The following is a 110,459-nucleotide window of genomic DNA, read 5'->3' on the forward strand; positions in this document are numbered from 1 at the left end:
GCCCGAAGGCTTTGTGCTGGCCTGCGTGATGGAACGCGAAGACCCGCGCGACGCTTTTGTCTCCAATCGCTACGCCGCGCTGGCCGAGCTGCCGCAGGGCGCCGTCGTCGGCACATCGAGCCTGCGCCGCCAGGCACTGCTGCAGGCCCTGCGCCCCGACCTGAGGATAGAGCCGCTGCGCGGCAACGTGAACACCCGCCTGCGCAAGCTGGACGAAGGCCACTACGACGCCATCGTGCTGGCCGCCGCAGGCCTGATGCGCCTGGGCCTGGCCGACCGCATCCGCGCCAGGTTCGAGCCCGCCGGCATGCTGCCTGCCGCAGGCCAGGGCGCGCTGGGCATCGAGGTGCGCGCCGACCGCCAGGACCTGATCGACGCCCTGGCCCCGCTGGCCCACCAGACCACCTGGCTGACCGTGACCGCCGAGCGCGCCGTCAGCCGCTGCATGGGCGGCAGCTGCTCCATGCCGCTGGCGGCGCACGGCACCTTCGACGGCCAGCAACTGCGCCTGGACGCAGCCTGGGGAGACCCGGAAGGCCGGCTGCCGCTGGTGCAGGTGCACGCCGATGCCACCGTCACCGACTTCGCCAGTGCCGACGCACTGGGCCAGCACGTGGCTGCGCTGCTGCAGGCGGCGGGCGCCCAGCCGGTCCCCAAGCTCTAGACGGCACGCCCACATGCCACCGCGCATACTCGTCACCCGCCCGGCCCATGACGCGGCCGCGTGGGTGGATGCGCTGCAGGCCCGGGGCCTTCCGGCCCAGCCGCTGGCGCTGATGGCCATAGGCCCCTGCCGCGATGCGGCCACGCAACAGGCCTTGCAGGCCGCCCGCAACGCGCTGCGCGAAGGCCCGGGCTACCGCGCCGTGATGTTCGTCAGCGGCAACGCCGTCCAGCATTTCTTCGGCACCGACCCCGCACGGCTTCCGGCCTCCACCCGCGCCTGGACGCCCGGCCCCGGCACCGCCCAGGCGCTGCTGGCCCTGGGCATTGCGCCAGCACAGATCGACGGCCCGCCACCGGACGCCGCCCAGTTCGAATCCGAAACGCTATGGCAGCGCGTGCATGACCAGATCCATGCGGGCGACCGCGTGCTCATCGTGCGTGGCGACAGCCAGGCAGGAGCGCCCAGGACCGTGCCGGCCACGGCAGGCGCCGGCCGCGACTGGCTGGCCGCCCGCCTGCGCGAGGCAGGTGCCCAGGTCGAAATGCTGGCCGTGTACCAGCGCGAACTGCCTGCCTGGGATGCAGCCCAGACGGCACTGGCACGCCTGGCGGCCGAAGATGGCACGCTGTGGCTGCTCAGCAGCGCCGAATCCGTTGCCAACCTGCAACAGCTCCTGCCGGGCCAATCGTGGCAAAAAGCGCGAGCGCTCGCTACGCACGAGCGAATCGCTGCCCAGGCAAGACACATGGGATTCGGAGATGTCAAGCAATGCCGGCCCGCTCTGGAGGACGTGGTTGCGTCGATAGAATCGTCGCCATGAGTTCCGACGCAGCGCAAGACCGCCCCACCCCGCAGGACCTAACGCCCGCATCCTCCGCAGCAGCCTTCGCAGCCGGCTCCGCCCAAAGCAGCCCCGCTGCAGAACTGCGCGGCGGCTCCTCGGCCCTGGTCTACGGCGTGGGCGCCGTGGCCGTCGCGGCGCTCATTGCCTGCGGCATGCTGTGGCAGCGCCTGGGCAATATCCAGGAACAGCTGGCGCGCCAGTCCGCGCAGTCCGGCTCCCAGTCGGTCGAGGCCCGCACCCTGGCGCGCGATGCCCAGGACCTGGCCCGCGATAGCGCGGCGCGCACCTCGGTCATGGAGGCGCGCATTGCCGAGCTGTCTCTGCAGCGCACGCAGCTCGACGAACTCCTGCAAAGCATGTCGCGCTCGCGCGACGAAAACCTGGTGGTGGACATCGAATCCTCCATCCGCCTGGCACAGCAGCAGGCCGAGCTGTCCGGCAGCCTGCAGCCGCTGGTGGCCACGCTCAAGAACGCCCGCCAGCGCATTGAACGCGCCGCCCAGCCCCGGCTGGCCCCGGTCATGCGCGCGCTGGACCGCGACCTGGAACGGCTGGCCCGCATGAGCGTGACCGACACCGCCGGCCTGCTCACGCGCATCGAGGACCTGGTGCGCCTGGTCGACGAGATGCCCCTGCTCAACGCCGTGGCTCAGCCACGCGCCAGCCGCCATCGCGGCGTGGCCGGCCAGGCGGCCCGCCAGCCCGAGCCCGCCCCCATCGAGGGCAGCCCCACCGAATGGCGCTGGTGGCAATCCTGGGGCGAGCGCGGCTGGACGGCCGTGCGCGAAGAAGCCCAGGACCTGCTGCGCGTCAGCCGCATAGACCACCCGGACGCCATCCTGCTGGCGCCGGAACAGGCCTATTTCCTGCGCGAGAACCTCAAGCTCAAGCTGCTGAACTCGCGCCTGGCCCTGCTGTCGCGCCAGTGGGATGCGGCGCGGGCCGACCTGGCCGCTTCCGGGATGGCCGTGAACAAGTACTTTGATCCTGCCGCGCGGCGCACCCAGATCGTGCAGGCCCAGCTGCAGCAGATCCAGGCCAATCTGCGCACCACCGAACAGCCTGCGCTGCAGGAAACCCTGGCGGCGCTGGCAACAGCGGCCGCAGGCCGCTGAGCAGCCGGGAGACAGACGAATGCGCGCTGCACTGTGGTTGATCGGTTTGTTCGGCATGGCCGTTGCGGCCGCCTTGTTCGCGGGCTCCAACCAGGGCACGGTGACCCTGTTCTGGGCACCCTACCGCCTGGACCTGTCACTGAACCTGGCCATTGCCATCATCGTGCTGGCCTTCGTGCTGCTGTATGCCGCGCTGCGCGCGCTGGCCGCGCTGCTGCAGATGCCGCACCAGGCGCGGCGCTGGCGCAGCCAGCAGAAAGAGCGCGCCATGCACCACAGCCTGCTGGAAGCCCTGTCGCACCAGCAGGCCGGCCGCTTCCTGCGCGCACGCAAGTCCGCGCTGGCGGCCCTGGCCATGGAAGAGTCCCTGGCCGAGACCCATGCCGCCGTGCCGCACGGCATGCGGCTGCGCGCCGCCGCCCACATGGTGGCCGCCGATGCCTCCCATGCACTGCAGGACCGCCAGCAGCGCGACCACCATTGGCGTGAGGTCCTGGCCAACGCACCGGCCCAGGGCAACGCCCAGGAGCAGGAAATGCGCGAAGGCGCACAGATGCGCGCCGCGCGCTGGGCCCTGGACGACCGCGACGCATCCGACGCGCTGCGCCGCCTGGCCGAACTGCCCCAGGGCGCGGCACGCCGCACGATCGCGCTGCGCATCCGCCTGAAGGCATCGCGCCTGGCAGGCCAGACATCGACGGCGCTGGACACGGCGCGACTGCTGGCCAAGCATCGCGCCTTCTCGCCCGCGGCCGCGGCCAGCGTGGTGCGCGGCCTGGTACTGGAGAGCATCAACGAGGCACGCGACACCACGCAGCTGCAGCACTTCTGGCTGTCGCTGGACACGGAAGAGCGCGCCATGCCCGAGATTGCGCTGCCGGCCGCATCGCGCCTCATGGCCCTGGGCGGCGAGGCCGCCCAGGCCCGTGCCTGGCTGCTGCCCGTGTGGGAGCGCCTGCTGTCCCACGCAGGCCCGCGCAGCGAATCCCACCTGCCGCGCCTGGTCCAGGTGCTGGAGCCCTGCCTGGACGGCCTGGACGGCGCCTGGCTGGCTCGCATCGAGGCGGCCAGCAATGCCCATCCGCGCGAAGCCCGCCTGCAATACCTGGCCGGCATGGCATGCGTGCAGCGCCAGCTCTGGGGCAAGGCCCAGCAGCTGTTGCTGCGCGCAGCCCCCCACCTGCAGGAAAGCGCACTGCGCACCCGCGCCTGGCAGCGCCTGGCCCTGATGGCCGAGCACCGCGGCGATGCCGATGCAGCGGCTGCCGCCTGGAAGCAGGCAGCGCAGTCCGTGGTCGTGCTGCCTGCCGATCCGACCCGGCCCTGAGCCCTCCGCGCGGCACGGCGAGCCTTCATCTTTTTTGAATCGAGCCGTCAATACCGCTGAACTCTTTTGGATTTGCCGCTTCCTACACTGCACGTTGTCCGCAGTGCACGAAGTCCACGCAGAGCGCACCGCACCCTTTCTTGCCATCCAGGGCCCCTTTGCAGGGGCCCTGAACGGTTCCAAAGCCTGCCGCCATCCATGACAGAGTCCTCAGCCCGCGCCAACGCGCCAGCAAAATCCTCCTCCAAAGCCACGCGCTACAACGGCGTGGCCATGGCTGCCCACTGGCTGCTGGCCCTGGGCCTGATCGCCGCCCTGGCCCTGGGCTGGTACATGACAGGCCTGCCGTTCTCGCCCTCGCGCCTGAAGCTCTACAACTGGCACAAGTGGCTGGGCGTCACGCTGTTGACGCTGAGCCTGCTGCGCCTGGTCTGGCGCATCACCCATCGCCCGCCCGAGCTGCCCGCCGCCGTGGCCCGCGCCATGCCCCAATGGCAGCACTGGGCCCACAACGGCACCCACCACGCCATGTACCTGCTGTTCTTTGCCGTGCCCCTGCTGGGCTGGGCCTACAGCTCGGCGGCCGGCTTTCCCATCGTCTTCCTCGGCGTGCTGCCCCTGCCCGACTTCGTGAGCGCAAGCCCCGAGCTGGCCGAAACCCTCAAGCCCCTGCACGGCTGGGCGGCCTGGGCCCTGGTCGCGCTGATCGCCATGCATGTGGGCGCCGCCCTCAAGCACCAGTTCATCGACCGCGACGGCCTCATCTCGCGCATGCTGCCGGGCCGCGCCTGAGTTTTCTCCCCCAGCCAGGGCCTGCGCACCGCGCTGCGCGCGCCCCAGCCATCCCCGATCGAATGTTTCCCGCCCCCCAAAGGAGTCCTGCCATGCGCTTTTCCGCCACGCTGACCACCATTGCCCTGGCCGCTGCGGCCCTGACCTCCCAGGCGGCCCTGGCCGAGCAAAAGCTCGTTCCCGCCCAGAGCGCCGTGAACTTCACGGCCAAGCAGATGGGCGTGCCCCTGCAGGGCCACTTCAAGAAATTCGATGCCCAGGTCCAGTTCGACACGGCCAAGCCCGACACCAGCAAGATCCGCTTCACCGTGGACACCGGCAGCGCCACCATGGGCGCCAAGGAAACCGATGCCGAGCTGCCCAAGGCCGATTGGTTCAACGTCGCCAAATTCCCGCAGGCCGTCTTCGACTCCACGGCCGTCAAGGCGCTGGGCGGCGGCAAGTACCAGGTGGACGGCAAGCTCAGCATCAAGGGCCAGGTCCAGAACGTGAGCATTCCCGTGCAACTGGCACAGTCCGGCACCACGACCACGGCCACCGGCACGCTGCCGCTCAAGCGCCTGCAGTTCAAGATCGGCGAAGGCGAATGGGGCGATACCTCCATGGTGGCCGACGAGGTCCAGGTGCAATTCAAGCTGGCCCTGACCGGCGTGGGCAAGCTGTAAGCGGCACTCTTGCCCAGCATTGGCCCTTTTCTTTTCCGTTTCGTGCAACCCCAACCTAGGAGTTCTTTCATGCGCACTTCCGTGTTTGCCCTGGCCATTGCCGGCCTGTTCGCCACCGCTGCCCAGGCGGCTCCCGCAACCTACGCCATCGACCCGACGCACACCTTCGCCACGTTCGAGATCGACCACAACGGTGCCTCGACCAACCGCGTGCGCTTCGACAAGAAGAGCGGCACCGTGGAATTCGACCGTGATGCCAAGGCCGGCAAGGTCGAAGTCGTGCTGGAAATGGACTCGCTGAGCTCGGGCACCGCCGCCTTCGACAAGCACCTCAAGAGCGCCGACATCTTCAACGTGGCCAAGTTCCCCCAGGCCAAGTTCGTCTCCGACAAGTTCGTCTTCGACGGCGACAAGCTCAAGGAAGTCACCGGCCAGCTGACCATCCTGGACAAGACCCAGCCCGTGACCATCAAGGCCAACAAGTTCACCTGCTACCCCAACGCCATGCTGCAAAAGCGCGAGACCTGCGGCGGCGACTTCGAGGCCGTGATCGACCGCACCGCCTTCGGCGTGAACTACGGCGTGGACTACGGCTTCCCCAAGCAAGTGCGCCTGGTGATGTCCATCGAAGCGGTCAAGCAGCAGTAAGACCGCGCTGGGCAAAGCGCCTTTAGGGGCGTCGGCACCCAAGGCCCGTGAACCGGCACCCCGGTCACGGGCTTTTTTGCGTTGCGGATTGGGTCTGCCACTGACTGACCACGCCCGCCAGCCTGAGCACCCCTTGCTCGATGGCCTGCGGCTGCAGGCTCGCATAACCCAGGACCAGCCCGGCGCAGGACTGGCGGCGATGGGCATCACCGGCCGCATAGAGCGGCGAGATGGGGCGCACGCCCACGCCGCGCTCTCGCGCCAGACGCACCAGGGCAATCTCATCGCGCTGGTGCACGGCAGGCACCCAGGCCACCACATGCAGGCCGGAGGCCGAACCTTCGACCTGCACCGCGCCCGGCAGGTGCCGCTCCAGCGCCTGCAGCAATGCCGCCCTGCGGCCTTCGTTGCGGCGGCGGACGGCGCGCACATGGCGCTCGTAGCTGCCGTCCTCGATCAGCGCGGCCAGCACCAGCTGGTCCAGGCGCGGCGCATGCCGGTCGGCCAGCCGACGGGCTTCCCGGAACACGGGCACCAGGGACGGCGGCAGCACCAGGTAGCCCATGCGCATCTGCGGGGACAAGGCCTTGGAGAAAGTGCCGACATGGATGACGCAACCCACCTCGTCAATGGACTGCAGGGCGTCGATGGGACGCAGCCCGTAGCGGAACTCGCCGTCGTAGTCGTCCTCCAGAATCCAGGCACCCGTGGCGCGCGCCCAGGCCAGCAACTGCTGCCTGCGGCCTATGGGCAGCACGCCGCCCAGCGGAAACTGGTGCGAGGGCGTGACATAGGCCAGACGCGCCTGGCGCCCGACCAGCGCCGAGGTATCCAGGCCCTGTTCATCGACGGCCATTTCCTGCAGGCATGCGCCCTGGGCCTCGAACACGCGGCGCGCCATCAGGTAGCAGGGCTCTTCCATCAGCACGGTCTCGCCCGGATCGACCAGCACGCGCGCGCACAGGTCGATGGCCTGCTGCGAGCCCTGCACCACCACGATCTGATCGGCCGAACAGACAAGCCCCCGCGCCCTTCGCAGATAGCCTTGCAGCGCCATGCGCAGCGCCGGCTCGCCTTCGGGCGCGTCGTAGGACAGGGAGGACTGGCGCTGCACGATGGCGCGGTTGTAGGCGCGCCGCCAGGCCAGCGTGGGAAAGTCATCAAAGGCCAGGGCGCCGTACAGAAAGTCGATCACGGCAGGCCCTTCATCCCCGGCGCGAGCGGGCTGGGCCTGCGCCAGCGCATCCACGCGCCGTCCATAGGAAGACAGGCGGGAACGGCAATCCTGCGCCGCAGCCGCAATGCGGGGCGCGCGGCTGCGCTGCTCCGCGCCAGCTGCCACGCGCGCCCGGGCGCCCTGTGCAGTCTCCAGATAGCCCTCGGCCGCAAGCTGCTCGTAGGCCGCCGTGATGGTGGTGCGCGACACACCCAGGTCCAGCGCCAGCGCGCGGGTGGAAGGCAGGCGCGCGCCCACGGCCAGGCTGCCGTCGGCCATCTGGGATTTCAGCCATTCGTGGATGCGGCGGGCGCCGGGCGCAGCCCCGGTATCGGCAGCGAAATGGGACTTCAACTGGTCTTCCAAAAAATCACGAAACTGGATTTTTCATTGTGCCAGGGATGGTGGATAGTCCGGTTTCCCCCGATGCCGGTCCACCGTTGCACCAAGCTCCATGTACACGCCCGCCCATTTCTCCCTCACCGATTCCGACAGCCTGCACGGCCTGATCCGCAGCCACCCCCTGGGCACGCTCGTCACCCAGGCCAACGGCGTGCTGGACGCCAACCACCTGCCGTTCCTGCTGGATGCGGCCCCAGGGGAGATGGGCACGCTGAGCGCCCATGTGGCCCGCGCCAATCCCATCTGGCAGCAGTGCCGCGACGGCGCCGAGGTGCTGGTCGTCTTCCGTGGTGCCGAAGGCTATATCTCGCCCAGCTGGTATCCAAGCAAGCACGAGACGCACCGCCTGGTGCCCACCTGGAACTACGAGGCCGTGCATGTGCACGGGCAAATCAGCATCCATGACGACGAGAAATTCGTGCGCGGCCTGGTCGGGCAGCTCACGCGGGTCCATGAGGCATCGCAGGCCCAGCCCTGGAAGATGTCCGACTCGCCGCGTGAATTCATCGACGGCATGCTGCAGGCCATCGTCGGCCTGCAGATCCGCATCACCCGCCTGGAGGGCAAGGCCAAGCTCAGCCAGAACCGGCAGGCCCGCGACCTGGACGGCGCCATCGGCGCGCTGCGCGAGCGCGGACAGGAGCCGCTGGCCAGCGCCATGGATGCGGCGCCGCGCATCTAGCGCCAGCCACCCTCACACAGGTTGCCAACCACCGATGTACACATCCACCTTCACCTTCGCGCCGGGCGAATACGACGCGCAGTTCCATGCCCTTGACGGCCGGATCGCCGCGATCGCCCGCGCCATCCCCGGCTACCTGGGCGAAGAGGCCTGGGAGAACCCCGCCACAGGCCTGGTCTCCAACGTCTACTACTGGCAGACCTGGGAGGCGCTGCAAGAGCTGATGCGCCACCCTGCGCATATAGAGGCCAAGCGGCAGCAGGCGCGCTGGCTCAAGGGCTACCAGGTGGTGATCGCCCACGTGGTGGGCAGCTACGGCGATGGCGGGATAGCGCACCCGCTGGCCACCGCTGCGCAAGGCACTGCGCACCCGGCTCGCTGACCGGACCCGCTTTTGGCCCGATGATGGCGGCCATGCGATGGCGTTTTGATCCTGTTTCCCTGGTGTGGGCGGTGGCCCTGTTTGTCCTGCTCGTGCTGCTGGCCACCGTCGGCGCACGCTGGGGCTGGGTGCGCAGCTTCTTCGGCGATGTGTTGGCCGTGGCCTGGGTCTATGCCGTGTTCAAGACCGTGATCGCCGCGCGCGTGCTGACGCTGGCATCGGCCGCACTGTGCGTGGGCCTGCTGGTGGAGCTAGGCCAGTTCCTGGCATCGACCTTCCAGTTGCACATTCCCAACCGCGCCTTGCGCATCGTGCTGGGCAGCACGGCCGACTGGTGGGATGTGCTGGCCTATGTGATGGGTTTTGCAGCCGTGCTGGTGGTGGAGGCTGCGTTCCGTGGCCGCAGGCGCCCCGTCTTCACGGCATAAACCCGCAGCGGTCCGCTACGGCTCTGGAACAAGCTCCTCGACAACGGATTCGCAGTGGATTTTCAGCCGCCCGTAGTGGGACAGCTGCAAGAACAGATGCTGCGCCATTGCTGACGAAGGCCTCTTCGTATCCCGCTGCAGCACTTCGCAGCGGTCCAGGCAGTCATCCATCTCTGCGGCTGCGTCGCGCTGGACGTCGGCAAAGTACGCCTGCACGGCAGGAAAGTTGACGATCCGTTCAAGGCGGATGGCTACCCTGGCCTGCGGCCTGTCGAACACGGCATAGAGAAAGAAACGCAGTTCCACGCTCCGGGCCGCCACATCCAGGCGCACCTGCTCCAGCAATCCATCGTGGTACGGGTACTGCAATCGATGGCTCCGCGCCCGATCAGGCCCGTACAGCACAGCCGCCGGCCTTGAGCACCCGCTTCGTCGAGGCCGGATACCGCTCCAGCTTGTCCGCCGGCCGGCGCGGCCTGGCCACCAGCTCGCCACCGCAGTTGGGGCAGGCGCCGTGCAGCACATGATCCGCACAGCCGGCACAGAACGTGCACTCGAAGGTGCAGATGCGGGCCTCGGCAGACTCTGGCGGCAGGTCCTTGTCGCAGCATTCGCAGTTGGGTCGAAGCTCAAGCATCGGTGCACTCCGGGTGTGGTCCATGAAGACTGGCATCCTAGTGGATGTGCTCTGCCGGGGAGCGGTCCTCGCGCTCCATCTGCAGCGTCGTATGGTGCAGGTCGAAGCCGGCCTGCAGCCTGTCTTCGATATCGCGACGCACCTGCTCGCCGTCCGCGCCGGGCAGCAGCACCACATGGCCGGTCAGCATGGGCTTGCTCTGCGTGACCGCCCACAGGTGGACATCGTGGATCGCTGCCACGCCCGCCGTGCCCGCAATCGTCTCGCGCACTGCCTGCAGGTTCATCCCGGAGGGCACGCCTTCCAGCAGGATATTGATGCACTCGCGCAGCAGGGTCCAGGTCCGCGGGAACACCATGAAGCCGATGCCCACGGCCACCGCCGAGTCGATCCACCGCCAGCCCGTCAGCCAGATCAGCGCGGCACCGGCGAGCACGCCGATCGAGCCCAGCATGTCCGCCCATACCTCCAGGTACGCGCCCTTCACGTTCAGGCTCTCGTCCTTGCCACCCGACAGCAGGCGCATGGAGAGCAGGTTGATCACCAGCCCCACGGCCGCCACCGCCATCATGCCCAGGGACTGGATTTCCGCGGGTGCCGACAGCCGGCGGTAGGCCTCATACAGGATGTAGAAGGCCACGCCCAGCAGCACCAGTGCATTGACGGCGGCGGCCAGGATCTCGAAGCGCGCATAGCCGTAGGTGCGCAGCAGGTCGGCTGCCTTGCGGCCGGCGCGTATGGCCACCAGGGCCAGCAGCAGCGCCATCGCATCGGTCAGCATGTGCATGGCGTCGGAGATCAGGGCCAGGCTGCCCGTGACCATGCCGCCGATGATCTCCACCACCATGAAGGTGCCGGTCAATCCGAAGGCAAACCAGAGACGGGATTCCGGCAGGGCGCGCACGTCGCCGTGCTGATGGCTGTCGCTCATGAGGTTCCTTGACTTGAAAACGGTTGTGAACAGAGGGCCGCCGCATCCATGGCGACCATGGCAAGCGGGGGGATCGGACCTCGATGAGAAAGCGTGAAGTGACTTGAAGGTCAAGTGCTGGCGGCAACTCGGCACCGCAGGTGGCCCGGACACCGCAGCGCGCATATCCCTGCATCCATCGCAACATTTCATTTAGGTAAATTGATTACGAATAGTAGAATCAAGACATCCACCAAGGAGACATTCGATGAACACAAGCGCCCGTCCCGACCTGTCCACACTGCCACCGCCCGCCGCCGTGCAGCAGCTGCACCACTACGCCTACAAGGCCCGCGATGCCGAGGAGACCCGCCACTTCTACGAGGACATCCTGGGCCTGCCGCTCTACCACATCATCCAGAGCGACTACGTGCCCAGCACGGGCGAGTACTGCCCCTACACGCACTTCTTCTTCCGCCTGAAGGATGGTTCGTTCATCGCCTTCTTCGACATCGGCGACGACGAAAAGGCCCTGCCCTCGCCCAACACGCCGCTGTGGATCAACCACATCGCCTTCCGCGTGGACACCGTCGAGGAACTGGAGAACACCAAGGCCCGCCTGGTGGCGCATGGCATCGAGGTGCTGGGCGTGACCGACCACCACATCTTCAAGAGCATCTATTTCTTCGATCCCAACGGCATCCGCCTGGAGCTGTCGGCCCAGCTGGCCGACGAAGTGCAGATGGCGCGCGAAAGCACCACCGCCCACGCCCGCCTGAACGAGTGGACGGCACGCAAGGAGCAATGGCGCAAGGAACGCGCCGAAGGCAAGGCCGCCCAGCCGCTCAAGCCCCAGAGCAACGACCGGCCCGAGTTCGTCCCCGACGCAGCGGCCTGAATAAGACCCGGCGAACAGGCAGGCGGACGGGGTCGGTAGAATCCCCGTCAAACCGTCATCCATTTCGCATATGCAGACGGCATCCCTTCAACGGATGCCGTTTTCATTTGCCAAACGCCATTCGCACAATTCCCCGCAAGCAAGCCATGAGCGACACCATTGCCCAGCCAGGCCTCGACAGCCTGTCCAAATCGTTTGAACCCGCAGCCATCGAGGCCCAATGGGGCCCCGAATGGGAAAAGCGCGGCTACGGCGCAGCCGGCGTGCGCGGCACGGGCCAGGCAGATGCATCCCAGCCCTCGTTCTCCATCCAGCTGCCACCGCCCAATGTGACGGGCACGCTGCACATGGGCCATGCGTTCAACCAGACCATCATGGACAGCCTCACGCGCTACCACCGCATGAAGGGCCACAACACGGTCTGGGTGCCCGGCACCGACCACGCGGGCATCGCCACGCAGATCGTGGTGGAGCGCCAGCTGCAGGAGCAGGGCATTGCCAGCCGCCACGACATGGGCTCGACGCCTCCCGAGGCGCGCAAGAACTTCGTGAGCAAGGTCTGGGAGTGGAAGAACCAGAGCGGCAACACCATCACCGGCCAGATGCGCCGCATGGGCGACAGCGTGGACTGGAGCCGCGAGTACTTCACCATGGACGACAAGCTGTCGTCCATCGTCAACGAGACCTTCGTGCGCCTGTACCAGCAGGGCCTGATCTACCGTGGCAAGCGCCTGGTGAACTGGGACCCCAAGCTGATGTCCGCCGTCTCCGACCTCGAGGTCGAGAACGAGGAAAAGGACGGCTCGCTGTGGCACATCGCCTACCCGCTGGCCGACGGCTCGGGCCAGCTCGTGGTGGCCACCACGCGCCCGGAAACCATGCTGGGCGACGCAGCCCTGATGGTGCACCCCGAGGACGAGCGCTACCAGGCGCTGATCGGCAAGACCGTGATCCTGCCCCTGGTGGGCCGCGAGATCCCCATCATTGCCGACGACTACGTGGACCGCGAGTTCGGCACGGGCGTGGTCAAGGTCACGCCCGCGCATGACAACAACGACTACGCCGTGGGCCAGCGCCACGGCCTGCCGATGATCTGCGTGCTGACGCTGACGGCCACCATCAACGACGAGGCGCCCGAGAAGTACCGCGGCATGGACCGCTTCGTGGCGCGCAAGGCCATCGTGGCCGACCTGGACGCGGCCGGCCTGCTGGTCGAGACCAAGAAGCACAAGCTCATGGTGCCCATCTGCACGCGCACGGGCCAGGTGATCGAGCCCATGCTGACCGACCAGTGGTTCGTGGCCATGAACAAGGTCGGCGAAGGCGATGCCACCGGCAAGTCCATCGCGCAGAAGGCCATCGATGCCGTCTCCAGCGGCCAGGTGCAGTTCGTGCCCGAGAACTGGGTCAACACCTACAACCAGTGGATGAACAACATCCAGGACTGGTGCATCTCGCGCCAGCTGTGGTGGGGCCACCAGATTCCCGCCTGGTACGACGAGGACGGCAAGGTCTACGTGGCCCGCACCGAGGAAGAAGCCCAGGCCCAGGCCCCCGGCAAGACGCTCACGCGCGACGAGGACGTGCTGGACACCTGGTACTCCTCGGCCCTGGTGCCGTTCTCCACCATGGGCTGGCCGAACCAGACCGAGGCGGCCGACGATGACTACAACCTCTACCTGCCCAGCTCGGTGCTGGTCACGGGCTACGACATCATCTTCTTCTGGGTCGCCCGGATGATCATGATGACCACGCACTTCACGGGCCGCGTGCCCTTCCGCCATGTCTACATGCATGGCCTGGTGCGTGACGCCCAGGGCAAGAAGATGAGCAAGTCCGAGGGCAACGTGCTCGACCCCGTGGACCTGATCGACGGCATCGACCTGGACACCCTGCTGGACAAGCGCACCCAGGGCCTGCGCCGCCCCGAGACCGCCCCCCAGGTGCGCAAGAACACGCAAAAGGAATTCCCCGAGGGCATTCCCGCCTACGGCGCCGACGCGCTGCGCTTCACCTTCGCGGCCCTGGCCTCGCTGGGCCGCTCCATCAACTTCGACAGCAAGCGCTGCGAGGGCTACCGCAACTTCTGCAACAAACTGTGGAACGCCAGCCGCTTCGTGCTGATGAACTGCGAAGGCCATGACTGCGGCCTGCTGCCCCACACCAAGGAGCAATGTCAGGCCGGCGGCGAGTTCGCGGGCTACATGCAGTTCAGCCAGCCCGACCGCTGGATCACCTCGCAGCTGCAGAAGGTCGAGGCCGAAGTGGCCAAGGGCTTTGCCGAATTCCGCCTGGACAACGTGGCCAACGCGCTGTACGACTTCGTCTGGAACGAGTTCTGCGACTGGTACCTGGAAATCGCCAAGGTGCAGATCCAGACCGGCAGCGAGGCCCAGCAGCGCGCCACGCGCCGCACGCTGATCCGCACGCTGGAGGCCATCCTGCGCCTGGCCCACCCCATCATCCCGTTCGTGACCGAAGCCCTGTGGCAGAAGGTCGCCCCGGTCGCCGGCCTGCCCGGCGAGTCCGTGGCCGTGGCCCGCTACCCCGAGGCCCAGCCCGAGAAGATCGACGAAGCCGCCATCGCCTACGTGGGCCGCATCAAGCAGATGATCGACGCCTGCCGCACGCTGCGCGGCGAGATGGGCGTGTCGCCCGCACAGCGCCTGCCGCTGCTGGCCGTGGCCAGCTCGGCCGACGAGGCGCAGTTCCTGCGCACCAACGCCGCCGTGCTTCAGAACCTGGCCAAGCTCAGCGAAGTCAAGGTGTTCGACGACGAAGCCGCCTGGGCCGAGGCCGCCCAGGCCGCGCCCGTCTGCGTGGTGGGCGAGGCGCGCCTAGCGCTGTTCGTGGAGATCGACGTGGCGGCCGAAAAGGCCCGCCTGTCCAAGGAAGCCGCACGCCTGGAAGGCGAGATCACCAAGGCCAATGCCAAGCTGGGCAACGAGGCCTTCGTGGCCAAGGCACCCCCGGCCGTCATCGACCAGGAAAAGAAGCGCGTGGCCGACTTCGGAGCAACGCTGATTCGCATCCAGGAACAACTCGCCCGCCTGGGTTGAAAGATCCGTTTATGAGCACCCAGACCCGTGTCCGCAAAGCCGTGTTTCCCGTTGCCGGGCTCGGCACGCGCTTTCTGCCCGCCACCAAGGCCTCTCCCAAGGAGATGCTGCCCGTGGTGGACAAGCCGCTGATCCAGTACGCCGTGGAAGAGGCCTACGAGGCCGGCATCCGCGACATGATCTTCGTCACCGGCCGCAGCAAGCGCGCCATCGAGGACCATTTCGATACCGCCTACGAGCTGGAAAACGAACTGGAGAACGCCGGCAAGCAGGCCATGCTGGAGCTGGTGCGCAGCATCAGCCCCGCCGACATGAACTGCCTGTTCGTGCGCCAGCCGCGCTCCCTGGGCCTGGGCCACGCCGTGCTGTGCGCCGAGCCGCTGGTGGGCAACGAGCCCTTTGCCGTGCTGCTGGCCGACGACCTGATGGTGGGCGAGTCTGGCGGCCCGGGCGTGATGGCCCAGATGACCTCGGCTTTCCAGAAACAGGGCCGCTCCCTGCTGGCCGTGCAGGAAGTGCCGCTGGAGCAGACCAAGCGCTACGGCATCGTGGCCGGCGAGCCGGCCGGCGGCGCGCTGATGCGCATCGAGAAGATCGTCGAAAAGCCCGCGCCCGAGAAGGCGCCTTCGCGCATGGGCGTGGCCGGCCGCTATGTGCTGACACCAGCCATCTTCGAGGAGATCCGCAACCAGCCCAAGGGCGTGGGCGGCGAGATCCAGCTGACCGACGCCATCGAACGCCTGATGGCCCATGAAGCCGTCTACGCCTTCCAGTACCAGGGCAAGCGCTACGACTGCGGCAGCAAGGAAGGCTTTCTGCAGGCCACGGTGGAGCTGGCGCTGCAGCACGAGGACGTGGGCGCGAGCTTCCGCGAATACCTGCAGGGCCTGAGCATCTGAGGCCGGGCCTCAGAGCCGCCCCTGCCCCATGCAAAAGGCCTGCGAAAGCAGGCCTTTTTCTTTGGAGCGAGCCGCGTGCAGCCGCTCAGCGCCGGCGCAGGATGTGGATGAACTCCGCGCCCACGGTCTGCTGCTCCACCAGTTCATTGCCGGTCTGCTTGGCGAAGGCCTGGAAGTCGCGCAGCGATCCGGTATCCGTGGCCACCACCTTGAGCAGCTGGCCGCTGTCCAGTTCGGCCAGCGCCTTCTTGGCCTTGAGAATGGGCAGCGGGCAGTTGAGCCCGCGCGTGTCGATTTCCTTGTGAATTTCCATCGGATGCACCTCTTGAGCCTGGGATTCTAGGCGGCATCGCGGCTGAGGCCGGCAGCAGTGTCTTGATCGGCGCGACTCGCTTCAGCCTCCTGGGCCTGCTCGGCACGCTTCCAGAAGTCACGGATCACAGGATCATGCCCCCGGCTGCGCAGCCACTTGGCCAGCGCCATGCCCGTGCCCGAAGGCCAGGCCTGGACTTTCTCGGGCTCCAGCAGGCGGTATTCCAGCAGCTCGGGCGACAGCCGGACCTGGCCGCTGGCGCGCACATGGAAGGCGATGATCACCTGGTTCATGCGCAGGAACTCATGCACGCTGATCAGCTCCAGCGACTCGGCCTTCAGGCCGGTTTCCTCCGCCACCTCGCGCGCCACGCCCTCCTCGGGCGACTCGCCGGCCTCCATGAAGCCCGTGATCAGGCCGAAGACCTTCTCGGGCCAGGCCGCATTGCGCGCCAGCAGCACCTTGCCGTCCAGCTCCACGATGGCGGCCAGCACGGGCGTGGGATTGTTCCAGTGCGTCCAGCCGCACTCGGGGCAGCGCAGACGCGATACATCGCCGCCGTCCTCGGCCTGGATCACCCACTGCAGGGGGGTGGCGCAGTGCGTGCAATAGCGGGTTTCATAGTGCATGGGGCTGTTCCTGGTTTTTTGCTGTCCTGGCTCAATGCAAACAGGAAGGCCCGCCGGAAGGCGGGCCTGTCGCTGTATCAGGCGGGGAAGACGCCCGTGGACAGATAGCGGTCGCCGCGGTCGCAGACCACGAAGACGATGGTGGCGTTGTTCTCGCGCTCGGCAATCTGCTGGGCCACCCAGCAGGCGCCGGCAGCCGAGATGCCGGCAAAGATGCCTTCCTCGCGCGCCAGGCGGCGCGCCATGTCCTCGGCATCGTCCTGGCCCACGAGCACGGTCTCGTCGATCAGCGAGGCGTCGTAGATCTTGGGCATGTATTCCTCGGGCCACTTGCGGATGCCAGGGATGCGCGAGCCTTCGGCCGGCTGGGCGCCCACGATGCGGATGGCAGGGTTCTTTTCCTTGAGGAACTTCGCCACGCCGGTGATCGTGCCCGTGGTGCCCATGGCGCTCACGAAATGCGTGATCTCGCCGCCGGTCTGCTCCCACAGCTCGGGGCCCGTGGTCTCGTAGTGGATGCGCGGATTGTCGGGGTTGCCGAACTGGTCGAGCACCACGCCCTTGCCCTGGGCCACCATCTGGTCGGCCAGGTCGCGCGCATATTCCATGCCGCCGCTCTTGGGCGTGAGGATCAGCTCGGCGCCATAGGCCTTCATCGTCTGGGCACGCTCGATGGACAGGTCCTCGGGCATGATCAGCACCATCCGGTAGCCCTTGATCGTGGCGGCCATGGCCAGCGCAATGCCGGTATTGCCCGAGGTGGCCTCGATCAGCGTGTCGCCGGGCTTGATGTCGCCGCGCTCTTCGGCGCGGCGGATCATCGACAGGGCCGGCCTGTCCTTGACCGAACCGGCCGGATTGTTGCCTTCCAGCTTGCCCAGCACCACGTTGCCACGTTCCTGGCGAGACTGCGCACCGATGCGCTGCAATGCCACCAGGGGCGTGCGGCCGATGGCGTCTTCGATGGTCGGATAAATTTTCATAGCCTCACACTGTGCCATAATTCGCCCCTGCGCTAAGTAGCCCGGGTGGTGAAATTGGTAGACGCAGGGGACTCAAAATCCCCCGCCGCAAGGCGTGCCGGTTCGATTCCGGCCCCGGGCACCAGAGATTACGTAGCCGAAAAAGCAGTCCGCTGCTTTTTCGGCTATTTCTTTTCCGGCCGCTGTCTTCACAGTGTCCGCACACCCCTCCTTCCTGCACCAGCCCTTTTCAGCGGCTGCACTGCAATTCAAGGCCTCCAGCCTGACCAGATCCTGCGTCCTCATGCCTTGGGCGGGATAGCCCCTGCGCGCTTTCACCCGCACACCACCCAACCTGTGTACAACTTTGGCATCAAGCCACCTCCAAGGCGGAAACGGACTGCAATCAGGCGCATGTCCAGCCCGCCTCGAATCGCCCCCACCGCGGCCTGCCCCCTAGCCTTGCCCAGTGCGCGAAATCCGGCACCTTCCCTCTGAAAATCGGTATCTGCACCATCGCCATGCAGCCAATTTCCGGCGCGGGCACCAGCCCGGTGCGCCCGCTGCAAAAGCCTGGTGATGCCCATGAAAAAAGCCACCCTGGGGTGGCTTTATTTCTCCACAGAACCCTTGAACAACCCTGTGGATATTCAGTGAACAGCAAGTGAACGAGGCGTCCAAGTGCTTGCATTCACTGGCCGCAAGCTAGGCTGCCTGCAAATCAGGCAGCCCCTGAATCCAAGGGAAAACCCTTGAAACCGGGGTCACCTGCCGCGCCGCGCCTCAGGCATCGGAGCGGCGGATCTGGGCGCGGCCCGCCGCCGTGATGTGCCATTGATGGCTGCTGTCCACTTCGACCAGTCCACGCTCGCGCAGCCTCTTGGACATATGCTCGCGCGCCGCGCTTTCCAGCGACACGGGCTCGCCCATTTCCAGCTTCTTGAGCACTTCGAGTTCATCCACCGTCGGCTCGTACACGGGTGCGTGATATGTGGTTTCGGCCATCGCTACTCCTTCGCTATTCAAAGTCTCATGCCCCGGCACTGCCCAAGGCATGGGTCCCAACATAGCGTTGGCCGGGACGCCGCGCAATCGGTGTCCGCACCTTTTTTCGCGATGTGGGCGATGATGGCACGCTTTGCGGCGGCGTCCCACAGGTGCCAGGGCACTGCCCTGTCCGGGAAACGGGCAGCCCGCTCTCTTGCCGCCGCCCTCTGCTGTCCGCTCTTGCCATCTGCTCCAGGGATTCAGGTTTTCATGTTGTACGCCATCACCGCCTTGTTCGCCTTCCAGTTGCTGGGAGAGGCCATCGTCCAGCTCACGGGGCTGCCGCTTCCGGGAGCGCTCGTGGGCACGCTGCTGCTGCTGGCGGCGCTGCTGCTGCACGGCCGCCTGCCCGAGTCGCTGGAGAAGGCCGCCGGCGTGCTGCTGCAGAACATGATGCTGCTGTTCATTCCCGTCATTGCAGGCGTGATGCTGGAGTTCGACCGGCTGTCGCGCGAATGGCAGCCCTTCGTGATCGCCTGCGTGGCGGGTGCAGCCATTACCTTCCTGGCCACGGCCTTCACCTTCCGCTGGTGCCTGGAGCGCCAGCGCGCCCGAGAGGCGGCCGCCAGCCAGGGAGACAAGGCATGAACGCGCTCACCACCCACTGGCACAGCGCCTGGCAGTCGCTGTCCGGCAATGCCTCCACCGCCCACCTGCCCTGGCTGGTGCTGACCATGGCCGTCTACCTGGCGGCCATGGCGCTGTACCGCAGAAGCGGCAACCATCCGCTCCTGATTCCCGTCTTCACGGCCGTGGTCGTCATCGTGGGCGTGCTGCTGGCCACGGGCACCTCCTATGCCAGCTACCGCAGCGGCGTCTCGCTGCTGGGACTGCTGATCGGCCCGGCCACCGTCGCGCTGGCAATTCCGCTGTACGCCCAGCGCGAGCGCATCCGCGCGCTGTGGCTGCCCATCAGCGTGGCGCTGGCCGTGGGCTGCGTGGTGGCGTTGCTGTCGGCACTGCTGATCGGCTGGAGCCTGGGCGCCACGGTGCAGACGCTGGTGGCGCTGGCGCCCAAGTCGGCCACCATTCCCATCGCCCTGCCCATGGCCGAGCGCTTTGGCGGTCCGGCCTCGCTGGCGGCCGTGGCCGTGGCCATCACCGGCATTGCGGGCACGATGATGGCGCCGCTGCTGATCCGCCTGGTGCGCAGCGATGACCCGGCCGTGCAGGGTTTTGCCCTGGGACTTACGGCCCACGCCATCGGCACGGCACGCGCGCTGCAGGTGAATCCGACCATGGGCGCCTTCTCTGCCCTGGCCATGGGCCTGAACGGCGTGGCCACGGCCGTGGTCATGCCGCTGTGCCTGGCCGTGCTGCCCTGGTTCTGAGCGCGATTACGGGTTTTCCCCAGAGACACCCCCACAAGCCTGTGGACAAGCGCCGCCAGCAGCAAGGATAAGTCAGTTAAGTGACTGTCATCGTTGAACAATCCAAGGCCTGCTTAATTTTCAGGCAGGCCGGTGCTCCCTGGCGCGCTGCTGCAGCCATGAAGAGAACACGCGCAGGGCGGGCGCGGGCTGGGCATCGGGCGCCAGGGCCGGGGTGACCAGGTAGTAGGCGCGGTTGCCGCGCAGCGGCTGGGGGCAGGCAATGATGAGGTCGCCGCGCGCCAGCTCCTGCTCGATCAGCATGGGCGGCATCAGCGCCACGCCCAGGCCCTGGCTGGCGGCCACGGCCAGCATGGAGAACAGCTCCAGCCGCATGCCATCCAGCGCGCGCGGCGCGGCCACGCCCATGGCATCGAACCACTGCTGCCAGCCGTAGGGCCGCGTGCTTTGCTGCAGCAGCGGCATCCGGGCCACGATGTCCGCCCCCACAGGCAGCCAGGCGCGGCCCGGCTCGCGTGCCTGGGCCGTGGCCAGCAGTTGCGGGCTGCACACGGGCACCACCTCTTCGTCCATCAGCCATTGCGCCTGCACACCGGGCCAGCGTGCCACCTGCTCGGGCGTGCCTGCATAGAGCGCGGCGTCGAACACGGTATCGGCGAAAAGGAAGGGCCGCGTCTGCACATCGATGTGCACGGTGACCTCGGGATGCTCGCGCGCCAGCTGCGGCAGGCGCGGCAGCAGCCAGCGCGTGGCGAAGGTGGGCACGGCCGCCAGGTTGAGCGGGCCTCCCTCGCCCTGGTGGGCCATGATGTCCAGCGTGTCGCGTTCCAGGCCGTGCAGCCAGCGCGAGACCTGCTGGGCGTACTGCGTGCCGGCCTCCGTCAGCAGCACGCCGTGGCGCGTGCGCCGGAACAGCTGCACGCCCAGGAACTCTTCCAACGCAATGATCTGGCGCGATACCGCGCTTTGCGTGAGCGACAGTTCCTGCGCCGCACGCGTGTAGCTGATGTGGCGGGCGGCCGACTCGAAGCAGGCAAGGGCTTGGGTGGATGGCAGGGCTCTACGCATATCTCATGAATTCAATGCACTTCAGAGCCTCACATCATAGGGAATAACCCGCAACAACCCATTCATACATGCGTTTTACGCATTCATGGATGAACAAACATCGTTTGCGCCACGCGCAGGCCCGCTTCTAAGATGCGTCGCAACAACGCTCCATGGTCACAGCCTGCCCGGCTTTGGCATATGGCAGCGACCCGCCCTTGACCTCTTTGTTTTTGGAGAAACCACGCCATGGCCCGCAACAGCTTCCAATGGGATGACCCCTTCCAGCTCGACCAGCAACTGAGCGAAGACGAGCGCATGATCCGCGACGCGGCCCATGCCTACTGCCAGGAGAAGCTGGCACCCCGCGTGCTGGAAATGTTCCGCCATGAAAAGACCGACGTGAGCATCTTCCGCGAGATGGGCGAGCTGGGCCTGCTGGGCCCCACCATCCCCACGCAGTACGGCGGCGCGGGCCTGAACTATGTCAGCTACGGCCTGGTGGCGCGCGAGATCGAGCGCGTGGACTCGGGCTACCGCTCCATGGCCAGCGTGCAAAGCTCGCTGGTGATGGTGCCCATCAATGAATTCGGCACCGAAGACCAGAAGAACAGGTACCTGCCCAAGCTGGCCAGCGGCGAGTTCATCGGCTGCTTCGGCCTGACCGAACCCGACCACGGCTCCGACCCCGGCAGCATGTCCAGCCGCGCCTACAAGGTGGACGGCGGCTACCGCCTCAAGGGCAACAAGATGTGGATCACCAACAGCCCCGTGGCCGACGTGTTCGTGGTCTGGGCCAAGGAAGTGACCGAGGACGGCCATGTGGGCGAGATCCGCGGCTTCATCCTGGACAAGGGCATGAAGGGCCTGTCGGCCCCGGCCATCCACGGCAAGGTGGGCCTGCGCGCCTCCATCACGGGCGAGATCGTGATGGACGATGTCTTCGTCCCCGAGGAAAACGCCTTCCCCGAGGTGCGCGGCCTCAAGGGCCCCTTCACCTGCCTGAACAGCGCACGCTTCGGCATTGCCTGGGGCGCCCTGGGCGCAGCCGAGTTCTGCTGGCACACGGCGCGCCAGTACACGCTGGACCGCAAGCAGTTCGGCCGCCCCCTGGCCGCCAACCAGCTGGTGCAGAAGAAGCTGGCCGACATGCAGACCGAGATCACCCTGGGCCTGCAGGCCGCGCTGCGCGTGGGCCGCATGAAGGACGAGCACCAGAACGTGATCGAGATCACCTCGCTGATCAAGCGCAACAACTGCGGCAAGTCGCTGGACATTGCCCGCATGGCGCGCGACATGATGGGCGGCAACGGCATCAGCGACGAGTTCGGCGTGGCCCGCCACCTGGTCAACCTGGAAGTGGTCAACACCTACGAAGGCACGCACGATGTGCATGCGCTGATCCTGGGCCGGGCGCAGACTGGCATCGCAGCTTTTGCCAACTGACCCCCTGAGGCGCTTCGCGCCTTCCCCCTTCTCGCTTCGCGGAGGGGGACGACGCCCTCGCCGCGAGGCGGCTCTTGCTCGGCGTCCCTGGCCTGCTCCACGCCCATGTCACACGCTATGGGTGATGGAAGCTCAAGCCCTGAGCTGAACTACCAGCGGCATCGGGCGCGCTCATATTTCTTCCCTCTCATGTCCTCCACATCCTCCGCGCCGGCCGCATTGGCTGGCATCAAGGTGCTTGATCTTTCCCGCGTGCTGGCCGGGCCCTGGTGCACGCAGACGCTGGCCGACCTGGGTGCCGATGTGATCAAGGTCGAGCGGCCCGTGGCCGGCGATGACACGCGCCACTGGGGCCCTCCGTTCCTGCCGCGCGACGATGGGCAGGCCACGCAGGAGGCCAGCTATTTCACGGCCTGCAACCGCAACAAGCGCTCGGTCACCATCGACATGTCCACCCCCGATGGGCAGCAGCTGATTCGCCAGATGGCGGCCGGGGCCGATGTGCTGGTGGAGAACTTCAAGGTCGGTGGCCTGGCGCAGTACGGGCTGGACTACGAAAGCCTCAAGGCGCTCAACCCGCGCCTGATCTATTGCTCGGTCACGGGTTTCGGCCAGACCGGCCCGTATGCCGAGCGCGCGGGCTACGACCTCATGGTGCAGGCCATGTGCGGGCTGATGAGCATCACCGGCCATGCCGACGAGGCGCCCGGAGGCGGCCCGCTCAAGGTGGGCGTGGCCGTGATCGATGTCTTCACGGGCCTGTATGCCAGCAATGCCATCCTGGCCGCGCTGCATGCGCGCCAGGCCTCGGGCCGGGGCCAGCACATCGACATGGCCCTGCTCGACGTGGGCATGGCCGTGCTGGCCAACCAGGCCGCCGGCTTTCTGGCCACGGGCGAATCGCCGGGCCGCGCCGGCAACATCCACCCCAGCCTGGCGCCCTACCAGGACTTCGCCACGGCCAACGGCAACGTGCTGCTGGCCATTGGCAACGACGGCCAGTTCGCGCGCTTTTGCGCCGCCGTCGGCGAAGCCGGCTGGGCGCAGGACGAGCGCTTTGCCACCAACACCGCGCGCGTGCGCAATCGCCAGGCGCTGCTGGAGCGGATGGTGCCCCTCATGAAGACACGCGGCACGGCCGAATGGATTGCGCTGCTGGAAGACAAGGCCGTGCCCTGCGGCCCCATCAACACCATCGCCCAGGCCTTCGACGACCCGCAGGTGCGCGCACGCGGCATACGCGTCGAGCTGCCGCGCGAGGCCGGCGACGGCATCTCGCGCATCGCCGGCGTGGCCAGCCCCATGCGGCTGAGCGACACCCCGCCCGTGCTGCGCAGCGCACCGCCCTCCCTGGGCCAGCACACCGATGAAGTGCTGGGCGAGCTGGGCATTGCGCCCATGGCCATCCAGGCGCTGCGCTCGCGCGGCGTGGTCTGATCGCCTGCGCCAGGCAACACCGCCTCCTCCAAATCTTTTTCCTCAAGCACCGCCATACGAATGTCTTAAAAAAACCCAGCCTTCCCACCCGTCGGTGCCTCACAACAAACGCTCACAACATCCATTCAAGGAGACAACACCATGACTCACACCACTCGCATCGCGCTCGCCGGCATCCTCGGCGCCCTCACGCTGTCGGGCGCAGCCCATGCCCAGGGCTACCCTGCCAAACCCATCAAGCTGCTCGTGCCCTTCGCGGCCGGCGGCACCACCGACCTGATCGCGCGCATCGTGGCCGAGCCGCTGGGCCGCGCCCTGGGCCAGCCCGTGGTGGTCGAGAACAAGGGCGGCGGCGGCGGCAGCATCGGCGCGGCCGAGACGGCGCGCTCCCAGCCCGACGGCTACAGCCTGGGCATCGCCACCGTGTCCACCACGGCCACCAACCCGGCGATCAACCCCAAGATCCCGTACAACGTGCTGACAGACTTCACGCCCATCGTGAACATCGCGGCCACGCCCAACATCATTGCGGCCCACCCCAAGTTCGCGGGCAAGAACTACCAGGAGTTCCTGGCCGAGGTGAAGAAGAACCCCGGCAAGTACTCCTACGCCTCGCCCGGTAACGGCAGCATCACCCATCTGATGATGGAGATGTTCAAGCTGTCCACGGGCACCGACATCACCCACGTGCCCTACCGTGGCAGCGGCCCCGCGCTGAACGACGCCGTGGCCGGCCAGGTTCCGCTGATCTTCGACAACCTGCCCTCCGCACTGGGCTTCGTCAAGGAAAAGCGCCTGGTGCCCATCGTGGTGGCCGCGCCTCAGCGCCTGGCAGCGCTGCCCGATGTGCCCACCTTCAAGGAAGTGGGCCTGGCCCCCGTCAACCGCATGGCCTACTACGGCATCGTCGGCCCCAAGAACCTGCCGCGCGAAATCGTGGACAAGGTCAATGCCGCCACGCGCAAGGTGCTGCAGGACCCCGCCATCAAGAAGCGCATCGAGGAAACCGGCTCGCTGATCGTGGCCGACACGCCCGAGCATTTCTTTGAAGAGATCAAGGCCGAACTGGCGGTCTACAAGGAAGTGGTGCAAAAGCAGAACCTGACGATGGATTGAGCCAGCGCGTCACCCGCCGACCATCCCCTCCACGGCGGGGATTTTTTCAGGCTTCGCCAGCGGCAGGCGACAGCAACGCCTCGCACACCCCACACAGGCGCCCGGCCAGACGCCGGCCCGGCGCCGACAACTGGGCCCGCACGTGCAGTGCCACTTCCACATCAGGCACGGGGGCGAAGCCGGCCATGCCGTCGAGCAGGCGGTGGCCGGGCCCGACCAGCCGGCGCGGCAGCAGGCTGATGCCCAGGCCCTGCTCCACGGCGGCTTCCAGGCTGGCCAGGCTGGCGCTCTCATAGGCCAGGCGCCAGCGCCGGCCTGCGGCATCCAGCGCATGCGTCATCTCGCTGCGGTACAGGCCGCCCTGTGGAAACACCACCAAAGGCAAGGGATCCATCCCGTGGCAGGGATGCCGCGCACTGTCTATCCAGGCCAGCGGTTCAGGCCAGCGCGCCATGCCGGGCGTGCTGCCGCTGCGCTGCTTGACGATGGCCAGGTCCAGCTCGCCGGACTGGAACTGCTGCCATATCGCCTGCGACAGCCCGCTGGTCAGCTCCAGGCGCAACTGCGGCTGGCTGCGCGCCAGCGCGCCCAAGGCGGGCATCAAGGCATTGCCGGCAAAGTCCTCTGGTACGCCGATGCGCAGCACGGCCTCGGTGGCGCCAGCCAACTGCTCCACGGCCTCGTCCATGAGCGCGAGGATGCGTTGCGCATAGGCCAGCAGGCGCTCTCCTTCCAGCGTGCATTCCACATGGCGCCCGCTGCGGTCCAGCAGCGTGCAGCCCATTTGCTCCTCCAGCCTGCGGATCTGCTGGCTGACCGTGGACTGGGTCAGGTGCACGCCCTGCGCCGCGCGCGTGAAGCTGCCGGTTTCGGCCACGGCGCAGAAGCTGCGCAGCAGGGTGGGGTCTATGGAAGAGGGCTGCATGGGGCTTGGGCGAATTTCAGTGGCTTTGTCACTGCCTGGCATTTGATCATTTAATTTTCCAATTGATGGCCCCCGTCCTAGACTGCGGCCTCAGCTCCCGATTGCCCAGCCATCCCCATGCAAGAACAAGAACACATCCGCCTGCTGCGCCATGCCGTGCAGCTGGCGCACGACAACCGCCTGCGGGGCGGCCGGCCCTTCGGCGCCCTGCTCGCGCGCGAGGGGCAGATCCTGTCCACGGGCGTCAACGAGATCGTGCAAAGCCATGACCCCAGTGCCCATGCCGAAATGCAGGCGCTGCGCGCCGGCACGCGCGCCCAGGCCAACCCCAGCCTGGCTGGCTGCACCATCTACGCCAGCGGCCACCCCTGCCCCATGTGCCTGGCGGCGCTGGTGATGGCCGGGGCCGAGCAGGTTTTCTTCGCCTTCGACAACGCGGACGCCCAGCCTTACGGCCTGTCCAGCGAAGGCGCCTACCAGCGGCTGCGCATGCCGCTGCAGCCGCCACCGCTGCCCCTGAGGCGGCTGGACACGGGCATCACGGCGGCCCAGCTGTATGGCAACGCCCCCTGGGCCTGAAGCCATGTCGTCCATTGCGCCCACACGCACCGAGGCGCCTGCTGCAGCACACGCCATTCCAACGGCGCTGTGGCTGGCCACCGTCGTGCTGGTCACGCTGAACCTGCGCCCGTTTCTCACGGCCATCGGCCCGCTGGGACCGCAGATCCAGTCCGCCACCGGCATGGATCTGTCCACGCTGTCCTGGCTGACCCTGCTGCCCATGGCGTTGATGGGCCTGGGCGCCTGGCTGGCCCCGGCCGCGCTTCAGCGCCTGGGTCCGCGCCGCGCCGTGGTCGGGTCCTTGGCGGTGATTGCGCTGGGCTGCGCGCTGCGCGTGGCGGGCTCCAGTGCGGCCACCCTGCTGGCCACGGCCGCGCTGTGCGGCGCTGGCGTGGCCCTGGTGCAAGGCGTGCTGCCGGGCCTGATCAAGCGCCAGTCGCCCGCACGCATGGCGCAGATGATGGGGCTGTACTCGGCCGCGCTCATGGGCGGCGGCGCCCTGGGCGCCCAGATTTCGCCGCTGGCCGTGCAATGGGGACTGGACTGGCGCCTTGCGCTGGCGCTGTGGACTGCGCCCGCCCTGCTGGCATTGGCGCTGGCGCGGCATGCGCTGCATGCGTTGCCGGCTCCGGCGCCCATGGCAGGGGCCAACGCCACGCAAGACACCGGCTGGCTGCGCCAACGCCCGCGCACCTGGCTGCTGATGGCCTGCTTCGGCCTCATCAATGGCGGCTATGCGGCCATGGTGGCCTGGCTTGCGCCCTTCTACCAGACGCACGGCTGGAGCCCCGCGCAAAGCGGCGGCCTGGTCGCCCTGCTGTCGGTGGCACAGGCCGGCGCCGCGCTGGGACTGCCCGTGCTGGCCGCGCGCCATGCCGACCGGCGGCCATGGCTGGGGTTCACGCTGCTGTGCCAGATCATCGGCCTGGCCGCGCTGGCCTGGTGGCCTGATGCGGCGCCGCTGCTCAACATCGTCATCCTCGGCATCGGCCTGGGTGGCTGCTTCGCGCTGATGATGGTGGTGGCGCTGGACCATCTTCCCCACCCCACGCAGGCCGGGGCGCTCAATGCGCTGATGCAGGGCGGCGGCTTTCTGATTGCGGCGCTGGCGCCCTATGTGATCGCCCGGCTGCACCAGTTCACGGGCGGATTCAGCGCCGGCTGGCTGGCACAGATGGCCGCCGTGCTCGTGGTCTGCGTGCTGGTGTCACGCCTGGCGCCGCAACGCTACGCCCAGGACATGCGGGCACCCGGCGACTGACCCGCTTCAGTGCGCGGCCTGGAAGCCGGCCGACCAGCGCACGAAGGCCCAGATGCACCAGGCCAGGCCCAGCGCCACCAGGCCGCCGCCGATCCAGCCGATGTTCTGCATGCCCGCGTGCATGCTGACCTGGCTGCCCAGCAGCGCACCGCCGCCAATGCCGATGTTGAAGATGCCCGAGAACATGGACATGCCCACATCGGTGGCGTCGGCCGCCAGCTTGAGCACCTGGGACTGCATGGCCAGGGCGAAGCAGATCATGGCGACACCCCAGACCGAGCTCATCACGTAGAGCGATGCCTCATGGCCCGAGGCCGGCACCAGCATCAGCAGGCTGGCCGACAGCACGCCAATGGCGGCCAGCAGAAAGCCGCGCGGATGGCGCAGGCCCCACCAGCTGAACATCACGCTGCCCACGATGCCCATGCCGCCGTACAGCAGCAGCACGGCCGTGGTCACCTTGCCCTCGAAGCCCGCGATGTCCTGCACGAAGGGCTCGATATAGCTGTAGGCCGTGAACTGCCCGGTGATCACGACCACCAGCAGGATGTAGATGGACAGCAGCGCCGGACGGCGCAGCAGCATGGGCACGCTGGCCAGGTTGCCCGCGTTCTCGCTGGGCAGGCGCGGCAGCAGCCGGGCCAGGGCCACCATGACGATGGCGGCCACCCCGCCCACGGCCAGGAACGTCGTGCGCCAGCCCAGCCATTCGCCCACGATGCGGCCCAGCGGAATGCCCAGCACCATGGCCATGGAGGTGCCGGTGGCCAGCAGGCTCAGCGCCACGGCCTTCCTGCCGGGCGGCGCCACGCGCACGGCCAGCGAGGCCGTGATGGACCAGAACACCGCATGCGACAGCGCGATGCCGATGCGGCTGACCATGAGCGAGGCAAAGCTCCAGGCCACGCCCGACAGCACATGGCTGGCCACGAACAGCGCGAACACGCCCATCAGCAGCTTGCGCCGCTCCACATTGCGCGTGAGCAGCATGAAGGGCAGCGAGGCCAGGGCCACGATCCAGGCATAGATGGTCAGCATCAGCCCGACCTGCTCGGTGGGCATGCCAAAGCTCGCGCCAATGCTGCTGAGCAGGCCCACGGGCACGAACTCGGTGGTATTGAAGACGAAGGCGCCCAGCGCCAGCGCGATCACGCTGAGCCAGGCCTGGGCGGCCGTGGGTGTGGATGACGCGGAAACGGAGCCGGCCGCAGCGGAGACGGAAGGGGGCATGGGGAACGTGGGGCCTTTTTTGTTGCAGCGCAATATTGTGCTGCGCCATGCGACCGCCTGATGTCAGCTGCCGCGCAGGCCCCAGTGCCGCCAGGGGGACTCAGGCCGGAGGCAGGTGGCAGACGGCCTCGATGTTGTGGCCGTCGGGGTCGAGCACGAAGGCCGCGTAATAGTCGTCGTGGTAGTGCGGTCGCAGGCCGGGCTCGCCATTGCAGCGCCCGCCTGCGGCCAGGGCGGCCGCGTGGAAATCATCGACCATGTTGCGGTTGTCCACGCGAAAGGCCACATGGATGGGCGGCTGGTTGGGCTCGCCGCCGGTGATCCAGAAATCAGGCTTGGGCGGCTCGCCAAAGCCGGCCGTGTCGCCGTGGCCGGTGAGCTCGGCGGACAGCTCCATCAGGATCTCGTAGCCCAGGGGAGCCAGCGCCCGCGCATAAAACTCCCGGCTGCGGTCGAAGTCCGATACGAGGATTCCCGTGTGGTCGATCATGGCGGCGCTCCTGCCTGTTCGTGACAGGCACCAGCATGCCATGGAGGCCGCCTGCGCACCAGCCGGGAGCCCCCGGTGCTCAGTAAGCGACGGTAAAGCGCTCGCGCAGGTGCAGGCCCTTGTCCAGCGCATCGACCAGGGCCACGGCCAGATCGGCGGCGGAGATGGTGCCGGGCTGGCCGTCGGCCTGCATCAACGGCTCATCCTTGCCCGTGCGGTACTGGCCCGTGCGCTCGCCATGGTCACCCAGGTGCAGGGCAATCGGCGGGCTCAGCATCGTCCAGTCCAGGCCCTGCTCCTTTTGCAGATCGTTGAGGGCATCGCGCGCAGCCGAGGCGCCGGGCTTGATGGCGGCCGGGAACTCGGGCGTGTCCACCAGTTGCCTGCCGGGCGCGATGTAGAGGCTGCCCGCACCGCCCACCACCAGATAGCGCTTGACGCCAGCCGCCTTCGTGCCCGCCACGATGGCGCGCGAGCCGCGCATGAAGTCCTCATAGATGTCGGGATTGCCCCAGCCCGCGTTGTAGGCGCTGACCACGGCGTCCGCGCCTGCCACGGCCCGCTGCACGGCGGCGGCATCCAGCACATCGGCCTGCACGGCGTGCAGATGCGGCTGGGCCGCCAGCCTGGCGGGGTCGCGCACCAGGGCCACGACCTCGTGACCGCGCTGCAGCAGCTCCTTCAATACCGCCGAACCCACAAAGCCGGTTGCGCCAATGAGTGCCACTTTCATCTTCATTCCTTTGCGGCGCCTGGGCGCCTGTTCACGATGGCATTGAGATTACGCCGTTCACAATCACTGCGGAAGACAGCAGTTTTCACCAACAGCTTGAAGCACCACTTCACAATACAGCCCATGGACGACTACAAACGCATGGCCGTTTTCGCCGCCGTGGTGCAGCACGGATCGATGAGCGCCGCCGCGCGCGCCCTGGGCATGAGCCCCTCGGCCGTGAGCCAGCAGGTGCGCCAGCTCGAGCGCGACGGCGGCGTCACCCTGCTGCACCGCTCCACCCGGCAGATCGCCCTCACCGACACGGGCGAGCGCTACTACCAGCAGTGCGCCGCCATGGCACAGGCCGCCAGCCAGGCGCGGGCCGAGCTGGCCGCCGCGCGCGACGAGCCCGGCGGCGAACTGCGCCTGTCAGCCACCGTGGGCTTTGCGCGCCATATCGCGCCAGCCCTGGGCAGCTGGCTGGCCCGGCATCCGGCACTGCGCCTGCACCTGGATGTGGACGATGCTCCCATCGACCTCATCCAAAGCCGCATCGACCTGGCGCTGCGCTTTGGCCGTCTGGCCGACTCCGGCTGGGCAGCCCGGCGCCTGGGCGCCATGCGCAACTGGCTGTGCGCCTCGCCCGCATGGATACAGGAGCACGGCGGCGGCGCGGCCTGGCGCCACCCGGCACCGCTGGCCAGCGCGCGCTGGCTGGGCCTTGCGCGCGAAGGCCAGGGCCAGGCCCTGCGGGCCGAGGCATGCCACCCGGCCACGGGCGAGACCTACAGCCTGCAGGTGCAGCCCCATGTGGCCAGCAACAACCAACTGTCCCTCCAGCAGATGTGCGAGGCCGGCCTGGGCCTGGCCCTGCTGGGCAGCATGGACGTTGCCGACGCGGTGGCCGAAGGACGCCTGGTGCGCCTGCTGCCCGACTGGGACTTCGGCGGCCTGGACATCTGGGCCGTCACCCCGCAGCGCCAGGCCCAGCCCGCCAAGGTGCGCCAGGCCATTGCCGCGCTGCAGGCCTATCTGGCGCAGTTGCCCGGCGTGGTCGATGCGCCGGCGCAGGCCCCGGCCGAGGTCCCGGGCCGATAAAAAAAGCCCGCACAAGGCGGGCATGAAAACGAAGGAAGGACAGGCTCTCAGTCGAGGGCCGTCTTCTGGCCGTTCTTGAACACGCTCAGCGTGTACGAAGGGTTCTTCATCTCGCCGTTCTTCTCGAAAGCGATCTTGGAGGTCACGCCCGAGTAGTCGGCCTTCTGCAGGAAGGGGATGTAGACCTTGGGGTCCCAGGAGTTGGCGCGCTTCATGGCGTCGGCCAGCATCATGGTGGCGTCGTAGAAGTACGGGCTGTAGACCTGGAACTGGCCGGGGTACTTGGCGTCGTAGCGCTTCTTCCATTCCGTGCCGCCAGGCATCTTGGCCAGCGAGGCGCCGCCGTCGGCGCAGATCACGTTGTCCAGCGGCTTGGCGCCGGCGGCCACCTTGGCCAGCTCGGGCACGCACAGGCCGTCGCCGCCGAAGTACTTGGCATCGTTCATGCCCAGCTGGGCCATCTGGCGCAGCATGGGGCCGGCCTGGCCATACATGCCGCCGTAGAAGATGCCTTCGGGCTTCTTGGCCTTGATCGAGGTCAGGATGGCCATGAAGTCCGTGGCCTTGTCGTTCGTGAACTCCGAGGCCACGACCTTCACGCCCAGCTTTTCCGCATCCTTCTTGAACACATTGGCCAGGCCCTGGCCGTAGGCCGTGCGGTCATCGATGATGGCCACGGTCTTGAGCTTGAGCGTTTCGGCCGCGTACTTGGCCAGCGCCGCGCCCAGCGCGTTGTCATTGGCAATCACGCGGTAGGTGGTGTTCCATCCGGGCTTGGTCAGGTCGGGGTTGGTGGCCGCGCCCGTGATCATGGGAATGCCGCAGTCCTGGAAGACCTTGGACGAGGGGATGGCCACGCCCGAGTTGAGGAAGGCCACGGCGCCGGCGACCTTGTCGTCGCACAGCTTCTGCGAAGCGGCCGTACCCTGCTTGGGATCGGCCACATCGTCTTCGGCCACCAGCTGGAACTTGACCTTCTTGCCGGCGATCTCCATGCCCTTGGCATTGAGGTCGTCAATGGCCATGCGCACGCCGTTCTCGTTGTCCTTGCCGAAATTGGCCTGGGGTCCGGACACGGGGCCGATGTGGCCGATGCGGATCACCTGCTCCTGGGCCATGGCCACGCCACCCATGCCGGCCACGACGGCCGCAATACACAACTTCCGGGACATCTTCATCGCGCACTCCTCAGTTGAAACAGGCCGTCACGTTATTCCCGTCATCGCGGCTTGGCAATGGCGCGTCACGCCGCGTGACGGGACCGCGACACTCGGCCCCAACTCAGTGTTTACGAGAATCCATCCCCAACCAAAGCTGTGCTGGGAGGCTGGCCGGCTCACGCCGCGCGCGCCTGGCCCAGTGCCTGTACCTGCGCCAGCTGGTCCAGCGCCGCCAGGCAGGCATGCGCCACTTCCACGCCCTTCTTCACGAAGTGGGCACGGAAGAACTCCACATGGTCGCCATGTTCGTGGAAATCGCGCGGCGTGAGCACGGCCGAGAACACCGGCACTTCGGTATCGAGCTGCACGCGCATCAGGCCGTCGATCACGGCCGAGGACACGAACTCGTGGCGATAGATGCCGCCGTTGACCACCAGCGCGCAGGCGATGACCGCGTCGAAACGGCCGCTGTCGGCCAGCTTCTTGGCCAGCAGCGGGATCTCGAAGGCGCCGGGCACGTTGAAGTGGCTGATGTTCTGCGCGGCCACTCCCTGGGCCTGCAGCTCGGCCGCCATGGAGTCGCGCGCCTGGTGCACGACATCGGTATGCCAGCTCGCGCAGATCACGGCCACGCGGCTGCGGCCCGCGACGGCCTTCCACGGCGTGCCCGAGGCCGTGCCGTGTGCGGAGAAGTTCAAGGAGACAGGAGTCTGATTCATGGTGCTCTTTCGAGATGAGACAAATGAATCAGGGCGCGCGCCATGGCGCCGCATGGCGCGGCACAGCCCATGGGACAACCATGGGCATGGCGCCTGCCATGCAGGTGCTGCGCGATCTCTTTCATCCGGACTGTGACCGTCGGCTCTGGCATCTCACCAGATCTGCTGACCCCGGCCGGCCTTGCGGCTAGCCGGGCGCTCGCGGGCTGCTGGACACATGCCGAAAGACAGATCCAGATACCGCCGGTGGGGAATTTCACCCCGCCCTGAGAACGCTGCTTTGCGGCGCACGGACTGCGCGCCGCCAAAGACAGCGGCCATTCTAGTCCCGCGCAGATGCCATTGCGGCGATCGGGGCGACCGCAGCCATTGCGCGCTGTGCCTGCGGATTTCATCTGGAAGCACCTACAGCACATGGACCAATTGCTATCAAAATAGAAGCTCCGCTGTCGCCGTCGTTGCCTCGCCAGGACGATCCAGGTCAACCATTGAGGCCTGTCAAACGTCATATGAAGAGATCCAGACAGGAAACACGCCTTTGCCCGGACACCACACCATGACCCGAACCAACGCCTCCCCCACGCAGCAGCGCCCGCAGCCTGGCCTGCGCCCCCTGCGCCTGCTGGCCGGCCTTGGCCTTGCAGCGCTGGTCACCGCCTGCGCCGTGCCGCCCGATGGCTATTCGGACATGGGCTCCGGCTACCCCAGCTATCCCAGCTACCCGTCCTATCCCAGCTATCCGTCGGGCGGCGTCGTCTACCCCTCGTATCCCACGCAGCCCGCCTATCCGGACAACGGCTGGTACGAGCGCCAGCGCCTGCAGCGCGAACGTGAGCGCCTGCAGTACGAGCGCGAGCGCATCCAGCAGGAACGCAACCGCGATGCCTGGCGTGACCGCCAACAACGCGAGCGTGAAATGCGCGAGCGCGAGCGCGACCGGGACCGGGACCGCCAGGCCCAGGACCGCGACCGCCAGTTGCGCGAGCGCATGCAGGAGCAGCAGCGCCGCGAAGCCGAGCGCCAGCAGCGGGAGCGCGAACGCGACCAGGGCCAGCAGCAGCGCGAGCGCGAACGCCAGCAACGGGACCGGGAGCAGCAGCAGCGTGACCGCGAGCAGCAGCAACGCGCCATCGAGCGCATGCAGCGCGAAAGCCAGGGCGGTGGCAACCCCTACCCCACCCAGGATCCGCGCCACTGGCGCTGAACGGCTGACGGGCGGCATTTCCAGCCCCTGGGCGCCGCCCCATAATCGGCAATACACCGCATCCCTGTGCCGCTTGTGATGGGAAAGGAAACCGCCATGCACCGTACCCAAGACCTTGGCCACACCGGCCGCCGTTCATCGGCGGCCGCGCGCTGGGCGCTGGCGGCGCTTGTACCGATGTTTGTACCGCTGGTGCTGGCGCTCACCGCAGGCCCGGCCTCGGCCCAGGTCATCCGCTGCACGGACGCCAAGACCGGCCGCGTCACCTACACCAACAGCAGTTGCAAGGACGGCGAAAACCGCGTGCAGGTGCAGGAAGCCCCCAGCCCCGAAGAGCTGGAGCGCGAGCGCGCGCAGTCCGCCGCCGCCATAGAGCGCAAGAACCAGCAACTGGCCCGCGAAGAGGCCGAGCGCCGCACGCGTGCCCAGCAGCAGGAACGCGAGGCACGCAGCCGGCGCGAGCGCGAGAACTCGGCCCAGCGCGACGGCGGCGACTCCCCGGCCTGCCAGCAGGCGCGCCGCCGCCTGGACACCATCCTGGCCGAGGCCAATCCCGATCCTGCCACCTGGGGCCCGCGCAGCCAGGCCGCCCAGCAGCAGATGGAGATGGCCTGCCTGGGTCCCAAGGCCTATGAACAGCTGCAGCAATCGCGCGCATTGCAGCCCAATGCCATCAACCGGCCGTGGATCGTCGGACGCCCCGTGCCGCCGCAGCCGCTGCCGCCTTCGGCCCCCATCTCGCACTGCAACGTGTTCCGCTGCTACGACACCAACGGCGGCATCCACCCGCGCTGATTCAGGCGCGCAGCCCCTGCTCCACGGACGGGTAGCGCAATCTCAGGCCCAGCTCCTCCTTCAGGCGCTGGTTGCGCAGGCGGCGTGACTCCCCCATGAAGCTCAGCAGGCTGGCCGGCAGCTCGCGCTGCGCCTGCTCGCGCGTGATGCGTGCGGGGCGCGGCAGTCCATAGAGATCGGCCGCAAGGTCGAAGTAGTCGCCCATGCGCAGCTGCGTATCGTCGCTGGCGTGGTAGATGCGCTGCGGCCGGCCAAGCCACAGCGCCCGCACGCAGGCGCGGGCCAGGTCGTCGGCATGGATGTGGTTGGTATAGACATCCTCTGCGGCGCACAGCAGGGGTGTCCCTCGCAGCAGGCGCCCGCGCGGCGTGCCGTTTTCCCGGTCCGGCGCATAGATGCCCGGGATGCGCAGAATGCTGGCGCGCAGGCCGCCGCGCCCGGCAAAGCGCACGGCTCGCTCGGCGTTCACGCGGCGCTGGGCACGCGCCGTGGCCGGTGCGGGCGGGCGGCTTTCGTCGATCCAGGCGCCCTCGCAGTTGCCATAGACGCCGGAGGTCGAGCCATAGACCAGGCTGGCCGGCCGGCCGCGAAGGCGCAGCACGCGCAGCAAAGCCGTGGTGCGCGGGTCCAGCCACCAGCCATCTTCGCCGGCAGGCGGATTGGGCGGCGGCGCCAAATGGACGACGCGCGTGGCCAGGCCGGCCAGACGGCGCAGCGTGGCAGGCGCGTCCAGATCGCCCAGCAGCGGCGTGATGCCGCGCCCGCGCAGATCCTGCAGGCGCTCGGCGCCACGCGTCAGGGCCAGCACGCGCGGGCCCCGTCGTGCGGCACCCGAACGGGCGACGGGCGCGCCCGCCAATGCACCAGCCACGCGCAGCCCCACGTCGCCGCAGCCGACGATGAGCACGCGTTCGCGTCGAAAGCGCGCCGGCAGCGCGCCCAATGGGTTTTGGTTTGAGGGCAAAATCCTGGCCTGTTGCGAGGGCGGCCACCCGCGCGCCGCCGGTCGCGGCAGCGGCATGTCCGTCCGGGAAAGAAGATCGCCGGCGCGCTCCACGCGCCGCCAGCGCCCCCGAGGATACCGAGAACATGACCGAGATAGCCAACGCTTCCCACGAAATCACCGTACAGCCCAGCGGCCGCGCCTTCGCCACGCAGGGCAGCGAGACCATCCTGGCCGCCGCCATCCGCTGCGGCGTGGGCCTGCCCTATGGCTGCAAGGACGGTGCCTGCGGCTCCTGCAAGTGCAAGAAGCTGCTCGGCGAGGTCACCCATGGCGCCCACTCGGAAAAAGCGTTGACCGCCCAGGAAGAGGCCGACGGCTATGTGCTGACCTGCTGCGCCACGCCCAGCACCTCGGTGGTGCTGGAGTCGCGCCAGGTGACCGATGCCAGCGCCTTCCCGATCAAGAAGATGCCCGTGCGCGTGGCCACGCTGGAGAAGAAGTCGCACGACGTGATGCAGGTGCGCCTGCAGCTGCCCGCTGCAGACAAGTTCCGCTACCACGCAGGCCAGTACGTGGAATTCATCCTGCGCGACGGCGCCCGCCGCGCCTACTCCATGGCCACGGCCCCCCATGTGCAGGACACGGCACCAGGGCTGGAGCTGCACATCCGCCACATGCCGGGCGGCAAGTTCACCGACCACGTGTTCGGCGCCATGAAGGAAAAGGAAATCCTGCGCGTGGAGGGCCCGTTCGGCAGCTTCTTCCTGCGCGAGGACAGCGACAAGCCCCTCATCTTCCTGGCTTCGGGAACGGGCTTCGCCCCCATCAAGGCGCTGCTGGAGCACATCCGCCACAAGGGCATCACCCGCTCCGTCACCCTGTACTGGGGAGGACGCCGGCCCGAGGACCTCTACCTCGACGCCTGGGTGCGCGAGCAGGCCGAGGCCATGCCCCAGCTGTGCTATGTGCCCGTGGTCTCCGACGCGCTGCCGGAAGACGGCTGGACCGGCCGCACGGGCTTCGTGCACCAGGCCGTGCTGGACGACTTTGCCAACTTGTCCGGCCATCAGGTCTATGCCTGCGGTGCGCCCATCGTGGTGGATTCGGCACGCCATGCCTATGTGGAGCAACGCGGCCTGCCGGCGGAAGAGTTCTACGCGGACGCGTTCACCTCCGAGGCCGACAAGGCTTCCTGAGTGCGCAGAAGGTGGCACGGATCAAGCAATACGCAGAAAAATTGCTTCCCATACCTGCGCGCAGCCAGGTGTCGCAATTTTTTTGCACAATAGCGCCCCTATGAACCGTAGAAACAGCCTTCTCTCGGTCATGGCGGCCGCTGCTGCCCTGGCCTCCCCGCTTGCCCTGGCGCAAGAGCCCATCCGCCTGATCGTGCCCTATGCGCCCGGCGGTCCGCTGGACATCACCGCGCGCGCGCTGGCCGAGCGGGTGCGTGACTCCCTGGGGGTGGTGATCATCGACAACAAGGCCGGCGCCGGCGGCAACATCGGCGCCGACGCCATTGCCCGCGCCACGCCGGACGGCATGACCATCGGCCTGGCCGCCACGGCCACCCATGCCGTCAATCCCTGGCTGTACACCAAGATGCCCTACGACGCGGGCAAGGACTTCGCGGGCATCACCCAGATGGTGCGCGTGCCCAACGTGCTGGTGATGAATGCGGCCCGTGCCGAGCAGCTCAAGATCCACAGCGTGGCCGACCTGATCGCCTACGCCAAGTCCCACCCCGGCAAGCTCAACTACGGCAGCGGCGGCAACGGCAGCGCAGGCCACCTGGCCGGCGAAATGCTCAAGCAAAAAGCCGGCATCTTCGCCCTGCACGTGCCCTACCGTGGCGCCAACCCGGCCCAGCTGGCCCTGCTGTCGGGCGAGGTGGACTTCAACATCGACAACCTGGCTGCCGCTGCGCCCAATATCCGCTCGGGCAAGCTCAAGGCGCTGGCCGTGACCTCGCTGAATCCCACCACGCTGCTGCCCGGCGTGCCCGCACTGTCCAAGACCTTCCCCGGCTTTTCCATCGACACCTGGTGGGGCCTGGTGGCCCCGGCCGGCACGCCCAAGCCCGTGCTGGACAAGCTGAGCCGGGCCTTTGCCGACGCACTGGCCGCGCCCGAGACCAAGACCCGCTTCGAGACCCTGATGGCCGAGCCCGTGTCCTCCACGCCCGCCGAGTTCGACAGGTTCATGGCGGCCGAGCGCGCCAAGTACCAGGCCATCGTCAAGGCCTCCGGAGCGAAGGTGGACTGAGCCGATCCATCGCGTCCCGCCTGGCAAAAAGCCGCAGCCGCCCTCAGGGCGCTGCGGCTTTTTCATTCAGGCCACTGTCGGGATTCAGGCTTGCCGGAGATGCCAGCCAGGCTTGTGCGCCAGGCAGATGCCCTGCCCCGCCACGGCCTGCAGCTGCGCGGGCGTGACGCGCTCAGGCGCGATCTCGGCCAGCGGCACAAGCACGAAGGCGCGCTCGTGCATGCGCGGGTGCGGCACGCTCAGGCGCGGCAGCGCGATGCGCTCGTCGCCCCACAGCTCGATGTCCAGGTCCAGCGTGCGCGGCGCATTGCGGTAGGGGCGCTCGCGCCCGGCCGCCAGTTCGATGGCCTGCAGCGCATCGAGCAGCGCCAGCGGCTGCAGCGTGGTGCGCACAGCGGCCACGGCGTTCAGATAGTCGGGACCGCTGGAATCGATGGGCGCCGTGCTGTAGAGCGAGGAAACGGCCAGCAGGCGCGTGCCCGTCAGGCCGCCGATGGCCTTCAAGGCCTGGCCCAGGGCCTGGCCGCAGTCACCGAGGTTGGCGCCCAGGCCGATGGCGACCCAGTGGCCTGGCTCATTCATCGCCGCCCATGCCGCCATCGCCCCCGCCCTGGGGCTTGCGGCGGCGGCGCCGCCGCTTCTTGGGCGCTGCAGCCTCCTCGCCGCCAGCCTGTGCCGGTGCGGGATCCTCAGGCTGCACGCCTTCCGCCAGGTTCACGCCATCGCGCGGCTGGCGGACCTTGGGCACGCGATGCACCTTGGGTTCGGCGCTGCGCTGGCGGGCGCGCTGCTCGTCGCGCGCCTGGGCGATCAGGTCGTCGCGGCGCGCGTCGTCGGCATTCTGGAACTCCTGCCACCAGCTGGCCAGGCTTTCCTCGACCTCGCCGATGTCGGCGCGCAGCCGCATGAAATCGAAGCCCGCGCGAAAGCGCGGCTGGGCCACCAGGCTGAACGGCGTGGCGCCCGTGCGCTTGTCGAAGCGCGGCTGCATGACCCAGATCTCGCGCATGTCGGCGGCCAGCTTGCCGCGGCCCGAGACATCGCCGATGCGCTGGTCGAACACTTCGTCGATGGATTCCTGCAGCGCGGGGAACGGGTGCTGGCGCTGGTTCAGGCGGCGCTCCCAGCCGGTCTTCACGTCATGCCACAGCACGCAGGCCAGCAGGAAGCTGGGCGCCACGGGCTTGCCTTCCTCGACACGGCGATCGGTATCGGTCAGCGCGGCCTGCACGAAGGGCTGCTCGGCACGCTCGACCACCACATCCAGCAGCGAGTAGATGCCGCGCGCCAGGCCCAGGCCGCGCAATTGCTCCACCGAAGCCAGCGCATGGCCGGTCTGCAGCAGCTTGAGCATTTCATCGAACAGGCGGCTTTGCGGCACATCGGCCAGCAGCGGCTCGCACTCCACCAGGGGCTTGGCCGTCTTGGGCTCGAGCTTGAAGCCCTTGCCCGCCAGCTTGGCGGCGAAGCGCACGGCGCGGATGATGCGCACCGGATCTTCACGGTAGCGCGTGGCCGGGTCGCCAATCATGCGCAGCATGCGCTTCTTGGCGTCGTCAATGCCCTTGTGATAGTCGACCACGATCTGCGTGCGCGGGTCGTAGTACATGGCGTTGATCGTGAAGTCGCGGCGCGTGGCATCCTGGTCCTGCGGACCCCAGACGTTGTCGCGCAGCACGCGGCCGCTGGCGTCCACCGCATGGTGCATGCCGGCGAGCTGGGCCTTGCTGGTGCGCTCGTTGCCGCTCACGGCCTCGGCCGCGCTGTTGTCCAGGAAGGCGCGGAAGGTGGAGACTTCGATGACCTCGTTCTCGCGCCCGCGGCCATAGACCACGTGCACGATGCGAAAGCGCTTGCCGATGATGAAGGCGCGGCGGAACAGGCCCTTGACCTGCTCTGGCGTGGCATTGGTGGCCACGTCGAAGTCCTTGGGGCGCAGGCCCAGCAGCAGGTCGCGCACGGCGCCGCCGACGATGTAGGCCTCGTAGCCCGCGTCCTGCAGCGTCTCGACCACGTCGAGGGCACGCTGGTCCACCAGGTTGGGATCGATGCCGTGCACCTGCACGGGCACCTCCTGGCGCTTGCCGAAGGGCGACTTGCGCGCCCGTGGGGCGGCCGAGGCCTTGCCCAGCAGCTTGTCGATGATGTTCTTGATCATGGTGCTTCGCCAAACAGGTCCAGAATGCGCCAGCCACGTTCCTGGGCCAGGGCGCGCAGCCGAGTGTCGGGGTTGGTGGCCACGGGGTGGTCCACGCGCTCGAGCAGGGGAACGTCGTTCCAGGAGTCGCTGTAGAAGGAGGTCTCCACGCCGCTCCACTGCAGGCCGCGCGCATCCAGCCACTGCTGCATGCGCTGCACCTTGCCGCCGCGCATGCTGGGCGTGCCACGGATCTCGCCCGTGAACCAGCCCTGCGCGTCGCGCTCCAGTTCCACCGCGATCAATTCCTGCACGCCGAGGGCGGCGGCGATGGGGCGCGTCACGAACTCGTTGGTGGCCGTGACGATGATGATCTGGTCGCCCGCCTGCTGGTGCGTGCGCAGCAGCTCCAGTGCCTGGGGACGGATGGCGGGGGTGATCACCTCGCGCATGAAGCGCTCGTGCGCCTCGGCGGCCTGCTGCGCGCCACGGGCGCAGAAGGCCTCGGTGGCAAAGCGCACATAGTCGTGCACGTCGAGCGTGCCCGCCTGGTAGTGCGCGAAGAACTCGGCATTGCGGCGGCCGAACTCGACCGGATCGGTCCAGCCGATGCGCGTCGTGAACTCGCCCCACTCATAGTCCGAATCGAGCGGCAGCAGCGTGTGGTCCAGGTCGAACAACGCCAGCCGGGGCCGGAGTTGCTTCTGATCAGAGGTCATGCATATCCTAAAAAAATGGGTCCCGCGCTGCCCTTGCAACGCAGGCTCCGCCGGCTCCCGCAGTCCCTGCCCACAAGAAAATGCGGGCTCATTCGGTTTCCAGCATCGTCTTGAGCAACGGAATGGTGATGGCGCGCTTGTTGCGCAGCGCAAAGCCGTCGAGCATGTCGAGCAGCTGCATCAGGCTGCCCAGGTCACGCGAGAAGCGCTTGAGCATGTAGTCCATCACATCGTCGCCCAGAAAAACGCCACGGGCATCGGCCTCCTGGCGCAGCACCGCGCGGCGCGCGGTTTCGTCGAGCAGCTGCAGCTGGAACACATGGCCCCAGCCCAGCCGCGTGCGCAGATCCTCGCGCAGCTTGAGGTCTGCCGGCGGCAGCGGGCCGGCCCCCAGCACCCAGCGCGGCGAGCCCGTGGCCGGGCTCGTCGCATTCACAAACCAGTTGAAGGCCCGCGCCTGCTGCAGCGGAGTGTAGATGTCCACATCGTCCATCAGCACTGCCGCCCAGCGCTCGTCGAAGGGCGGCGGGAACAGGGTGGAGGCATCCATCCAGCCCACCATGGCACCCTGCTCGCGCAGGGCCTCGCGCACGGCCTTGAGCAGATGGGTCTTGCCCGAGCCCGATTCGCCCCAAAGATAAGTGGGCACTGGCGTGCGGGCCGTCTGCATGCGGCCATCGCCCACCCAATGGCGCAAATGATCGATCACCGCGGCATTGGGGCCGACGAAAAAGCGCGACAGCGTCGGGCTCGACGCCATGCTGATATCCAGAGCCAGCTGCTTCATCTGCGACATACGCGCAGCGCCCCCTTTCCTGTGTCCAGGCGGGTCCATGCGGCAAAAGCAGGCAAAGGAATCGGCAACGGCATTGGGTTGATGGCAAAGACAGGCCCGCCCTGCCGCAGCGCTGCGGCAAGGCGGGCGACGCCGGGGCGTTCCCGGGCGCAACAGGGATTTTAGTCTGCGCGGCGCACGGCACGGCGGCAGCCGGCCCGCTTGTGCAACGAAAGCCCCCTCGAAGCCCACTGGCGCGCGCGCCTGCCGGCGGCCGGCGCCGTAGAATCCCGGGGTTCCAGCCCGGCCTCGGGCCTACCGCACCGTACCCATCCATGAGCTCTTCTGCCCCCTCCTCTACCCCGATCTCCTACAAAGACGCCGGCGTCGACATCGTCGCTGGCGACGCGCTGGTCGAGCGCATCAAGCCGCTGGCCAAGAAGACCATGCGCGAAGGCGTGATGGCCGGCATCGGAGGCTTCGGCGCACTGTTCGAGGTGCCCAAGCGCTACAAGGAGCCCGTGCTGGTCTCGGGCACCGACGGCGTGGGCACCAAGCTCAAGCTGGCCTTCGAGTGGAACATGCACGACACCGTCGGCATCGACCTGGTGGCCATGAGCGTCAACGACGTGCTGGTCCAGGGCGCCGAGCCCCTGTTCTTCCTCGACTACTTCGCCTGCGGCAAGCTGGACGTGGACACGGCCGCTGCCGTGGTCGGCGGCATTGCGCGCGGCTGCGAGCTGTCGGGCTGCGCACTGATCGGCGGTGAAACCGCCGAAATGCCCGGCATGTACCCGGCCGGCGAATACGATCTGGCCGGCTTTGCCGTCGGCGCCGTCGAAAAGTCCAAGATCCTCACGGGCCAGAGCGTGGCTGCTGGCGACGTGGTGCTGGGACTGGCCTCGGCCGGCGTGCACTCCAACGGTTTCTCCCTGGTGCGCAAGTGCATCGAGCGCGCCGAAGCCCAGGGCAGCCTGCCCGACACGCTGGACGGCAAGCCGTTCAAGCAGGCCATCATGGAACCCACGCGCCTGTACGTGAAGAACGTGCTGGCGGCGCTGGAGCAGCACCCCATCAAGGCGCTGGCCCACATCACGGGCGGCGGCCTGCTGGAGAACATCCCCCGCGTGCTGCCCGAAGGCCTGGCCGCCCACCTGGATGCCGGCAGCTGGCCCCAGACCGAGCTGTTCGCCTGGCTGCAGAAGACGGCCGGCATCGACGCCGTGGAAATGAACCGCACCTTCAACAACGGCATCGGCATGGTCGTTGTCGTGCCCGCCGAGGCTGCCGAAGCCACGGCCGCCACGCTCGCGAAGCTGGGCGAGACGGTCCACACCATCGGACGCATCGCCGCACGCGGCGAGGGCGAGCCTGTCGAGGTCCGCTGACCACGGGCCCGCAGCGCATGACCCAGCACCTGCCCTCGCCCATCATCTCCCCGCAGCCCGCGCCCACGCGCGGCGTGACGCTGTCCAGCTATGTGCTGATGGCCGGCGCCCTGCTGCTGATCATGTGGCAGGGGCTGCTGCCGGGCATGCTGTGCGTCTGCGTGGGCTTTCTGGTCACGCGCGCGCTTGCCGGGCTGCTGTCACGCGCCCAGCCCAAGTCCCGGCGCGGCTCGCTGCCGCGCTGGACGCAACTGGTGGCAGCCACCATCGTCATTCTTGCGCCGCTGGCCCTGCTCAGCGGCGCGCTGTCGCACACGCGCACCTACATCACCGACGCGCCACAGCAGTACCGCGAGCTGCTCGACTATCTGGCGCACACGGTGCTGGAGCTGCGTGACAAGCTGCCGGCCGACATGGCCGACCAGCTGCCGGACGGCGCACAGGAAATCCAGCACCTGCTGGCCAGCTACCTGGCCGCCAAGGCCGGCGCCCTGGCCCATGCGGGCCGCGCCTGGCTCACCGGCCTGCTCTATGCCTACGTGGGCCTGATCATCGGCGCCCTGGCCGCCGTGCGTCCCATGGTCACGCGCCGCCCGCCCCTGGTGGCAGCGCTGCGCGAGCGCATCCGGCTCATGGGACTGGCCTTCCGCCAGATCGTGGCGGCCCAGTTCTGGATTGCGGCCTTCAATACCTTTCTCACGGCCATCTTCCTTCTGGGCGTGCTGCCGCACTGGAACCTGACCCTGCCCTACACGCCAGCCCTGATCACGCTGACCTTCATTGCAGGCCTGGTGCCCATCGTGGGCAACCTGCTGTGCAATGCGGTGATCACCATCGTGGGCCTGTCGGTGTCCCCTGTGGCCGCCGCCGCCTGCCTGGGCTTTCTGATCCTGATCCACAAGGCCGAGTACGTGATCAACGCCAAGGTCGTGGGCCAGCGCACGCACATGGGCGTATGGGAGCTGCTGGCGGTGATGTTCGTGGCCGAATCGGTGTTCGGCCCTGCAGGCCTGGTGGCGGCTCCGCTGTTCTACGCCTATCTCAAGAAAGAGCTGGAAGCCGTCCGGCTGGTCTGATCAGCCCACGCGCGGGCGGCTACAGCCCTCTCAGCCGCCGGATCACCTCGCGCACGGCCACGGCCTGCGCGCCCTGCTGGGACTGCAGGAAGCGCTCCAGGTCTTCAAGCGCACGCTCGGTCACCCCCCATTGCGCATAGGCCAGCCCCCGGTCCCGCAGGATCTCGGGCATGTCGGGCCGCAGCACGGCCAGCCGGTTGAGCACGGCCACCAGCAGCGGCCAGTCGCGCCGGGCATGGTGGATTTCCTGCAGGTTGCGCAGCATGCGCTCCAGAACGTCGCGCGGCGAGGCGCCCTGCAGGTACATGCCCAGCGGAGCGGCCTCTTCGGCCGACAGGCCCGCGCTCTGCCAGAAGGGCTCCAGCCGCTCGGCCAGGCTGTTGGCCGAAAAGGACTCGCCACTCAACGGGTCCATCACCACCTGCCCCTGGGGCAGGCGCATCTTGACCAGGAAATGGCCGGGAAAGCTCACGCCCTGCGCCGGCAGATCGATGGCCGCAGCCAGCTCCAGCCAGATCAGCGCCACACTGATGGGAATGCCGCGCCGCGTCTGCAGCACATGGTGGATGTAGCTGTTGGCGGGGTCGTAGTAGTCGTTGAGATTGCCGCCAAAGCCCAGCTCGCCGTAGAAGAACTGGTTGAGTCCGCGCAGGCACTGCAGCGGATCGGTTTCGCCGGCCAGGCGCTGGACCAGGCGCACCTGCAGCCGGTCCAGTTCGGCGCTGGCCGCCTGCAGGTCGAGATCGGGCACGGCATCCTGGGCGATGCTGATTGCCGCCTCCATCAGCGGCAGGTGTTCATCGCTTTGCACCAGCGCTGCAAAGTATTGCAGGGCCGTTGGCGTGTCGTCGTAGCTCCAGCTCATGATGCCTTGTGAATTTGCAGCGCCCAGGCCTGCAATTATGCGGGTTCGGGCTAGCGCCGCAGCAGTGCCCGCAGCTTGAGCCCGGCCGCCCACAGCGCGCCAAAGTACAGCAGGGCCGAGGCCGCCATCAGGCCGGCAAGCAGGCCCACGCGCTGCCATCCGTTGGCGCGCAGCGCAATCCAGTCGAAATGCTGGCTTCCCCAGGTCAGCAGCACGGCCAGCAGACTGCTGGCCGCAATCACCTGCAAGGCCAGCCGCCCCCAGCCGGGCTTGGGACGGTAGACGCCCCGGCGCAGCAGCCCCCACAGCAGCCAGCCCGCATTGACCAGGGCCGCCAGGCCGATGGACAGCGCCAGACCCGTATGCGCCATGAAGGGCACCAGCACCAGGTTGAGCAGCTGGGTGATGATCAGCACCACGATGGCGATCTTGACGGGCGTGCGGATGTCCTGGCTTGCGTAGTAGCCGGGCGCCAGCACCTTGATGGCCACCAGGCCCACCAGGCCGGCGCCGTAGCCCACCAGCGCCAGCGCGATCTGGCCCACATCGCTGTCCTGCAGCGCGCCACGGTGGAACAGCGTGGCCACGAGCGGCTCGGCGAAAGTGAGCAGCCCCAACGCGCAGGGCACGGAAAACAGCACCACCAGGCGCAGCCCCCAGTCCAGCATGGCCGAGTAGCGCTCCGAGTCGTCGGCCGCCTTGGCCGCGGCCAGCTGGGGCGTGAGCACCACGCCCAGCGCCACGCCCAGCAGCGCCGTCGGAAACTCCATGAGCCGGTCAGCATAGAACAGCCAGGTCACGCTGCCCGGCTGCAGATAGGAGGCGATCTGGGTGTTGATCATCAGCGAGACCTGGGCCACGCCCACGCCCAGCAGCGCCGGCGCCATCAGCCTGAGGATGCGGCGCACGCCGGCCTCTTGCCAAGCCTGGCGCAAGGCGGCTGGAGAAAACCCGATGCGCGGCAGCAGGCCCAGGCCTGCCAGCGCCGGCAGCTGTACCGCCAGCTGCAGCACGCCGCCCAGCATCACACCGCCGGCCATGGCATAGATGGGCTCTATGCCGCGCGCCTGCAGCCAGGGTGCACCCCAGAAGGCGGCGGCAATCATGGCCAGGTTCAGCAGCACGGGCGTGGCGGCCGAGACGGCAAAGCGCCGCCAGGTATTGAGCACGCCGGACGACAGCGCCACCAGCGACATGAAGCCGATGTAGGGGAACATCCAGCGCGTCATCAGCACGGCTGCGTCATAGCCTTCGGGCGACTGGCGCAGGCCGCTGGCCAGCAGCCAGACCAGCAGCGGCGCGCCGACCACGCCCAGCACGCAGGTCACGAGCAGCACCCAGAACAGCAGCGTGGCCACATGGGAGATCAGCCTGCGCGTGGCCTCCTCCCCCTCCTTGGCCTTGCTGGCGGCCAGCACCGGCACAAAGGCCTGGCTGAAGGCGCCTTCGGCGAACAGGCGCCGAAAGAGATTGGGAATCCTGAACGCGACATTGAACGCATCGGTCAGCGCATTGGCTCCGAACATGGAGGCCATGAGCAGATCGCGCACCAGCCCGGTGATACGGGAGGCCAGCGTCAGCAGGGAAACGGTGGAGGCGGCTTTGAACAGTGACACCGTGGGGAGTGTATGCGCTGGCACGGCCACCGCAGTTGCGTGCCCGGGCGGGCCGGACGGCTCTTGCACTCCGTTGCAACAGGCCCGATTGCGCGGCCTGGGGCCCACAGGCCCTGGAGGGACTGCATGCTATAATCCCGCGCTTCGCCGACAACATCCTCAGACACTAGGAATACATATCATGGCATCCAAGCCCGTAAAGAAGAACCCCCGCCTGGCATCCGGCCGCAAGCGCGCCCGCCAGGACGTCAAGCTCAACGCAGCCAACACTTCGCTGCGTTCCAAGTACCGCACCGCCGTCAAGAAGGTCGAGAAGGCCGTTCTGACTGGCGACAAGGCCAAGGCAACCGAACTGTTTGCCGCAGCCCAATCCGTTCTGGACACGATCGCCGACAAGGGCATCTTCCACAAGAACAAGGCCGCTCGCGACAAGAGCCGCCTGTCCGCCAAGGTCAAGGCCCTGGCAGCCCCCGCCGCCTAATCCACTTAGGCAACCGCACGGATGGCCCCGGCCATCTGCCGTTTGTAACGGGTGCGCTGTCAGCGAACGAGAAAACCGCCTTCGGGCGGTTTTTTTGTGCCTGGACAAAGGCGCCGCCATCGGCAATCGCACCGAAGGAAAAGCCCGGCTCCACCAGCAAAGCGCAGCCGAAAAAAAACGCACCCCAGGCGCGCTTCACATCGGGCGGGAACCGGCCCCGCAAAAAAAGAAGCCGGCCTCAGCGGGCCGGCTCGTCCGGTATCAGGCAGGCTTCGGCAACCTGCAGGTTGTTGTCCTTGGCGAAATTCAGGCAGAAATCCCAGGCCATGGGCTCGTAGTCGCGCAGGTCGCGATGCACGACCACGCACTTGACGCCGTTGAGCGTTGTGGGAACACACCAGGGCGAGTAGCTCAGGTGGCTGCCGCGCTGGGCACCACCGGGGCGGAACTGGCTCATGACGCCCGCCAGCCGCTCGGCCCAGTCGCTGGGCCGGAAAGTCTTGCCTTCGTGGGTGATGCCCTGGATGAACAGTTCTTTGCTGGAGGGAGAGACCATCAGGATGCGCACCAAAATACGACTTGCGCAACAAGGAGCAAAACAGGCGGCTTGCCAAGGGGCCCAGCACCTTGCCACTTCCTGTTTGCGCAAGTCCTTCAAAAAAGTCAGAGCCCGCAGACAGGATCGCTGCCGGCAGGCCAAGCGGGCATTTTATCTCTTATATAAGAGCTGGACCGTTGTGCAGCGCACTAACCAAGTGTGGCGTAGGTTCATTGCATGGCTGTGATGCGCAAACCGCAACGGTAGGCCATTGCGCGGCCCCTAGAATCGGGCTTCGCTGTTTTTCAGGCATCTGCGGCGGCAACGCCCGGATGCCGTTTACTTTCCAGCTCAGGAGATTTTTGCAATGACCGCTTTCATCGAGGCTGCCTCGCCCCACGTGATGAACACCTATGGCCGCGTACCGATCGCTCTGGAGCGAGGCCAGGGCTGCCGCGTGTGGGACGTCAACGGCAAGCAGTACCTCGATGCGCTGGGCGGCATTGCCGTGAATACGCTGGGCCACAACCACCCCAAGCTGGTGCCTGCGCTGCAGGACCAGGTGGCCAAGCTCATCCACACCTCCAACTACTACCATGTGCCTGGCCAGGAAACGCTGGCCAAGCTGCTGACCGAGCGCGCGAAGATGACCAATGTCTTCTTCTGCAGCACGGGCCTGGAGGCCAACGAGGCCGCCATCAAGATCGCGCGCAAGTACGGCGTGGACAAGGGCATCGCCAAGCCGGTGATCGTGGTCTACGAGCATGCCTTCCACGGCCGCTCCATCGCCACCATGACGGCCACGGGCAACCCCAAGGTGCGCGACGGCTTCGGCCCGCTGCTCGACGGCTTCCTGCGCGTGCCGGTCAATGACTTCGAGGCGCTGCAGCAGGCCACGGCCGGCAACCCCGACGTGGTGGCCGTGATGATGGAGCCCATCCAGGGCGAAGGCGGCCTGCACCCCATGCGCATCGAGTACATGCAGCAGGTGCGCGCCCTGTGCGATGCCAACGGCTGGCTGATGATGTTCGACGAAGTCCAGGCAGGCATGGGCCGCACGGGCAAGTGGTTCGCCCACCAGTGGGCCGGCATCGTCCCCGACGTGATGACCCTGGCCAAGGGCCTGGGCTCGGGCGTGCCCATCGGCGCCGTCGTCGCCCATGGCAAGGCGGCCACCGTGCTGCAGCCGGGCAACCACGGCTCCACCTTCGGCGGCAATCCGCTGGCCATGCGTGCGGGCATCGAAACCATCCGCATCATGGAAGAAGACGGCCTGCTGGCCCATGCCACCAAGGTGGGAGACCGCCTGAAGTCCACGCTGCAAAAGGAGCTGGCCGACGTCAAGGGCGTGGTCGATGTGCGCGGCCAGGGCCTGATCATCGGCATCGAGCTGAACAAGCCCTGCGGCGCCCTGCTGGGCCGTGGCGCCGAAGCCGGCCTGCTGTTCAGCGTGACCGCCGACACCGTGGTGCGCCTGGTGCCGCCGCTGATCATGACCGAGGCCGAGGCCGACGAAGTGGTCGCCAAGCTCAAGCCCCTGATCGTGCAATTCCTGTCCGAATGAGGACCTGCCTATGACTGCCATCAAGCACTATCTGCAGTTTTCCGACTTCACGGCCGACGAGTACGCCTATGTGCTCGAGCGCGCGGCCCTGATCAAGAAGAAGTTCAAGAACTACGAAAAGCACCACACGCTCAGCGACCGCACGCTGGCCATGATCTTCGAGAAGGCCAGCACGCGCACCCGCGTGAGCTTCGAGGCCGGCATGTACCAGCTCGGCGGCTCGGTGGTCCACCTGACCACGGGCGACAGCCAGCTGGGCCGCGCCGAGCCCATCGAGGACAGCGCGCGCGTCATCAGCCGCATGACCGACCTGGTGATGATCCGCACCTACGGCCAGGACAAGATCGTGCGCTTTGCCGAGTACTCGCGCGTGCCCGTCATCAACGGCCTGACCAACGAGTTCCACCCCTGCCAGATCCTGGCCGACATCTTCACCTTCATCGAGCACCGCGGCTCGATCCAGGGCAAGACCGTCGCCTGGGTCGGCGACGGCAACAACATGGCCAACACCTGGCTGCAGGCGGCCGACCTGCTGGGCTTCACCGTCCACGTCAGCACGCCGGGCGGGTACGAGGTGGACGAGAAGCTGGCCTTTGGCGGCAAGGCGCCGCGCGAGGGCTGCTACAAGGTCTTCAAGGACCCGCTGGATGCCTGCAAGGGCGCCGACCTGGTGACCACCGACGTGTGGACCAGCATGGGCTACGAGGCCGAGAACGAGGCCCGCAAGAAGGCCTTCGCCGACTGGTGCGTGGATGCCGAGATGATGGCCGCCGCGCGTGCCGACGCCCTGTTCATGCACTGCCTGCCCGCCCACCGTGGCGAGGAAGTGCAGGCCGAGGTCATCGACGGGCCGCAGTCCGTGGTCTGGGATGAGGCAGAGAACCGGATGCACGTGCAAAAGGCACTGATGGAGTACCTGCTGCTGGGCCGCCAGCCGGGCTGATCACGCCCACTCCTTTGGCCCAGGCGCATTCCCCCACACCCATGCACCTGAGCCACGAACACTCCAGACACCGCCTGCAGGCCAAGCGCCCCCAGGCGGTGTTTCCGTTGGGCGGCTGCGCATTGCGCCATCCGCACATTGCACGCCATACGCGCGTGCCCTCCTTCTTCGGGCCGCGCCGGCATTTCGCGGCCCGGGTGCGTGCGCTGTTCGTGCGCATCCACACCTTCTATCTGAAGTTCCTCCAGGGCCATACCTAGGGCCGCACCCCCTCTTCCCAGCCTTATGCGCCGCCCCGGGCACCGGGCGCGGCAAGCCTGTGCGTGCCCTGCTGTCTCCCGAAGAAGAACTTCCATGTCCGAAGCCCTGCATCCCTGCCTGAACTGCGGCGTCTGCTGCGAACACTTCCGTGTCGAATTTTCCGTCTACGAACTGCGCTCCATGGGCGGCACCGTTCCCGATGAACTGGCCCATGAGGTCCACGGCAACCGCTGGCGCATGAACGGCACCGAGCGCCGCCCCGTGCGCTGCACGGCCCTCACGGGCCGCTGCGGCGAACAGGTGGCATGCAGCATCTACGAGCAGCGCTCATCGACCTGCCGGGAATTCGAGATGGGCACGGACCGCTGCAACGCTGCGCGCCTGGCGCATGGCCTGCCTGCGCTGGATGACGGCGCCCGCATCTGGCTGGCCGCTGCCTGAGCGTGCAACCGGCCGGCGGCCCGGCGACCGGCCTGGCGACCGATCTGGCGCTATGGCTGGCGCCTGTCCGGTGCGCAGCTGTCTCCGCCGCAGGCGCTGCAGCCGCCGCAGCCGCCCCCGTCCTTGGGCGCCAGCGACGGATGCAGCTGACCGGCCTTCAGCCGCCAACGCGCCGGCAGGTAGCGCCAGACCAGGGACACGGCCGCCACCACCACGATCACGCCCACGATGATGTTTTGCCACATGCTCAAGGCCCTCCTCAGCCCGCGCCCAGCGCGAGGGCCACGCGGTAGGTGATGAAGCTGGCCAGGTAGGCCAGCGCGAACAGGTAGCCCGTCATCAGCAGCGGATAGCGCCAGCCATTGGTCTCGCGCCGCACGGCCGCCAGCGTGGAAATGCACTGGGGCGCGAACACGAACCAGGCCAGCAGCGACAGCGCCGTGGCCAGGGACCAGGTATGGGCGATCAGCGGCCCCAGCTGCTCGGCCATGGCCTCGTCGCTGGCAGCGGACAGTGCATAGACCGTGCCCATGGCACTGACGGCCACTTCGCGCGCGGCCATGCCGGGCACCAGGGCGATGGCGATCTGCCAGTTGAAGCCGATCGGCGCCAGCACCACCTCCAGCCAGCCGCCGATGCGGCCTGCAAAGCTGTAGCGGATGGCCGCTTCGGTGACGCCATCGGGCGGCGCCGGGTAGCTGGCCAGAAACCACAGCACGATGCTCACGGTCAGGATGATGCCGCCGACGCGGCGCAGGAAGATCATGGCGCGCTCGTACAGGCCCAGGGCCAGGCTGCGCGGGCTGGGCCAGCGGTAGGAGGGCAGCTCCATCAGCAGCGGCGTGGGGCCGGCGCTGCGGCCCACCAGCTTGGCCACGCCGGCCACGGCCATGGCGCTGGCGATGCCGGCCACGTACAGCGCGAACAGCACCAGGCCCTGCAGGTTGAAGATGCCGCCCACCGTGCGCTCGGGAATGAAGGCGCTGATCAGCAGCGCATAGACCGGCAGGCGCGCCGAGCAGGTCATCAGCGGCGCGATCATGATGGTCACCAGGCGGTCGCGCCAGCTGGTGATGGAGCGCGTGGCCATGATGCCGGGCACGGCGCAGGCGAAGCTGGACAGCAGCGGAATGAAGGAGCGGCCCGACAGGCCGACCTTGCCCATGATGCGGTCCAGCAAAAAGGCGGCACGCGGCAGGTAGCCCGAATCCTCGAGTGCAAGGATGAACAGGAACAGGATCAGGATCTGCGGCAGGAAGACCAGCACGGCGCCCGTGCCGGCGATCACGCCATCGGCCAGCAGGCTGCGCAGCGCGCCTTCGGGCATGTGCTCGTTGACCAGGGCCGAGACGGCCGAAACGCCGCCCTCGATGCCATCCATCAGCGGCTGTGCCCAGCTGAACACGGCCTGGAACATCAGGAACAGCGTGGCCGCCAGCAGCAGCATGCCCCACAGCGGGTGCAGCACCACGGCGTCGATGCGGTCGTCGCGCCGGGTGTCCACCACGGGCTCCTTGACGCAGTCGGCCATGATGCGGGCCACCTGCTGGTGCAGGGCCAGCACCTGCTCGCGCGCATCGCCCGGGCGGGCCGGGGCCTGCAGCTGCGGCGCCGCCAGGGCGCGGGCTTCGGGGCCGTCCAGCCATTGCAGCAGTTCGCGCGCGCCGTCCTGGCGCACGCCCACCGTGGACAGCACGGGCATGCCCAGGGCGCGTGACAGCGCCTCGCGGTCGATATCGATGCCCTGGCGCCTGGCCATGTCGCTCATGTTGAGCACCAGCAGCATGGGCAGGCCCAGGCGCTGGGCCTCCAGCACCAGGCGCAGGTTCAGGCGCAGATGGGTGGCGTCGGTGACGCAGACCAGCAGTTCGGGCGGCGCCTCGCGCGCATGGCGACCCGAGACGATGTCGCGCGTGATGCGCTCATCCTCGCTGTGCGCATGCAGGCTGTAGGTGCCCGGCAGGTCCAGCACGCGCACGCGCCGGCCGCTGGCCGTGCTCAGCCAGCCTTCCTTGCGCTCAACGGTCACGCCCGCGTAGTTGGCCACCTTCTGGCGTGCGCCGGTCAGCAGGTTGAACAGCGCCGTCTTGCCGCAGTTGGGATTGCCCAGCAGGGCCAGGCGCAGTGCGGAATCACCGCTGCCGCCGCCGCCCTGGGCAGGCTGCAGCGGCTGAATGAGTTTGGGAGAGGACGACGCGCTCATGCCACCGCCTCCGGCGCCACGCGCACCAGGGCCGCCTCATGGCGGCGCAAAGCGAACGTGGTCTGGCCCACGCGCACGGCCAGCGGGTCGTCGCCCGGAAAGCCCGCGGCCAGGATGCGCACGGGCTCGCCGGGCAGAAAGCCGATCTCCATGAGCCGCAGCAGCAGTTCCTGCTCGCTGGCATCGCGTGCGGCATGGAGCTCGACCACGCGCGCCGATACCTGGCGGGGCAGGGCATCAAGGGTGATGGCCGTGATGGCCGTGGTGGCAGCAACGGCGGCAACGGCAGCAGAGGAGGACATGGGAGGCGCGGACAGCGTGGACGGAGCCGCAGCGTCCGTCGCGGGGTTCATCGAATGCATGGCGTGTTGTATCAATTGATTTTTATTCTCATTTTGATTTTGATCGAACCCGGGCGGCGGGACCGCGCATGGTATCGGAGTGCGGGACAGGGTTTTGCGTTCCCGGCTTTGCCCCCTGGCGGGCCCAGGCGGGCGGCGCGCGGCACAATGGCGGCCGACGCCGACACGGCCTTTGCGCACTCCCCTCCCCACGCCATGACCCATCCCTGCCTGAGCTGCGGCGCCTGCTGCGCATCGTTTCGCGTGGACTTTTCCGTGCACGAGTCGCAGGCGCAGGGCGGCCGCGTGCCAGCCGGGCTGGCCGAGGAAGTCACCGACCACACCTGCCGCATGCGCGGAACCGACTGGGCGCGTCCCCGCTGCGCGGCCCTGGTCGGCAAGGTGGGCGAGAAGGCCCATTGCGGCATCTATGAATGGCGCCCCTCGCCCTGCCGCGAGTTCGCCGCCGGCAGCGATGCCTGCAACCGCGTGCGCGTGCGCCATGGCATGCAGGCGCTGGACAGCGGCCTGCTCTAGCAGCCTGCCAGGCGCCACCAGCCGTCATTCCACCGGCAGCCCCGCCAGCTGTCCCTTGAATTCCTGCAGCGAGAAATGCGTGTGCACCTGGCGCACGCCGGGCAGCCGGTGCAGGCGGCTGAGCAGCAGATCGGAATAGGCGTCGAGATCGCGCGCCACGACGACCAGCAGGAAGTCCTCCGGCCCCGAGATGCCATGGAACATCACGACCTCGGGAATGGCGCAGACCGCTTCCTGGAAATGGCGCGAGGACTCCTCGTTCTGGTGGTCTATGCCCACCATCACGAAGGCCAGCACGCCAAAACCTATGGCGCGCCGGCTCAGCGCGGCGTGGTAGCCGGTGATCACGCCCTCGTCCTCCAGCCGCTTGATGCGCCGCCATGACGGTGACTGCGACAAATGCACACGCTGCGCCAGCTCACCCGAGGTCAGCCGCGCGTTGTCCTGCAGGGCGCGGATCAGCAGCCGGTCCGTTCTGTCGATGTCGATTGGCATAAACCACCTATGAATTCATGTTTCACAGAATAACTTATCCAAGATCAAGTCGATTTAGGGATAACTACTAAACGTCCCGCGAAGGCCGTCCATAGCATCCGCCTCCGAAGCCCCCCACAGCAACGGAGACAACAACCCATGCCAGCCTTCGAAGACATCGTCCAGCGCGAAGCCGGACTCAAACAGCAGCTGTCCGCCGGACAGATGACCATGATCGCCATCGGCGGTGCCGTCGGCACCGGCCTGTTCCTGGGCAGCGGCTTTGCCATCGGCTTTGCCGGGCCCAGCGTGCTGATCAGCTATGCCATCGGCGCAGTGATCTCGCTGCTGCTCATGGGCTGCCTGGCCGAGATGACGGTGGCCCACCCGACCTCGGGCTCGTTCGGCGCCTATGCCGAGCACTACATCAGCCCGATGGCCGGCTTCATGGTCCGCTATGCCTACTGGGCCTGCGTGGTGCTGGCCGTGGGCACCGAGGTGACGGCCGTGGGCCTGTACATGGGCTACTGGTTCCCCGAGGTGCCGCGCTGGGCCTGGGTGGTGATCTTCTCGGGCGCGCTCATCGGCGTGAACATGATGAGCGTCAAGGCCTTCGGCGCCGTGGAGTACAGCTTCTCCATGATCAAGATCATCGCCATCGCGGCCTTCATCGTGGTCGGCGCCTGGGTGGTGTTCGGCGCCCGTCCGGACGGCGTGGGCTTTGCCAACTACGTCAACAACGGCGGCTTCTTCCCCAACGGCCTGTGGGGGACCTGGGTGGGCGTGATCATCGCCATCTTCAGCTACCTGAGCATCGAGATGATCGCGGTGGCCGCCGGCGAGGCCAAGGACCCGCAGCGCGCCGTCACCAGCGCCTTCCGCTCCACCATGGTGCGCCTGGTGGTGTTCTACCTGGCCACGATCGCGCTGATGCTGGCCATCGTGCCGTGGTCGGCCGCCGGCAAGGAGGGCAGCCCCTTCGTCAAGGTGATGGAGATCATCGGCCTGCCCGGCGCGGCCAGCGTGGTCAATTTCGTGGTGCTGGTGGCCGCCCTGTCGGCCATGAACAGCCAGCTGTACATCACCACCCGCATGATGTTCAGCCTCTCGCGCGCCGGCCATGCGCCCGCCGTGCTGGGCCGCGTGAACTCGCGCGGCGTGCCGCTGCCGGCGCTGCTGCTGTCGTGCCTGGGCATTGCCGTGGCCACGCTGTTCAACATCATCAATCCCGAGCAGTCCTTCATGCTGATGATGGCCGTGGCCATGTTCGGCGCCATGTTCACGTGGTTCATGATTTTCGTGACCCACCTGTTCTTCCGCATCCACTGGGTGCGCCAGGGCAACAAGCCGCTGGCCTTTCGCATGTGGGGCTTTCCGGTGCTGACGCTGCTGGGCGCGGCGCTGATGCTGGCCGCCCTGGTGTCCACGCTGTTCACCGACGTATTCCGCCTGACCGTGCTCACGGGCCTGCCCTTTTTGCTGCTGCTGGCCGCCGTCTACGCCATCTGGTATCGCCGGCCGGCCGGCCAGCCCTCCCTTCAGACCCCAACCCCAACCCAGACCCCAACATCCACCCAAGCCCAGGTTCCCGCCCGGTGACATCCGGCCTCCCGTTTCTCTCTCTGCCTTAGACACATGACGACTCTTGCCCCCCTCGATACCGCCCGCGCCTCGATGTTCAGCCACGTCCCTCCCTACCCCGGAGATCCCATCCTGTCGCTGATGGAAGCCTTTCAGCAGGACCCGCGCACCGACAAGGTCAGCCTGAGCATCGGCCTGTATTTCGACGAGGCCGGCCGCCTGCCCGTGCTGGACTGCGTGCGCCAGGCCGGCGATGCCCTGGCCCGCGAGCAAAGCCCCAGCGGCTACCTGCCCATCGAAGGCATTGCTCCCTACCGCCAGCTGGTGCAGGACCTGGTGTTCGGCGCCGGTCATGAGGCCGTGCGCAGCCAGCGCATCGCCACCGTGCAGACCCTGGGCGGCTCGGGCGCGCTCAAGCTGGGCGCGGACTTCATCCAGCACTATTTCCCCGGCGCCGAGGTCTGGCTCAGCGATCCCACCTGGGACAACCACCTGGCCATCTTTCAGGGCGCGGGACTGCGCACCCACAGCTATCCCTACTACGACGCGGCCACGGGCAGCCTGCGCTTCGACGCCATGCTGCAGACGCTGCGCGAACTGCCCTCGGGCAGCGTGGTGCTGCTGCATGCCAGCTGCCACAACCCCACGGGCGTGGACCTGTCGCGCGAGCAGTGGCAGCAACTGATCCCGGTGATCGTGGAGCGCGGCCTGATCCCCTTTGTGGACATGGCCTACCAGGGCTTTGGCGATGGGCTCGATGAAGACGCCTGGTCCGTGCACGCCCTGGCCGACGCGGGCGCCCAGGCCTTCGTGGCCAATTCGTTTTCCAAGAACTTCTCGCTGTATGGCGAACGCGTGGGCGGCCTCAGCGTGGTCTGCAACGACGCGTCCACGGCCGGTAATGTGCTGGGCCAGCTCAAGGCCACGGTGCGCAGCAACTATTCCTCGCCACCCACCCGTGGCGCACGCCTGGTGCAGCAGGTGCTGGCATCGCCCGAGCTGAGCGCCCAATGGGCGCAGGAGCTGGCGCAGATGCGCGGGCGCATCAAGGACATGCGCGCCCAGCTGCACAGCGCGCTGCAGGAGCGCTTTGGCGAGCGGCGCGACTTCGGCTTCCTGCTGACCCAGCGCGGCATGTTCAGCTACACAGGCATCACCGAGCCCCAGGTCCACCGCCTGCGCGACGAGCATGGCGTGTACCTGATCCGCTCGGGCCGCATGTGCATGTCGGGCCTGTCCGGCGCCAACGTGCAGTACGTGGCCGACGCCATTGCCACGGTGCTGGAGTCGCCGCAATGAGCGGCTGCCCCGTCCATGGCGGCCTGACCGAGCGCATCGTCGCCGAGGAAAGGGCACAGCTGGATTTCAGCCAGTCCATGAGCTATGGCGACTACCTGCAGCTGGACTCCATCCTGGGCGCACAGCAACTGCTGTCGCCCACGCATGACGAGCTGCTGTTCATCATCCAGCACCAGACCAGCGAGCTGTGGATGAAGCTGATGCTGCACGAGCTGGGCGCGGCCACGGCCGCCGTGGCGGCCGACCACCATGCAGATGCCTTCAAGATGCTGGCCCGCGTGAGCCGCATCATGGAGCAGTTGGTCGGCGCCTGGTCCGTGCTGGCCACCATGACGCCTACCGAGTACACGGCCATGCGCCCGTATCTCGCCAGCTCCAGCGGCTTCCAGAGCTACCAGTACCGCTGCATCGAGTTCGCGCTGGGCAACAAGAATGCCGCCATGCTCCAGCCCCATGCCCACCGGCCCGATCTGCTGGCCCAGGTGGAGGCGGCATGGCGCTCGCCCTCCCTCTATGACGAGGCCCTGCGCCTGCTGGCACGCCAGGGGTTGGCCATTCCTGCCGGGCACCTGGAACGCGACTGGACCCTGCCCTACACGGCCAGCCCCGAGGTCGAGGCTGCCTGGGCCCAGGTCTACCGCGACCCGCAGTCGCACTGGGACCTGTACCAGCTCGGCGAAAAGCTCGCCGACATCGAGGACGCCTTCCGCCTGTGGCGCTTTCGCCATGTGACCACGGTGGAGCGCGTCATCGGCTTCAAGCGCGGCACGGGCGGCACGGGCGGCGTCAGCTATCTGCGCAAGATGCTGGACGTGGTGCTGTTCCCCGAAATCTGGTCCGTGAGAACGAAACTGTGACCCCTGAGCGGCTTTGCCGCTTCCCCCGCTCTCGCTGCGCGGGCGCGGGACGACACCATCGCTGCGGGGCGGCGCGGCCGGCCTAGGCCCTTGCTCGGCGTCCGCCGATGGGCCGCGCCAAGTTTCCGGCGCAAGAACACCATGCCTTCGCATGTAGTCAAAACACAAGGAAATCCATGAAGCAAATCATCGACGTGGGACTGCCGCCGCTCAAGCAGCCCTTCTCCTGGGCCGTCAAGGCCAGCGGCCAGATGCTGTTCACGGCCCACGGCCCCGTGCGGCCCGACGGCAGCATCGACACCGGGCCCATCGAACAGCAGGCGCGCCTGACCTTCACCAACCTGCGCAACGCGCTGCAGGCTGCAGGCGGCACGCTGGCGCATGTGACCCAGGTGCTGATCTACATGACCGACGTGGCCGACATGCCGGCCATCGACGCCGTGTACCGCGAGTTCTTCGAGGCACCCTATCCCAACCGCTCCAGCATGGGGATTTCGGCGCTGGTGGTGCCGGGCATGAAGCTGGAGATCGTGGCCTACGCCATGCTCCCCTAGAGGCTGTGACGGACATGCCGGCGCCCCGCAATTGCGTTCAATACAGGGCCGGCGTGCGGGACGAGACTGCGTGCCTTGTGCAGTCCTGCGTCCGCGCGAAATCTCATGTCCTCCTCGCTGCTCGCCATGGGCGTCTTCACCCTCGTGGGTGCCATCACGCCCGGCCCCGTCAATGTGCTGGCCCTGCGCCACGGCGCAGCGCGCTCGCGCCTGGTCTCTGCCGCCTATGTGCTGGGCGCCAGTGCCAGCTATGCGGCCGTGGTCTGGGTCATGGGCCAGGGCGCACAGTGGCTGCTGCAGACGCTGCCGCAACTGTCTGCGGCCGCACAGTGGCTGTGCGCCGCCTATCTGCTGTGGCTGGCCTGGCGGCTGGCCAACGCACCTGTGGGCCAGGCCGGTGCGCAGCAGCAGGCCGGATCGCAGCGCACGCTGCAGGCCTTGCTGCAAGCGCTGTTGCAGGGCACGGCCGTGCAGACGCTCAACCCCAAGGCCTGGCTGGTGGCGCTGGCCGGCGTGGGCCTGTTCGTGCTGCCCCATGCGAATGCGCCGTGGGCGCTGCTGCAGTTTTGCGCCATCTCGCTGCTGGCCTGCCTGGTGGGGGTCGGCAGCTGGGCGCTGCTGGGGCAGCTGCTTTCGGGCTGGCTGCGCACCGAACGCCGCCAGCGCCTGTTCCACCGCCTGCTGGCCCTGCTGCTGGTCGCCAGCGTGGCGGCCATGCTGGCATGATGGCTGGCCGCCATGACTTCAGCCTCTCCCCACCGATTCCACCGCCATCCGGCCGCTCCCTGGGCCGAGCTGCGCGACAGCGCGCGCTCGCCGCATTGCTTTCGGCTGCACATGCATGCCGAGTACTCGATCGGCATCGTGGACGCGGGCCGCACCGTGTTCCACCATGCCCACGGCCCGCAGCCCGTGGAGGCGGGCGGCGTGGTGCTGATCGAGCCCGGCGCCTGGCATGCCTGCAATCCCGACCCCGGCGCGCCATGGTCCTACCGCATGCTGTTTGTCGATGCCGACTGGCTGCACGCGCAGCTGGGCGTGGCCGCGCTGCGCTTTCCCCGGCGCACGCTCACGGATGCGGACATCGCCCGCCTGGTGGATGGCCTGTGCCGCCCCGTCGATGGCGCGGCCGCCGCCGACCGCCTGGCCCTGGGCCTGGAGCACCTGCTGGACCGCTGTGCCCAGCCCGCAGCCTTGCCCCTGCCCGGCGATGCGGCGGCCCTGGCCCCCGCGCTGCAGCGCCTGCATGCAGGACCCGATGCAGGCCTGACCGTGCAGTCCCTGGCCCAGGAATGCGGCATGAGCGCCACGCGCTTCATCCGCCGCTTCAAGGCGGCCACGGGCATGACGCCCGGCAGCTACCGCCTGAACCTGCGCATCAACGGCGCGCGCCGCCTGCTGGCCACGGGGGCGGCGCTGTCCGATGCGGCCTATGCCATGGGCTTTGCCGACCAGGCCCACCTGCAGCGCGCCTTCAAGGCCCACCATGCGCTGACGCCGGGCTGCTACGCACGCGGAGCCTGAGCCGGACCCTCCCATGGTTTTGCAGCGGCCAGCCCGGGGCCGGCGGTGAAAGCGCAGATACTTACGCCTTCCGCTTTCAGCCCCCAACCGCCGCGCACCATGGCCGCCTTCCAAGACATTCAGCAACGAGAAACCGGCCTGCGCCAGCAGCTGTCCGCCGCCCAGATGGTGATGATCGCCATCGGAGGCGCCATCGGCACCGGCCTTTTCATGGGCAGCGCCTTCGCCATCGGATTCGCCGGCCCCAGCGTGCTGGTCAGCTACGCCATCGGCGCGCTGATCTCGCTGCTGCTCATGGGCTGCCTGGCAGAGATGACGGTGGCCCATCCGACCTCGGGCTCGTTCGGCGCCTATGCCGAGCACTACATCAGCCCGATGGCCGGCTTCATGGTCCGCTATGCCTACTGGGCCGCCGTGGTGCTGGCCGTGGGCATGGAGGTGACGGCCATAGGCATCTACATGGGCTACTGGTTCCCCGACGTGCCGCGCTGGATCTGGGTGGTGGTGTTCTCGGGCGCGCTGGTGGCCGTCAACGCCAGCAGCGTCAAGGCCTTCGGCCAGGTGGAGTACGGCTTTTCCATGGTCAAGATCATCGCCATCGTGGCCTTCATCCTGATCGGCGCCTGGGTGGTGTTCGGCTCGCAGCCCCAGGGCATCGGCTTTTTCAACTACACGGCCGATGGCGGCTTCTTCCCCAAGGGCCTGTGGGGCACCTGGGTGGCCGTGATCATCGCCATCTTCAGCTACCTGAGCCTGGAGGCCGTGGCCGTGGCGGCCGGCGAGGCCGAGGACCCCAAGCGCGCCATCACCCGGGCCTTTCGCACCACCATGGCGCGCCTGGTGATCTTCTACCTGCTGACGCTGGCGCTGATGCTGGCCATCGTGCCCTGGCAGCAGGCCGGCACGGACAAGAGCCCCTTCGTGAAGGTGATGGAGATCATCGGCATCCCGGGCGCTGCCAGCATCATCAACTTCGTGGTGCTGGTGGCCGCGCTGTCGGCCATGAACAGCCAGCTGTATGTGACCTCGCGCATGATGTTCAGCCTGTCGCGCGGCGGCTATGCTCCCTCGGTGTTCGGGCGGCTGAACAGCCGCGGCGTGCCCGTGGCGGCGATTGCCATCTCCTGCCTGGGCATTGCCGTGGCCGTGGCCGTGAACCTGTGGAAGCCCGAAGGCTCGCTGCTGTGGATGATGTCCGTGTCCATGTTCGGCGCCATGTTCACCTGGTTCATGATCTTCGTGACCCATCTGTTTTTCCGCGCGCGCTGGTCGCGCGAGCATCCAGGCCAGCGCCTGCAGTTCCGCATGTGGGGCTATCCGCTGTTCACGCTGGCCGGCGCCGCGCTGATGCTGGGCGTGATCGTCACCACCTATTTCACCGAGGTCTTCCACATGACGCTGCTCACGGGCCTGCCCTTCCTGGGCCTGCTGGCCCTGGTGTATGCGCTGTGGTACCGGCCGCGCGCACAGGCCGCCCGAACCGCCCCGAAGGAGTGAAACCATGACCCGCAGACTCTGGGACATCTCCCCGGCCGTGCAGGCCGCCAGCCCCGTCTTTCCCGGCGACACGGCCTACAGCCAGCAGTGGTGCGCCACCATCGGGCCGGGCTGCCCGGTCAATGTCAGCGCCATCACGCTGTCGCCCCATGTGGGAGCGCATGCCGATGCACCGCTGCACTATGACGCGGACGGCGCCAGCATCGGCCATGTGGACCTGGACGCCTTCCTCGGCCCCTGCCGCGTGATCCACGCCATCGGCAAGGGACCGCTGGTCGAATGGGAGCACATCGCCCACGCCGTGGAGCATCTTCCGGCACGCGTGCTGGTGCGCACCTACGAGCGCGCCCCCGCCACCTGGGACCAGGAACTGGCAGCCTATGCACCGGCCACGGTCGAGCGTCTGGCCGACCTGGGCGTGAAGCTCATCGGCATAGACACGGCCAGCATCGACCCGGCCAGCAGCAAGAGCCTGGACAGCCACCAGGTGATCCGCCGGCGCGGCCTGCGCGTGCTGGAGAACCTGGTGCTGGACGAGGTGCCCGAGGGCGACTACGAGCTCATCGCCCTGCCGCTCAAGCTGGTCGAGGCCGATGCCTCGCCCGTGCGCGCCGTGCTGCGTGCCCTGGCCTGATTCCCGGGCCGCACCTTTCGCCTTTCGCCTTTTCCATACCCAAGGAGACCCCGTGACGAGCCTGCAAGACTGCCTCACCCTCGATGCGCAAGACCCGCTGCGCGCCCTGCGCGACCAATTCACGCTGCCCGAAGGCGTGATCTACCTTGACGGCAATTCGCTGGGCGCCAGCCCCCGCGCCGCCGCCGCGCGCGTGGCCGAGGTGGTGCAGCAGGAATGGGCGCAGGGCCTGATCCGCTCGTGGAACGACGCCGGCTGGATCAGCCTGCCCCAGCGCCTGGGCGACCAGTTCGCCCCCTGGCTGGGCGTGGGCGCGGGCGAGTTGGTGTTCACCGACACGGCCTCCATCAACCTCTACAAGGTGCTGACGGCGGCGGCCCGTATCGCGCGCGAGGACGCGCCGCAGCGCAAGCGCCTGATCAGCGAGCGCAGCAACTTCCCCACCGACCTCTACATCGCCCAGTCGGTCTGCCAGGAATACGGCCTGGAGCTGGTGCTGCTCGAACCCGAGGAAATTGCCGGCGCGCTGACCGACGAGGTCGCCATCTGCATGCTCACCCATGTGAACTACCGCACGGGCGCCATGCACGACATGGCTGCCGTGACGGCTGCCGCGCAGGGCAAGGGCATTCTCTGCGTCTGGGACCTGTGCCACAGCGCGGGTGCCGTGCCTGTCGATCTCAAAGGCGCGAATGCCGACTTCGCCATCGGCTGCAGCTACAAGTACCTCAACGGCGGCCCCGGTGCGCCGGCCTTTGTCTGGGCCAACCCGCGCCTGATCAACCGCTTCTGGCAGCCGCTGTCGGGCTGGTTCGGCCATGCCGAGCCTTTCAAGTTCGTGCCGGACTACCACCCGGCCCAGGGCATACAGCGCTACCTGTGCGGCACCCAGCCCATGGTCAGCCTGAGCGTGCTGCAGTGCGGCCTGGACGTGTTCACGGCCGTGGAGCCGCTGGGCGGCATGGACGCGCTGCGCAACAAGTCGCTGGCGCTGACCGACCTGTTCATCGCCCTGGTCGAGGAACGCTGCCAGGGCCACGGCCTGGGCCTGGCCACGCCGCGCGAGCACGGCCGGCGCGGCTCCCAGGTCTGCCTCACGCGCGAGGAAGGGCTGGGCGTGGGCGGCAAGGACAGCGGCGCCTATGCCATCGTGCAGGCGCTGATCGCACGCGGCGTGATCGGCGACTTCCGCAAGGGCGACGGCACGGGCCTGCACAAGGACATCCTGCGCTTCGGCTTCACGCCGCTGTACGTGGGATTCGAAGATGTCTGGCATGCCGTGGAGCACCTGCGCCAGGTGCTGGAATCGGGCGAATGGCGCAAGCCGGAGTTCAACCGCGTCAATGCGGTGACCTGAAGGCTGGAGCCAGCCCTTCAGAACGCCGTGGACGACAGCGAGGCCCAGAGATGGGCCGCGACCAGGGCGCGCCAGGGCGCGAAGTCCCGCAGCCACAAACCGGTCTGCGCGGCGTCCACGGATTCCGTCTCCAGCAGCCGCGCCAGGGCGCGGCGCACGGCCACATCGCCGTGCAACGGGCCGTCCAGGTGGCCATAGCCGCGCAGCAGCATGTAGTTCACGGTCCACGGGCCGACGCCCTTGAGGGCCAGCAGCCGCCGGCTGATCTCGCTGGCGGGCAGCTCGGGCATGGCGGCCCAATCGTCCAGCGGCAGTTCGCCCGCCTGCACGGCATGCGCCAGCAGGCGCAGCGTATGGGTCTTGCTCCGGGAAAAGCCGGCCGCGCGCAGGTCGTCCTCGCTCAGCTGCGCCACCTGCGCGGCCTCCGGCATGCACCACAGCTGCTGCGGCGCGTCGGCATGGCCATCGTGCAGCGCCACCGGCTGGCCGGCTGCGGCGATCAGGCGGCGGCGCAGCGACACGGCTGCCGCCACGCTGATCTGCTGCCCGGTGACGGCCCAGCTCAGCGCCTCCCAGGGCGTGCAGGCCGCGGGCACATGCAGGCCCCGCTGGCGCGCCAGCAGCGGTCCCAGCCGCTCATGGCGGCCAAAGCGGCGCTCGAACTCCCCCACATCCTGGGACAGTCCGAACATGCGCCGCAGCATGGCGGCCAGCACATCGTCCATGCCGGTGATTGCGCCTGCACCGGCGGGCAGGCGCCATCGGGCCTGCACCACGGCCGCCTCTTCGCACTGCGGCGTCAGCTCCAGGGTGAGCAGCGTGGGAAGGCCTTTCCACATCAGGCCCTTGTGCATGCGGATGGTGCCGCCATCCTGCAGATCGCATTCGGACAGGCGCTGGGCATCGCGCCGGTGAAAGCCCCAGAACTCGGTCATGCGGTAGCCGGCCGGCAGCGTCAGTTGCTGCTGCGTCTGATAGGTCTGGCCGGTGCCACGCCCTTGCCCTGGCCCTTGTCCTTGCCCGCTCATGCGCTTCCTGCCTGGCGCAGCGGTGCGTGCCCAGCGTCCTTGCCAGCCGCCTCCTGCGCCTGGCGCGCCTCGCGCAGCAGCAGGGCGCGCTTGCGCTCCACGCCCCAGCGGTAGCCGGAGATGCTGCCGTCGTTGCGCACCACGCGGTGGCAGGGCACGGCCACGGCAATGGGGTTGGCCGCGACGGCGCTGGCCACGGCCCGGGCACCCGTGGGCATGCCCAGGCGCAGGGCCAGTTCCGAATAGCTCAGCGTCTGGCCGGCGGGAATGGCGCACAGCGCCTGCCATACGCGCTGCTGGAAGGCCGTGCCCTGCACATCCAGCGGCAGTGCCAGGCCCCGGCGCGGCTGCTCGACCAGGGCCACGACCTGGGCCACGGTGTGCTCGAATCCGGCATCGCCGCCCACCAGTTCGGCCAGCGGAAAGCGCTGCTGCAGGTCCTGGACCAGGGCCTCGGCATCGTCGCCCAGCAGCACGCAGCACACGCCGCGATCGGTGCTGGCCACCAGGATGCTGCCCAGCGTGCATTCGGCCACCGCAAAGCGGATGGTCTGGCGCATGCCGCCGCGCCGGTAGTCACCGGGCGCCATGCCCAGCATGGCGCCTGCATCGCGGTAGAAACTGCTGCTGGCCGCATAGCCGCTGAGGTAGGCGGCATCGGTGACCGAGTCGCTCTGGCCTGGCTGCAGCGCCTGGCGCAGCGCACGCGCGCGGTGCGCCTTGGCATAGGCCTTGGGCGTGAGGCCCGTGGCCTGCTTGAACAATCGGTGCAGCTGCCAGGGGCTCAGCCCCGAGCGTTCTGCCAGCGCGCCCAGGGCGGGGGGCGGCTCCTCGGTCTCCAGCCAGCGGCAGCATCGGGCCACCAGGGCAGCGGGGTTGGCAGGGGCATCGCTGGCTTGATTCATGGCTTGGTGGGACACGGCATGTCTTTCAGGGTCATCGGATGCCCTACTCTACGCAGCCCGGCGCGGACGCGCATCCCGCTTCTTGCAACCCGCAGGATTGCTGCGCGGGATTCGGTTACGCTGCGCCCTGCATTTTCCGCATCGAGACTTGCGAGACTCCCACATGACCACCGAACACTCCGGCTGTCCCATGAACAGCCCCGGCCGCACCGAATCCATCGTCAAAGAGGAGCGCGCCCAGCTGGACTTCAGCCAGTCCATGAGCTATGGCGACTACCTGCACCTGGACCAGATCCTCACGGCCCAGCACCCGCTGTCGCCCGCGCATGACGAGATGCTGTTCATCATCCAGCACCAGACCAGCGAGCTGTGGATGAAGCTGATGCTGCATGAGGTCCGAGCCGCCACGGCCGCCATCGCAGGCGGCACGCGCGCCGACGCCTTCAAGATGCTGGCCCGCGTGAGCCGCATCATGGAGCAACTGGTCAGCGCCTGGACCGTGCTGTCCACCATGACGCCGCCCGAGTACACGGCCATGCGTCCCTACCTGGCCAACTCCAGCGGCTTCCAGAGCTACCAGTACCGCTGCATCGAGTTTTCGCTGGGCAACAAGAACGCCGCCATGCTCCAGCCCCATGCCCACCGGCCCGACCTGCTGGCCCAGGTGGAGGCGGCATGGCGCTCGCCCTCGCTCTACGACGTGTCCCTGCAACTGCTGGCGCGCGAGGGCATCGAGGTGCCCGCCGACCGGCTGGAGCGCGACTGGACCCAGCCCTACGAGGCCAGCGAAGGCGTCAAGCAGGCCTGGATCACGGTCTACCGCGATCCCCACCAGCACTGGGACCTGTACCAGCTCGGCGAAAAGCTGGCCGACATCGAGGACGCCTTCCGACTTTGGCGCTTCCGCCATCTGACCACGGTGGAGCGCGTCATCGGCTTCAAGCGCGGCACGGGCGGCACCGGCGGCGTCAGCTACCTGCGCAAGATGCTGGACGTGGTGCTGTTCCCCGAAATCTGGGCGCTGCGCACCGAGCTGTAAGAACTGGCGGGCGCCACCGACGGCAGACCGCTGCGGTGGCGACAGCGCGCATGCGCGCAAACGGGTAAGCTGCGGCGCCAGGAGAAATACCGTGTCCGCAGCGCCGCAACAGCCCCCACACAACAACACACACACAGAGGCTTCGCAGACCTCCACCGCAGCACCGCCGCCACGCAGCCAGCTGCTGTGGGCCATGCTGCTGGCCCTGCTCTCGGCCTTTGCGCTGAGCCAGGCCTTTCGCACCACGACCTCGGTCATGGCGACCGGCCTGCAGCAGGATTTCGGGCTTACGGCCCAGTCGCTGGGGGCCTTTGCGGGCCTGTTCGGACTGTCCTTCGGCGTGGCCCAGCTGCTCATGGGCATCGGCATGGATCTTTATGGCCTGCGCCGCACGGTGCTGCTGTCGTTTCCGCTGGCGATCGCGGGGTCGGCACTGTCCGCCGCCGCACCCAATTACGGCTGGCTGATGGTGGGCCAGTTGCTGATCGGCGTGGGCTGCTCGCCGGCCTTCCTGGCCTGCACCATGTTCATCTCGCGCCACTTTCCCATGGACCGCTTCGCCTTTCTGTCGGGCGTGGGCATGGGCGTGGGCGGCTTGGGGCTGCTGTTCACAGGCACGCCGCTGGCCTGGCTGGTCCAGCATTTCGGCTGGCGCTCGGGCTTTGCGCTGCTGGCCGTGATGTCGGCCCTGTCCTGGCTGCTGATCTGGTGGCGCGTGCACGAGCCCGCCCGCCGCGGAGCACAGACCGCCGCACGGGAAAGCTGGGGCGTGGCGGCACGCCGCATGGCCGAGCTGTTCACGCTGCCGCACACCCTGGGTATCGTCCTGCTGGCCATGGCCTGCTATGCATCGTTTCTGGCGCTGCGCGGCCTGTGGCTGGGGCCGCTGCTCATCCATCGCTATGGCTTTTCGCTGGTGGAAAGCGGCAATGTGGCGCTGGTCGTATCGATGATCTCGCTGTTCAGCCCCGCGATTTTCGGGCGCATGGACCCCGGCCCAGGGCGGCGCCGGCGTTGGCTCACCAATTACTCGCTGCTCATGGGCAGCCTGTTCATGCTCATGGCCTTTTTGCACCATGGCTGGACCAATGTGGCGCTGATCTTCGCCATGGGCCTGCTGTCGGGCTATTCGGTGCTGCAGTACGCCGATGTGCGCGCTTCCTACCCCCCAGAGATGACCGGCCGCGCACTGTCGCTGTTCACCATGGCCATGTTCCTGGGCGTGGCCCTGGTGCAATGGTTCACGGGCTGGGTGGCGGCCTGGGCCGAGGCCTGGGGCGTGGAGCCCTACAAGGCCGTGATGATCTCGATTGCGGCCACCCTCGTCGGTGCGTCAACCGCGTTCCGTTTCCTGCCCTCCTCGCCGCTGCTGCGCCAGGTATCCGCCGCCTAGCGGCCGGAGTCTGTGCCTCTACAAGGCGTTGGCGGCCGAGCCATCGCCACGGTACAGCCAGGGCAGATCCATCAGCCGGGAGCCCAGCAGGCGCAGCGACAGGTCACGCCCCCAGCGCACCGGACCCGTGGCATGGAAGATGCGGCCATTGCGCTGCGAGCGCGCCTGCACGCGCGCATTGCGCTGCCAGCGATTGAGCGCGTAGCGGCGCAGGCGCATGTTGACGTCGAGATCGTGCATGGACAGGGCGCGCTGCAGCTCGGCTGCATCTTCAATCGCCATGCCGGCGCCCTGGGCCAGATAGGGGCGCATGGGGTGGGCGGCATCGCCCAGCAGCGCCACCACGCCGCGCGCCATCTGCGCGGCCGATTGCACGGGCGGGCGATCGCCCACCGGCCACAGCCGCCAGTCACCGCCAGCGGCAGGCACATGCTGGACCAGGTCCAGCAGGTGCGGGCAGCTGCCCTGCAGCACCCGCACCAGATCATCGAGATTGCCCGCGTGGTCCCAGTTCGCCAGGTCCTCGGGCGCCGGGCCCTGGACGATGACCACCAGGTTCTGCAGCTCGCCCCGGCGCACGGGGTACTGGATGGCATGCATGCGCGAGCCCAGCCAAGCCGTGACATCGGTGGCACGCAGCCGCTTGGGCAACTGGGCCTGGTGCACCAGGGCGCGGTAGGCCAGGTGCCCGGTGACACGCGGCGGGCCGTCGCCCAGCAGCTGCTGGCGCAGGACGCTGCGCACGCCGTCGGCGGCGACCAGGGCATCGCCTTCGATCAGCTTGCCGGCCTGGGTTCGCACGGTGACCACGCCGTCCGTTTCGGAAAAGCCTTCAATGGGCTGGCCCAGGTTCAGGTGCATGCCCGGATAAGTCTGAGCGGCTTCCTTCAGCAGCTGCTGCAGATCGGCCCGGTGGATGGTGGCGTAGGCAGCGCCGTAGCGATGCACGGCCTCGCTGCCCAGAGGCATGTGCCCCAGTTCCTGCCCTGTGGCGGCGCTGCGCACCCGCAGGCTGTCCGGCAGCGCCACCACCTGCTGCAGCGGCTTTTGCAGGCCCCAGGCCTGCAGGCGGCGCACCACATTCGGCCCCAGCTGGATTCCAGCCCCCACTTCGCTGAGCACGCGTGCCTGTTCGAAAAGACGCACTTCCCAGCCCGCCCGCGATGCACCAATCGCGGCAGCCAGGCCACCAATGCCGCCGCCGGCAATCAACACCTGCTTGTTCATGCGCGTATTGTGCCCCTGCCTTCGCCCATGGTGGCTGGTGCCTGGATATTCAAGTCGGCCACCACTGAAGAAAATCAAAAAATCATCGGATTTGTCTGAAACACGCATGCATCCGCCATGCGTTGAGACGCCGCGACCCGGAAACACCCACCTCGCATGCTCCAAACTGCCGCAAGGTGCATCACTGGCACCGTGCATTTTGCGTTACCGCCAGAAATCGACCCTGGCATCGCCGCCGCGCAATGTCCGTGCACAGGCCCACGTTTTGCACAGCGCATGATAGTCATTCTCAACCGAATCAATTTTTGACAAATGGCCGTGCCAATGAAAAAAGCCCGCACAAGGCGGGCTCTTTCAACATGCGCGATGGAAAAATCAGATGACGAACTTTTCGCGGTCCTGATTCTGAATCCACTTCGGCGGCTTGCCGCGTCCGGTCCAGGTCTGGCCAGTGGCGGGATCACGGTACTTGGGCGCCACCTTGGTGCCCGTTGCACCCGCATTGCCGCGACCACGAGCCGAAGGAAAGACGTCATCCGCAGTCAGGCCATATTCGGCAATCAAATTGCGAACCTTGCCCACGGCGTCAGACAGCTCACGCTTGCGCGCTTCCTGGATCTGTTGCTCCAGTTCCTGTCGCTGCTTCAGCAATTCCTTGTAAGAGCTCATGGTGTGCGCCTTGAAAGTTGTTTAAGAGCTTTCATTATAAAAACATAATCGCCCTACAGGGCAAGACGCATGTAAGCAAAATCCACAATATCGCAGTTGCCTATTGCAGCGAGGAGCCTTCGGATAATTCCGAAATGGCAAGCACCTTGTCAATGCGTTTGCCATCGAGATCAATCACCTCGAAGATCCAGCCCGCGCAGCTGATCCGCTCTCCCAGAACCGGCAAATGACCGCTTTCCGCCATGAGAAGGCCGGCAACGGTGTTGTATCGGCCACGGTGCTCATCGGGCAGGTCACGAATATCGAGGCGCGCCTTCAGCTCCGATATGGGCATCAGCCCGTCCAATAACCAGGAGCCATCCCCACGCTGCATGGCCCATGCTTCCGTTTCGGTCACAGGCTGTAACTCGCCGGTAATCGCCTCCAGCAAATCGCGCGGCGTCATGATGCCCTGCACCACGCCATATTCATCCACCACGAACACCATGCGCCCGGATCGGGCACGCAATTGCTCCAGCAGTTCCATGGCGCTGAGCGTCTCGGGCAGGAACGAGGCCGGCAGTACATGCTCGTAGAGCGTGGAGCCCGCCGCATCGGGACCCAATGCCAGCAGGCGCGCCACGCTGATGATGCCGACCACGTCATCAAGGGAATTGCGGCACACCGGATACCAGGAATGGCCGCCCTTTGCGTGGTCATCGGCCGAGGCCTGCAATGCCTCGGTGACGGTCATGTCGGCATCCAGCCATTGCACATCGCCGCGCGGCACCATGATCGACGTCAGCGAGCGGTCATCGAGATGGAAGACGTTCTGCACCATCTGGTGTTCGCTGGCCTCGATGACGCCGGCATCGCGGCCCTCGGCAAGGCTGGCCGCGATCTCCTCCTCGGTCACGGAGCGTGCCGCCGATTCATTGATGCGCAGCAAGGTCAGCATGGCGCGGGTGGAGAAGGCCAGCAGCCGCACAAAAGGCTTGGCTGCCGACGCCACCCATGTCATGGGCCGCGAGACCACGAGGGCCACGGTTTCGGGATAGAGCTGGCCGATGCGCTTGGGCACCAGTTCGCCGAAAACGATGGTGACGAAGGTGATCACGGTCACGACGACTGCCGTTGCCGAAATGCTGGCTGCGCGTTCTGGAACGCCCAGGCCCAGCAGCCATGCGGCCAGTCCGTCGCTGAAGGCCGCCTCACCCAGAATACCGTTGAGCAGGCCGATGGAGGTGATGCCCACCTGCACCGAAGAAAGAAATTGCGTGGGGTTGTCGAGCAAGGCCAGTGCCGCCACCGCTCCCTTGTCGCCTGTTTCAGCCAGTGCCACCAACCGAGCCTTGCGGCTGGAGGCCAGTGCCAATTCGGACATTGCAAACACCCCATTGAGCAGCGTAAGCAACGCGATCAGCAGAAAATCCATGGTTCGTATATCAGAAAGAAGACCATGGCACTTTACTGTATCGGTGATATCCAGGGATGCCACGACGCCTTTGAGCGCCTGCTGCAACGCGTGGATTTCTCCGCCAGCCGCGATACCTTGTACATCCTCGGCGACCTGGTGAATCGCGGCCCGGCATCGGACAAGGTACTGCGCACCTGCATGGCCGCCGGCGACTCCATGCGCGCCCTGCTGGGCAACCATGACCTGCACCTGCTGGCCGCCGCCCACGGCGTGCGCCGCAACAGCCGCCGCGACACCTTGGCCCAGGTGCTGCAAGCGCCCGATCGTGACCAGCTGCTGGACTGGCTGCGACAGCAGCCGCTGGCGCGCAGCCACCGCACGGTGCATGGCGATGAGCTGCTGATGGTCCACGCAGGCGTGCTGCCGCAGTGGACCGCCCAGGAAGTGATGGACCTTGCAGGCGAGGTGCACACGGTACTTCGCAGCGCGCAATTGCCGGATTTCCTGCAAGCCATGTACGGCAACCAGCCCGATCGCTGGTCGCCGGATCTGCAGGGCTGGGAACGGCTGCGTGTCATCGTCAACGCGCTGACCCGGCTGCGTTTTTGCAGCGCTCAGGGGGTCATGGATTTCGACAGCACGGAGTCGGCAGAGCAGGCGGCGCCAGGACTCATGCCCTGGTTCGATGTGCCGGGCCGCGCCACGGCGGGCGTGCCCATTGCCTTTGGCCACTGGTCCACGCTGGGCCATATCAACCGGCCCGATCTGGTGGCGCTGGACACGGGCTGCGTCTGGGGTGGCTGCCTGAGCATGATGCGCTTCGGCGACCATCTGGCGGACAGGGAGCTGATCCAGGTGGATTGCCCGCAGGCCCAGGCCCCAGGCTGATCGGGAGCAGCCCGTGCACCCATGAAAAAACGCCTGCAAGGCAGGCGTTATTCGGGAAGCAGGCCGCGTGTGCGGCGCTCAGACCTCGGAGGTGGCGACGGGCGCGGCGGGCGCGACCGGCGCCTTGAACAGCGCCGCCAGCTTGCGCTTGGGCTTGATGTTGCCGCCGGCCTTGGGCGCAGCGCGCTGGCTTTCCCAGTTGGCGTCGGCGCTGGCCGAAGGCTCATAGGGCTTGTCGAAGAAGGGGTCGGAATGCGCCGGGCGCTGGGCCATGCGCGAGCCGCGATGGCCGAAGCCCGTGCTGCCGCGTGCGGCATCGGCACCGCGATCGCCACGCTCGCCGCCGCGATCCCGTTCACGACCGTACCCGCCGCCAGCGCCTTGGCGCGGCAGCTCGTCGAAACGGTGACCACGCGGTGCGCTGCCGCGGAAATCTTCCATGGGGCAGGTTTCGACGTTGATCTTCTTCTTGATGAGCTTCTCGATCTCGCCCACCAGGCGCGCATCGTGGTTGGTCACCAGGGTCACGGCAATGCCGGAGGCGCCTGCGCGGCCCGTGCGGCCGATGCGGTGCACATAGTCTTCGGCGTTGAAGGGCACGTCGTAGTTGAAGACGGCCGGCACGTCCTTGATGTCCAGGCCGCGGGCCGCGACATCGGTACACACCAGCAGATCGACCTCGCCGCGCTTGAAGGCTTCAAGCGCCTTCAGGCGCTCGTCCTGGCTCTTGTCGCCGTGCAGCGCCGTTGCGCGCAGGCCATCACGCTCCAGGGCACGCGTCAGGCGGGCGCAGCCCAGCTTGCTGTTGGAAAAGACGAAGGCCTGGCGGATCTCGCGCTGCTTGAGCAGCGAACGCAGCGCATAGCGCTTGTCGTCGTCGCTGACGCTGTAGAAGCGCTGCTCCACCGTGGACGCCGTCTCGTTGGGAAGGGCCACTTCGATGGTGACGGGGTCTTGCAGGTAGCTGCCGGCCAGGCGCTTGATCTCGGGCGAGAAGGTGGCGCTGAACAGCAAGGTGGTGCGTGTCTTGGGCAGATGGGACAGGATGCGCTGCAGGTCGGGCAGGAAGCCGATGTCCAGCATGCGGTCCGCCTCGTCGAGCACCACGTACTCGACCTGGTTGAGCACCACGTTCTTGGCTTCGATATGGTCAAGCAGCCGGCCCGGCGTGGCCACCAGCACCTCGACGCCCTTTTTCAGTTCCAGCGTCTGCGGTTTCATGTCCATGCCGCCGAACACCACGGTGCTGCGCAGCTTGGTGTACTTGGCGTACTGGGCGATCTGCTGAGCCACCTGGTCCGCCAGTTCGCGCGTGGGCAAAAGCACCAACGCCCGCACGGGGTGCCGTGCAGGCGAAGCGGAGGCATTTTCGTGGCGCATCAGCCGCTGCAGCAACGGCAGCGAGAACGCTGCCGTCTTGCCCGTGCCGGTCTGGGCTGCGCCCATGACATCCTTGCCGGTCAGAACAACCGGAATGGCCTGCGCCTGGATGGGCGTCATGGACTCGTAGCCCATGTCGGCCACGGCGCGCGCCAGGGACTCGGCCAGTTGGAGATTGGAGAAAGAGCTTGTCATTGAGGACGCTATTGTCGCACCTAGCGCGATTTGTGCGTTGCAATAACGCCAATTGGCACCTGGACAAGCATGGCGTTGCGTGAGCGCAACCCGCAAAAACCCGGTAGGAGGGCCCGCTATGCGGGCATTTTTTCATCGCCGGGCCACCGCCTCGAGATGGGAAAGCGCCCCTCGGGGGGGCATTTTTCAAAGCGAAGCGGCCGAGAAAGTGTCGCAGGACTTGACGCTGCCGGTGCGCAGACCGGTGCTGAACCAGCGCTGGCGCTGGGCACTGGTGCCATGCGTGAAACTGTCGGGCACGATGGCGCCGCCACCGGCGCGCTGCAGGGCGTCGTCGCCGATCTTGGAAGCGGCATTCATGGCCGACTCCACATCGCCCTGCTCCAGGATCTGGCGTGCGCTTTGCGCGCGGTTCGCCCAGACGCCGGCCAGGCAATCGGCCTGCAGCTCCAGCTTGACCGACAGATGGTTGTATTCGACCTTGCTGACGCGGCCCCGCGCACGGTCCACCTGAGCGCTGATGCCCAGCAGGTTCTGCACGTGGTGGCCCACCTCGTGGGCAATCACATAGGCCTGGGCGAAATCGCCGGGCGCGCCCAGCTGGTTCTTGAGCGTCTCGTAGAAGCCCAGGTCGATATAGACCTTCTGGTCGGCAGGGCAGTAGAACGGCCCCATGGCGGACTGCCCCGTGCCGCAGGCCGTGGGCGTGGCGCCGCGGAACAGCACGAGCTTGGGATCGGCATATTGGGCGCCGCCCTGGCGGAACACCTCGCGCCACACATCCTCGGTATCGGCCAGCACGGTGGAGACGAAGCGGGCGAGCTGGTCGTCGGCCGGCGGCTTGTGGGCCGGCCCCTGGGGCTGCTGCACCTGCACCGGCGCGCCGCCGCTGAGCGCCCCCAGGATGGTCAGCGGATTGATGCCCAGCACCCAGCCACCGACCAGGGCGATGACGATGGTGCCGATGCCGATGCTGCGCCCGCCAAAGACGGGACCACCACCGCCACCACCACCGTCATCACGGCGGTCCTCCACATTGTCCGACTCGCGGTTGCCTTCCCATCTCATGGTGTTCGCTCCTGGATCTGTGCTGCGGCCTGCAGCATCGGGCGGCGATATTACGTCGGAACCTGCGGGGCCGCAGCGTCCGCAGTCCCGGCAATGATACGGCGTGTATCAGCGCACGGGCTGCACCGCCATGGGGGCAGTGACGGGCGGCGCCTGGCTGCGCAGTACCTGCTCGCGCGCCACCAGCACCATGCCGGCCAGCAGCGCGGCGACGATGCACAGGCCGACGACGACCGCCAGGCCCAGCCCCCATCCGCCGCGCCTGCGCCGCTCGCGTGCAGGCTCGCCGGGCCTGCGGGGCGCAGGTGCCTGTTCGCTGGGAGGCTCCTCGCGCTGCCACGGTTCGGGCGCGGGCCCGCGCCGCTGCTGCTCGTAGCGCGGGGCCGATTCCTTGCGGGGAGCTTCGGGCCGCGCCGAACCGTCCCAGCTGGGCTCCTCGCGCGGATAAGAAGGCTTTTGTGACATAGGCGACATCGTAGTGCCTGCGCAGGCCCGCGCGGGCCTGGGTGCACCACCGGACACATCGCGCATTGGCCTGCGCGCGCCTACTGTGTACAGTCGCGGCCATGAGCCATTCCAGCACGCACTCCTCCGCCGCCCTAGACGCGCAGGCCACGGCCGCCCTGCTGCCCTGGAAGGAGCTGGCCGAAGAGATCGCGGCTGTACTGCTGCAGCCCCGGGCAGTGCAGGTGCCGCCGCGCATCGTGATGCCGCTGCCCGCAGGAGGCAGCCTGTTTTGCATGCCCGCCACCGATGGGCAGGTGGCCATGACCAAGCTGATCAGCCTCACGCCCGGCAATGCCGGCACGCCGCGCGCCACCATCCAGGGCGATGTGGTGGTCTTCGATGTGGCCACGGGCGAGCGCCGCCTGATCCTGGACGGCCCCACGGTCACGGCGCGGCGCACGGCCGCCGTATCGCTGCTGGCCGCGCAAAGGCTGGCTCCCAATCCGCAGGGCCCGCTGCTGATCGTGGGCGCCGGCGTGCAGGGCCTGGCCCATATGCAGGCCTTTGCAGCAGGCCTGGGCGTGCGCGAGGTCCAGGTGGCATCGCGCAGCGCCGAGAGCGCCCAGTCACTGGTCAGCCAGGCGCATGCCATGGGCCTGCAGGCCAGTGCCGTGCAGGATCTGGAGGCCGCCGCGCGCCATTGCCCGCTGATCGTGACCTGCACGCCGGCCCGCGCCGTGGTGCTGCATGCAGCCCCGCGCGCCGATGCCTTCGTCTCGGCCGTGGGCGCCTTCACGCCGCAGATGGTGGAGCTGGCGCCCAGCCTGTGCCTGGGCCTTGCGCAGGCGGGCCGCGTCGTCGTCGATACCGCAGATGCGCTGCACGAAGCGGGTGATCTGCTGCAGGCGGGCATGGACGTGGCCGCCCTGCCCACGCTGGAGCAGGTGGTGCGCGAGCAATGGCTGCGCCCGCAGGTGCCGGTGCTGTTCAAATCCTGCGGATGGGGGGGCTGGGACCTTGCGGCCACCCGCCTGGCAATGCGCCGGGCTGCGCTTCAGAACAGTTGACGACGGATTTCTGCGTTGAACGAGCTTTCTCCCCCGGATTCCCCCGCCCCGCCCCCAAGCACCGAGCCCGGCCGCTGGCAGCGCCTGGGCCTGCGCACGCAACTGGCCCTGGTCTTCGGCTCGCTGCTGGTGGGCGTGACGGTGCTGATGTCGCTGGCCTTCGGCGAACTGCTGCGCTGGCGCATGGAGCGCGAGGTCAGCGCCTCGCTGCATGCCATGGCCTCCAACGCGGCGCGGCAGTTGTCTGAAGGGCTGTTCAGCCGTGCCCATACCGTGGAGGTGCTGGCCGCTTCGCCGGAGCTGTGGGTGCAAGGGCTGGATTCCCCGGGCGTGGGAGCGCTGCTCAACCGCGCCCGTTCGCTGACGCCGTCCAACCTCTGGATAGGCGTGGCCGACGCCGAAGGCACGGTGCGCAGCGCCACCGACCAGTTGCTGGTGGGCCACGATGTCAGCGACCGGCCCTGGTTCGAGCCGGGGCTGCAGCGCGTGCATGTGGGCGACGTGCGTGCCTCTTCGCCGCGCATGGCCGCGCTGCTTGCGCCCCCGGCCGACGGCGCGCCGCGCCGGTTCATGGACTTTGCAGCGCCCATCCGCGTGGGCGGACTCACGCAGGGCGTGCTGTGCATGCACAGCAGCTGGGAATGGGTGCGAGAGACCATGCAGACCTTGCAGCAGGCCGACAGCGGGGATCGCCAGATCGGCCTCTTCATCTTTGACCGCCACGGCAAGATCATCCACGCCCCGGGCGACAGCCTGGAGCCGCTGCAGGCGCTGGACCAGCGCCTGCCGGTGGCCCATACCGTGTCTGCCGATACGTCCGATGCCACGCTGCTGCCCGTGCAGGTGGCGCGCTGGCAGGACAGCCCGCAGAGCTTTCTGACGGCCACCGTGCCACTGCAGGCCCACAACCGGGTGACGGCCATGGGCTGGCACATCGTGGCCCGCCAGCCGCACGACAGCGCCTATGCGCCCGCGCGCCAGGCCATGCACCAGGTGCTGGCCGGCGGCCTGGCGGCGGCGCTGGTGGCCGCCGTCATCGCCTGGCTGGTGGCACGAAGGCTCAGCCAGGACCTCAAGCGCCTGGCCCGCGCGGCCAACGGCATCGATGGCAGCGGCGCGGCGCCGGACATTCCGCAGCTGCACAGCAGCCGCGAAGTGCACCGCCTCTCGCAGGCGCTGCGCGGCAGCATTGCCCAGCTGCGCTCGGCCAACGAGGCCATGGAGCGCCAGGTGCGCGAGCGCACCCTGCAGCTGCAGCAGGCCAATGCCGAGCTGGAGCACCAGGCGCGCAGCGATCCGCTCACGGGCCTGCTCAACCGCCGGGGCTTCGATTTCCAGCTGGACTTCGCCATGGCGCTGGCGCGCCGCAGCGGCCGCCCCTTGAGCGTGCTCGTCATCGACGTGGACCACTTCAAGCGCATCAACGACCAGCATGGCCATGACATGGGCGACGCCGTGCTGCGCACCCTGGCGCGCGCCTTCCGCATGCGGCTGCGCGAGTCCGACGTGCTGGCCCGCATGGGGGGCGAGGAATTCCTGGCCCTGCTGCCCGACACCACGGCCGACGCGGCCGTGGCCATTGCAGAGCAACTGCGCGAACTGCTGGCCTCCACGCCCATGGCCCACGGCGAGCCCGTCACCGCCAGCGTGGGCGTGGCCACGCTGCGCGGCACCACGGACACGGCCGCCGCCATGCTGCGCCGTGGCGACGAAGCGCTGTACGAGGCCAAGGGCGCAGGCCGCAACAACGTGCAGCTGCAGCGCTGAGACGGCCCCGCGCCGCTTTCTGCCCCCTCGGCTTGCCGCCTGCCGCAAAACACCAGTGCGGGAAAAAACATCACACTAATACTCAAATTGAGCATATTATTCGCAGCCATCACCAGACCTTTTCCACAGTCCCGGACGGCCACCATGCAGCTCAAATCCGTGCAGTACGACAAGCCCCATTTCTCCCACGCCGGCCAGTGCGGCATCGGCGAGGCCTGGGCCCGCATTCCCCCTGAACTGGACCGCGCCCAGCGCCTTCGGACCACCGAGCGCATACGCGCCCTGCTGCACGAGCGCGATGCCGTGCTCGTGGCCCACTACTACGTGGATGGCGAACTGCAGGACCTGGCGCGCGAGACCGGCGGCTGCGTGGGCGACTCGCTGGAGATGGCGCGCTTCGGCGCCCAGCACCAGGCCAGCACCCTGGTCGTGGCCGGCGTGCGCTTCATGGGAGAGACCGCCAAGATCCTCAGCCCGGAAAAGCGCGTGCTCATGCCCGACGACGACGCCAGCTGCTCGCTGGACCTGGGCTGCCCGGCAGACGAGTTCAGCGCCTTTTGCGACGCCCACCCGGACCGCACGGTCGTGGTCTACGCCAATACCAGCGCGGCGGTGAAGGCGCGTGCCGACTGGGTGGTCACATCGTCGGTGGGACAGGACATCGTGGCCCACCTGCACGCCTGCGGTGAGAAGATCCTCTGGGCCCCCGACCGCCACCTGGGCGCCCACATCCAGCGCCAGACCGGCGCCGACATGCTGCTGTGGCATGGCTCCTGCCTGGTCCATGACGAGTTCAAGGCCGACGAACTGGCCGCCATGGCGCTGGAGTATCCGCAGGCCGCCATCCTCGTGCACCCCGAGTCGCCGGCCGCCGTGGCCGCCCAGGCGGACGTGGTGGGCTCCACCACCCAGCTCATCAACGCGGCTGGCCGGCTGCCCACAGACACCTTCATCGTGGCCACCGACCAGGGCATCCTGCACGACATGCGCATGCGCTACCCGGGCAAGACCTTCCTGCCCGCGCCCACGGCCGGCCAAGGCGCCACCTGCAAGAGCTGCGCCATGTGCCCGTGGATGGCGATGAACAGCCTGCAGGGCGTGGAGCTGGCCCTGGAGCAGGGCCTGTGCGCCATCGAGGTGGATCCCGCCATCGCCCAGGCCGCGCGCCGGCCCATCGAACGCATGCTGGCTTTCGCGGCCGGCCACCGCCAGCCCGTGCGCGCCAGCGGCGACCTTGCGCGCGATGCGGCGCTCTTCCAGCACTTCGGTCCCGCCTGAGGACAGCGCCATGACACAGCCTTGCACAGACGTACTCATCATCGGCGCCGGCCTGGCCGGCATGGCCGCTGCCCTGTCGCTGCCGCCGCATCTGCGCGTGGCCCTGCTCAGCAAGGGCGCGGCCGAGGAATGCGCCAGCGCCTGGGCCCAGGGCGGCATTGCCGCCGTGCTGGATGCACAGGACAGCATCGACGAACACCTGGCGGACACCCTGGTCGCGGGCGCAGGCCAGTGCGATGCGCAGGCCGTGCGCGCCATCCTCGAGCAGGCGCCCGACGCCATCGATTGGCTGGTGGCCCACGGCGTGCCTTTCACGCGTGACGACAGCGGTGGCCTGCACCTCACGCGCGAGGGCGGCCACGGCCGCCGCCGCATCGTGCATGCCGCCGACTGCACCGGCCAGGCCGTGCACGCCGCCCTGCTGCGCGCCTGCCGGGAGCGCGCGAACATCGATTTGCATGAACACACCAGCGCGCTGGACCTGCTGACCGAAGGACAGCCTGCGCACTGCACAGGCGCGCTGGTGCGCCTGCCCGATGGCCGCCAGCAGCGCTGGCATGCCGCGCATACCGTGCTGGCCACGGGCGGGCTGGGGCAGGTCTATCCCGCCACCACCAACCCGGCCACCGCCACGGGCGATGGCGTGGCCATGGCCTGGCGCGCAGGCTGCCGCGTAGGCGACCTGGAGTTCATGCAGTTCCATCCCACGGCCCTGCAGGTGGGCGGCCGCGCGGCCGGCCTGGTCTCCGAGGCATTGCGTGGCGAAGGCGCCCTGCTGCGCCTGCCGGACGGCACGCGCTTCATGCCTGCCCATGACGAGCGGGCCGAACTGGCGCCGCGCGACATCGTGGCCCGGGCCATCCGGCACGAGATGGACCGCCATGGCTTGGCCTTCGTGCACCTGGACATCAGCCACAGGCCCCGCGCCTGGCTGCAGTCGCATTTCCCGGGCGTGATGGCCCTGTGCGCCAGCCATGGCATCGACATTGCGACGCAGCCGATTCCCGTGGCCCCCTGCGCCCACTACGCCTGCGGCGGCGTGCTGGCCGATATCGACGGGCGCACGGATGTCGATGGCCTGCGCGCCATCGGCGAGGTGGCGCGCACCGGACTGCACGGCGCCAACCGGCTGGCCAGCAATTCGCTGCTCGAATGCGTGGTGATGGGCCGCGCGGCCGCCCGGGCCATCGCGCAGCAGCCAGCAGCCGCCCCGGCGCTGGCCCGGCCGACCGAAACCCTGCAGGCCGGCGCACAGGAGCAGGACACGGCCGCCATCGCGCAGGAGTTGCGCCAGCTCATGCAGGACTGCGTGGGCATACAGCGCAGCGACCAGGGCCTGGCGCAGGCCGTGCAGCGCATTGCGGCATGGCGGGAAAGGCTGGCACCTGCCGCAGGCCATGCGCTGCGCAACCAGCTCGATGTCTGCTGGCTCATGGCCACGGCCGCCGCCGCACGGCGCGAGAGCTGCGGCGCGCATTCGCGCATCGACGCCGCACCGGCGCTGGTGGAATGAAGAATGACCCCCACGCTCCCCTTGCTGCGCAAGGTCCGCTGCCCCCCCGAGGGGGCTGCTTTTCATCTTGGGGCGGCCCGGCGATGAAGAATGACCCCCACGCGACCCTTGCTGCGCAAGGTCCGCTGCCCCCCAAGGGGGCCGCTTTTCATCTTGGGGCGGCCCGGCGATGAAGAATGACCCCCACGCGACCCTTGCTGCGCAAGGTCCGCTGCCCCCCAAGGGGGCCGCTTTTCATCTTGGGGCGGCCCGGCGATGAAAAAGGCCCGCAGCTTTCGCTGCGGGCCTTGTCTGCCGGGCCAAAGCCGTCAGGCCTTGGGAAGCGTCACGCCCACCTGCCCCTGGTACTTGCCGCCACGGTCGCGGTAGCTGACCTCGCAGACATCGTCGGGATCGCTCTCGAAGAACAGCACCTGGGCGCAGCCCTCGCCGGCGTAGATGCGGGCGGGCAGCGGCGTGGTGTTGGAGAACTCCAGCGTCACATAGCCTTCCCATTCGGGCTCGAAGGGCGTGACGTTGACGATGATGCCGCAGCGCGCGTAGGTGCTCTTGCCCAGGCAGATGGTCAGCACGTTGCGCGGGATGCGGAAGTACTCGACCGTGCGCGCCAGCGCGAAGCTGTTGGGCGGGATGATGCAGCTGTCGCCCTCGAAATCGACGAAGCTCTTTTCATCGAAGTTCTTGGGGTCCACCACGGTGCTGTGGATGTTGGTGAACACCTTGAATTCGGGTGCGCAGCGGATGTCGTAGCCATAGCTGCTGGTGCCGTAGCTGATGATCTTGCGGCCATCGACGTTGCGAACCTGGGCCGGCTCGAAAGGCTCGATCATGCCGTGATCCTCGGCCATGCGACGGATCCACTTGTCGCTCTTGATGCTCATGGCAATTCCTCGTTCCCTAGCTGCACTTGTCAAGCGCCAGCACCCGGCAGGGCACTGGCGCAAAGGCGCTATTTTGCTTGAGAAACGACGGTGCGCTCGATCAGGCGGTCATCGCCCAGGATGATCATGGCGAACAGCAGCTCGTCCAGGCTCTCGGCCTGGCGGGTCTTGCGCTCGAGCAGCGGCGTGCAGGCCGGGTTGATGACCACGAAGTCGGCCTCGCAGCCCGGCTGCAGGTTGCCCACCTGGCCCGCCAGGCCCAGGGCGCGCGCCGCGCCCGCCGTGTGCTGCCACCACAGGTTGCCCGGAGACAGGCTCAGGCCCTGCTTGGTCTGGCCCTCGCGGCCCGCCACATAGGCGGCCTGCATGGTGCGGAAAGGGCTGAAGCTCATGCCGCCGCCCACGTCGCTGGCCAGGCCGTAGAGGAACTGCGCGGCGTCGGCCCGCGCAAAGTCGAAGAAGCCGCTGCCCAGGAACAGGTTGCTGGTGGGGCTCACGGCGGCGGCGGTGCTGCGTTCACGCATCAGGGCGCGGTCCTCGTCGTCCAGGTGGATGCAGTGCGCGTAGACGGCGCGCTCGCGCATCAGGCCGAAGTCGTCGTAGACCGACAGATAGCTGCGGGCCTTCGGAAAGAGTTCGGCCACCCAGCGCACCTCGTCCAGGTTCTCGGCCACGTGCGACTGGATCCAGACATCGGCGTAGCGGGCGGCCAGCTCGCCCGCGCCGCGCAGCTGCTCATGCGTGCTGGTGGGGGCAAAGCGCGGCGTGATCGCGTAGCCCAGGCGGTCCACGCCATGCCAGCGCTGGATCAGGTTTTCGGTGTCGATCAGGCTTTGTTCGGTCTGGTCGCGCACGCCGTCGGGACTGTGGCGGTCCTGCAGGACCTTGCCCGTGATCATGCGCATGCCGCGCGCCTGCGACGCGCTCATGAGCGCATCGACCGACCCGGGGTGCGAGGTGGCAAAGGCCAGCGCCGTGGTCACGCCGTTGCGCTGCAGCTCGTCCAGGAAGAACTCGGCCACGCTGTCGGCATGCGCGCGTTCGCAGAAGGCCGACTCATGAGGGAAGGTGTATTTCTCCAGCCAGGGCAGCAGGCCGGCGGCGGGCGCGCCGATCACATCGGTCTGCGGATAGTGAATGTGCAGGTCGATGAAGCCCGGTGCCAGCATGCGGCCCGGCAGATGGGTGACTTCAGCGCCCGGCTGGCCGGTGAACTGCGCCTGCAGCGCCTGCCAGCTGCCGGCGGCGACCACGCGCTGCTGCCCCTTGTCATCCGGGGCGACGGCCAGCAGGCCGTCTTCGTCGTAGAGCGCCTGGCCATCGTCGGCAAAACGCAGCAATGAGGAACGGTAGATTTGCATGCCGCCAAGCTTAGCGGGCGGACAGGCAGATGCCATATCCGCAGCGCTATAGGCGCCATCGGCAGGCGCCATCCTAGGGTTTACTCCAGGACCGGACGCCCCGCAGGCCGCATCACTTGGGCAGAGTGGCCTGCACGCCTTCCACCAGCCAGTTCATCTGCAGGATCTGTGCATCGTCCAGCTGCTTGCCGGCTGGAATGCGCACCTGGCCCTGGTTGTCGCGCACCGGCTGGTCGCCGGCCTTGAAGGGCTGCAGGCGGCCCTGGGCCATGTCCTTTTGGCGCTGCAGCACTTCCTCGCGCACGGCGGGCGGCAGCTTGGGGCCGAAGCCTTCCACGCGGATCATGCCCTCGCGCACGCCGCCCCAGGTGTCCTGGCTCTTCCAGCTGCCGTCCAGCACCGCTTTGGCGCGCGCCGTGTAGTAGTCGCCCCACTGGTGGGTGACGGCCAGCAACTGGGCGTCGGGCCCGTCCTTGCGCATGTCGGAGTGGTAGGCGATCGCCATGCGGCCGCGCTCCTGGGCGGCCTGCATCACGGCGGTGGATGCGACCTGGAAGGACACCACGTCCACGCCGCCGTTGAACAGCGCCATGGCCGCATCGCGCTCGCGCGGCGGGTCGAACCAGGTATCCAGCCAGACCACCTTGACCGTGGCCTTGGGATTGACCGAACGCATGCCCAGCGTGAAGGCGTTGATGCCCTGCAACACCTCGGGAATCGGAAAGCCGACCACGAAGCCGGCAACGCCCGTCTTGCTGGCACGGCCTGCGGCAATGCCCGACAGATAGCGGCCCTCGTAGTAGCGCGCATTCGAGGTGGCCACGTTGTCGGCACGCTTGAAGCCCGTGACCGACTCGAACTTCACCTGCGGGAAGTCGCGCGCCACGCGCATCACGGACTCGGTGTAGCCGAAGCTGGTGGTGAAGATCAGTTGGTTGCCGCTGGCGGCCAGGTCGCGCAGCACGCGCTCGGCGTCGGGGCCCTCGGGCACGCTGTCCACGGCGCGGGTCTGCACGCGCGGGCCCAGGGCCGCCTGCAATGCGCGCCGGCCCTCGTCGTGCTGGCGCGTCCAGCCGGCGTCGAGCACGGGCGTCAGATAGACGAAGGCGGCCTTGAGGGGCGTGGAACCTGCGGGGGATGAAGGGGCGGGATGGCCTTGGGACAAGGCCGTGGATACAAGACTTGCGGCCGCGACTGCGGCTGCGAGGTTTTTGTACATGGTGTTCCTCTACATGGCCCGGAAATGAAAACGCACCTGCCGTGGGCAGCGGCCGGTGCGGGGCGCGATTATAGGCAGCGGCCCCGGGGGCTGCCTGGGCCTGCGCTTATGGCCTCCATAAGGGGCGGCAGATACCGTCTACTAGAGCGTGTTATGCACTTTTAAGTGCCCGCGAAAGCCGGGAAATGGGCCCGGAACGAGGCGCAGCGCGCGCCGCGGTTGCCATACCGCAAGTGTGCTGCAACGAAGGGCCGGGCCCATTTCCCGGCTTTCCCGAAGGGTTGGCTCTGCGCGCAGGCGCTCGCGGCGTTGCAGCGCTTGCCAAGGCTCCAGCCTTGGCGGCGCACTGCGCCTTGCGATCACCAGCGCGCAGAACCAACGCGGGTACTTAAAAGTGCTTAACACGCTCTAAGATCGTCGGCAAATTCCACCCCCAAGCAACCACCAAGGAGTGCAAGACCATGCCGATGTTCGTCGATACCTCGCCCCCGGGCCAGTGCATCTTCTGCCGCCTCGTGGCGGGCGAGATCCCGTCCGCCAAGGTATTCGAGGACGAGCAGACCATCGCCTTCATGGACATCGGCCAGGTCAATCCCGGCCATGTGCTGGTGGCCAGCAAGCGCCATGCCGTGACCCTGCTGGACCTCACGCCCGACGAGGCCGGTGCCGTGATGCGCACGGCCCAGCGCGTGGCGCGGGCCGTGCAGTCAGCGTTCGACCCCGAAGGCATCAGCCTGTTCCAGGCCAACGGCGCGGCGGGCGGGCAGACCGTCTTCCACTTCCACCTGCATGTGCTGCCGCGCCACGAGGGCGACGGCGTGGGCCTGGGCTGGCCGCGCAAGGAGCCCGGCATGCAGGCGCTGCAAGAGCATGCCGAGCGCCTCAGGAAGGCGCTGGCCTGAGCGGACTCAGGCCAGGGCTGCGTACTTGGCGAACACGGCCTCCAGCTGGCGCATCCAGTGGGCGCGCTGCTGGGGCGTGACGAAGCTGGCGTCAAAGCTGTTGACCGCCAGCTGCCAGGCCTGCTGCGAGTTCATGCCCGTGGCGGCGAACAGCTGCAGGTAGTTCTCGTTCACGTAGCCGCCGAAGTAGGCCGGATCATCGGAATTGACCGTGACCTTGAGACCCGCCTCCAGCAGTTGCGGCAGGTTGTGCTGCGCCAGGTCGGGCACCACGCACAGCTTGAGGTTGGACAGCGGGCACACGGTCAGCGGCACGCCGTCGCGCACCAGGCGCTGCATCAGGGCCTCGTCTCGCGCGGCCTGCACGCCGTGGTCTATGCGCTCGGAATGCAGCACGTCCAGCGCGCCCCAGATATAGGCGGGAGGTCCCTCCTCGCCCGCATGCGCGACCAGGTGCAGGCCCAGCTCGCGGCAGCGCGCGAACACGCGGGCGAACTTCTCGGGCGGGTTGCCGACCTCGCTGCTGTCCAGCCCCACGCCGATGAAGCGGTCGCGCAGCGGCAGCGCAGCCTCCAGCGTGGCGAAGGCGTCCTCCTCGCTGAGGTGGCGCAGAAAGCTCAGGATCAGCGCCGACGAGATGCCCTGCTCTATCTCCGCATCGCGGCAGGCGCGGTACAGGCCGTTGATCACGGTCTCCATGCCCACACCGCGCTGGGTGTGAGTCTGGGGGTCGAAGAAGATCTCGGCATGGACCACGTTGTCCTGCGCGGCACGCGCCAGGTAGGCGCGCGCCATGTCGTAGAAATCCTGCTCGTACAGCAGCACGCTGGCGCCGGCGTAGTAGATGTCCAGAAAGCTTTGCAGGTCGGTGAAGGCATAGGCGCGGCGCAGGTCTTCCACGCTGGCATAGGGCAGCTTCACGCCGTTGCGCTGGGCCAGCGCGAAGATCAGTTCGGGCTCCAGCGAGCCTTCGATGTGCATGTGCAGCTCGGCCTTGGGCATGGCCTGGAGCAATTGGGGCAGATGCGCGGCATCCACGGCGGGTACAGTGTGCATCAGCAGACTCCGAAGGTGATGCCGCTGGCCCGGAGGTAGCGGCGGTAGGCGGACGACATGCGGTCGGCCGCAGAGTGCATTTCGGCGCGCGGGTCCAGCGGCAGGCACTTGGGCTGCTGCGACTCCAGCACGGGCTGGTCCTGGCAGAAGATGGTGTGCTGGAATTCCTGCAGCTGTGCGTCGGGCGAGTCGAAGTCTGCCACGGCCAGCCGGAACCAGACGCGGCTGGTCTCGGGGGTGACGGGGCAGATGAACAGGGCGATGGACTCGCGCCAGCCGGCCCGGGTGGTGCCGGATTCGGGCAGCTTGGTCAGCACGGCGGCATAGGGCGCCGTGACTTCGTAGGTGTACTCGACCTCGGCCGCGCTGGTGGAGTGCAGGTTGGACTGCGGCTGCACGGCCTTGCAGCCCGTGGCCAGCACGCCCGTGGCCGTGGTCTCCACGGCATAGGCTTCGATGGCCGTGGCGTCGCGGCTGCCCAGCCAGCCTTCGTGGACAAAGCCGAAGTGCGACATGTCCAGGAAGTTCTCGATGATGCGCGGCGCGCTGGCGGCAACGTCGTAGGGGCCGCAGTTGAGCTTGCGCAGGTGCGCGTCCGCCTCGGCTTCAAACGCTGGCAGTGCCGCCAGGGCCGCCAGGGCCGGAACAGCCGAGAGCTCCTCGCCCGTGCCCAGCCGCACCCAGACCAGGCCGTAGGCTTCCTGTGCCTCGAAGGCCTTCACGCACTGCGAGGGCGGGGGCGTGAAGCTGGGCAGGGCCGGCACCTTGACGCACTGGCCGCTGTCGGCGAACTGCCAGCCGTGGTAGGGGCATTCAAGGTGGCCGTTCTCGACACGGCCCATGGACAGGCGTGCGCCACGGTGCGGGCAGCGGTCCACGAAGACGCGGACCTGGCCTTGCGGATCGCGCCACAGCACCAGGGGCTGGTCCAGCAGTTGCACGCCCAGCGGCGCATCGACAACTTCGTGGGCCTGGGCCACGGGATGCCAGAGGGAGTTTTCGATCATGGGGGGAATCTCTTGCTGTCTGTCTGTGCCGCGGCGGCGGGCAGGCCGCGGCTGGGAGCGAGCATAAACCCGCTCGATGCGCAGCACAGGTACGGTACAGGTACACCTGTGCTGCGCATGAACGCCAAGGCCGCCCGAAGGCGGCCCTGGCGGCAACAGGCAACCCGGCCTGCGCCGGGTGGCCTGGCGTCTGTCTTACTTGCTGTCCTGGCCCGGCACCTTGCCTTCCACGCCCTTGACGTAGAAGTTGATGCCCGTGAGGAACTTGTCTTCGGCCACGGCGTCGGCGGCCAGCAGTTCCTTGCCGTCCTGGCCTGTGATCGGACCCTTCCAGATGTGGAAGGTGCCGTCCTTCAGACCCTTCTTGACCTCTTCGATCCTGGCCTTGGCCTCGGCGGGCACGTCGTCGGCCAGCGAGACGATGTCGATCGCGCCTTCCTTCACGCCCCACCAGGTCTGCTGGCTGCTCCACTTGCCGTCCAGCATCTCGCGCACGGTCTTGGTGTAGTAGGGAGTCCAGTTGATGATGGCCGAGCCCAGGTGGGCCTTGGGGCCGTAGGCCGTCATGTCGGAGTCCCAGCCGAAGGCGCGCTTGCCCTTTTCCTCGGCCGTCTTGAGCACGGCGGCGGAGTCGGTATTCTGGAACAGGATGTCGGCGCCGCCGTTGATCAGCGAAGTCGCAGCCTCGGTTTCCTTCGGGGGGGCGAACCACTCGTTGACCCAGACCACCTTGGTCTTGATCTTGGGGTTCATGGACTGCGCGCCCAGCGTGAAGCTGTTGATGTTGCGCAGCACTTCGGGAATCGGCACGGAGCCGACCACGCCCAGCACGTTGGACTTGGTCATGGAGCCCGCGATGATGCCGGCCAGGTAGGCGCCTTCGTAGGTGCGGCTGTCGTAGGTGCTGACGTTGGCGGCGGTCTTGTAGCCGGTGGCGTGCTCGAACTTCACATCGGGGAAGTCGGGAGCGATCTTCTGGATGGGCTCCATGTAGCCGAAGGTGGTGCCGAAGACGAGCTTGTTGCCGTTGGCGGCCATGTCGCGCAGCACGCGCTCGGCGTCGGCGCCCTCGGGCACGCTCTCGACGTAGGAGGTCTTGATCTTGTCGCCGAATTCCTTCTCCAGCGCCAGGCGGCCCTGGTCGTGGGCAAAGGTGTAGCCGCCGTCACCGACGGGGCCCACGTAGGCGAAGGCGATCTTCAAAGGCTCGGTTGCAGCGGCAGCAGGGGCCTCGGCAACGGGAGCGGGCGCAGGCGCGGCCTCCTCCTTCTTGCCACAGCCGGCCAGCGCGGCGGCGGCCACGGCCGACAGCGCTGCCACCTTGATCAGGGAGCGTTTGTGAAGATCAGTCATCGAAGTTTCCTCAAGTGGTCCTGCGGCAGGCAGGAAGAAGGCGGTGTCCGCAGGGGCGCAGACCCGCCGCGATGGGTCCCGAGAATAAAGCAAGAATGGCGCCAGCCGGCTGCGCCAGAGCCACCAGGCATGCGGGAAAACCACATTTTGGGGGCTTTGCACAATCGTGGTGCATAGGGCGGACCCGTCTGGCGGATCGCGGCAGAAAAAAGGGCCCCGAAGGGCCCTTGTTGCATGGACTGCCGCCGGATCACTTGGCGCCCGGCACCTTGCCTTCGACGCCGTTGACGAAGAAGTTGATGCTGGTCATGAAGCCCAGGTCGCCGACCTGGCCTGCCGTCAGCACTTCCTTGCCCGCGTTGTCCTTGATGGGGCCGGTCCAGACGGCGAAGCTGCCGTCCTTCAAGCCGTCGCGTGCCTTGGCGACCTTGTCCTTGATGTCCTGGGGCACGTCGTCGGCGATCTTCACGAGGTCGATGGCGCCTTCCTTCACGCCCCACCAGAACGAGCCGCCCTGCCACTTGCCGTCCAGCGTGTCCTGGGTGACCTTGCTGTAGTAAGGCGTCCAGTCGATCACGGCCGAGCCCAGGTGGGCCTTGGGCGCGAAGGCGCTCATGTCGCCGTCCTTGCCGAAGGCGCGCGCACCGCGTTCCTCGGCCGTCTTGAGCACGGCCGGGGAGTTGGTGTTCTGGTAGAGCACGTCCACGCCGCCGTTGATCAGCGAGGTGGCGGCCTCGGACTCCTTGGGCGGGGCGAACCATTCGTTCACCCAGACCACCTTGGCCTTGATCGAGGGATCGACGCTTTGCGCGCCCAGCACGAAGCTGTTGATGTTGCGCACCACTTCAGGGATAGGCACCGAGGCCACGACGCCGATGGTCTTGGTCTTGGTCATGCCGCCGGCCACGATGCCAGCCAGGTAGGCGCCCTCGAAGGTCTTGGTGTCGTAGGTGGCCACGTTGTCGGCATTCTTGTAGCCGGTGGCGTGCTCGAACTTCACGTCCTTGAGGTCGGCCGCCACCTTCTGCACGAACTCCTGGTAGCCGAAGCTGGTCGCGAAGATCAGCTTGTTGCCCTGGCCGGCCATGTCGCGCATCACGCGCTCGGCATCGGCGCTCTCGGGCACGCTTTCGACAAAGGAGGTTTCCACCTTGTCGCCGAACTTCTCCTGGATGGCCTTGCGGCCCAGCTCATGCTGGAAGGTCCAGCCGCCGTCGCCGATGGGGCTGACGTACATGAAGCCGATCTTGAGCTTCTCGGCCGGCGCCTGCGCTGCGGGCGCGGCAGCGGGAGCCGGCGCTGCGGCCTCTTCCTTCTTGCCGCAGGCGGTCAGGGCCGCCACCGAGATGGCCGACAGGCCGATCATCTTCACAAGCGTGCTTTTGAGGCCAGGTTTCAGGGTGCGTTCGCGCAAAGCGGGCATGCGTTTGTCCTTTTGTGGTTCTGGAGGGAGAGAGAAAAAATGAAAGCGTCAGGAGCCCGGGTAGAAGGGCTTGCCCAGCGAGGCCGGCATGTTGGCGCGGATCCAGGTCGGATTGCGCGAGATCAGCACCAGCACGACGATGGTCGCCAGGTAGGGCAGCATGGACAGCAGTTGGCTGGCCACCTGCACGCCCGTGGCCTGCAAATGGAACTGCAGCATGGTCACGCCGCCGAACAGGTAGGCGCCCAGCAGCACGCGCGCAGGGCGCCAGGTGGCGAAGGTGGTCAGCGCCAGCGCGATCCAGCCCCGGCCCGACACCATGCCCTCCACCCACAGCGGCGTGTAGACGGTGGAGATGTAGGCACCGGCCAGACCGCACATGGCGCCGCCGAAGACCACGGCCGCCAGGCGGATGCGGCGCACCGGGTAGCCCAGCGCGTGGGCCGACTGGGGCGACTCGCCCACGGCGCGCAGCACCAGGCCGGCCCGGGTGCGGTAGAGGAACCAGACCAGGGCCGCCGCAATGGCCACCGCGCCATAGACCAGCGGATGCAGGCGAAACAGCGCCGTGCCCACCACGGGCAGGTCGGACAGCCAGGGCACGGCGAACTTGGGCAGCTCGGGCAGGCGTGCCTGCACATAGCCCAGGCCCAGGAAGGCCGAGAAGCCCGTGCCGAACAGCGACAGGGCCAGCCCCGTCGCGTACTGGTTGGTGTTCAGCCAGATCACCAGCACGCCGAAGATGGCGGCCAGCAGCGCGCCCGCACCCATGCCGGCCAGAAAGCCCACGGTGGTGCTGCCCGTGTGGACCACGGCGGCAAAGCCCGCGATGGCGGCGCACAGCATCATGCCCTCGGCACCCAGGTTGACGATGCCGGCCTTTTCATTGATCAGCAGGCCCAGCGCGGCCAGCGCCAGCACGGTGCCGGCGCTGAGCGTGGAGCCCAGCAGCAGTGCATAGGATTCCATCAGCGGGCCTCCTTGACGGCAGGCGCCGCTGCGGGCGGGACCACGGGCGTGCGGGACACCCAGCGCACGCGGTAGGCCACCAGCGTGTCGCAGGCCAGCAGCGTGAACAGCAGCAGGCCCTGGAACACGCCGGTCAGCGCCTTGGGCAGGCCCAGGCGCGACTGGGCGAGTTCGCCCCCGATATAGAACATGCTCATGAGAATCGCGGAAAAGATCATGCCCACGGGATGCAGGCGGCCGACGAAGGCCACGATGATGGCGGCGAAGCCGTAGCCGGCCGGGACATAGGGCGTGAGCTGGCCCAGCGGGCCGGCCACTTCCAGCGCACCGGCCAGGCCGGCGGCGGCGCCCGAGATCAGCAGCGCCGTCCACAGCGCGCGGCGCGAGGAAAAGCCCGCGTAGCGTGCGGCGGCCGGAGCCAGCCCACCGACCTGCAGCGCAAAGCCGGCGCGGGTGCGGAACAGGAAGATCCACAGCATGGCTGCCGCGGCCAGCGCCAGCAGCAGGCCGATATTGGTGCGCATGCCCTGCATCAGCTTGGGGATCTGCGTGACGCGCTCGAAGGTCTTGGTCTGCGGGAAGTTGTAGCCCATGGGGTCCTTCCACGGCCCGTAGACCAGAAAGCCCAGCACCAGGGTGGCCACGTAGACCAGCATCAGGCTGACCAGGATTTCATTGGCATTGAAGCGGTCGCGCAGCAGGGCCACGATGCCTGCCCAGACCATGCCGCCCAGCATGCCGGCCACCAGGATGGCAGGCACGATCCAGGGCCCCGTGGTCTTGTCCGCCAGCAGCGCCACGCCGCCTGCGGCCACGGCGCCGATCACGAACTGGCCTTCGGCACCGATGTTCCAGACATTGGAGCGAAAGCACACGGCCAGGCCCAGCGCGATCAGCAGCAGCGGCGTGGCCTTGACGGCCAGCTCGCCCAGCGCATAGGTGGACTTGACGGGGTCCCAGAAGAAGGCCTGCAGGCCGCGCACCGGGTCCTTGCCCAGCATCACGAACAGGCACACGCCGATCAGCACGGTGATGGCCAGCGCCAGCACGGGCGAACCGTAGGTCCACAGCTTCGAGGCCTGGGGGCGTTGCTCAAGCTTGAACATGGGCGCCTCCCCTGGCGGCATTCTGGGCGGCGTTCGGGGCGGCAGCACCGTCCCACAGGCCGCTCATCCACTCGCCGATCTGCTGCACGGTGGCATCGGCCCGCGCCACGGAGGGCGACAGCCGGCCCTTGGCCACCACATGCAGGCGGTCACATATCTCGAACAATTCGTCCAACTCCTCGCTGAGCACCAGCACGGCGCAGCCCTCGTCGCGCAATTGCAGGATGGCGCCGCGTATCTGCGCGGCCGCCCCCACGTCCACCCCCCAGGTGGGCTGGGAGATGATGAGCAGCTTGGGCCTGGCATCGATCTCGCGGCCCACGATGAATTTCTGCAGGTTGCCGCCCGACAGCGACTGCGCCGCCGCGTTGGGGCCGCCGGCCTTGACGTTGAAACGCGCAATGATGGCGCGCGCCTGCTCCTGCAGCTGGCCCATGCGAATCCAGCCGCCTTTGCCCAGCGCGGTCTTGCGCGTGAGCAGCAGGTTGTGCGCCAGGCCCATGCTGGGCACGGCACCGCGTCCAAGACGCTCCTCCGGCACGAAGTGCAGGCCCAGCGCACGGCGCCGGCCGGGGCCCAGGCGCCCCGCCTCCCGGCCGGCAATCTGCACCATTTCGGGCGCCGCGCGCGTGTCCTCGCCGGACAGCGCATACAGCAATTCCTTCTGGCCATTGCCCGAGACACCGGCGATGCCCACGACTTCGCCCGCGCGCACATCGAGGTGTATGCCCTGCAGGTCCACGCCGAAGGGCTCCGAGCGCGGCAGCGCCAGGCCCTGCACGCGCAGCACGCTGGCGCCGACCTGGGATTCGCGGTGCGTGAGTTCGGGCGGCTCCGAGCCGATCATCAGCCGCGACAGCGAGGCATTGCTCTCCACGGCCGGATTGCACACGCCGGTCACCTGCCCGCCGCGCAGCACGGTACAGGCCGTGCACAGCGAGCGGATCTCGTGCAGCTTGTGGCTGATGTAGAGGATGGAGCAGCCCTCGGACGCCAGGCGGCGCAGCACCACGAAGAGCTTCTCCACCGCCTGCGGCGTGAGTACCGAGGTGGGCTCGTCAAGAATGAGCACGCGCGGGTGTGTGAGCAGGGCGCGGATGATTTCCACGCGCTGCATCTCGCCCACGCTCAGCGTGTGCACGGGGCGGTGGGGATCGACCTCCAGCCCGTAGTCATGCGCCGTGGACTCGATGCGCTGTACCACCTCGGCCAGCGGCAGGCTCTTGTCCAGGCCCAGCCAGACGTTCTCGGCCACGGACAGCGTGTCGAACAGGCTGAAATGCTGGAACACCATGGCGATGCCCAGCTGGCGCGCCTCCTGCGGGTTGCGGATGTGAACCGGCTTGCCATCGACCTCGATGCGGCCCTCGTCGGGCTTGACGGCGCCGTAGATGATCTTCATCAGCGTGGACTTGCCGGCGCCGTTCTCGCCCAGGATGGCATGCACTTCGCCGGCGCCCACGGTCAGCGAGATGCCGTTGTTGGCCACCACCGCCGGATAGCGCTTGGTGATGCCTGTCAGCTGAAGCCGCGGCGGCGCTGCTGCTGGCAGGGGGACTGTATCGGGGGGATTCATGGCTGGGATTGTCTTTCAATTTCTGCAACAAACTGGAACACAAGTCCTTGAAACCGCCTCGGCGGCCCTCATATCGGCCATCACTTTGTTCACCCAAAAGGCGGTTCCTGTCGCCGTCGCCTAGCGGGCACGGGACATCAGCGCCACCTGCCGTACGGCATCGCGCAGCCAGCGCGTGGACGCGCCCATGTGCGTGCGGGCATGCCACAGCTGGTAGTACACCAGCGGCGCAAACTCCACCGGGCAAGGCAGGATCACCAGGGGCAGGCGCTGGCTGAAGCGCTCGCAGAACAGCCGCCCCGTGGTCAGCACCAGCAAGCTGGTGGCCACGATGTCGGGAATCAGGCTGAAATGCGCGCAGCGCGCCGCCACCTGGCGCTGCAGGCCCATGCGGGAGAGCTGGTCGTCGATCACGCCGCGCGCGCCCGGGTAGGTGGGCGTGGGCGCGATGTGCTCGGCCTCCAGCCACTGGGCCACGTCCCAGCCGCGTCGCACGGCCGGGTGCTGGGGGCTGACCAGGCAGACCACCTCGTCCTCGAACAGGCTGGCCATGTGCAGGCCCTGCGGCGGCTCGGGCCAGTTGCCGATCACCACGTCCACATCGCCCTGGGCCAGTTGCACCTCGTAGTGCGCGTCGCCGTTGAGGGCCAGGATGTCCACGGGGCAGCCGGGCGCCTCGGTCTTGAGATGGGCCACCAGGCGCGGCAGGAACAGCGGGTCCAGGTAGTCGCTGGCGGCGATGCGGAAGGTGCGCGTGGAGGTGCGGGGATCGAAATGGCGCGCATCGCTGAACAGGCCTTCGGCCGCGCGCAGGATGTCGGCCGCCGGCTGCACCATGCGCAGCCCGGCCTCGGTGGGCTGCATGTGCGCGCCCGAGCGCACCAGCAGCGAATCGCCGGCCAGGTCGCGCAGGCGCTTGAGCGCGGCGGACACCGCCGGCTGGTGCATGCCCAGGCGCAATGCGGCACGCGAGACGCTGCGCTCGGTCAGCACCGTGTGCAGCACCCGTATCAGGTGCAGATCAATCTTGTCGAACAGGGCCTGGTCGCGCATGTAGCGAAGCAATCAGCGAAAAAAAGAGCGGTCGCGCCGGGGACGCGCCGCAGGTCATGGGGAGCCCGCAGCGTAACCCAGCCATGACCCCCGCCAGCTAGATACAAGCACCAAGAATGCCCTGGGCAGGGGCGGTTAAACACTTGTGCACGCAGCACATGCAATATGCGAGCCAGTCGCCGGCAAACCATTGTCCAAACCTATACAGACTTTCAGACTGTTAGCGTGATTCAATGAAATCGCTTCAAAAGGAAGTGGATTGCAGGAGACAAGACGATGAAACAGCCAACCCCTTTTTCGGGCATGGTGGCCGCAGCCACGCTCGCCAGTGTGCTGACCGCCTGCGGCGGCAGCGGTGATTCAGGCCTGGGTGTCATCGAGATACGCAGCCTGTCCAACCGGGCCGACATGATCAGCGACGGCAATGCCTATATTGAAATTGTGCTGCCCAAGGGCAGCCCGCCCGGTGCGCTGAAGGTGGCGCTCAATGGCACGGATGTCACCGCCCGGTTCGCCCAGCGCGCCAATGGCCGGATTCTGGGCCGGGTCGAGGGATTGAGGGTGGGCGCCAACATCCTCACCGCCACGGCGGCCGGCAGCGCGAGGGCACAGCTGGACATCACCAACCATGGCCGGGGCGATCCCATCTTCGCCGGGCCGCAGACCGCGCCGTGGATCTGCGCCACGCGCAATGGCGCGCAAGCCACCGTTTCCGTGCCCGGCACGGCACTTTCGGCGACCGTGACCACGCGCGTCAGCGGTCTCGATACCGATCCGGTGGATGTCCAGTGCAATACCAGGACCCAGTACACCTACTACTACATGCCCAAGGCCAGGCAGGGCAGCGCCTGCACGATGGGTCCGGCAGGCGCTACGCCCTGTCATGTGGCCTACGACCCATCGCAGCGCCCGGCCGACAGCGAGATCGCCGACTTCACCAACGACCGCGGAGATACGGTCAAGCACCTGCTGCGCCTGGAAACTGGCGTCATGGGCCGCGGCACCTACCAGATCCTGGCCTACCATGACCCCGCGCTTGCCTGGACGCCCTGGGAGCCGCAAAAGGGATGGAACGGCAAGGTGCTGTGGCGATTCGGCGCAGCCGCTTCCGGCAATCGCTTCCAGGAGCCGGCGGTCAACCTCCTCGACCAGTTCAGCGGCAGCCTGCCGTTCGACCCCAACGCGCTCGCGGCAGGCCACATGGTCGTGAAAGCCATGCTGACCAACCACCTGCACAACAACAACGAGTTGCTGGCCGCCGAGAACATGATGCGCATCAAGGAGCACCTGATCGAGAACTACGGTGAAGTGCGCTACACCATGGGCGACGGCGACTCGGGTGGCTCCATGATGCAGACAGTGATCGCCTCCGCCATGCCGGGTCTGCTGCAGGGCATACAGACGGGGCTGAGCTATCCCGATGCGGTGTCCACCTGGATGGAAACACGCGACTGCGGCCTGCTGTCCAACTACTACAGGACGGCCGCAGGACAGGCACTGAGCGACACCGCGAAGGCCGCCATCAATGGCCATCCGGCCAGCTACTGCGACAAATGGGTAGGGAGCTTCATCGCCCCCCAGAACCCCCGGCTGCCCGACAACTGCGGCGTGGGCTTTCCCGCCTCCATCGTCTACGACCCGCGCACACGCGGCCAGGGCGTGCGCTGCTCGATCCACGACATGCTGGTCCCGGTGTTCGGGACGTTCAAGGACACCGACGGCCACACCAAGCCGCAGCTGCCGTATGACAACACGGGCCTGCAGTACGGACTCAAGGCACTGCAGTCGGGCGCCATCGACGCGGAGGCTTTCGTGCAGCTCAACGAAGGCATCGGCAGCTACACCAACGACATGGACTGGACCGGCGGCACTGCGTCCAGGCCGGCAGCCCGCGAGCGGGCCGTGGCCAGCCTGCTGCCCAGGCTCTACAGCAGTGGCCTCACCAGCAACGGCAGGAACCTGTCCCAGGTGGCCATCATTGACTTGCGGCCCGAGGGCGGCAGCGACATCCACATGACCTGGCGCAGCCTGCAGCAACGCGCACGGCTGGATGCCGCCAACGGCCACCATGACAACCACGTGATCCGCGCCAGCAAGGGCATGGTCCCGCTGCTGATCGCCCCTGCCATGCGACGCGAGGCCTTTGTCATGATGGACCGCTGGCTGACCGCCGTGGAGCGCGACACCACCGGCGCGGCGCTGGCACAGAAAGTGGTGCGCAACAGGCCTTCGGATGTCAGGGATGGATGCATCGCCGCAACGGGAGCCGCCCCTTCGGATCTCGACAAAGTCCTGGCCCTGGACGACCCAGCCTGTCCCCTCAAGCCGACCCTGTCGCCACGCCAGGTGGCCGGAGGTCCGCTCGCGGAGGACATCTACCAGTGCCAGCTCAAGCCCCTTTCGTTCACCAGCCCGGAGTACGCCGGCATCACCTTCAGCCCGGCACAGCAAAAGCGCCTTGCCGCAGTGTTTGCGGCAGGAGTGTGCGACTGGAGCCAGGCCGGAACGGGCCAGAGCCAGGAGGCGGCCTTCCTGACCGATTTCAGTGCCGGCCCGGCGGGCACCAAGGCGGGGCCTGCGCCGGTCTCGCGCAACGATTGAGCTGCACCCTGCGCGAAGTCCCGCAGGGGTCCGGGGGCCGGTGATCAGGGTTTGCAGCGTGCCAATCCAGGCAATGAAGCAGCAGACCTTCATTGAAGATTTGCATCAAGCACCATGCATCCGCCCACGATCAACGCCGTCCTCAAGTCCGCGCCCTTTGCGCCCCACCTGAGCAGGGCCCACCTGCTCAGGTTGCGGCGGGAGGTGCTGTTGCGGCACATACCGGCCGGCGCCCCGCTTTGCCACAAGACGCACCGGGCCGGCCACTGGGCCGGCATCGTCCAGGGAGCGGTCAAGATCCATGCGCTGTCGCCTACCGGGCGCAGCACCACGCTGGCCACCTTTACCCCGGGTTGCTGGTTCGGCGAGGGCACACTGCTCAAGCACGAATGCTGGCCGTTCGACGCGACGGCGATCGAGGATACGCTGGTGGCACTGATGCCGGCCAGCACCTTTCACTGGCTGCTGGAGCGCAGCCTCGGCTTCAACCGCTTCCTGCTGGACCAGCTCAATGCGCGCCTGGGCCAGTTCATCGGCCGCTGCGAGCATGCGCGGCTGCACCATTCCAGCCGCCATGTGGCGCACTGCATCTCGGAGCTGACCGATTCGAGGCTGTATCCGGACACCGGCAACCGGCACCTGGGCATGTCGCAGGAGGAGTTGGCCAGCCTGGCCGGCGTGTCGCGCCAGATCGTCAATCGCACCCTGGGAGAGCTGGAGGACATCGGAGCGGTCCGCGTCTCCTATGGGGCATTGACCCTGATCGATCCGGAGGGACTGCGGCGCTTCAGCGAATCCTTCGAATGAGGCGCGGCCCCGGCGCTCATGCGGCCTCCAGCACCTCGACGCGGTTGCGGCCCTTGCGCTTGGCCGCATAGCAGGCCATGTCGGCCGAGCGCAGCGCGCTGCTGACCGTGTGCTGGCGGGCATCGAGCACCACCATGCCGACGCTGGCGCCCATCAGGTAGCGCTGGCCCTCGTGCGCGCCTTCCCAGTCCTGCACGGCCATGCACAGGCTCTGCGCCAGCAGCATGCCCTGCTCGGCCGGGACGCCGGCCAGCAGCACGGCGAACTCGTCGCCGCCCAGGCGCGCCACCCAGCCCAAGGGCCGCACCACGCTGTCGATCAGCCGGGCCATGTGGCACAGCACCTCGTCGCCGGCCGCATGACCTCCCTGCTGGTTGACGTGGGCGAAGTGGTCCAGGTCCAGGAACAGGATCACGCCATGGTGCGGCATGGGAGAAATGGCGACTTCGACCGCGGCCGTGGCCACGGCAGCAACCTCGGCGTCGGCTTGCGAGGAGGAGGCCTCTTCCTGCAGCGCCTCGGCGGGCAGGCGCTGGGCGGCGCTGCATTCCTGCAGCCATTCATGCAGGCGCATGGCAAAGGCCTCGCGGTTGGGCAGCAGGGTCAGCGGATCGTGCATGGCCTTCCAGCCCGGCTGCTCGCGCACCAGGCGCTGCATGGTCACGTCCTCGACCACCCAGACCAGGGTGGGATCGGCCGGCACCACGGCGCGTGGCTCCAGGCCGCGCTGCAGGCGCTGCAGGCTCTGGCCGTGCAGGCGCACCCAGATGGGGCGGCCGTCCTTGCGGACAAAGCACTGCTCGCTGTCGAACTGGCCGTACATGTCCAGGTCCTTGCGCACACGCTCCAGCAACTGTGCGTGCGCAGCGTCGGAGGCGCACAGCTGGCGTATCGCCTGCCCCTGCAGTTCGCGCGGCGGATATCCCAGCATGCGCGCGGCCTGCAGGCCCACCAGCTCCAGATGCGCCGCATGCGTGACCACCAGGCCCACGGGCGCGTAGTCCATCAGCGTTTGCAGCTGCAGTTGCAGCCGGCCGACTTCGTGGGCCTGGTCCTGGCCCATCTGGCCCAGGCGGTGCAGGGCCTGCCACAGCGTGGAGGCCTCTCCCCAGGCATGGGTCCAGGGCATGCGCCAGCCGCCTTCCTCGGCATGGCCTGGCGCAGGCTCCGGCGCGGGATCGGGCTCTTCGGCCATCAGCCGCCCCTGGCTCGCCAGCCATTGGCGTGCACTGCGATGCAAGGCGGCCATGGGTTCGGTGACCAGGATCAGCAGCAGCACCAGCAGCGCGGTGACCCCCGCGACGGCTGCCAGCAGCCACCAGAGCACGCGCGGCGCCAGGCTGGGCGCAATGGCTTCCTCGGGCGTGATCCTGACCACCAGCCACTGCGGCAGCGGCATGCCGGCCGTCGTCACCAGGTAGCCGGCGCGGCGTTGGGTATCGGGGCCCACCTGCAGGCCGCCGGCGGAAGGGTCCTGCAACCAGTCCGCGCCCAGTCCGGGCTCGGCCTCGGCGCGCGCCGTCCAGCGCGACGGATCGGAGTGGGCCAGGATCTGCCCGTCGCGCTGCATGACCAGCAGCCGCCCGGCGGAGCGCGAAGGGTCGATGCCGGGCGGCAGCAGCGCCTGGCCGGACATGCGCACGCCCGCCGAAAGCACGCCGCTGACCGTGCCGTTGCCGGTGCGCAGCGGCACGGCGTACAGCAACTCCATCATTGCGGGATCGGCCCCCTTGCGGACCATGGTGGAGACCACGGGCTTGCCATCGGCCAGGCTGCGCCGCATCACGTCGCGCACGCCTTCGTCCAGATCGACCAGGGGTTCGGAGCGGCCGCCGCGCAGGCTCAATTGCAGTTGCCCACGCGCATCGGCCAGCTGCAATGTGTCGAACAGCCGCACGGATGCGTCTCCGCGCAGCATCTCGCCCATCAGGCGGCTGGGGTCGCCGCCCTGGTCGGCCATGCCCTGGGCCAGCACCCACAGCAGGCGCTGCTGCTGCTCCAGCCGCGAGGCCAGCATGCGCGCCACGGTATCGACCTCGTCGGCCTGCCGGGCCATGGCGCGCTCCAGCGTCTGCTGGCGCATGCTGTGCGATACCCACCAGGCACTGCCCAGGCCCACCACAAGCACGGCCGCCGCGGCCAGCGCCAGCACCGTGCAGCGCATGGCGCCCCAGCCTGTGGACGCGCGCGGCCACGAGGGCGAGTCCGGCACCTGCGGAGCATCCTGGGATGCCAGCAGCGCCTGGAAAAAGGGGGATCGACGGGCGTCCAGTGACATGACGCCCTCAATATATGCAGACCCGAAAGCCGTCCCACTGGGTGGAACCCGCGAACCAGTGGATACCCCGCCCCGCAAGTCCCGGCGCTTGCAGGCCGGCACCCGTCAGCGGCGTGGGAATCAGCCTACCGCCAGCACCTCGAGCGCCGCAGGCTTGGGCAGATCGATGACATTGCCCCGGCCCGCGATGAGTCCATGTTCACGCAACTGGCGCAGGACGCGCGAGAAGGTCTCGGGCGCAATGCCGAGCTGGGCGGCGATCAGCCGCTTGCGCAGGTGCAGCGTCACGCGCAGGCCCCCGGCCTCGTGCGGCATGGCATGGCGCAGCAGCCACTGTGCACAGCGTGCCTCGGCATCCTTGGACAGGCGGCTCACGGCCAGCTCGGTCTGGGCGCAGTAGGCCTGGGCCATGTCCTGCAGCAGTTGCTGGGCGGGAGAAGGCAGTTGCGAGACGGCCTGCAGGAAGTCGGCCTGGGGCAACTGCTGCACGCGGACATCGCTGTCGGCCAGCATGTCCAGGCTGCTGCCGCGCCGCTGCAGCACAAAGGCCGCATCCAGCCAGGCCGGCCCCTCCACCACACCCAGCTGGTGGCGCATCTGCCCACCCTGGCCGATGCCCAGGAGCACGCGACCGCGTTCCAGATACATCACCGTATCCGGCGACTGCCGACGCAGCCTGAGCCAGGTACCCGCGGCCAACACCTGGGCGGAACCCGGCGCGAAGGCGAAAGCTTGCAAGGAAGACAGGGCGAACATGCACGCAACTTTGCCGGCTTTGCAGCCGCCGCGTTTTGAGCCACGTCAATCGGCCGCCAGCACGCACGCCGACAGGCGGCATACTTGTCACAAGTATGTCACCAATGAAACGTAATGTATCCAACTGAAAAGTTGAGCCCATGATCGATCCCCAGATGCTCGCCAGCCTGCCCGCTGCGGCGGCCGTGCTGTCGGCCGCAGTGCGGTCCGGTGCAGGCCTCGTGGCACAGCTCATGCGCGCGGGCGGCCTGTACTGTGTCTTCCAGCCGCTGGCCGACTTGCGCAGCGGCAGCATCTATGCGCATGAGGCGCTGATCCGCGGCCCCCGGGGCATGCCGTTGCACACGCCCGACGCCTTGCTCAAGGGCGCTGCGGCCGAGGGCATTCTTCGGGAATTCGAGCTGCTGGCGGTCTGCGTGGCGCTGCAGGACTGGGGCCGCCAGGGCGCGCCGGGCCGGCTGTTCGTCAACCTCAGCGCCCAGGCGCTGGTGCAGGCCGTGGGTGTCTGCGGCCCCGGCATGGTCGGGGACACGGTGCGCGGCTTCGGCGTGCAGGCGCGGTCCCTGGTGGTGGAGATCACCGAGCACGACCATGTGACCGACATGCCCGCCGTCTGCGCCGCCGTCAAGGCCGTGCACGCCACGGGCGCGCGCCTGGCGCTCGACGACTTTGGCGACGGCCGCTCCAGCCTGCGCCTGTGGTCCGAGGCCAAGCCGGACTTCGTCAAGATCGACAAGTACTTCATCCACCAGATCGAGCAGCGCCCGGCCACGCTGCAGCTGCTGCAGGCCATCAAGGGCATTGCCGAGGTCTTCGGAACCACGCTGATCGCCGAAGGCATAGAGACCGAGGACGAGCTGCGCACCCTGCGCGACCTGGGCATTGCGTACGGCCAGGGATGGCTGCTGGGCCGGCCCGCCGAAGCCGCCCAGCCGCAGATCAGCCCGCAGGCGCTGAGCGTGGCGCAGGACCCGCGCGTGGCCGTGCTGCCCCACCAGGGCCACAGCGCCCGCCCGGGCGTGCTGCGCAACCTGATGGTGATGCAGGCGCCCTGCGTGGCACCGGCGGCCAGCAACGACGAGGTGGCCGAGCTGTTCCAGGCCGGGCAGCAGCTGCACGCCATTGCCGTCGTGGAGGCCGGCCGGCCGCTGGCCCTCATCAACCGCCAGCAGTTCATGAACCACTACGCCACGCTGTACTTCCGTGAAGTCCACGGACGCAAGCCCTGCCTGGCCTTTGCCAACGTGCAGCCGCGCATCGTGGAGCTGGACTGCGATGTGGACCAGCTCGTCGGCATCCTGACCTCGCAGGACCAGCGCTACCTGAGCGACGGCTTCATCGTCACCGACAACGGCCGCTATGTGGGCCTGGGCACGGGCGAGCAGCTGGTGCGCCGCGTGACCGAGGCCCGCATCGAGGCCGCGCGCCACGCCAACCCGCTGACCTTCCTGCCCGGCAACATCCCCATCAGCCTGCACATGCAGCGCCTGCTGGACAGCGGCGCCGGCTTCGTGGCCTGCTACGCCGACCTCAACCACTTCAAGCCCTTCAACGACCACTACGGCTACTGGCGCGGCGACCAGATGATCCGCCTGGTGGCGCGGCTGGCCGTGGCGCACTGCGATGCGCGGCGCGACTTCGTGGGCCATGTGGGCGGGGACGACTTCATGCTGCTGCTGCAAAGCGAGGACTGGCAGCGGCGCTGCGAGGACATCGTCGGCGCCTTCGCAGGCGAGGCGCGCCAGCTGTTCGACGACCAGGCGCGCGAGGCCGGCGGCATCTGGGCCGAGGACCGCCACGGCATCCGGCGATTCTTTGCCTGCACCACGCTGTCCATCGGCGTGGTGCGCGTCGCGCCGGGCAGCCTGCTGGCACCCGAGGACATCGCCAACCTCGCGGCCCTGGCCAAGCAGCAGGCCAAGGCGCAAAGCCTGCCGGGGCGCGGCGCCATCGCGCTGCACACGCCGCACGATGAAGCGCGGCATCCGGCCCTGTACGGCGCCGCAGCGGCCTGGCCTGCCTGAAACAAGAAGCCCGCAGGCTCTTGCGAGACTGCGGGCGGGTGGTTGGCAGCGCATGGGCGCGGCAGGATGATCAGTTCACCGATGCACCCGATTCGTACCAGCGCTTGACCATGCCGCGCTCGTCATCGCTCAGGGCGCCCGGATTGCCGAAGGGCATCTTGCGCAGCTGCACCACCTGCTGGTAGATCTGCTGGGCATGGGCCTTGACCTGCTCGGGCGAGTCCAGGCGCACATTCTTTTGCTGCAGGGCGGCACCGTGGCAGACCACGCAATGCTGCTGCAAGAAGGGCGCGAGCTGGGCATAGCCGACGGCGCCGTCGGCAGGAGCGGCGGCAGCCGGGGACGCAGGGGCAGCAGGCGCAGCCGGCGCTGCCGTGTCACCACCGGGAGCCGCTGCTGCGGGCTCGGTCGTTGCGGCAGGCGACTGCACGGCGGCGGGAGCCGGCGCAGGCGCTGCGGCAGGCGCCGGCGCGGGCTTGAGCCAGACGGCCGTGCCGATCAGCACCAGCACGCCGACCAGGGCGTAGGGCCAGGGATGGGCATTGCGGCCCAGCTTGAAGCCGTGGCGCATCACGAAGAACTGGCGGATGGCAGCGCCTGCGAACATCATCAGGATCAGCACCAGCCAGTTCAGCTCATGGCTGTACAGCCAGCCGTAGTGGTTGGACAGCATGGCGAACAGCACCGGCAGCGTGAAGTACGTGTTGTGCACGCTGCGCTGCTTGCCGCGCTTGCCGTGGATGGGGTCCACGGGCTGGCCTTCCTTCAGGGCCTTCACCACCGTGCGCTGGCCGGGGATGATCCAGAAGAACACGTTGGCGCTCATCGAGGTCGCCAGCATGGCGCCCATCAGCAGGAAGGCGGCCTGGCCCGGGAAGATGTGGCAGGCCAGGAAGGCCGCGATGCACACCAGCACCAGCACCATGGCGCCCACCGTGGCGTCGCCGTTCTTCTTCTGGCCGAAGACGCGGCAGATGCCGTCGTACAGCAGCCAGAACACGACCAGGAAGGCCAGGGCCGAGGCAATGGCCGCAGCCGAGCCCATGGCGTTGGGATCGGCCGGATTGACGAGGTAGATCTTGGCGTTCCACAGGTACGACACCGTCAGCAGCGCAAAGCCGCTGAGCCAGGTGGTGTAGCTTTCCCAGTAGAACCAGTGCAGGTGGTCCGGCAGCTTGGGCGGGGAGACATTGAACTTGACGGGGTGGTAGAACCCACCGCCGTGCACGGCCCAGAGTTCGCCGCTGACGCCCTGCTTCTTGAGATCGTCATCGACGGGCGGCGTCAGGCTGCTGTCGAGGAAGACGAAATAGAAGGAGGAACCGACCCAGGCGATGGCCGTAATGACGTGGAGCCACCGCAACAGCAGGTTGGCCCAGTCGAGAATGTAGCTTTCCATAGCTCTCAACCTTGGCAGCGTGGGGGCCGCCGGTGTTCAACCTGCTCACCACTGCGGGCGCTCTGAGCAGAAGAAAAAGGCCGCGCACCCGGTAGATATACCGCCGGTGCACCGCTGCGACCATTTCGTAGACACAAAGTGTATGCAATTTTTCGCCAGCCCATCGGCTTGCGCAGCATCAATTCACTAGAGATTTCCCTGATTCCGCGTAGGCGCGGCGCTGCGCCGCTGCAGAAGCTGCGCCGCCACGGCCACCGCGATCACCTCGGGCTCCTTGCCCTTGATGCCGGGCACGCCGATGGGGCAGGTCACATGGTCCAGCTCGGCATCGCTGAAGCCGCGCTCGCGCAGCCTGCGCCGGAAGGTGGCCCATTTGGTGGCGCTGCCGATCAGGCCCACATAGGGCAGATCGCCGTGCTGGCGCTGGCGGCCCAGGCATTGGGCGACCACCTCCAGGTCCTCGGCATGGCTGAAGCTCATGATCAGCACCTGGGAGCCTGCAGGCAGATCGGCCACGGCCGATTGCACGGGGTCTGAATACTCGCACTGCACGAGCTCGTGCTCCTCCTCGGGGAAGACCGAATCGCGGCTGTCCACCCACATCACGCGGTAGGGAAGATTGCACAGCAGGCGCACCAGCGCATGGCCGACGTGGCCTGCGCCGAACAGGGCCACGCAGTCGCGCGGCGGCTGCAGCCGCTCGCGCAGCATGTCCATGCGGCCCTGGGGCACCAGCACGAACCTCAGCATCACCACGCCGCCGCAGCACTGGCCCAGGCTGGGGCCCAGCGGATAGCGGTGCTGGTGCTCGGTGGCGACCTGGCCGCCCTGGCTACCCTGCTCGCCAGGCGTTGCCCAGCCGCGCAGCAGGCTGCGGGCCCTGTCGATGGCATCGAACTCCAGGTGCCCGCCGCCGATGGTGCCGGCCACGCGGTCGGCGAAAACCGCCATCCAGGCGCCGCGCTCGCGCGGCACGGAGCCTCGCGAGTCCATCACTTCGACCCAGCACAGCGGCCCCTGCGCAAGGCCCTGCTCGACTTTGTTGAACGTGTCACTCCACATGGGCGCACCTGACAGCCCGTCGTGGCGCCTGCGGGCTTCGTTGGAATTTGTTGCGGGATTGTCCGCTGCGGCACTTGAGTTTTGCGCTCCGACTGCCGGTGCCGCAGTGTTTCAGGATACGCTCGCAATCATGCCCGATTCCCCTGATTCCACGCAGCACAGTTCCGTGCAAAAGCCACGTTCCGGCCGCCCCTGGCTGTGGGCCGGCCTGATGGCCGCCATTGCCTCCCTGGTCACGGCCTGCAAGTCCCCGCCCGGCCCCGGCCCGCGCCCCGACGACGTCAGCTCCAGCGCACAGCTGCAGTACCGCAAGGTGGCCGCCAACCATCTGTACGCGCGCAATGCCGATCGCATCTACAAGGGCCAGTTGCCGCCCATGCTCTACGCGATCGGCGTGCTCCAGGTCCAGATCGACCGCAACGGCCAGGTCCAGCGCCTGCACTGGATGCGCGCGCCCGGCCATGCCCCCGAGGTGGTGAGCGAGATCGAGCGCCTGGTGCGCGCCGCCGCGCCGTTCCCCGCTCCTGCCGGCGCCGCCCGCATCACCTATACCGATACCTGGCTTTGGGACAAGTCCGGCCGCTTCCAGCTCGACACGCTGACCGAGGGCCAGCTCTGAGCCTCAGGCCGCTGCGCACGGCTGGCCGTCGGCGAAGCTTCGGGCGCTTCTGAGCAGGCAGGTCACGGCATAGAGCACCAGATCGTCCGGTGCGTCATCGTTCACGCGATCGATGACCTCGATGGCATAGCCCAGGTCCTGCGACAGCTGCGGCAGCACGCCTGCCGAGCGGCCGCCGGCCTGCAGGCCGGCCACCGCCTGGTCAGCGCTGGCGTGGTAGCCACGCAGCAAATCACGCGCGGCACACACCATGGCCGAGCCGGCGCGTTCGGCATGCAGCTCCAGCACGCCCAGGGCCGCTCCCATATGGCACAACGCATCCACCGCCAGCACCTCCTGGTGCTGCGGTGAGGGTTCCTGATGGCTGTGGCCCGATTGCTTCACTGTCTTCATGGCATCCCTTGCGCGGGACCGTGCTGGTCCCGAAGCAACAATACCTATCAGGTCCCTTGCAGTCAATACCTTTCCGGTCCATGATTGCCGGCGATGAAACAGACCGATCCTCAGTACAAGCTGCGCCTGCCGCAGGAACTCAAGGACCTCGTCGAGGAGGCAGCCAAGCGCACCGGCCGTTCCATGAACGCCGAAGTCGTGGCCCGGCTGCAGACCACGTTCGAGGCCCCCCTGCTGGGCCGCCTGTCGGCCTCGACGGACCCTTCGCTGGAATGCGAAGAGCCCGTGAGCATCTACGACATCAAGATGAGCGCCGAAGCCGTGGAGCGCATCGAAAAGCGCCTGGAACGCATAGAGCAGGCCGTGCTCGCGCCCGCTGCGCCGCAATCCGCCAGTGAAGACGGCGCAACCGGCGGCGCCTGATCCGCCCGCACAAAAGAAAACCGGCCCGCAGGCCGGTTTCGTTCAAAGGCCCCTCAGGGCCGGGATCATTCGACCACCTTGGTGATCTTCGAGCCCTGCAGCGACACGCCGGCTTCCAGGCCCGCGTTGGTCAGCACGTAGCTGGTGACGGGGCCCTGGGCGGTCGTGGTGTCCACGCTGCCATTGGCGCCCACCTTGCCTGCGGCCACCGTGGCATCGGCGCCCACGGACCAGCCGTCGCTGGCCAGGAACTTGTCCAGCGCTTCCTGGGTGTTGAACACATAGATCACAGCCTTGGACTGGCCGCCTGCCTGCCAGCCCACCGAGGCGCCCGTGGTGCTGTAGAAGCCCTTGTTCTGGCCGCCGACGCGCAGCACGCCGCGGCCATGCTCCACACCGATGACGAAACTGCCGCCGATCACCGAGGGGAAGATCAGCACGCCCTTGGAGCGGGCCACCATTTCCTTGGAGCCCGGCGCCGTCTGGTACAGCCGCTCCAGCGCAGCGTTGGCGCGCGCATTGACGGTGGTGGAATCAGCACGCGGCGCGGACTGGGTTTCCGGCTTGGTGGTGGTGCAGCCGACCATGGCCACGCTGCCGGCCGCCAGTGCAGTGGCCATCACGACGGTACGCAAAGAAAACTGACGCATGGGAAAACCTGCCTTTCTTGATTGGACGTTTTGGGGAGACCCCATCGGTTCATTGGATTGATCACCTTGCCTCCCGGTCCCGGGCACCCCTACCAGTGCTCGCAAACCGCTTCGGAGACAGGCTGGGGACGATGCTAGGCCGCTTTGCGGTACTTGTGATGAGACATGTCACAAGTTGCGCCATAGGACTACAGGCCCGCAGGAAATGTCTGAAAATCCCGTTCCGGGCCGCCACAGCCGACACCGAAAGCCCGCTGATGCCAGAATGCACCCACAGCAATACCCGGCCCACCGGGCCCATCCACATCGAGGGAGTTCATGAAGTTCTGGAGCCACTTTCACCATCCCCAGGCAGCCATGGTGCTGTTGCGCGTCACGCTTGCGGTCCTGCTGCTTTTTCATGGCTGGGCCAAGATCCGCTACGGCATAGGCAGCATCGAGCGCATGGTGGAGTCCGCGGGCGCGCCGGGCTGGCTGGCCTATGCGGTGTATCTGGGTGAGGTGGTGGCGCCGCTGCTGCTGCTGGTGGGCCTGTGGGTGGTGCCCGCGGCGCTGGTGATTGCGGTCAACATGATCGTGGCCTTCGCGCTGGTGCACACGGGCCAGGTGATGCAGCTGCACAGCTCGGGAGGCTGGGCGCTGGAGCTGCAGGCCTTCTTCTTCATCTCGGCCCTGGTCGTGGCCATGGGGCATTCCAAGGGCAAGTAGGCCGCACGCTTGCTGGAGATGCAAAAGCAACGGCCCGCAATGCGGGCCGTTCGTCATTTCAGGTTTCACTCCAGGCCATCCCCCGACAGCCTGCGCCTGCAGTCCAGGGCTCAGGAGCCCCGGTACGTCGAATAGCTCCAGGGGCTGACCAGCAGGGGCACATGGTAATGCTGGTCGGCATGGGCCACGCCGAAGTCCAGGCTCACCTTGTTGAGGAAGTTGGGCTCGGGCAGTTGCACGCCACGGGCCTTGAAGTAGGCCGCCACGTCGAAGGTCAGCCGGTAGGTGCCGGCCCTGAGGCTGTTGTTGTCGAACAGCGGCGCATCGGTGCGGCCGTCGTGGTTGAGCACCAGGCTCTTGATCAGCGTGGCCTGGTCGCCATCGGTGGAATACAGCGCGACAGCCATGCCGGCTGCGGGGCAGCCATTCATGGTGTCGAGGACGTGGGTGCTCAGGCCCATGGAAATCTCCTGTGCGGCGGGAGCTGGCCCGCCCGGTTGTCATTGGTTGGTCGATGCACGAAGCGCGGCGCGCGACAGCACTCGCGGCCCCCTCGTGCATTCGCAAAGTGTATACAGTTTTTGTACGCCCTTGAAGTGCGCCATGCAGCTCGAGCCTAGGCAGATACCCGCACTTTCGGCGTCGGCAGCGGCCCGTGGGCAGGCCTGCAACGCCATGCTTCTACACTGTGGTCCGCCGCCGCCCCGGCTGCAGGCCCTGCGGCCATCGCATACCGGGCGGCAAAGGACTTTCGCTCATTTCAACGGTTCCACTGTTTCATCTGCCAAGGAGATACCGATGCCATTTCGCTCCCCCTTGCTGGCAACCAGCCTGGCGCTGGCCATTGCCAGCCTGGCCGCCTGCAGCAGCACACAGCCGCCCGCGGCCTCGGCGCCGCCAGCGCCGGTGGCCGCAGCACCTGCACCGGCGGCAGCGCCCATCACGCAAAGCAATGCAGCCCAGGCGGCCAGTGCAGCCTATGACTTCGACATGGATGTATTCCATCCCGTCGTGGCCAGGAACGGCATGGTGTCCAGCGAGCAGGAGCTGGCCTCGCGCATCGGCTTGCAGATCCTGAAGTCGGGCGGCAATGCGGTGGATGCCGCCGTGGCCATGGGCTTTGCGCTGGCGGTGGCCCTGCCCAATGCCGGCAACATCGGCGGCGGCGGTTTCATGATCGTGCACGACGCCAAGAGCGGCAAGAACATTGCGCTGGACTTCCGCGAGGTCGCACCCTCCAAGGCCACGCGGGACATGTACGTGGGCGCGGACGGCAAGGTCATCGACGGCAAGTCGCTGTACACCCACTACGCCGTGGGCGTGCCCGGCACCGTGGCCGGCATGGAGCATGCATTGAAGAAATGGGGCTCTCTGCCGCTGTCCACGGTGATTGCGCCATCCGTGAAGCTGGCCGACAAGGGCTTTACGGTCAGCGAGACCCTGGCCAAGATCCTGGAGCAGGAAAAGAAGAACATGGGCCAGTGGCCCGCCACCCAGGCCATCTTCTGGAGCAACGGCGAACCCCTCAAGCGCGGCGACCGCCTGGTGCAAAAGGACCTGGCGCAGTCGCTGCGCCTGATCGGGCAGCAGGGCTCCAAGGTGTTCTACGAAGGCGCCATTGCCCGCAAGCTCGCGGCCGAGAT

110 protein-coding genes, 1 tRNA gene and 1 riboswitch (2 of these 112 cut by a window edge) are annotated in these 110,459 nt (G+C 67.8%); of the genes, 58 read left to right on the forward strand and 53 right to left on the reverse strand.

All coding sequences use genetic code 11. The annotated features are described in order from the left end of the window. The 7 genes from hemC to G4D77_RS07865 form a co-directional block, all read left to right on the forward strand. Nucleotides 1-664 carry the 3' portion of a hydroxymethylbilane synthase gene (gene hemC, locus G4D77_RS07835; protein WP_074921588.1) on the forward strand. Its footprint begins 275 nt before the window's first position, so 664 of the gene's 939 nt are visible here — the last part of the coding sequence; the start codon falls outside the window, past its left edge; its stop codon occupies nt 662-664. A 13-nt stretch (nt 665-677) separates the two neighbouring features. Further along, nucleotides 678-1,487 (forward strand): uroporphyrinogen-III synthase, encoded by an 810-nt coding sequence (locus tag G4D77_RS07840; RefSeq protein WP_034365390.1) that lies wholly within the window; start codon nt 678-680, stop codon nt 1,485-1,487. Beyond that, nucleotides 1,484-2,626, forward strand: coding sequence for a uroporphyrinogen-III C-methyltransferase (locus G4D77_RS07845; protein ID WP_034348890.1), 1,143 nt, complete (start codon nt 1,484-1,486; stop codon nt 2,624-2,626). Before G4D77_RS07840 ends, G4D77_RS07845 begins: the two co-directional genes overlap by 4 nt. A 19-nt stretch (nt 2,627-2,645) precedes the next feature. Continuing rightward, nucleotides 2,646-3,953, forward strand: a complete 1,308-nt coding sequence (locus G4D77_RS07850) for a heme biosynthesis HemY N-terminal domain-containing protein (RefSeq protein ID WP_046986500.1) — start codon at nt 2,646-2,648, stop codon at nt 3,951-3,953. 198 nt (nt 3,954-4,151) lie between these two features. Then, complete coding sequence (locus tag G4D77_RS07855) at nt 4,152-4,745, forward strand: cytochrome b (protein ID WP_016452500.1); 594 nt, start codon at nt 4,152-4,154, stop codon at nt 4,743-4,745. 92 nt (nt 4,746-4,837) lie between these two features. Continuing rightward, the gene (locus G4D77_RS07860; protein ID WP_016448944.1) at nt 4,838-5,410 is read left to right on the forward strand and encodes a YceI family protein; all 573 of its coding nucleotides are present in this window, start codon (nt 4,838-4,840) and stop codon (nt 5,408-5,410) included. A 69-nt stretch (nt 5,411-5,479) separates the two neighbouring features. After that, nucleotides 5,480-6,058 carry a YceI family protein gene (locus tag G4D77_RS07865; protein ID WP_016448945.1) on the forward strand — a complete coding sequence of 193 codons (579 nt, stop codon included), beginning with the start codon at nt 5,480-5,482 and terminating at the stop codon, nt 6,056-6,058. A 64-nt stretch (nt 6,059-6,122) separates the two neighbouring features. Here G4D77_RS07865 and pdxR read toward each other — a convergent pair whose 3' ends face one another. Then, entirely contained in the window at nt 6,123-7,628 is a 1,506-nt protein-coding gene (gene pdxR / locus G4D77_RS07870; protein WP_154835073.1) for a MocR-like pyridoxine biosynthesis transcription factor PdxR, read from the reverse strand. Between the two features lie 100 nt (nt 7,629-7,728). On the opposite strand from pdxR, the gene G4D77_RS07875 reads away from it, so the two are divergent. The 3 genes from G4D77_RS07875 to G4D77_RS07885 are packed head-to-tail and all read left to right on the forward strand — an operon-like array spanning nt 7,729 to nt 9,168. After that, entirely contained in the window at nt 7,729-8,358 is a 630-nt protein-coding gene (locus tag G4D77_RS07875) for an FMN-binding negative transcriptional regulator (RefSeq protein WP_154835075.1), read from the forward strand. 34 nt (nt 8,359-8,392) lie between these two features. Beyond that, the gene (locus G4D77_RS07880; protein ID WP_016452503.1) at nt 8,393-8,740 is read left to right on the forward strand and encodes an antibiotic biosynthesis monooxygenase family protein; all 348 of its coding nucleotides are present in this window, start codon (nt 8,393-8,395) and stop codon (nt 8,738-8,740) included. Nucleotides 8,741-8,760: 20 nt separating this feature from the next. Continuing rightward, entirely contained in the window at nt 8,761-9,168 is a 408-nt protein-coding gene (locus G4D77_RS07885) for a ribosomal maturation YjgA family protein (RefSeq protein WP_154835077.1), read from the forward strand. A gap of 15 nt (nt 9,169-9,183) precedes the next feature. Here G4D77_RS07885 and G4D77_RS07890 read toward each other — a convergent pair whose 3' ends face one another. Genes G4D77_RS07890 through G4D77_RS07900 form a run of 3 tightly spaced genes read right to left on the reverse strand, consistent with a single transcriptional unit; the run spans nt 9,184 to nt 10,736 of the window. Next, entirely contained in the window at nt 9,184-9,537 is a 354-nt protein-coding gene (locus tag G4D77_RS07890) for a hypothetical protein (RefSeq protein WP_034365413.1), read from the reverse strand. A gap of 19 nt (nt 9,538-9,556) precedes the next feature. Next, complete coding sequence (locus tag G4D77_RS07895) at nt 9,557-9,805, reverse strand: DUF1272 domain-containing protein (RefSeq protein ID WP_012204142.1); 249 nt, start codon at nt 9,803-9,805, stop codon at nt 9,557-9,559. A 37-nt stretch (nt 9,806-9,842) separates the two neighbouring features. Beyond that, complete coding sequence (locus G4D77_RS07900; protein ID WP_154835079.1) at nt 9,843-10,736, reverse strand: cation diffusion facilitator family transporter; 894 nt, start codon at nt 10,734-10,736, stop codon at nt 9,843-9,845. Between the two features lie 247 nt (nt 10,737-10,983). Here G4D77_RS07900 and G4D77_RS07905 point away from each other — a divergent pair, with 247 nt between their 5' ends. From G4D77_RS07905 to galU, 3 genes are all read left to right on the forward strand, one after another. Then, complete coding sequence (locus tag G4D77_RS07905; protein WP_012204140.1) at nt 10,984-11,613, forward strand: VOC family protein; 630 nt, start codon at nt 10,984-10,986, stop codon at nt 11,611-11,613. Between the two features lie 146 nt (nt 11,614-11,759). Continuing rightward, complete coding sequence (locus G4D77_RS07910; RefSeq protein ID WP_016448952.1) at nt 11,760-14,672, forward strand: valine--tRNA ligase; 2,913 nt, start codon at nt 11,760-11,762, stop codon at nt 14,670-14,672. Between the two features lie 11 nt (nt 14,673-14,683). Next, entirely contained in the window at nt 14,684-15,571 is an 888-nt protein-coding gene (gene galU / locus G4D77_RS07915; protein WP_016448953.1) for a UTP--glucose-1-phosphate uridylyltransferase GalU, read from the forward strand. A gap of 85 nt (nt 15,572-15,656) precedes the next feature. Here the strand turns inward: galU and G4D77_RS07920 are convergent, their stop codons facing one another. From G4D77_RS07920 to cysM, 3 genes are all read right to left on the reverse strand, one after another. Beyond that, complete coding sequence (locus G4D77_RS07920; RefSeq protein ID WP_012204137.1) at nt 15,657-15,884, reverse strand: sulfurtransferase TusA family protein; 228 nt, start codon at nt 15,882-15,884, stop codon at nt 15,657-15,659. A gap of 26 nt (nt 15,885-15,910) precedes the next feature. Beyond that, on the reverse strand, nt 15,911-16,513 hold the full coding sequence (locus tag G4D77_RS07925; protein WP_016452506.1) for an NUDIX hydrolase: 603 nt from the start codon (nt 16,511-16,513) through the stop codon (nt 15,911-15,913). A gap of 77 nt (nt 16,514-16,590) precedes the next feature. Beyond that, a complete protein-coding gene (gene cysM / locus G4D77_RS07930) occupies nt 16,591-17,496 on the reverse strand; it encodes a cysteine synthase CysM (RefSeq protein WP_017407070.1) in 906 nt (301 codons plus the stop codon). A 39-nt stretch (nt 17,497-17,535) separates the two neighbouring features. Here cysM and G4D77_RS07935 point away from each other — a divergent pair. Continuing rightward, nucleotides 17,536-17,620: transfer RNA gene (locus G4D77_RS07935), tRNA-Leu, on the forward strand. 638 nt (nt 17,621-18,258) lie between these two features. Here the strand turns inward: G4D77_RS07935 and G4D77_RS07940 are convergent. Then, nucleotides 18,259-18,480: a hypothetical protein gene (locus G4D77_RS07940; protein ID WP_154835081.1), complete on the reverse strand. Its 222-nt coding sequence runs from the start codon at nt 18,478-18,480 to the stop codon at nt 18,259-18,261. Nucleotides 18,481-18,732: 252 nt separating this feature from the next. On the opposite strand from G4D77_RS07940, the gene G4D77_RS07945 reads away from it, so the two are divergent. Both G4D77_RS07945 and G4D77_RS07950 read left to right on the forward strand, forming a co-directional pair. After that, nucleotides 18,733-19,110, forward strand: coding sequence for a CidA/LrgA family protein (locus tag G4D77_RS07945; protein ID WP_016448957.1), 378 nt, complete (start codon nt 18,733-18,735; stop codon nt 19,108-19,110). Then, on the forward strand, nt 19,107-19,853 hold the full coding sequence (locus tag G4D77_RS07950; RefSeq protein WP_016448958.1) for an LrgB family protein: 747 nt from the start codon (nt 19,107-19,109) through the stop codon (nt 19,851-19,853). The genes G4D77_RS07945 and G4D77_RS07950 overlap by 4 nt, the downstream gene beginning before the upstream one ends. Nucleotides 19,854-19,973: 120 nt before the next feature. Here G4D77_RS07950 and G4D77_RS07955 read toward each other — a convergent pair whose 3' ends face one another. Further along, nucleotides 19,974-20,921 (reverse strand): LysR substrate-binding domain-containing protein, encoded by a 948-nt coding sequence (locus tag G4D77_RS07955; protein WP_012204131.1) that lies wholly within the window; start codon nt 20,919-20,921, stop codon nt 19,974-19,976. 228 nt (nt 20,922-21,149) lie between these two features. Here G4D77_RS07955 and G4D77_RS07960 point away from each other — a divergent pair, with 228 nt between their 5' ends. The 3 genes from G4D77_RS07960 (at nt 21,150) to G4D77_RS07970 (ending at nt 24,899) form a co-directional block, all read left to right on the forward strand. Then, nucleotides 21,150-22,346, forward strand: coding sequence for an acyl-CoA dehydrogenase (locus G4D77_RS07960; RefSeq protein WP_016448959.1), 1,197 nt, complete (start codon nt 21,150-21,152; stop codon nt 22,344-22,346). 189 nt (nt 22,347-22,535) lie between these two features. After that, nucleotides 22,536-23,783, forward strand: coding sequence for a CaiB/BaiF CoA transferase family protein (locus tag G4D77_RS07965; protein ID WP_013803646.1), 1,248 nt, complete (start codon nt 22,536-22,538; stop codon nt 23,781-23,783). A gap of 141 nt (nt 23,784-23,924) precedes the next feature. After that, nucleotides 23,925-24,899 (forward strand): tripartite tricarboxylate transporter substrate binding protein BugE, encoded by a 975-nt coding sequence (locus tag G4D77_RS07970; protein WP_047325859.1) that lies wholly within the window; start codon nt 23,925-23,927, stop codon nt 24,897-24,899. Nucleotides 24,900-24,945: 46 nt separating this feature from the next. Here G4D77_RS07970 and G4D77_RS07975 read toward each other — a convergent pair whose 3' ends face one another. Then, the gene (locus G4D77_RS07975) at nt 24,946-25,824 is read right to left on the reverse strand and encodes a LysR family transcriptional regulator (RefSeq protein WP_154835083.1); all 879 of its coding nucleotides are present in this window, start codon (nt 25,822-25,824) and stop codon (nt 24,946-24,948) included. A gap of 117 nt (nt 25,825-25,941) precedes the next feature. Here G4D77_RS07975 and G4D77_RS07980 point away from each other — a divergent pair, with 117 nt between their 5' ends. Together G4D77_RS07980 and G4D77_RS07985 are read left to right on the forward strand one after the other, a co-directional pair. Further along, a complete protein-coding gene (locus G4D77_RS07980) occupies nt 25,942-26,403 on the forward strand; it encodes a nucleoside deaminase (RefSeq protein ID WP_154835085.1) in 462 nt (153 codons plus the stop codon). 4 nt (nt 26,404-26,407) lie between these two features. Further along, nucleotides 26,408-27,646, forward strand: coding sequence for a cyanate transporter (locus G4D77_RS07985; protein WP_154836408.1), 1,239 nt, complete (start codon nt 26,408-26,410; stop codon nt 27,644-27,646). A 6-nt stretch (nt 27,647-27,652) separates the two neighbouring features. Here the strand turns inward: G4D77_RS07985 and G4D77_RS07990 are convergent, their stop codons facing one another. From G4D77_RS07990 to G4D77_RS08000, 3 genes are all read right to left on the reverse strand, one after another. Next, nucleotides 27,653-28,876, reverse strand: coding sequence for a sugar transporter (locus G4D77_RS07990; protein ID WP_012204124.1), 1,224 nt, complete (start codon nt 28,874-28,876; stop codon nt 27,653-27,655). 100 nt (nt 28,877-28,976) lie between these two features. Next, complete coding sequence (locus G4D77_RS07995) at nt 28,977-29,366, reverse strand: VOC family protein (protein WP_016448965.1); 390 nt, start codon at nt 29,364-29,366, stop codon at nt 28,977-28,979. Between the two features lie 79 nt (nt 29,367-29,445). Continuing rightward, entirely contained in the window at nt 29,446-30,099 is a 654-nt protein-coding gene (locus tag G4D77_RS08000) for an NAD(P)-dependent oxidoreductase (RefSeq protein WP_016448966.1), read from the reverse strand. Between the two features lie 123 nt (nt 30,100-30,222). Here G4D77_RS08000 and G4D77_RS08005 point away from each other — a divergent pair, with 123 nt between their 5' ends. Beyond that, a complete protein-coding gene (locus G4D77_RS08005) occupies nt 30,223-31,179 on the forward strand; it encodes a LysR family transcriptional regulator (protein ID WP_047325862.1) in 957 nt (318 codons plus the stop codon). 47 nt (nt 31,180-31,226) lie between these two features. On the opposite strand, the gene G4D77_RS08010 is transcribed toward G4D77_RS08005, so the two are convergent. Further along, complete coding sequence (locus G4D77_RS08010; protein ID WP_016448968.1) at nt 31,227-32,357, reverse strand: branched-chain amino acid ABC transporter substrate-binding protein; 1,131 nt, start codon at nt 32,355-32,357, stop codon at nt 31,227-31,229. Nucleotides 32,358-32,515: 158 nt separating this feature from the next. Next, nucleotides 32,516-33,058: a 6,7-dimethyl-8-ribityllumazine synthase gene (locus G4D77_RS08015; RefSeq protein WP_016448969.1), complete on the reverse strand. Its 543-nt coding sequence runs from the start codon at nt 33,056-33,058 to the stop codon at nt 32,516-32,518. A gap of 109 nt (nt 33,059-33,167) precedes the next feature. Continuing rightward, a riboswitch (FMN riboswitch) is annotated at nt 33,168-33,336 on the reverse strand. Between the two features lie 278 nt (nt 33,337-33,614). On the opposite strand from G4D77_RS08015, the gene G4D77_RS08020 reads away from it, so the two are divergent. Next, nucleotides 33,615-34,262 (forward strand): hypothetical protein, encoded by a 648-nt coding sequence (locus G4D77_RS08020; RefSeq protein WP_154835087.1) that lies wholly within the window; start codon nt 33,615-33,617, stop codon nt 34,260-34,262. Nucleotides 34,263-34,358: 96 nt separating this feature from the next. Next, nucleotides 34,359-35,057, forward strand: coding sequence for a DUF4124 domain-containing protein (locus G4D77_RS08025; protein WP_223275177.1), 699 nt, complete (start codon nt 34,359-34,361; stop codon nt 35,055-35,057). A gap of 1 nt (nt 35,058) precedes the next feature. Here G4D77_RS08025 and G4D77_RS08030 read toward each other — a convergent pair whose 3' ends face one another. After that, complete coding sequence (locus G4D77_RS08030) at nt 35,059-36,078, reverse strand: SDR family oxidoreductase (protein ID WP_193726160.1); 1,020 nt, start codon at nt 36,076-36,078, stop codon at nt 35,059-35,061. 68 nt (nt 36,079-36,146) lie between these two features. Between G4D77_RS08030 and G4D77_RS08035 the strand changes: the two genes are divergently transcribed. Then, nucleotides 36,147-37,199: a CDP-6-deoxy-delta-3,4-glucoseen reductase gene (locus tag G4D77_RS08035; protein ID WP_016448973.1), complete on the forward strand. Its 1,053-nt coding sequence runs from the start codon at nt 36,147-36,149 to the stop codon at nt 37,197-37,199. A gap of 100 nt (nt 37,200-37,299) precedes the next feature. After that, the gene (locus G4D77_RS08040; protein ID WP_043790482.1) at nt 37,300-38,268 is read left to right on the forward strand and encodes a Bug family tripartite tricarboxylate transporter substrate binding protein; all 969 of its coding nucleotides are present in this window, start codon (nt 37,300-37,302) and stop codon (nt 38,266-38,268) included. 84 nt (nt 38,269-38,352) lie between these two features. Here the strand turns inward: G4D77_RS08040 and folK are convergent, their stop codons facing one another. The 4 genes from folK to hda form a co-directional block, all read right to left on the reverse strand. Then, the gene (gene folK, locus G4D77_RS08045; RefSeq protein ID WP_034365366.1) at nt 38,353-38,868 is read right to left on the reverse strand and encodes a 2-amino-4-hydroxy-6-hydroxymethyldihydropteridine diphosphokinase; all 516 of its coding nucleotides are present in this window, start codon (nt 38,866-38,868) and stop codon (nt 38,353-38,355) included. After that, complete coding sequence (gene pcnB, locus G4D77_RS08050) at nt 38,843-40,426, reverse strand: polynucleotide adenylyltransferase PcnB (protein WP_154835089.1); 1,584 nt, start codon at nt 40,424-40,426, stop codon at nt 38,843-38,845. The genes folK and pcnB overlap by 26 nt, the downstream gene beginning before the upstream one ends. Further along, a complete protein-coding gene (locus tag G4D77_RS08055) occupies nt 40,423-41,124 on the reverse strand; it encodes a histidinol-phosphatase (RefSeq protein WP_047325866.1) in 702 nt (233 codons plus the stop codon). The genes pcnB and G4D77_RS08055 overlap by 4 nt, the downstream gene beginning before the upstream one ends. An 88-nt stretch (nt 41,125-41,212) precedes the next feature. Beyond that, the gene (gene hda / locus G4D77_RS08060) at nt 41,213-41,911 is read right to left on the reverse strand and encodes a DnaA regulatory inactivator Hda (RefSeq protein ID WP_026062235.1); all 699 of its coding nucleotides are present in this window, start codon (nt 41,909-41,911) and stop codon (nt 41,213-41,215) included. Between the two features lie 323 nt (nt 41,912-42,234). Here hda and purM point away from each other — a divergent pair, with 323 nt between their 5' ends. Continuing rightward, a complete protein-coding gene (gene purM / locus G4D77_RS08065; protein WP_154835091.1) occupies nt 42,235-43,287 on the forward strand; it encodes a phosphoribosylformylglycinamidine cyclo-ligase in 1,053 nt (350 codons plus the stop codon). 17 nt (nt 43,288-43,304) lie between these two features. Continuing rightward, the gene (locus G4D77_RS08070; protein WP_016448979.1) at nt 43,305-44,363 is read left to right on the forward strand and encodes an AI-2E family transporter; all 1,059 of its coding nucleotides are present in this window, start codon (nt 43,305-43,307) and stop codon (nt 44,361-44,363) included. 19 nt (nt 44,364-44,382) lie between these two features. Here G4D77_RS08070 and G4D77_RS08075 read toward each other — a convergent pair whose 3' ends face one another. Beyond that, nucleotides 44,383-45,228, reverse strand: a complete 846-nt coding sequence (locus G4D77_RS08075; RefSeq protein ID WP_016448980.1) for a SirB1 family protein — start codon at nt 45,226-45,228, stop codon at nt 44,383-44,385. Between the two features lie 50 nt (nt 45,229-45,278). Continuing rightward, entirely contained in the window at nt 45,279-46,844 is a 1,566-nt protein-coding gene (gene murJ / locus G4D77_RS08080; RefSeq protein WP_074921696.1) for a murein biosynthesis integral membrane protein MurJ, read from the reverse strand. 181 nt (nt 46,845-47,025) lie between these two features. Between murJ and rpsT the strand changes: the two genes are divergently transcribed. Further along, nucleotides 47,026-47,325 (forward strand): 30S ribosomal protein S20, encoded by a 300-nt coding sequence (gene rpsT, locus G4D77_RS08085; protein ID WP_016448982.1) that lies wholly within the window; start codon nt 47,026-47,028, stop codon nt 47,323-47,325. Between the two features lie 238 nt (nt 47,326-47,563). Here the strand turns inward: rpsT and G4D77_RS08090 are convergent, their stop codons facing one another. Next, nucleotides 47,564-47,881, reverse strand: a complete 318-nt coding sequence (locus G4D77_RS08090) for a DUF3579 domain-containing protein (RefSeq protein ID WP_012204103.1) — start codon at nt 47,879-47,881, stop codon at nt 47,564-47,566. A 349-nt stretch (nt 47,882-48,230) separates the two neighbouring features. Here G4D77_RS08090 and G4D77_RS08095 point away from each other — a divergent pair, with 349 nt between their 5' ends. The 4 genes from G4D77_RS08095 (at nt 48,231) to G4D77_RS08110 (ending at nt 51,072) form a co-directional block, all read left to right on the forward strand. Continuing rightward, on the forward strand, nt 48,231-49,427 hold the full coding sequence (locus tag G4D77_RS08095) for an aspartate aminotransferase family protein (protein WP_016448983.1): 1,197 nt from the start codon (nt 48,231-48,233) through the stop codon (nt 49,425-49,427). 10 nt (nt 49,428-49,437) lie between these two features. Beyond that, nucleotides 49,438-50,370 carry an ornithine carbamoyltransferase gene (gene argF / locus G4D77_RS08100; protein WP_016448984.1) on the forward strand — a complete coding sequence of 311 codons (933 nt, stop codon included), beginning with the start codon at nt 49,438-49,440 and terminating at the stop codon, nt 50,368-50,370. A 41-nt stretch (nt 50,371-50,411) separates the two neighbouring features. Then, nucleotides 50,412-50,630, forward strand: a complete 219-nt coding sequence (locus G4D77_RS08105; protein ID WP_016448985.1) for a hypothetical protein — start codon at nt 50,412-50,414, stop codon at nt 50,628-50,630. A gap of 94 nt (nt 50,631-50,724) precedes the next feature. Continuing rightward, nucleotides 50,725-51,072, forward strand: coding sequence for a YkgJ family cysteine cluster protein (locus G4D77_RS08110; RefSeq protein WP_016448986.1), 348 nt, complete (start codon nt 50,725-50,727; stop codon nt 51,070-51,072). Nucleotides 51,073-51,122: 50 nt separating this feature from the next. Here the strand turns inward: G4D77_RS08110 and G4D77_RS08115 are convergent, their stop codons facing one another. The 3 genes from G4D77_RS08115 to G4D77_RS08125 are packed head-to-tail and all read right to left on the reverse strand — an operon-like array spanning nt 51,123 to nt 53,637. Beyond that, the gene (locus G4D77_RS08115) at nt 51,123-51,317 is read right to left on the reverse strand and encodes a hypothetical protein (RefSeq protein WP_016448987.1); all 195 of its coding nucleotides are present in this window, start codon (nt 51,315-51,317) and stop codon (nt 51,123-51,125) included. A gap of 14 nt (nt 51,318-51,331) precedes the next feature. Next, on the reverse strand, nt 51,332-53,275 hold the full coding sequence (gene feoB / locus G4D77_RS08120; RefSeq protein WP_016448988.1) for a ferrous iron transporter B: 1,944 nt from the start codon (nt 53,273-53,275) through the stop codon (nt 51,332-51,334). After that, nucleotides 53,272-53,637 (reverse strand): FeoA family protein, encoded by a 366-nt coding sequence (locus G4D77_RS08125; RefSeq protein WP_213757941.1) that lies wholly within the window; start codon nt 53,635-53,637, stop codon nt 53,272-53,274. The genes feoB and G4D77_RS08125 overlap by 4 nt, the downstream gene beginning before the upstream one ends. A gap of 195 nt (nt 53,638-53,832) precedes the next feature. Between G4D77_RS08125 and G4D77_RS08130 the strand changes: the two genes are divergently transcribed. After that, on the forward strand, nt 53,833-54,153 hold the full coding sequence (locus G4D77_RS08130) for a YkgJ family cysteine cluster protein (RefSeq protein WP_026062772.1): 321 nt from the start codon (nt 53,833-53,835) through the stop codon (nt 54,151-54,153). A gap of 24 nt (nt 54,154-54,177) precedes the next feature. Here G4D77_RS08130 and G4D77_RS08135 read toward each other — a convergent pair whose 3' ends face one another. Continuing rightward, nucleotides 54,178-54,648, reverse strand: a complete 471-nt coding sequence (locus G4D77_RS08135) for an Lrp/AsnC family transcriptional regulator (protein WP_016448991.1) — start codon at nt 54,646-54,648, stop codon at nt 54,178-54,180. 138 nt (nt 54,649-54,786) lie between these two features. Between G4D77_RS08135 and G4D77_RS08140 the strand changes: the two genes are divergently transcribed. From G4D77_RS08140 to kynU, 9 genes are all read left to right on the forward strand, one after another. Next, complete coding sequence (locus G4D77_RS08140) at nt 54,787-56,226, forward strand: amino acid permease (protein ID WP_154835095.1); 1,440 nt, start codon at nt 54,787-54,789, stop codon at nt 56,224-56,226. Nucleotides 56,227-56,301: 75 nt separating this feature from the next. Next, entirely contained in the window at nt 56,302-57,507 is a 1,206-nt protein-coding gene (locus G4D77_RS08145; protein WP_193726248.1) for an amino acid aminotransferase, read from the forward strand. Further along, a complete protein-coding gene (kynA, locus tag G4D77_RS08150) occupies nt 57,504-58,364 on the forward strand; it encodes a tryptophan 2,3-dioxygenase (protein WP_213757942.1) in 861 nt (286 codons plus the stop codon). Before G4D77_RS08145 ends, kynA (G4D77_RS08150) begins: the two co-directional genes overlap by 4 nt. 176 nt (nt 58,365-58,540) lie before the next feature. Then, on the forward strand, nt 58,541-58,918 hold the full coding sequence (locus G4D77_RS08155) for a RidA family protein (protein ID WP_013803668.1): 378 nt from the start codon (nt 58,541-58,543) through the stop codon (nt 58,916-58,918). 105 nt (nt 58,919-59,023) lie between these two features. Then, nucleotides 59,024-59,644 carry a LysE family translocator gene (locus tag G4D77_RS08160; RefSeq protein WP_034365336.1) on the forward strand — a complete coding sequence of 207 codons (621 nt, stop codon included), beginning with the start codon at nt 59,024-59,026 and terminating at the stop codon, nt 59,642-59,644. A 12-nt stretch (nt 59,645-59,656) separates the two neighbouring features. Then, nucleotides 59,657-60,442, forward strand: a complete 786-nt coding sequence (locus G4D77_RS08165; RefSeq protein WP_154835099.1) for a helix-turn-helix domain-containing protein — start codon at nt 59,657-59,659, stop codon at nt 60,440-60,442. Nucleotides 60,443-60,541: 99 nt separating this feature from the next. Further along, complete coding sequence (locus tag G4D77_RS08170; protein ID WP_016448996.1) at nt 60,542-61,939, forward strand: amino acid permease; 1,398 nt, start codon at nt 60,542-60,544, stop codon at nt 61,937-61,939. A 4-nt stretch (nt 61,940-61,943) separates the two neighbouring features. Continuing rightward, nucleotides 61,944-62,573, forward strand: a complete 630-nt coding sequence (gene kynB, locus G4D77_RS08175; RefSeq protein WP_047325874.1) for an arylformamidase — start codon at nt 61,944-61,946, stop codon at nt 62,571-62,573. A 52-nt stretch (nt 62,574-62,625) separates the two neighbouring features. After that, nucleotides 62,626-63,930, forward strand: a complete 1,305-nt coding sequence (gene kynU, locus G4D77_RS08180; RefSeq protein ID WP_154835101.1) for a kynureninase — start codon at nt 62,626-62,628, stop codon at nt 63,928-63,930. Between the two features lie 17 nt (nt 63,931-63,947). Here kynU and G4D77_RS08185 read toward each other — a convergent pair whose 3' ends face one another. Together G4D77_RS08185 and ada are read right to left on the reverse strand one after the other, a co-directional pair. Next, entirely contained in the window at nt 63,948-64,958 is a 1,011-nt protein-coding gene (locus G4D77_RS08185) for a DNA-3-methyladenine glycosylase family protein (protein ID WP_154835103.1), read from the reverse strand. Next, nucleotides 64,955-65,863, reverse strand: a complete 909-nt coding sequence (gene ada, locus G4D77_RS08190) for a bifunctional DNA-binding transcriptional regulator/O6-methylguanine-DNA methyltransferase Ada (RefSeq protein WP_017407564.1) — start codon at nt 65,861-65,863, stop codon at nt 64,955-64,957. The genes G4D77_RS08185 and ada overlap by 4 nt, the downstream gene beginning before the upstream one ends. A gap of 163 nt (nt 65,864-66,026) precedes the next feature. On the opposite strand from ada, the gene kynA (G4D77_RS08195) reads away from it, so the two are divergent. Together kynA (G4D77_RS08195) and G4D77_RS08200 are read left to right on the forward strand one after the other, a co-directional pair. Further along, nucleotides 66,027-66,902, forward strand: a complete 876-nt coding sequence (gene kynA / locus G4D77_RS08195) for a tryptophan 2,3-dioxygenase (RefSeq protein WP_034365327.1) — start codon at nt 66,027-66,029, stop codon at nt 66,900-66,902. A 91-nt stretch (nt 66,903-66,993) separates the two neighbouring features. Continuing rightward, entirely contained in the window at nt 66,994-68,295 is a 1,302-nt protein-coding gene (locus G4D77_RS08200) for an MFS transporter (RefSeq protein ID WP_154835105.1), read from the forward strand. An 18-nt stretch (nt 68,296-68,313) separates the two neighbouring features. On the opposite strand, the gene G4D77_RS08205 is transcribed toward G4D77_RS08200, so the two are convergent. From G4D77_RS08205 to G4D77_RS08215, 3 genes are all read right to left on the reverse strand, one after another. Next, nucleotides 68,314-69,522, reverse strand: coding sequence for an FAD-dependent monooxygenase (locus G4D77_RS08205; protein WP_016449003.1), 1,209 nt, complete (start codon nt 69,520-69,522; stop codon nt 68,314-68,316). 375 nt (nt 69,523-69,897) lie between these two features. After that, entirely contained in the window at nt 69,898-70,191 is a 294-nt protein-coding gene (locus G4D77_RS08210; protein ID WP_016449004.1) for an H-NS histone family protein, read from the reverse strand. A gap of 100 nt (nt 70,192-70,291) precedes the next feature. Further along, on the reverse strand, nt 70,292-71,605 hold the full coding sequence (locus G4D77_RS08215; RefSeq protein ID WP_154835107.1) for a hemolysin family protein: 1,314 nt from the start codon (nt 71,603-71,605) through the stop codon (nt 70,292-70,294). 24 nt (nt 71,606-71,629) lie between these two features. On the opposite strand from G4D77_RS08215, the gene G4D77_RS08220 reads away from it, so the two are divergent. Beyond that, a complete protein-coding gene (locus tag G4D77_RS08220; RefSeq protein ID WP_016449006.1) occupies nt 71,630-72,475 on the forward strand; it encodes a symmetrical bis(5'-nucleosyl)-tetraphosphatase in 846 nt (281 codons plus the stop codon). 78 nt (nt 72,476-72,553) lie between these two features. On the opposite strand, the gene G4D77_RS08225 is transcribed toward G4D77_RS08220, so the two are convergent. The 3 genes from G4D77_RS08225 to G4D77_RS08235 all read right to left on the reverse strand — a co-directional run bounded on the left by G4D77_RS08225 (nt 72,554) and on the right by G4D77_RS08235 (nt 75,583). Beyond that, nucleotides 72,554-74,050, reverse strand: a complete 1,497-nt coding sequence (locus tag G4D77_RS08225) for a DEAD/DEAH box helicase (RefSeq protein WP_154835109.1) — start codon at nt 74,048-74,050, stop codon at nt 72,554-72,556. A 186-nt stretch (nt 74,051-74,236) separates the two neighbouring features. Beyond that, nucleotides 74,237-75,118, reverse strand: coding sequence for a KPN_02809 family neutral zinc metallopeptidase (gene ypfJ, locus G4D77_RS08230; protein WP_154835111.1), 882 nt, complete (start codon nt 75,116-75,118; stop codon nt 74,237-74,239). A gap of 108 nt (nt 75,119-75,226) precedes the next feature. Further along, nucleotides 75,227-75,583 (reverse strand): hypothetical protein, encoded by a 357-nt coding sequence (locus G4D77_RS08235; RefSeq protein ID WP_227472599.1) that lies wholly within the window; start codon nt 75,581-75,583, stop codon nt 75,227-75,229. Nucleotides 75,584-75,684: 101 nt separating this feature from the next. Here G4D77_RS08235 and G4D77_RS08240 point away from each other — a divergent pair, with 101 nt between their 5' ends. From G4D77_RS08240 to nadB, 4 genes are all read left to right on the forward strand, one after another. Beyond that, nucleotides 75,685-76,632, forward strand: a complete 948-nt coding sequence (locus G4D77_RS08240) for a delta(1)-pyrroline-2-carboxylate reductase family protein (protein ID WP_154835113.1) — start codon at nt 75,685-75,687, stop codon at nt 76,630-76,632. A 15-nt stretch (nt 76,633-76,647) separates the two neighbouring features. Then, nucleotides 76,648-78,399 carry a sensor domain-containing diguanylate cyclase gene (locus G4D77_RS08245; protein WP_016449011.1) on the forward strand — a complete coding sequence of 584 codons (1,752 nt, stop codon included), beginning with the start codon at nt 76,648-76,650 and terminating at the stop codon, nt 78,397-78,399. Between the two features lie 144 nt (nt 78,400-78,543). Beyond that, nucleotides 78,544-79,677 carry a quinolinate synthase NadA gene (gene nadA, locus G4D77_RS08250; RefSeq protein WP_017405637.1) on the forward strand — a complete coding sequence of 378 codons (1,134 nt, stop codon included), beginning with the start codon at nt 78,544-78,546 and terminating at the stop codon, nt 79,675-79,677. A 10-nt stretch (nt 79,678-79,687) separates the two neighbouring features. Continuing rightward, on the forward strand, nt 79,688-81,190 hold the full coding sequence (gene nadB, locus G4D77_RS08255; protein WP_154835115.1) for an L-aspartate oxidase: 1,503 nt from the start codon (nt 79,688-79,690) through the stop codon (nt 81,188-81,190). Between the two features lie 308 nt (nt 81,191-81,498). Here nadB and dcd read toward each other — a convergent pair whose 3' ends face one another. The 3 genes from dcd to G4D77_RS08270 all read right to left on the reverse strand — a co-directional run bounded on the left by dcd (nt 81,499) and on the right by G4D77_RS08270 (nt 84,651). Next, the gene (dcd, locus tag G4D77_RS08260; RefSeq protein ID WP_013803686.1) at nt 81,499-82,071 is read right to left on the reverse strand and encodes a dCTP deaminase; all 573 of its coding nucleotides are present in this window, start codon (nt 82,069-82,071) and stop codon (nt 81,499-81,501) included. Nucleotides 82,072-82,139: 68 nt separating this feature from the next. After that, complete coding sequence (gene guaD, locus G4D77_RS08265) at nt 82,140-83,432, reverse strand: guanine deaminase (RefSeq protein ID WP_154835117.1); 1,293 nt, start codon at nt 83,430-83,432, stop codon at nt 82,140-82,142. Nucleotides 83,433-83,544: 112 nt separating this feature from the next. Beyond that, complete coding sequence (locus tag G4D77_RS08270; RefSeq protein WP_046986662.1) at nt 83,545-84,651, reverse strand: BMP family ABC transporter substrate-binding protein; 1,107 nt, start codon at nt 84,649-84,651, stop codon at nt 83,545-83,547. A gap of 461 nt (nt 84,652-85,112) precedes the next feature. Between G4D77_RS08270 and G4D77_RS08275 the strand changes: the two genes are divergently transcribed. After that, the gene (locus G4D77_RS08275; RefSeq protein ID WP_126312423.1) at nt 85,113-85,553 is read left to right on the forward strand and encodes an HIT family protein; all 441 of its coding nucleotides are present in this window, start codon (nt 85,113-85,115) and stop codon (nt 85,551-85,553) included. A 6-nt stretch (nt 85,554-85,559) separates the two neighbouring features. Here the strand turns inward: G4D77_RS08275 and G4D77_RS08280 are convergent, their stop codons facing one another. The 8 genes from G4D77_RS08280 to G4D77_RS08315 all read right to left on the reverse strand — a co-directional run bounded on the left by G4D77_RS08280 (nt 85,560) and on the right by G4D77_RS08315 (nt 95,096). Then, complete coding sequence (locus G4D77_RS08280; protein WP_126312422.1) at nt 85,560-86,609, reverse strand: adenosine deaminase; 1,050 nt, start codon at nt 86,607-86,609, stop codon at nt 85,560-85,562. Beyond that, nucleotides 86,609-87,616, reverse strand: coding sequence for an aromatic ring-hydroxylating dioxygenase subunit alpha (locus G4D77_RS08285; RefSeq protein ID WP_154835119.1), 1,008 nt, complete (start codon nt 87,614-87,616; stop codon nt 86,609-86,611). Before G4D77_RS08285 ends, G4D77_RS08280 begins: the two co-directional genes overlap by 1 nt. Nucleotides 87,617-87,811: 195 nt before the next feature. Next, complete coding sequence (locus G4D77_RS08290; protein ID WP_016449762.1) at nt 87,812-88,969, reverse strand: BMP family ABC transporter substrate-binding protein; 1,158 nt, start codon at nt 88,967-88,969, stop codon at nt 87,812-87,814. Between the two features lie 250 nt (nt 88,970-89,219). Beyond that, nucleotides 89,220-90,392, reverse strand: coding sequence for a BMP family ABC transporter substrate-binding protein (locus G4D77_RS08295; protein ID WP_016449763.1), 1,173 nt, complete (start codon nt 90,390-90,392; stop codon nt 89,220-89,222). Between the two features lie 48 nt (nt 90,393-90,440). Next, nucleotides 90,441-91,361 carry an ABC transporter permease gene (locus G4D77_RS08300; protein WP_016449764.1) on the reverse strand — a complete coding sequence of 307 codons (921 nt, stop codon included), beginning with the start codon at nt 91,359-91,361 and terminating at the stop codon, nt 90,441-90,443. Next, nucleotides 91,361-92,467, reverse strand: coding sequence for an ABC transporter permease (locus G4D77_RS08305; protein WP_016449765.1), 1,107 nt, complete (start codon nt 92,465-92,467; stop codon nt 91,361-91,363). The genes G4D77_RS08300 and G4D77_RS08305 overlap by 1 nt, the downstream gene beginning before the upstream one ends. Continuing rightward, nucleotides 92,454-94,043 (reverse strand): ABC transporter ATP-binding protein, encoded by a 1,590-nt coding sequence (locus tag G4D77_RS08310; RefSeq protein ID WP_154835121.1) that lies wholly within the window; start codon nt 94,041-94,043, stop codon nt 92,454-92,456. Before G4D77_RS08310 ends, G4D77_RS08305 begins: the two co-directional genes overlap by 14 nt. Nucleotides 94,044-94,163: 120 nt before the next feature. Then, complete coding sequence (locus G4D77_RS08315; RefSeq protein WP_016449767.1) at nt 94,164-95,096, reverse strand: LysR family transcriptional regulator; 933 nt, start codon at nt 95,094-95,096, stop codon at nt 94,164-94,166. A gap of 276 nt (nt 95,097-95,372) precedes the next feature. Between G4D77_RS08315 and G4D77_RS08320 the strand changes: the two genes are divergently transcribed. After that, nucleotides 95,373-97,697, forward strand: a complete 2,325-nt coding sequence (locus G4D77_RS08320; protein ID WP_154835123.1) for a DUF6351 family protein — start codon at nt 95,373-95,375, stop codon at nt 97,695-97,697. A 114-nt stretch (nt 97,698-97,811) separates the two neighbouring features. Beyond that, entirely contained in the window at nt 97,812-98,504 is a 693-nt protein-coding gene (locus tag G4D77_RS08325) for a Crp/Fnr family transcriptional regulator (protein WP_154835125.1), read from the forward strand. 16 nt (nt 98,505-98,520) lie between these two features. On the opposite strand, the gene G4D77_RS08330 is transcribed toward G4D77_RS08325, so the two are convergent. Together G4D77_RS08330 and G4D77_RS08335 are read right to left on the reverse strand one after the other, a co-directional pair. Beyond that, complete coding sequence (locus G4D77_RS08330; protein ID WP_133073325.1) at nt 98,521-100,782, reverse strand: sensor domain-containing diguanylate cyclase; 2,262 nt, start codon at nt 100,780-100,782, stop codon at nt 98,521-98,523. A gap of 120 nt (nt 100,783-100,902) precedes the next feature. Then, a complete protein-coding gene (locus G4D77_RS08335) occupies nt 100,903-101,538 on the reverse strand; it encodes a Crp/Fnr family transcriptional regulator (RefSeq protein ID WP_016449769.1) in 636 nt (211 codons plus the stop codon). A 140-nt stretch (nt 101,539-101,678) separates the two neighbouring features. Between G4D77_RS08335 and G4D77_RS08340 the strand changes: the two genes are divergently transcribed. Continuing rightward, entirely contained in the window at nt 101,679-103,562 is a 1,884-nt protein-coding gene (locus tag G4D77_RS08340; RefSeq protein WP_154835127.1) for an EAL domain-containing protein, read from the forward strand. Nucleotides 103,563-103,632: 70 nt separating this feature from the next. Here the strand turns inward: G4D77_RS08340 and G4D77_RS08345 are convergent, their stop codons facing one another. Beyond that, nucleotides 103,633-104,961, reverse strand: coding sequence for a urate hydroxylase PuuD (locus tag G4D77_RS08345; RefSeq protein ID WP_016449771.1), 1,329 nt, complete (start codon nt 104,959-104,961; stop codon nt 103,633-103,635). Nucleotides 104,962-105,147: 186 nt separating this feature from the next. Next, nucleotides 105,148-106,023: a xanthine dehydrogenase accessory protein XdhC gene (gene xdhC / locus G4D77_RS08350; protein ID WP_154835129.1), complete on the reverse strand. Its 876-nt coding sequence runs from the start codon at nt 106,021-106,023 to the stop codon at nt 105,148-105,150. 130 nt (nt 106,024-106,153) lie between these two features. Here xdhC and G4D77_RS08355 point away from each other — a divergent pair, with 130 nt between their 5' ends. Further along, nucleotides 106,154-106,642, forward strand: coding sequence for a hypothetical protein (locus G4D77_RS08355; RefSeq protein ID WP_016449773.1), 489 nt, complete (start codon nt 106,154-106,156; stop codon nt 106,640-106,642). Between the two features lie 3 nt (nt 106,643-106,645). Here the strand turns inward: G4D77_RS08355 and G4D77_RS08360 are convergent, their stop codons facing one another. After that, nucleotides 106,646-107,035, reverse strand: coding sequence for a hypothetical protein (locus G4D77_RS08360; RefSeq protein ID WP_016449774.1), 390 nt, complete (start codon nt 107,033-107,035; stop codon nt 106,646-106,648). Nucleotides 107,036-107,128: 93 nt separating this feature from the next. Here G4D77_RS08360 and G4D77_RS08365 point away from each other — a divergent pair, with 93 nt between their 5' ends. Then, the gene (locus G4D77_RS08365) at nt 107,129-107,458 is read left to right on the forward strand and encodes an Arc family DNA-binding protein (RefSeq protein ID WP_016449775.1); all 330 of its coding nucleotides are present in this window, start codon (nt 107,129-107,131) and stop codon (nt 107,456-107,458) included. Nucleotides 107,459-107,523: 65 nt separating this feature from the next. Here the strand turns inward: G4D77_RS08365 and G4D77_RS08370 are convergent, their stop codons facing one another. After that, a complete protein-coding gene (locus tag G4D77_RS08370) occupies nt 107,524-108,108 on the reverse strand; it encodes a BPSL1445 family SYLF domain-containing lipoprotein (RefSeq protein ID WP_016449776.1) in 585 nt (194 codons plus the stop codon). A gap of 318 nt (nt 108,109-108,426) precedes the next feature. Here G4D77_RS08370 and G4D77_RS08375 point away from each other — a divergent pair, with 318 nt between their 5' ends. Beyond that, complete coding sequence (locus G4D77_RS08375; protein WP_016449777.1) at nt 108,427-108,816, forward strand: DoxX family protein; 390 nt, start codon at nt 108,427-108,429, stop codon at nt 108,814-108,816. A gap of 110 nt (nt 108,817-108,926) precedes the next feature. Here G4D77_RS08375 and uraH read toward each other — a convergent pair whose 3' ends face one another. Beyond that, nucleotides 108,927-109,277: a hydroxyisourate hydrolase gene (uraH, locus tag G4D77_RS08380; protein ID WP_154835133.1), complete on the reverse strand. Its 351-nt coding sequence runs from the start codon at nt 109,275-109,277 to the stop codon at nt 108,927-108,929. 337 nt (nt 109,278-109,614) lie between these two features. Here uraH and ggt point away from each other — a divergent pair, with 337 nt between their 5' ends. Continuing rightward, nucleotides 109,615-110,459: the 5' end (the start) of a gamma-glutamyltransferase gene (gene ggt / locus G4D77_RS08385; protein WP_154835135.1), read on the forward strand. The gene runs 976 nt beyond the window's last position; only the first 845 of its 1,821 coding nucleotides appear in the window; it begins with the start codon at nt 109,615-109,617; its stop codon lies beyond the right edge, outside the window.

Source organism: Delftia sp. WY8 (assembly GCF_018437695.1).
GTDB lineage: Bacteria > Pseudomonadota > Gammaproteobacteria > Burkholderiales > Burkholderiaceae_C > Comamonas > Comamonas tsuruhatensis.

Bases quoted from the DNA above. Each gene is read 5' to 3' on its own strand.
- G4D77_RS07840 (WP_034365390.1), top strand. From the start codon at position 678: ATGCCACCGCGCATACTCGTCACCCGCCCGGCCCATGACGCGGCCGCG.
- G4D77_RS07845 (WP_034348890.1), top strand. From the start codon at position 1,484: ATGAGTTCCGACGCAGCGCAAGACCGCCCCACCCCGCAGGACCTAACG.
- G4D77_RS07850 (WP_046986500.1), top strand. From the start codon at position 2,646: ATGCGCGCTGCACTGTGGTTGATCGGTTTGTTCGGCATGGCCGTTGCG.
- G4D77_RS07855 (WP_016452500.1), top strand. From the start codon at position 4,152: ATGACAGAGTCCTCAGCCCGCGCCAACGCGCCAGCAAAATCCTCCTCC.
- G4D77_RS07860 (WP_016448944.1), top strand. From the start codon at position 4,838: ATGCGCTTTTCCGCCACGCTGACCACCATTGCCCTGGCCGCTGCGGCC.
- G4D77_RS07865 (WP_016448945.1), top strand. From the start codon at position 5,480: ATGCGCACTTCCGTGTTTGCCCTGGCCATTGCCGGCCTGTTCGCCACC.
- G4D77_RS07875 (WP_154835075.1), top strand. From the start codon at position 7,729: ATGTACACGCCCGCCCATTTCTCCCTCACCGATTCCGACAGCCTGCAC.
- G4D77_RS07880 (WP_016452503.1), top strand. From the start codon at position 8,393: ATGTACACATCCACCTTCACCTTCGCGCCGGGCGAATACGACGCGCAG.
- G4D77_RS07885 (WP_154835077.1), top strand. From the start codon at position 8,761: ATGATGGCGGCCATGCGATGGCGTTTTGATCCTGTTTCCCTGGTGTGG.
- G4D77_RS07895 (WP_012204142.1), bottom strand. From the start codon at position 9,805: ATGCTTGAGCTTCGACCCAACTGCGAATGCTGCGACAAGGACCTGCCG.
- G4D77_RS07900 (WP_154835079.1), bottom strand. From the start codon at position 10,736: ATGAGCGACAGCCATCAGCACGGCGACGTGCGCGCCCTGCCGGAATCC.
- G4D77_RS07905 (WP_012204140.1), top strand. From the start codon at position 10,984: ATGAACACAAGCGCCCGTCCCGACCTGTCCACACTGCCACCGCCCGCC.
- G4D77_RS07910 (WP_016448952.1), top strand. From the start codon at position 11,760: ATGAGCGACACCATTGCCCAGCCAGGCCTCGACAGCCTGTCCAAATCG.
- galU (WP_016448953.1), top strand. From the start codon at position 14,684: ATGAGCACCCAGACCCGTGTCCGCAAAGCCGTGTTTCCCGTTGCCGGG.
- G4D77_RS07920 (WP_012204137.1), bottom strand. From the start codon at position 15,884: ATGGAAATTCACAAGGAAATCGACACGCGCGGGCTCAACTGCCCGCTG.
- G4D77_RS07925 (WP_016452506.1), bottom strand. From the start codon at position 16,513: ATGCACTATGAAACCCGCTATTGCACGCACTGCGCCACCCCCCTGCAG.
- cysM (WP_017407070.1), bottom strand. From the start codon at position 17,496: ATGAAAATTTATCCGACCATCGAAGACGCCATCGGCCGCACGCCCCTG.
- G4D77_RS07940 (WP_154835081.1), bottom strand. From the start codon at position 18,480: ATGGCCGAAACCACATATCACGCACCCGTGTACGAGCCGACGGTGGAT.
- G4D77_RS07945 (WP_016448957.1), top strand. From the start codon at position 18,733: ATGTTGTACGCCATCACCGCCTTGTTCGCCTTCCAGTTGCTGGGAGAG.
- G4D77_RS07950 (WP_016448958.1), top strand. From the start codon at position 19,107: ATGAACGCGCTCACCACCCACTGGCACAGCGCCTGGCAGTCGCTGTCC.
- G4D77_RS07955 (WP_012204131.1), bottom strand. From the start codon at position 20,921: ATGCGTAGAGCCCTGCCATCCACCCAAGCCCTTGCCTGCTTCGAGTCG.
- G4D77_RS07960 (WP_016448959.1), top strand. From the start codon at position 21,150: ATGGCCCGCAACAGCTTCCAATGGGATGACCCCTTCCAGCTCGACCAG.
- G4D77_RS07965 (WP_013803646.1), top strand. From the start codon at position 22,536: ATGTCCTCCACATCCTCCGCGCCGGCCGCATTGGCTGGCATCAAGGTG.
- G4D77_RS07970 (WP_047325859.1), top strand. From the start codon at position 23,925: ATGACTCACACCACTCGCATCGCGCTCGCCGGCATCCTCGGCGCCCTC.
- G4D77_RS07975 (WP_154835083.1), bottom strand. From the start codon at position 25,824: ATGCAGCCCTCTTCCATAGACCCCACCCTGCTGCGCAGCTTCTGCGCC.
- G4D77_RS07980 (WP_154835085.1), top strand. From the start codon at position 25,942: ATGCAAGAACAAGAACACATCCGCCTGCTGCGCCATGCCGTGCAGCTG.
- G4D77_RS07985 (WP_154836408.1), top strand. From the start codon at position 26,408: ATGTCGTCCATTGCGCCCACACGCACCGAGGCGCCTGCTGCAGCACAC.
- G4D77_RS07990 (WP_012204124.1), bottom strand. From the start codon at position 28,876: ATGCCCCCTTCCGTCTCCGCTGCGGCCGGCTCCGTTTCCGCGTCATCC.
- G4D77_RS07995 (WP_016448965.1), bottom strand. From the start codon at position 29,366: ATGATCGACCACACGGGAATCCTCGTATCGGACTTCGACCGCAGCCGG.
- G4D77_RS08000 (WP_016448966.1), bottom strand. From the start codon at position 30,099: ATGAAAGTGGCACTCATTGGCGCAACCGGCTTTGTGGGTTCGGCGGTA.
- G4D77_RS08005 (WP_047325862.1), top strand. From the start codon at position 30,223: ATGGACGACTACAAACGCATGGCCGTTTTCGCCGCCGTGGTGCAGCAC.
- G4D77_RS08010 (WP_016448968.1), bottom strand. From the start codon at position 32,357: ATGAAGATGTCCCGGAAGTTGTGTATTGCGGCCGTCGTGGCCGGCATG.
- G4D77_RS08015 (WP_016448969.1), bottom strand. From the start codon at position 33,058: ATGAATCAGACTCCTGTCTCCTTGAACTTCTCCGCACACGGCACGGCC.
- G4D77_RS08020 (WP_154835087.1), top strand. From the start codon at position 33,615: ATGACCCGAACCAACGCCTCCCCCACGCAGCAGCGCCCGCAGCCTGGC.
- G4D77_RS08025 (WP_223275177.1), top strand. From the start codon at position 34,359: ATGCACCGTACCCAAGACCTTGGCCACACCGGCCGCCGTTCATCGGCG.
- G4D77_RS08030 (WP_193726160.1), bottom strand. From the start codon at position 36,078: ATGCCGCTGCCGCGACCGGCGGCGCGCGGGTGGCCGCCCTCGCAACAG.
- G4D77_RS08035 (WP_016448973.1), top strand. From the start codon at position 36,147: ATGACCGAGATAGCCAACGCTTCCCACGAAATCACCGTACAGCCCAGC.
- G4D77_RS08040 (WP_043790482.1), top strand. From the start codon at position 37,300: ATGAACCGTAGAAACAGCCTTCTCTCGGTCATGGCGGCCGCTGCTGCC.
- folK (WP_034365366.1), bottom strand. From the start codon at position 38,868: ATGGCGGCATGGGCGGCGATGAATGAGCCAGGCCACTGGGTCGCCATC.
- pcnB (WP_154835089.1), bottom strand. From the start codon at position 40,426: ATGATCAAGAACATCATCGACAAGCTGCTGGGCAAGGCCTCGGCCGCC.
- G4D77_RS08055 (WP_047325866.1), bottom strand. From the start codon at position 41,124: ATGACCTCTGATCAGAAGCAACTCCGGCCCCGGCTGGCGTTGTTCGAC.
- hda (WP_026062235.1), bottom strand. From the start codon at position 41,911: ATGAAGCAGCTGGCTCTGGATATCAGCATGGCGTCGAGCCCGACGCTG.
- purM (WP_154835091.1), top strand. From the start codon at position 42,235: ATGAGCTCTTCTGCCCCCTCCTCTACCCCGATCTCCTACAAAGACGCC.
- G4D77_RS08070 (WP_016448979.1), top strand. From the start codon at position 43,305: ATGACCCAGCACCTGCCCTCGCCCATCATCTCCCCGCAGCCCGCGCCC.
- G4D77_RS08075 (WP_016448980.1), bottom strand. From the start codon at position 45,228: ATGAGCTGGAGCTACGACGACACGCCAACGGCCCTGCAATACTTTGCA.
- rpsT (WP_016448982.1), top strand. From the start codon at position 47,026: ATGGCATCCAAGCCCGTAAAGAAGAACCCCCGCCTGGCATCCGGCCGC.
- G4D77_RS08090 (WP_012204103.1), bottom strand. From the start codon at position 47,881: ATGGTCTCTCCCTCCAGCAAAGAACTGTTCATCCAGGGCATCACCCAC.
- G4D77_RS08095 (WP_016448983.1), top strand. From the start codon at position 48,231: ATGACCGCTTTCATCGAGGCTGCCTCGCCCCACGTGATGAACACCTAT.
- argF (WP_016448984.1), top strand. From the start codon at position 49,438: ATGACTGCCATCAAGCACTATCTGCAGTTTTCCGACTTCACGGCCGAC.
- G4D77_RS08105 (WP_016448985.1), top strand. From the start codon at position 50,412: ATGCACCTGAGCCACGAACACTCCAGACACCGCCTGCAGGCCAAGCGC.
- G4D77_RS08110 (WP_016448986.1), top strand. From the start codon at position 50,725: ATGTCCGAAGCCCTGCATCCCTGCCTGAACTGCGGCGTCTGCTGCGAA.
- G4D77_RS08115 (WP_016448987.1), bottom strand. From the start codon at position 51,317: ATGTGGCAAAACATCATCGTGGGCGTGATCGTGGTGGTGGCGGCCGTG.
- feoB (WP_016448988.1), bottom strand. From the start codon at position 53,275: ATGAGCGCGTCGTCCTCTCCCAAACTCATTCAGCCGCTGCAGCCTGCC.
- G4D77_RS08125 (WP_213757941.1), bottom strand. From the start codon at position 53,637: ATGCATTCGATGAACCCCGCGACGGACGCTGCGGCTCCGTCCACGCTG.
- G4D77_RS08130 (WP_026062772.1), top strand. From the start codon at position 53,833: ATGACCCATCCCTGCCTGAGCTGCGGCGCCTGCTGCGCATCGTTTCGC.
- G4D77_RS08135 (WP_016448991.1), bottom strand. From the start codon at position 54,648: ATGCCAATCGACATCGACAGAACGGACCGGCTGCTGATCCGCGCCCTG.
- G4D77_RS08140 (WP_154835095.1), top strand. From the start codon at position 54,787: ATGCCAGCCTTCGAAGACATCGTCCAGCGCGAAGCCGGACTCAAACAG.
- G4D77_RS08145 (WP_193726248.1), top strand. From the start codon at position 56,302: ATGTTCAGCCACGTCCCTCCCTACCCCGGAGATCCCATCCTGTCGCTG.
- kynA (WP_213757942.1), top strand. From the start codon at position 57,504: ATGAGCGGCTGCCCCGTCCATGGCGGCCTGACCGAGCGCATCGTCGCC.
- G4D77_RS08155 (WP_013803668.1), top strand. From the start codon at position 58,541: ATGAAGCAAATCATCGACGTGGGACTGCCGCCGCTCAAGCAGCCCTTC.
- G4D77_RS08160 (WP_034365336.1), top strand. From the start codon at position 59,024: ATGTCCTCCTCGCTGCTCGCCATGGGCGTCTTCACCCTCGTGGGTGCC.
- G4D77_RS08165 (WP_154835099.1), top strand. From the start codon at position 59,657: ATGACTTCAGCCTCTCCCCACCGATTCCACCGCCATCCGGCCGCTCCC.
- G4D77_RS08170 (WP_016448996.1), top strand. From the start codon at position 60,542: ATGGCCGCCTTCCAAGACATTCAGCAACGAGAAACCGGCCTGCGCCAG.
- kynB (WP_047325874.1), top strand. From the start codon at position 61,944: ATGACCCGCAGACTCTGGGACATCTCCCCGGCCGTGCAGGCCGCCAGC.
- G4D77_RS08185 (WP_154835103.1), bottom strand. From the start codon at position 64,958: ATGAGCGGGCAAGGACAAGGGCCAGGGCAAGGGCGTGGCACCGGCCAG.
- ada (WP_017407564.1), bottom strand. From the start codon at position 65,863: ATGAATCAAGCCAGCGATGCCCCTGCCAACCCCGCTGCCCTGGTGGCC.
- kynA (WP_034365327.1), top strand. From the start codon at position 66,027: ATGACCACCGAACACTCCGGCTGTCCCATGAACAGCCCCGGCCGCACC.
- G4D77_RS08205 (WP_016449003.1), bottom strand. From the start codon at position 69,522: ATGAACAAGCAGGTGTTGATTGCCGGCGGCGGCATTGGTGGCCTGGCT.
- G4D77_RS08210 (WP_016449004.1), bottom strand. From the start codon at position 70,191: ATGAGCTCTTACAAGGAATTGCTGAAGCAGCGACAGGAACTGGAGCAA.
- G4D77_RS08215 (WP_154835107.1), bottom strand. From the start codon at position 71,605: ATGGATTTTCTGCTGATCGCGTTGCTTACGCTGCTCAATGGGGTGTTT.
- G4D77_RS08220 (WP_016449006.1), top strand. From the start codon at position 71,630: ATGGCACTTTACTGTATCGGTGATATCCAGGGATGCCACGACGCCTTT.
- G4D77_RS08225 (WP_154835109.1), bottom strand. From the start codon at position 74,050: ATGACAAGCTCTTTCTCCAATCTCCAACTGGCCGAGTCCCTGGCGCGC.
- ypfJ (WP_154835111.1), bottom strand. From the start codon at position 75,118: ATGAGATGGGAAGGCAACCGCGAGTCGGACAATGTGGAGGACCGCCGT.
- G4D77_RS08235 (WP_227472599.1), bottom strand. From the start codon at position 75,583: ATGTCACAAAAGCCTTCTTATCCGCGCGAGGAGCCCAGCTGGGACGGT.
- G4D77_RS08240 (WP_154835113.1), top strand. From the start codon at position 75,685: ATGAGCCATTCCAGCACGCACTCCTCCGCCGCCCTAGACGCGCAGGCC.
- nadA (WP_017405637.1), top strand. From the start codon at position 78,544: ATGCAGCTCAAATCCGTGCAGTACGACAAGCCCCATTTCTCCCACGCC.
- nadB (WP_154835115.1), top strand. From the start codon at position 79,688: ATGACACAGCCTTGCACAGACGTACTCATCATCGGCGCCGGCCTGGCC.
- dcd (WP_013803686.1), bottom strand. From the start codon at position 82,071: ATGAGCATCAAGAGCGACAAGTGGATCCGTCGCATGGCCGAGGATCAC.
- guaD (WP_154835117.1), bottom strand. From the start codon at position 83,432: ATGCAAATCTACCGTTCCTCATTGCTGCGTTTTGCCGACGATGGCCAG.
- G4D77_RS08270 (WP_046986662.1), bottom strand. From the start codon at position 84,651: ATGTACAAAAACCTCGCAGCCGCAGTCGCGGCCGCAAGTCTTGTATCC.
- G4D77_RS08275 (WP_126312423.1), top strand. From the start codon at position 85,113: ATGCCGATGTTCGTCGATACCTCGCCCCCGGGCCAGTGCATCTTCTGC.
- G4D77_RS08280 (WP_126312422.1), bottom strand. From the start codon at position 86,609: ATGCACACTGTACCCGCCGTGGATGCCGCGCATCTGCCCCAATTGCTC.
- G4D77_RS08285 (WP_154835119.1), bottom strand. From the start codon at position 87,616: ATGATCGAAAACTCCCTCTGGCATCCCGTGGCCCAGGCCCACGAAGTT.
- G4D77_RS08290 (WP_016449762.1), bottom strand. From the start codon at position 88,969: ATGACTGATCTTCACAAACGCTCCCTGATCAAGGTGGCAGCGCTGTCG.
- G4D77_RS08295 (WP_016449763.1), bottom strand. From the start codon at position 90,392: ATGCCCGCTTTGCGCGAACGCACCCTGAAACCTGGCCTCAAAAGCACG.
- G4D77_RS08300 (WP_016449764.1), bottom strand. From the start codon at position 91,361: ATGGAATCCTATGCACTGCTGCTGGGCTCCACGCTCAGCGCCGGCACC.
- G4D77_RS08305 (WP_016449765.1), bottom strand. From the start codon at position 92,467: ATGTTCAAGCTTGAGCAACGCCCCCAGGCCTCGAAGCTGTGGACCTAC.
- G4D77_RS08310 (WP_154835121.1), bottom strand. From the start codon at position 94,043: ATGAATCCCCCCGATACAGTCCCCCTGCCAGCAGCAGCGCCGCCGCGG.
- G4D77_RS08315 (WP_016449767.1), bottom strand. From the start codon at position 95,096: ATGCGCGACCAGGCCCTGTTCGACAAGATTGATCTGCACCTGATACGG.
- G4D77_RS08320 (WP_154835123.1), top strand. From the start codon at position 95,373: ATGAAACAGCCAACCCCTTTTTCGGGCATGGTGGCCGCAGCCACGCTC.
- G4D77_RS08325 (WP_154835125.1), top strand. From the start codon at position 97,812: ATGCATCCGCCCACGATCAACGCCGTCCTCAAGTCCGCGCCCTTTGCG.
- G4D77_RS08330 (WP_133073325.1), bottom strand. From the start codon at position 100,782: ATGTCACTGGACGCCCGTCGATCCCCCTTTTTCCAGGCGCTGCTGGCA.
- G4D77_RS08335 (WP_016449769.1), bottom strand. From the start codon at position 101,538: ATGTTCGCCCTGTCTTCCTTGCAAGCTTTCGCCTTCGCGCCGGGTTCC.
- G4D77_RS08340 (WP_154835127.1), top strand. From the start codon at position 101,679: ATGATCGATCCCCAGATGCTCGCCAGCCTGCCCGCTGCGGCGGCCGTG.
- G4D77_RS08345 (WP_016449771.1), bottom strand. From the start codon at position 104,961: ATGGAAAGCTACATTCTCGACTGGGCCAACCTGCTGTTGCGGTGGCTC.
- xdhC (WP_154835129.1), bottom strand. From the start codon at position 106,023: ATGTGGAGTGACACGTTCAACAAAGTCGAGCAGGGCCTTGCGCAGGGG.
- G4D77_RS08355 (WP_016449773.1), top strand. From the start codon at position 106,154: ATGCCCGATTCCCCTGATTCCACGCAGCACAGTTCCGTGCAAAAGCCA.
- G4D77_RS08360 (WP_016449774.1), bottom strand. From the start codon at position 107,035: ATGAAGACAGTGAAGCAATCGGGCCACAGCCATCAGGAACCCTCACCG.
- G4D77_RS08365 (WP_016449775.1), top strand. From the start codon at position 107,129: ATGAAACAGACCGATCCTCAGTACAAGCTGCGCCTGCCGCAGGAACTC.
- G4D77_RS08370 (WP_016449776.1), bottom strand. From the start codon at position 108,108: ATGCGTCAGTTTTCTTTGCGTACCGTCGTGATGGCCACTGCACTGGCG.
- G4D77_RS08375 (WP_016449777.1), top strand. From the start codon at position 108,427: ATGAAGTTCTGGAGCCACTTTCACCATCCCCAGGCAGCCATGGTGCTG.
- uraH (WP_154835133.1), bottom strand. From the start codon at position 109,277: ATGGGCCTGAGCACCCACGTCCTCGACACCATGAATGGCTGCCCCGCA.